An 89,665-nucleotide genomic window follows, 5' to 3' on the forward strand; every position below is an offset into this window, starting at 1 on the left:
CGCTGAGGAGATGTGAATCATCTACGACCACCAGCAAATGACAGGCTCTGTCCTCAAGCATATGCTCGAGGCTTTGTAATAACGTATCTTGTTCGTTGAATACACCATCTCGAACAAGTTGACCAAGAATGATCGATCTATGCTGGTGATCTTTTTGTTGTTGATTACAGATCAGAAGTGACTGAATAGGCTCACTGGCCCAGCTTTCCAGATATTTCTCACTCAACCAAGACTTTCCCGCCCCTTCCTGACCCGAGATCCTGATTAAGTTGGAGCTGAATCGAGTGAGAAATTGCACTCTAGACAACAACTGGACCTGAGTATCCAGCTCCAGCGGTGTCATGTCATAGGTACTTGTCATACGTGAGTACGCTTAACCGGCTGTAATAACCTCAGCAAGAGTTTCAGAGGTCACGTCTGCAACGACTTCTGCGGTACCTACTGATGTAGGGAGCACGAGGCGAAGCTGACCAGAAAGCACTTTTTTGTCCCGCATCATGTGCTTGATAAATGCATCATAGTCCATGCTGGCAGGTGCTTTCACGGGAAGTTGGGCGTTTTCGAGTAAGGTAGTGATGCGGTTAACATCTTCCTGGTTAACAAGTTGTTGACGCATCGCCGTTTTAGCGGCTAGAACGGTCCCCGCAGACACTGCTTCACCATGCAACCAGTTACCATAACCCATCTCAGCTTCGATCGCATGACCAAACGTATGACCAAGGTTTAGCAGCGCACGAACGCCGGACTCTTTCTCATCGGCGGCAACGACATCTGCTTTGATTTCACAGCAACGCTTGATCGCGTGGATAAGAGCGGCATGTTCAAGCTCATTCAATGACGGATAATTGTCTTCCAGCCATTTGAAAAACTCAGCGTCCGCAATGATGCCATATTTGATGACTTCAGCCATGCCTGCGGCAAACTCGCGCTGAGGGAGAGTTTTAAGCACATCAATATCAATAAAAACAGCCTTCGGTTGATAGAAGGCACCTATCATATTTTTGCCCAAAGGATGGTTTACGGCTGTCTTGCCGCCAACAGATGAGTCAACCTGCGACAGCAATGTTGTTGGGATTTGGATATAGTCCACACCGCGCTGATAACTTGCTGCTGCGAAGCCGACAACATCACCGATAACCCCACCACCGAGTGCAAAAACAAGCACATCACGACCGTAATTGCCTTCGAGTAAGAAAGTGTGAATGGTATTGAAGGTTTCCAGAGTTTTGTACTGTTCGCCATCAGGTAGGATCAACAGGGCCGGATTTGCACCGGCCTGTCTTAACGTATTCATGAAAAGGTCTGCATACAAGGGAGCAATGGTCTCGTTGGTGATCACCACCGCTTGACGTCCCTTGGTGTCGGCGAACAACGCCGCTTGTCCAAGAAGCCCTGAGCCAATAGAGATGCCATAGCTTCTCTCGCCAAGTTTTACGTCAATCCTTTCCATGCTAATCCTTTACTTCATGTTTTAGTGCTTTTCGAGCAGATCAATGATTTGGTTCGCGACAACTTTCGCACTTTGGTCATCGGTGCGAACAACGAAGTCAGCGACTTCTTCATAAAGTGGGTTACGTTCAGCTGCCAGAGATTCAAGCACATCACGTGGCTTGTCGGTTTGCAGCAGTGGACGCTTTTTGTCTCTTTGCGTTCTTGCTAATTGTTTTTCGATCGTAGTTTCAAGATACACAACGATTCCACGGGCCGACAGACGGTTACGACTCTCTTTGCTCTTGATTGAGCCACCACCTGTTGCCAGCACAATACCGTGTTTCTCGGTCAGGTCATTAATGACATTTTCTTCACGGATACGGAAACCGTCTTCACCCTCGACATCGAAGACCCAAGCGATATCAGCGCCTGTGCGATCTTCAATCACAGTGTCGGAGTCAAAGAATTCCATGTGAAGCTGTTGTGCAAGTTGACGCCCAATTGTGCTTTTACCAGCGCCCATTGGACCCACAAGAAAAATATTTCGTTTTTCAGCCATTTTCAGCCATTACGTGCAGTTAATTTTAAACGACACCGCCCGCAGGCTCATTATAACAAGCCCGAGACGCCAGATTCCTCACAGATAATTCGTGATCAGACGGAAAATTATCTCAGGTCTGGCTGTCTCTTGGCAACATTAATTATGAAGTAAGGCCGATCATTGCTTCATTATCCGGGGTGTAACGAAGATAAGGAGCTCGCGTTTGCCGATATTTTCATAATCTCGACGGAATAAATGACCGAGAAGAGGCACGTCACCAAGCAATGGTACTTTCTCAACAGACTTTTCTATCGATTGTTGGTAGATACCACCAAGTACGATTGTTTCACCATTTTGGGCAAGAACTTGGGTATTAATACGCTGAGTATTAATTGCCATAGCTTCACCCGCACCCGCTTTCACCGCCGCCGCTGGTTTATCCTGTGTCACCGTCAAATCTAACACCAATTTGTCATCTGGTGTGATTTGAGGCAGCACGTACAAACTCAACACCGCTTTCTTAAACGCTACTTCTACTCCCTCACCTTCTGATGAGACAACATAAGGGAGCTCCACACCTTGTTCTATGAATGCTGGTTTTTTGTTGGTGGCCAACAAACGAGGACTAGAGATAATTTCAGCTTTCGACTCTAACTCCAAAGCGGATAATTCAAGGTCTAGTAATAACTGATTACCTAAATTTGCCACCTGAAATGCTATGCTCGATGCACTTCCACTGACAGCGCCGAGGTTAACATTCATCATTTTGTTTATATCAACACCACTGGTTCCAGCATTGAAATCCAAGGTACCACCAATTTGCGAAGAATTAGCATTTTGCTTCAATGTACCCCATCGAACGCCCAACTCATCTAGCATCCCCTCATCAACAGTGACGATACGCGCTTCGATTTCAACCTGACTGACTGGAATGTCGATGGTATTGATAAGCGACTTGATAACATCAATATTGTCAGACAAATCCTTGATCAGCAGGGTGTTTGTCCGATTGTCCACTGAGACGTTTCCTCTCGGCGTCAGAAGTGTCACGCCTCTCTCATCTTCCTTGAGTAACTCAGCAACTTCTGCAGCATTGGCATAGTTAATTTGAATGACCTCAGAGCGAAGAGAGGCCAGCTCCCTTTGCTGCCTTTCATGTTCAAGAGTAAGCCTGTCTTGTTCATCAAGTTCAGCTTTAGGCGCAATCAACAGAACGTTGCCATGAAGACGCTTATCAAGGCCTTTCGATTTGAGGATAATATCCAGCGCCTGTGACCATTTCACACCTTCGAGCTTCAGGGTAATGTTTCCATCGACGCTGTCTGAAACAACGAGGTTGAGTCCATTCATCTCCGCAACAACCTGAAGCACATTTCTTATCGCAATATCCTGAAAGCTCAGAGTTACCGGGCGATTTTTGTCGTAGCTGGGTCTGGTTTCAAGCACCGAGTAGTCTGCACTTTGCTGTTCAGCGAAAGTCATTGGGGCTTGCACAAATAATAAAGATGACAACATCAGACCTGCTAAAGGTCTCATCTTAAATCCATTTAACATGACGCAATTTCCTTAATCATTTTAATTCTTTTAGTTCAAAGCCAACTTCGTTGTGCGCGACTGCCAACAACCTCTGCCATCTGACAGTTGTTCTACTAATTCCAGTTCTGCTTTTCCTACACGAGCAATCCTGCCGTGATTATTGCCAAGAATATCGCCAATACGCGCAGTCTCTATCTGTCCTTCAGGCGTTTCAATTAATGCAAATAGCGCATTAGCTTGGCCCATCACGCCTTTAAACGTTAGGCTGGTGACATCGTAGCGCGCCAAAGGGTAAGACTCGTTGTTGTAATCCGGCTGCCAACAGTCAATAACATTTTTACCTCCAGTATCCGCATCGAGCTCTCCGCCGAGCGCAAAAGGCTGATTTTTACCTGAAGGGACAAAAGCCACGGCTTGGTAACGCGGTAATTCAGGGACTTGTGTGGCCGTGATTTTTGCGCTGGCTTTCGTCTGGGTGATGAAAGCATCCAAATCAGAATCGTTACTGGTATGGCAGCCCGCTAAACCTGCGATGAGACTAGTCACCACAACATGTTTAAATTTCATCGCGTTGCTACCTCCTCGACGAATCGGTATGTCACCGCAGAAACTGAATAGGTAAGCGGGCCATTTTGATTTTTTGAGGTTTTTTTCAATGAAAAGTCCTGCAACGCAACCACTCGAGGCATGCGACTAATGTCCTCACTGAATAACCCGAGATTGTCATAGTTGCCACTGATATTCATCGTGAGAGGAATCTCATACAGCCAACCCGATTGTTTCGGTTCCTGAAATTCAAGACGGTTAAACGTTAAGCCCTGTTTAAGGCCAACCTCATTAACCCGTTGAAGAATCGTCGCCATGTCATCCTCTGCAGGAAGTTGCTGGCTCAAAAAATCATAATGACTCTGAAGCGCTTCGATTTGCTCGCCAACATCAGGCAGGGCAGCAACCTGCTGGGCCTTGATTCGAAATTGTGTCTTTAATAATTGCTCTTCAGTCACCAAGCTCTGAACATCTTGCGATGCGGGCAGGATAAAAAAGAACAACGCTGCCGCAGCGACAACAACGGATGACAACATCAATAAACCATGCTGCGCGGCTTTGCTCCACTCAGGAATTTCTTCCAGATCTAAATCTCGCCAATCAGCCATTCGTAGACTCCTCTAGTGCCAGCTCTGGCGAAACAAAGGTTTTTAGGTAAAACGTTATGTGGAAGCGAAAAGGAAGCAAAACCTCATCGTCATCTCGGTCGATTGAGTGGACTTTTTCCTGATCGATATCCGAGTTTGTTTCTAAGTTCTCGAGAAGTTCAGACACTAAGGCATTTGATTTGGCTTTGCCCGTTATCACCACATATCCAGCCCTGTAATCGACAGTGTCGAGCAGTGCGCCCTGAGGCACAATTTTTGGCAACAGGTTAAAGACAGAAACCACATTTCGTCTTTGTTGCTGCAGGCTGTCAACCAGGGCAATCTTGCTTTCAAGCACTTCTCTTTGGCCATCTACTCTGGAAAACTGCGTCAATCTTGTCTGAAGTTGGTTTATTTCCCTTTGGATCAGCGCGTTGCGATCACTTTGCGCGTTGTGGTGTGAAGAAACCCAAAACCACGCAGCAGAAACCATACCAAAGGTAACGACGGCATAGACTGCTAGCGTGACAAAGAAGTGTTGACGTATCTGTTGTTTCCGTAAGTCACGCCATGGAAGGAGGTTAATATCAGGCAACATGAGAAAGCCCCCTTAACGCCAGGCCTAACGCCGTTGAATACGCACCAATAGGCTCTTCGCTCGACACATGCACTTTGTCTTTCACCTGAAAGCCAACAAAGGGGTCAAATACCTCTACCGGTTTGTTTAGCAACGTTGTGAGATGCTTGGTATCTACCATTTGACTGGCAACCCCAGATAACCAGATTTGGTTTATCTGCTCACCGGATAATTGACTGCCCGCAAGCTGATAGAGCCGCTGTATCTCACCGGCTAGTGACTCGGTGAAGGCCTGTTCATTGCCTTCCATCATGTTTGACATCGAGTAAGTGGTACCAAACGCAATCTCTCGATGGAATCGGTATAAATGGGGCTGATAAAGACAGAACTGGGTTTTGGTATAACCAACATCCACCAGCAAGGGCAAACCAGTAGGTGATGCGTGCTCAATTTGGTGCTGATAGAGTCGCATCAACGCAAAGGGCTTTAAGTCCAACACAGAGAGGGAGAAGCCAGCTTTTTCTAATGCATTCAGTTCCTTTGCTAACGCAGATTTGCGGCATGCAAATGCCTCTACGGCATTTTCTTCCGCTTGCACCTGATAATCATAAAAAAGCTCTTCCAAGGCTACGCCGAGACTTTCAGACAAATGAATACCTATCTGCGCGTGGCTCTCCTCATCCGTCTCAGCATTGACTAATGGCAAGCGCTTAAAGATCACATCGCCCTCAGCGACAGACATCACCTGATTAGACGTTCCAAACAATCCCGTGTACGAACCTGTATATCGCTTCAGAGCTTTTGCACAGACCTCTGGCTTGGCCGAATTGAACGCTACCGATTGAAGCTGCCGGATGTGGTACTGCTCACCTTTTCTCTCAAGCACTGCCAACCGCGCCCTGTTTGCAGCAATTTCAATGCCGACTGAGGCATGCTTGCGAAATATCATCTATTTTGTCCTGCTCAGAATTTCTAGTTTTTTTGAAAGTTCTTTCCGATAGCCGTTATTTTTTGTTCAGTTGTCTTTATACTACTGCCAACATGCAATTCTATGATGCGACAAAAAAGTAACGGGAATTATCGGTGAAGTTCATAAAGAGGCTGCTAACATTCGCAATTCTTTGCCTAATTATTGGAGTGAGTACAATTTTTGGCTTTTACGTGTATGTAAAACCAGACTTACCTGATGTGGCAACGCTGAAAGATGTCAAATTACAGACGCCGATGCAGGTGTACAGTGCTGATGGCAAGTTACTGTCGCAGTTTGGTGAAAAACGACGTATTCCTGCTCGTATCGATGAAATGCCAAAGTATTTAATTGAAGCGCTGCTGGCTACTGAAGACTCGCGCTTTTATGACCACCCAGGAATAGACCCGATTGGTATTGTTCGTGCCGCTATTGTTGTTGCCACTTCCGGTGAAGCGAAACAAGGTGCCAGTACCATTACTCAACAGCTCGCTCGAAATTTCTTCCTCACCAATGAGAAGAAAGTCATGCGAAAAATCAAAGAGATTTTTATTGCGATCCATATCGAGCAGTTGCTAACGAAAGACGAAATCCTCGAGCTCTACCTGAATAAGATACCTCTCGGCTATCGCTCATTTGGGGTGGGTGCAGCCGCGCAGGTGTATTTTGGAAAGAACCTCGATCAGCTGACGTTGAGTGAAATGGCCGTGATCGCCGGTTTACCCAAGGCGCCGTCGACATTGAATCCCATCCGCTCGGTAGAGCGTGCGACCAATCGTCGTAATGTTGTGTTAAGCCGTATGCTTGATGAGGGCTATATCTCCCGTTCAGAATATGAGCAGGCGAAGAACGAACCTGTGATGTCCAAGTATCATGGTGCAAAAATCGAACTTTATGCGCCGTATGTTGCTGAGATGGCAAGAGCATGGATGGTGAAAAAATACGGTGAAGATGTTTATGAGTCAGGCCGTAAGGTATACCTGACTGTTGACTCTCGCCTTCAGCTTAGCGCGCAGAATGCTGCAGTTAACAACTTGCTTGATTATGATCTTCGCCACGGCTATCGCGGTGCGGTGAAAACCCTTTGGCAGGAAGGTGCTACACCGTGGACACAAGAAGAAATAAAGCAACACCTGAAAAGCCAGCCGACCTACGGCCAATTGGTGCCAGCCATTGTCACTGCTGTGCAAGGCAAAACAGCCACAGTCTTCAACAAATACGGTGACAGTGTTGAGTTACCGTGGGGTGGCATCAAGTGGGCAAGACGCTACAAGACAGACTCCCGTCAAGGCGCAGCACCCACACAAGCATCCGATATTTTGGCTACCGGGCAACAAATCTGGACACGCAAACTCGGTGAAAACTGGGCCCTCAGCCAAGTGCCAGATGCCAACACCGCCTTTGTCGCTGTGTCTCCTGAAAATGGCGCCATTAAAGCACTGGTCGGTGGATTTAACTACGTCCACAGTAAGTTCAACCGCGCAACGCAGTCGGTACGTCAGGTGGGCTCAAGTATCAAACCATTCATCTACTCGGCGGCACTGGACAAAGGAATGACCTTGGCGACGCTCGTTAACGATGCGCCAATCAACCATTGGGATCAAAGCCAAGGTACAGCGTGGAGACCGAAAAACTCACCGCCAACCTACAGCGGTTTGACCCGTTTGAAAATTGGCTTTGCCAAATCAAAGAACGTGATGGCTGTTCGCCTTCTCAGAAGAATTGGTTTAGATGACACTATCGACTTTCTGACCCGCTTTGGTTTCAAGCACGACGAACTCCCTCGTGCCGAAGCTCTCGCGCTCGGAGCAGGTAGCCTGACGCCACTGCAAATGGCACAAGGCTATAGTGTTTTTGCCAATGGTGGTTACTACCTTAACTCTTTTATAGTCGACAAGGTGACAGACTCATTTGGCGACGTCGTTTATACATCGACTCCCGATTATATCTGCCGCAGTAATTGCCCCGTTGAGGAGACTGCGAACGCAGACGTCGCAAATGGAGAGGGCAGCTCAGAGAATGATGTCACGGTTGGTGAGGTAGAAACTGACCTGTCAGAAGTGATTAAGCCAAAGCAAGCACCACATGTGATCAGTGAACAGAATGCGTTTCTTGTCCGTGAAATGATGGAAGCGAACATCTGGGGTGAAGCGGGTTGGAGTGGCACAGGGTGGCGTGCTAAAACGCTAAATCGCCGCGATATAGGTGGAAAGACGGGCACAACCAATGACGTTAAAGATACCTGGTATGTCGGTTTTGCGCCGGGGCTGGTTGCATCCGTATGGGTTGGTTTTGACGATCCGAGCAGAAAGCTTGGCAGAACATCCCGCAATAAGAACCTCGGTAACGATCAGGTCAGCGGCGGCGAAGCGGGGCAAAAACGGCGCAGATGGCATGGGTTAATTTCATGAAAGAAGCCCTCACTGATACGCCGAAGCAACGTAAGAACTTACCGTCTGACATTGTTCGCGTACGAATCGATAAAGCAACGGGGCTGCTTACCCGTAGAAACGACAAATCGACCATGTTTGAATACTTCGTTAACGGCACAGAGCCGAAGGAGTATATGGCAAGCTCGCCCATTACCTCCGGTGAGCAGGAAGAAGAGCTGTTCTAATCGAAAAAGGCGCCAACGGCGCCTTTTTTCTCGCTCTTATTCTCTCAGCTCAAGGTATCATTTACGCACTGGCTGATAACGGTTGCCAACTTCTGGTATCTCGCTTTTAACGGCGATCCAGGTCGGTGGCTCAAGCTTATTTCTCTGCTCGGGACAGGATCCGTGGCTTTGAGATAGTGCACGCCAGCTTCTTGTCGGCTTTTCGGTATCGCAAGCTCAGGGATCAAGGTGATGCCATTACCCGCAGCAACCATATTTCTGACCGTTTCAAGGCTTGTTGCTTTGAAACGCGTATCATCACTAGCCCCTGCAGCAAAACAAAAACCAAGTGCCTGATCACGAAGACAATGACCATCGGCCAACATCAACAGCGATAAACCATTCAGTTCAAGCATTGGCACTTCTTCTTTCGCTGACCACGGGTGAGCATCAGGAACAGCAAGCCACATTGGCTCATGGTAAACCTCAATTTCAACCAGATGAGAGGTCTCACGTACCGATGCCATGACAGCGCAATCTATCTTGCCTTCTTCAAGGCGTTGAACCAAATCATGGGTCTGCGCTTCATATAAAAACAATTCCAGTTCGGGAAACTGGCTTTTAATCTCACGCACAATAAGCGGCAAAAGGTATGGCCCCACAGTAGGAATAAAACCAATATGGAGAGGACCAGACATGCTCTCACCGTGATCACTGGCCATCTCTTTTAACACTTTCACTTCCAGCAACACATTCTGCGCTTGCTTGACTAACCGCATTCCGGCGTCCGTAAATAAGACACGGCGACTATTTCTTTCTAGTAGCGGTACCCCAAGCGAATCTTCCAGTTTCCGGATTTGGCCACTCAGTGTAGGCTGACTGACGAAACACGCTTCTGCCGCTTTTCTGAAATGCTGGTGTTCCGCCAGAGCGACCAGATATTCAAGGTCACGGATGTTCATTGACTCACCTTTGATAGTTTTTACCTATTGAAAGTATGCATTACAACGATTAGAGCTATCAAGTCGATTTCGACATAATGACCTCAGTTCTTCGGGAACACCGAATTAAAACAACACTTAATCGAGGTCATTAAGCATGAATCTGCAATCCAAAGAAGGTCAACGTATCCCTAACGTCACATTCCCTGTTCGTGACGGCGACAGCTGGAAAAACCTGAGCACTGACGCGTTGTTCGCAGGCAAAACAGTGATCGTATTCAGTCTTCCGGGTGCATTTACCCCGACCTGCTCATCGACGCACCTACCTCGCTACAACGAACTGCAGCCTGTTTTCAAACAGCACGGTGTCGACGACATTCTCTGTGTTTCGGTTAACGATACGTTCGTCATGAACGCTTGGAAAGCCGATCAGGAAGCAGAAAACATTACTTTCATCCCAGACGGCAACGGTGATTTCACCCGGGGTATGGGCATGGCAGTGGCCAAAGACGACATCGGTTTTGGTGAACGTTCATGGCGCTACAGCATGTTGGTCCGTGATGGTGTGATTGAGAAAATGTTCATTGAGCCAAACGAGCCGGGCGACCCGTTCAAAGTCTCAGATGCTGATACCATGTTAAAACACATCGCGCCTGAGCATGAGTTACAAGAGTCAATTACCGTTTTCAGCAAACCGGGCTGCCCATTCTGTAGCAAAGCCAAACAAGCACTGATTGATAAAGGCCTGCAGTATGAAGAAGTCATTCTGGGCAAAGATGCAACCACTGTCAGCTTACGCGCCATTACAGGTCGTGCAACCGTGCCGCAAGTCTTCATCGGCGGAAAACACATCGGTGGTAGCGAAGAGCTTGATGCCTACCTCGCGTAATTCGTGATAGCAACTCCTTACCTAAATCACAAAAAAGTGCCTGTTATCAGGCACTTTCTCCCTCTGTCAGGAAAAATAAAATGAAAAAATTAGTCACCGATGTTGCCGTTATCGGCGGCGGTACAGCAGGTCTTGGTGCCTACCGTGCAGCAAAAGCGCATACCGACAGTGTCGTGATGATTGAGGGCGGCCCTTACGGCACAACCTGTGCTAGTGTCGGCTGTATGCCATCGAAATTACTTATTGCTGCTGCAGAAGCCGTTCATGCCATTGAGCGCGCACCGGGGTTTGGTGTTCACCCTAAGGCTGACACTCACATCAATGGTCGTGAAGTCATGGCAAGAGTGAAAAGTGAAAGAGACCGCTTTGTCGGCTTTGTTGTTGAAGGCGTCGAGGAGATCCCGACAGAAGACAAGATCGTTGGCTATGCCAAATTTGTTGATGCCAATACCTTGACCGTTGACGGTCACACCGAAATTACCGCAAAACGCATTGTTATCGCCACAGGATCGCGTCCAAGCTGGCCAGCTATCTGGCACTCTCTCGGTGATCGTCTAATTATCAATGACGATGTCTTTGAGTGGGATGACCTGCCTGAATCTGTTGCGGTATTCGGTCCCGGCGTCATTGGGCTGGAGCTTGGGCAAGCCCTGCACCGCCTCGGGGTAGACGTACTGATGTTTGGCGTTGGTGGTCAGGTTGGCCCGCTAACTGATCCCGCAGTCATGGCTTATGCCAACAACGCATTCAACGATGAATTTTACCTTGATGCAGATGCAGAGGTGGAAGAGATGGTCAGAGAAGGTAACAGCGTTTATATCCGCTACAAAGACAAAGATGGATGCCCTCAACACCGCGTTGTCGATTACGTACTCGCGGCAACAGGCCGCAGACCAAACGTCGATAAACTGGATATCGAAAACACAGGCATGACGCTTGACCCACGTGGTGTGCCTGTCGCTGATGCGTTTACCATGCAAACCAGCGTTGAACATATTTTTATCGCCGGTGACGCGAGTAATCAAATCCCGCTTTTGCATGAAGCGGCGGATCAAGGACGTATTGCGGGTGATAATGCGGGCCGTGCACCAGACATTCGCGCAGGCTTACGCAAAAGTAAAATTGCTGCCGTATTTTCTGACCCGCAAATTGCGATGGTTGGAGAAAGCTACAAAGAGATAACCGCAAGGCTTGGCACATGTGCCTGCTTTGAAACCGGGCAAGTGTCTTTTGAAGGTCAGGGCCGCTCGCGCGTCATGCTGGTCAACAAAGGCCTACTGCATGTTTATGGCGAGCAGGGAACCGGACGTTTTCTGGGTGCGGAAATGATTGGGCCAAATGCCGAGCATCTCGCTCACTTGTTGGCTTGGGCACACCAAAGCAAAATGACCGTCGCACAGATGCTTGAGATGCCTTTCTACCATCCAGTGATTGAGGAAGGTGTACGTACGGCACTTCGCGATCTCAATGCCAAGCTGCACCTTGGTCCGGAAATGATCAAGCATTGCCTTGATTGTGGCCCTGGTTGCTAAAAGCAGTACATGAATAAGAGAACAAGCATTAACGGAAACAAAAAAGCCTCCAAATTTGGGAGGCTTTTTTTTGATCAACCAGATGTACGTGGTTTAGAGTAAGGGAATGACTTGCCAATACTGTGACCGACGCTTCGGTTCATTTTCTGACAAAATCGGACGCTGCACCCGCTGCATGATGCAACTGGCGTTGATGAACGCCCTGCTGTGGCCACTGTGGTGGTGGTTTTTTCGCGACAGCCCGAAAACCGTCGAATCTATCGCCTTACTGTTTGCCTGCGTGGGAAGTGTAGGGTTGCTACTGTTACATCTCCTGCTCTTCCCCTTTCGCCGAAAAGGTAAAAGCAAAGTCAGTGACAGAAGCAACCCAACAGGAACCTAATTAGGCAACACCCTCAGTCGCAATTAACTTGTCTTGCTCGAAAACGAACTCCAGTGCCACCTCATCACAAGCATGCAGTCGGGGGCAATATTCGCAATCTTTCATTACCTTCTCAGGCAACATCGATTTAGATGTGGCTACAAAACCCAACCGTGAGAAAAAGTCCGGTACACGAGTCAACACAAACACACGCTTAATGGCCATGCGATCGGCTTTCTTCAGCAAGTACTCGACCATAGCACTACCCTGCCCCTGATTCTGCCAACCCTTTTCAATGCCCAAAGAGCGCACTTCAGCAAGGCCTGAGTCATAGACGTATAAGGAACCGCAGCCAGTTACTTCACCTTGATGTTCAGAGACCGCGAACAAGCCGATATTTCGCACCAGCTCATTACGCTCACGGGGTAGGTTTTCACCCTGATTGGCCCAGTAAGCACCATACCTTCAATGGCATCGACATCAGTCAGGCGGGCATTTCTCACCTTGATTTGTGGCGAGTAACGGCCCTCAAGACGCTTCTCCGCCTCACCGATAGCATATGACACCTGTTCAGACGCAACACCACCCAGCGCACACCGTTTCTCAAGGCAAGATTCGATAGTCAGAATAGGATAGACGTCATCTTCGATGACGTCGGAAAACGCCTTCATCTCGTCGAGTGATAGCTCTTCCAACGCACAGCCTTTGTTGATGGCTGTCACGACCGCAACACCAACTATATGGTGCGCTTCACGGAAAGGAATGCCTTTAGCGACCAGATAGTCAGCCAGCTCAGTGGCGTTAGAGTAGCCCTGCATCGCCGCTTCTAGCGTACGCTGCGCGTTGATCGTGATACCTTCAAAGCACAGGGTGGCCATCTCAAGGCAGTCATGCCATGTATCCAGCGCATCAAACAGGCCTTCTTTATCTTCCTGCATGTCCTTGTTGTAGGCCAATGGCAGTGCTTTCACTGTCATCATCATGCTGGCCATCGCACCATAGACACGCCCGGTTTTACCACGGATAAGCTCGAGCGCATCCGGATTTTTCTTCTGCGGCATCAAAGACGAACCAGAAGTCACTGTGTCTGCAAGCTCGATGAAGTTGGACTCACCCGAGTTATAGAAAATCAGGTCTTCCGCCATCCGCGATAAGTGCAGCATAGACACAGATGCAACAGACATCAGCTCCATCACGTGATCACGGTCAGAAACAGAGTCAAGGCTGTTACGGGTAGCACGCTGGAAGCCAAGGCTGTGTGCCAGCGCTTCACGGTCAATCGGATACGCAGTCCCCGCCAATGCACCTGAACCTAATGGGCAAGAATCAAAACGACTCATTGCGTCAGCAAGACGCGAATAGTCACGCTCAAACATCTCTACGTAAGCCAGACACCAGTGCGCAAAGGTGACAGGTTGTGCACGTTGCAAGTGGGTGTAACCCGGCAAGACGGTTGACTGGTTTTCAGACGCGACAGTTACCAGTTGCACCTGAAGTCTGTCGAGTGCCAACAATAGCTGTTGGCCTTGTTGACGACACCAGAGTTTGAGGTCTGTGGCAACCTGATCGTTTCTTGAACGACCGGTGTGGAGCTTTTTCCCCAAGTCACCGACACGATCAATCAACTGCTGTTCAACCCAGCTGTGAATGTCTTCCGCGTCTGATTTAAGGATCTGCTCCGGGTCTTCCATCACCGAAAGTTTGAGCTCATTGAGCGCCAGCTCCAGCTTCTGCTGCTCTGCTTCCGTCAATACACCGACTGAACGCAATGCTTTTGACCAGGCAACAGAGCCAATAATGTCCTGCTCCGCCAGGCGATAATCAAACCGCAAGGAGTCGTTGAACTCTTTAAATCTGGTGTCCGCTGCTTGCGTGAATCGTCCGCCCCACAAAGCCATATTTACCTCTCTTACCTGTATCCAACATTGCTCTATTTATTATTATCTTATTTTTGCTTTTGGTTGTTCATTGCTCTGATACGGCTAGACAGTGAGTAAAGGCGAATAAACCCTTCTGCGTGGCTGTGGTCATAGACATCGTCTTCACCAAAGGTAGCGAACTCTTCAGAGTACAGGCTGTTCAGTGAACGCTTCTGCACGACCGTAGCCTGACCTTTGTAAAGCTTAACGACCACTTCACCGCTTACCATCTGTGCCAACGAATCGGCTGCAGAGATGATTGACTGGCACAGTGGCGTGAACCAACGGCCATCATAAATTAAGTGAGAGGCTTTCAGGCCCAGCTCTTCACGGAATTCAAATGAATCTTTATCCAACACCAGTTGCTCAACAGCACGCAGCGCTTCCATCATGATGGTGCCGCCCGGCGTTTCATAGCAGCCACGAGATTTCATGCCCACCAAACGGTTTTCGACGATATCGATACGACCAACACCGTGACGCGAACCTTTCTCGTTGAGGTAAGTCAGCGCTTGATACGGGGTCATTGCTTCACCATTAACGGCTACCACTTCACCTTTCTCAACAGTCAGGCTAATCGTTTCAGACTGGTCAGGTGCCTGCTCAGGATCAACGGTCCACACCCAGCAAAGCTCATTCGGAGCATTCCAGGTATCTTCCAGCACGCCACCTTCAGTAGAGATGTGCCATGCGTTCGCATCACGGCTATAGATTTTTTCCAGACTTGCCGTGGTAGGGATTTCACGCTCAGCAAGATAATCAAGCAGGGCTTCACGGCTACGCAAATCCCACTCACGCCAAGGCGCAATCACTTTCAGCTGAGGAGCAAGTGCAGCAAAGGCACTTTCAAAACGCACCTGATCATTACCTTTACCGGTACACCCGTGGCAAAGCGCGTCAGCACCCACTTCCAGTGCGCACTCAACCTGCGCTTTGGCTATGATCGGACGTGCCATTGATGTGCCTAACAGGTATTTACCTTCGTACATTGCACCTGTTTTCAGGCTTGGGTAAATATAGTCGGCGACCATTTCGTCTTTTAGGTCCGCAACGAAACACTGAGAGGCACCGGATGCCAGCGCTTTCTCTTCGATGCCTTCGAGCTCCTCTTCGCCCTGACCAACATCAGCCACGAATGCAACCACTTCACAGTCATAGTTTTCTTTCAACCATGGGATAATCGCTGAGGTGTCTAGACCGCCCGAGTATGCCAGTACAACTTTTTTGATATCACTCATTTTACTTCTCCATGTATCCGCGCGACGGTCTGACCGGGCGGTGCAAAATTTTTTATTTTTAAACGTTAAAACGGGTTCCAATACTGACGCCACCGAATAAATCAGACAGTTTTTCCGGATAGCGCCAGCTGGCAATTTCAATAGAGCGGCCAAGTGCCTGCGCAGCTTCGAACGCTGCAGCGACCTTCACCAGCATGCCGTCGGTGATCACACCGTGATGAATAAGCTCGTCAGCCTGTTCCTGATTCAGGGAAGGAAGGAGTTTCCCTTTACCATCCAGCACGCCGCTGACATCGGATAACAGCACCAGCTCAGCATCTAACGCAGCAGCAATCGCTACCGCAGCCTGATCGGCATTGACGTTCATTAATCCGCCCTGATCATCAAGGCCAATTGAACTGATAATCGGCACACAGCCGGTAGCGAGAATGGCTTGTAACAGCGCAGAATCACCCGGTGACGCTTTACCCACGCAACCTAACTCCGGGTCGATTTCGGTAAGCTTACAAAGTCCGCCATCCGCAAGGCTCAGCCCGACAGCCTGAATGCCTGCTTTCACTGCCTGACCTTGCAACAACTTATTGGCTGTGCCTGCCAGTGCGCCTGCCACATAGTTAATTTCATCTTTAGGCGTCACGCGAAGACCATCTTTTTTCTGCACCTTGATATCCAGTGCTGACATCAGGTCATCCACCAGATAACCGCCACCATGTACCACCACCAACGCGCGATCAGCATGGCTTTCTTTATAGTCTTTGATCGCAGAGAACAGTTTGTCGAGCGTCTCTGTGCAACTTAACGCTGCACCACCAAGCTTGACGACCAATGGGTGTAAACTCATGTTTCAGTCTCCTAAACGATGGCAGTTAACGGCGAAAAGCCGAAGCGAATGTTTATGCATTGCATGGCCTGACTGGCGGCACCTTTGAGCAGGTTATCGATTGCCGAAGTCAGGATCACGTGTTGTCCTTGTACTGACCAGCCGATGTCGCAGTACCCCGTTTGCTGCACAGATTGCAGCTTGGCACTTTGGTTTACGCCCAAGGCGCGAACAAGAGGAGTATCGCCATATGCGTTCTCAAGCGCCTCAGAAACCTGCGCTTCTGTCACACCATCAGCTAGCTTAGCGGTGATCGTGGCAAGGATCCCGCGTTTGAAATTGCCAAGGTGCGGGGTAAAAATAACGTCTTGCCCTAAATGCGCACTGATTTCAGGCTGGTGTCTGTGGCTGAAAATACCGTAAGCGTTGAGGCTGACCTCGCAAAAGCTATTCGCCATTGAGGCTTTACGTCCCGCACCAGACACACCGCTTACCGCGTTAATGACTGGCCATTGCTTACCGTCGAGCAAACCTGCTTCAATCAAAGGCTTTAATGCAAGCTGAGAGGCAGTCGGATAACATCCTGGTACAGCAACCAAATCAGCCTGAGCAATCTCAGCTTCATTCCACTCGGCGAGGCCATATACCGCTTTATCTAACCACTCACCATGCTGATGCTCAAAGCCGTAGTAATCAGGATAAAAGTTGTCGCCTTTAACCCGGAATGCACCCGATAAGTCCATGACTGTGCATTGCTGCTCAAGAAACAGCGGCGCAATATCGTGACTGACTTCGTGCGCGGTCGCGAGCAATACCACATCCGCTTTTTTTCCTACCTCGGAGACATCTTTCAACGGCTGAAGAGGCGCATCCACCTGCCCTTTTAGCCAACCGTGTAAATCACTGATGGGCTTACCTGCGTCCGCGCTGTTGGCAGAGACATAAAGCCCCACGAGCTCAAGGCTGGGATGTTGGTGAACCATTCTGGTCAATTCTGCGCCTGTGTAACCACTGGCTCCGACGATTACTGTTTTCAGCATGTGAAATCCGTTTTCTGTTTTTATTGCTTTGATTTTAAGGACGTTACAGCTCGCTCAGCTGCAGAGGGGCAGGACGCCCGACACCAAAATGTTATCGGCGTCGTCGCAAAGAAGTGGTTCGTTGCAGGCTGTTTAGGGTCATTCCTTGGGCTCTCTCAGCTTCACTAATTATTCATTAAATATGAATTAATATTTATTCTCGCTAGAAAGGCAGTTAATGTCAATACAATCGCTTAAAAGAATTACAATTCATCAACATTTTCTACGTGCATATTTAGTCGTATCTACTTTCATCAATTTCTCAGCACACGCAATGTAATTTTTTTTCATCTTTCTATCGTGTCACTAAATTTTTAGATCAATTCGAGATAATGAGGACAAATGACGACAAATATTGACCTTTAGAGCATATTTTCGCTAGATTGATGTATCAGGAATGCAACGAGCATGTAACTTAGTTACAAAATGGATGCCTTATGAATGACAAGTACAATGCCCTCAGAAGTAACGTCAGCACACTCGGACACTTGCTGGGAAACACCATCAAAGCCGCTCACGGCGAGGATTTACTCGATAAAGTAGAGGAAATTCGCCAGCTGTCTAAGTCTGCAGCTGCAGGAAACAGCGATGACAGAGAAAAGCTCATTGATGTTTTACAACAACTGCCAAATGATCAACTACTTCCGGTTGCCCGCGCGTTCAGTCAATTTCTTAACCTGACAAACATTGCCGAACAGTTTCATACTGTCTCTCGTCATTGCGATACGCAGGTATGTAACCCAGACGAAGTCGACGCCCTGTTCGAACGCTTAAAAAGTTCGGATGTTTCCGACGCAGAAACTGACAAAGCGATAGAAGATTTGAAAATCGAGTTGGTGCTCACCGCTCACCCAACAGAAATCGCGCGCCGCACAACCATCCACAAACTGGTACAAATCAATAAATGCCTGTCTGAACTTGAACTGAGTGACATTACTCCTTCGGAGCGCAGTCAAGCAGAGCTCAGACTAGAACAACTGATTGCCCAGTCATGGCACTCAGATGAAATTCGCCAGCAACGCCCTACCCCTGTTGACGAAGCACGCTGGGGCTATGCGGTGATCGAAAACAGTCTGTGGCAAGCTGTTCCCGATTTTATTCGCCAGTTTGACCAGAAGCTTCAGCAGCATCGTGGCCGCAAATTGCCTATTGATGCCTCACCGGTGCAAATCTCTTCATGGATGGGCGGAGACCGAGACGGTAACCCATTTGTGACTCACGCAATCACCCGAGAAGTGCTGCTGCTGGCGCGTTGGAAAGCGGCAGATTTGTATCTGCAGGATATACAGACGCTGATCAGTGAGCTGTCGATGGTGAAAGCTAATGACGAAGTTCGCGAACTGGCAGGACACGCACACGAACCTTACCGTGAAATTCTCCGTGGTCTTCGTGAACTGCTTGGGAACACCCTTGATGTTCTTCATGCCCAGTTAAATGACCAACCAGTTCCGTCATTACCTATCCTGAATGACACTGAGCAACTTTGGGTGCCGCTGCACGCAATCTATCAATCTCTGCATGAAAATGGCATGGGAATCATCGCTGATGGTTGTCTGCTTGATACGCTCCGTCGTGTCCAATGTTTTGGCGCTCACCTTATTAAGTTGGATATTCGACAGGAAAGTACCCGTCACGCCGATGCGCTGTCGGAGATCACCCGCTACCTTGGCATGGGTGACTATTCGCAGTGGAGTGAACAGGACAAGCAATCTTTCCTTATCAGAGAGCTCAGCTCACAGCGCCCTCTTCTGCCACTTAAGTGGACACCAAGCGACAATGTTCAGGAAGTCCTCGACACTTGCCGCACGGTGGCAGAACAGCCGCGCGAAGCGCTGGGCGCTTATGTCATTTCAATGGCAAGAACGGCATCGGATGTCCTCGCCGTCCACCTTCTATTAAAAGAAGCAGGCTGCCCGTTCCGCCTCGATGTATGCCCACTCTTTGAGACACTTGATGACCTCAACAATGCAGAATCAGTCATCAAGCAACTGCTGAGTATCGACTGGTACCGAGGCTTTATCCAAAACTTCCAGATGGTCATGATTGGTTACTCCGATTCAGCCAAAGATGCAGGCGTGATGTCAGCAGGCTGGGCGCAATATCAGGCGATGGAAGCGCTGGTATCTGTGTGCGAAGACGCAGGCGTTGACCTGGTGCTGTTCCACGGCCGTGGCGGTACGATTGGCCGCGGTGGCGCACCAGCGCATGCTGCACTGCTTTCTCAGCCACCGAAGAGTCTGAAGGGTGGGTTACGCGTTACCGAGCAGGGCGAGATGATCCGCTTCAAGCTGGGTCTCCCTCCTGTCGCCGTAAACAGCTTAAACCTTTATACCAGCGCAATTCTGGAAGCAAATCTGCTGCCACCACCAGAGCCCAAGCAACACTGGCGTGAGCAGATGGATCTCCTGAGCCAGGTTTCCTGTGAAAGCTACCGTGGCATCGTTCGTGGCCACAAGGATTTTGTTCCGTATTTCCGCGCGGCAACCCCTGAGCTTGAGCTCGGTAAACTACCTTTGGGATCGCGCCCAGCGAAGCGAAACCCGAAAGGCGGTGTAGAAAGTCTTCGCGCTATCCCTTGGATTTTTGCATGGAGTCAGAACCGATTGCTGCTGCCTGCATGGTTAGGCGCAGGTCAAGCAATACAACACTCTATCGATAACGGACATTTGGCTCAGCTCGAAGAAATGTGTAGAGAATGGCCGTTCTTCTCAACCCGTCTTGGTATGCTGGAAATGGTGTACACCAAGACGAGTTTGTCGACGTCGAAGTACTACGACGAGAAGCTGGTCGATCCTGATCTCTGGTTCCTTGGTGAAGAGCTCCGGGATCGTCTGAGTAAAGACATCAAAGCAGTTCTGATGGTCGAAAACAGCGATCACTTGATGGAACAAGACCCTTGGGGGGCAGAAGCTATTCGCCTGCGAAACATTTATGTTGAGCGTTGAGTATGCTTCAGGCTGAGCTTTTGAGCCGTACCCGGGCAGAGGAAAATGCCTCTCCAGAGCTGGATAACACGCTAATGGTGACCATTGCGGGTATTGCTGCGGGACTGCGAAACACAGGGTAGTGAGATATTGATTCATTGTTAAGAATAGTGACTCATTTTATATATTCCAAACATGATTGACGTATTTAGGGTGATGGGACCGAACTGATAGTGTTATTACTATAAATGAGAAGACAGTCAACCCTGTCGGTATTTGGCAAGGTCAGATATGCAAACAGCATTCTGTGCAGAGAGACTCTCTTGCCAAATACCCATACGAAACAGTGGTCAGAAAGTCGGTGTTATAGCGCAGCTGACGTGCAACCTGAGTACAAAGGATTTGCTCAAAGAACGCACAACCCGAGAACTGGTCGGTCCGCTTTGTGTTTACGATTGGAAAATCAAGCCGCCAAAAGAGCAGCTGTAAACGCAGGCAAATTTTATTTTGGAAAGATAAAAGATGTCACTACCACATGTAATTTTAACGGTGCTGAGTCACCGAGATGCAACAGGATACGATATCACCAAGGAGTTCACCCGTTCCGTTGGTTTTTTCTGGAAAGCGAGCCACCAACAAGTGTATCGTGAGTTAGGAAAACTCGCCGATCAAGCAGCTGTTAGCTGCAAACTTGAGCCGCAAGACGGAAAGCCTGACAGAAAAGTGTACTCGATAACCGCAGCCGGCAAAGCAGCCTTATATCAGTGGTTTCAACAACCGACAAAGCAGACAACATACAGAGACGAACTGTCTGCCAAGTTGCTCACTTGCGCCGTGTTTGATACCAAACCAATGATTGAGCACCTGAATGATATGGTTGATGATGTGCGTTCTTCACTGAGCCAGCTCAGAGATATTGAAAATACCAGATACTCAAACCCAGCAATGTTGTCGCGTGAAGCGAGACTCGAAAGGCTGACTCTGAGACGCGGAATTTTCAACCGAGAAGCGTGGTTGGGTTGGTCTCAAGAAGTACTGGAAGAATTACATCAAATGAATCAGCAAGAAACAGAGTCAAATGTGTTCGCAGTGAATCACAGCTGAATCATTGTCTATACAGACTTGAAGACTCCATTTAGTAAAAAACCGCCTGAAGGCGGTTTTTTTGATTTTGGTCGTTACCGAGCGGGTATTTCAGTGTGTAGGTATTACAGCATACTGGTGAGGCGGTTAATATCCGACAGTATCGCACCGGCAGTGACATCTCGCCCTGCACCAGGACCACGAATAACCAATGGATTCTCTCGGTACCACTTGCTCTCAATCGCAAAGATATTGTCACAGGGCAGCAAATTAGCCATAGGGTCATCTTGCGGCAGCACTTCAATACCCACACGTGCCTTACCATCTTTACCGAGACGGGCAACGTAGCGCAACACACCTTGCTCTATTTCCGCTTTTTCAAGCCATGGCGCCAGATATTCATCTAATGCCTTCGATTGCTCGAAGAAGCTGTCCAAATCTGTTGTTGCCAGCGACTCAGGCACTAAAGACTGTACCTGAACATCTTCAGGCTCAATCGCCAGTCCTGCCTCACGGGTCAAGATAACCAGCTTACGCATCACATCTGCGCCACTGAGATCTTCACGCGGGTCAGGCTCGGTAAGCCCTTGTAGCCAAGCCTGCTCCAAAAGTGCAGAGAAACTCTCACCCTGCTTGTATTGTTGGAACAACCACGACAAAGTGCCAGAGAAAATACCCGACAAAGACAGCACGTCATCGCCGCTTTCCTGCAAATCACGGATAGCGTAATTGACGGGTAACCCTGCCCCCACAGTCGCATTATATAGCCAACGGCGTCCAGTCTTGGCAAAAGCATCCTGAACACGGTAGTAATGCTCTGAGACCGCAGAGCCTGCGTATTTGTTTGCCGAAATCAGGTGGAAGCCGTGTTCTGCCATCATGGGATACAAGTCAGAAAGGCCTGCATTCGCGGTAACATCAAGGATAATGATATCGTCGAACGGGTTTTGCATTAAACGATTGAGCCACTCTGTGCCTTCATATGCCTGCGCCTTTTCATCAAACGCGTTGACTGCATCTGACGCATTGATACCCTCAAGGTCAAGCCACTGCTTCTTGCTGTCTTGAATAGCGATCAGGGTAAAGCTCATACCATGACGTCGTTCCAATGCCGTTTTCTGCTCTGAGAACAGCTCAAGCCAGCGACTGCCAATATTGCCTTTACCGAGCAACACCAAGCCAATCTTTCTTTGCGCATGAAAAAGAGACTGGTGAATACTGGCCACCAGCGCTGCCGTGTCGACCTTACGTAAAATCGCGGCGATACTGACACCTGCAGGTGACTCAGCAATAAACTCAATAGGCTGCCCTTTCAGCTGCTGATAAAAGCCGTGGCAATGTACCGGATTACCGGTCACGCCAGCTCCCACAGCGGCGACCATACAATGATCTTCACGCACACTGATCTCAGCCTGAATATTTGCCGCCTTGAGTTTGGCCAGCACATCACCTGCCACTTCAGCAGTAAAGGCCAATTGAATACGATGTTGGTCATCACTGGCACTTTGCGCCAGAGCTTGAAGTTTGATGCTGTTCAGCAGACTATCCACCTGCTCTTTAACATGCTTAAAATCATGAGATGCAGGCACATCAAGTTGAACAAGGCATACGTTATCCAGAGAGGTGATGATTTTGGCACCTCGGCCGGACGCAAGAACACGCTCAATGCGTGTTGAGCCTGAATCCGGTTCATAGCTACAACGAAGCGTCAGGTCGATCGCGCTTTGTGAGACCGGTTGAAGCGTGCGACTGTGCAGAACAGGCGCCGCCAAACGAGCAAGTTCCGCAGCCTCATCAAGACGAAGCAGTGACAACAGGCAAGCATCATCGACGATGCGTGGGTCAGCACTGCATACGCCCGCAACATCGCTCCATATCGTCACGCGCGACACGTCTGCGAGCGCACCGATAACCGTGGCTGAGTAGTCTGAGCCATTACGGCCAAGCAGAACGGTATCACCCGCCTGCCCCTGCGCCATAAAACCTGTAATAACCACACGTTTGCTCTGATACTGTGCGAGCTGTTCATTAATCAGTGGCCATGAGCGTGCGCGATCGACTTCAGGTTGCGCAGAGCGTTCAGCGCGGAGGAACGTCCTCGAATCAAGGTTTACTGCAGGCAGTCCAAGTTGATTCAAAAGTCCGGCGAGTACCCGCGTAGACCAGACTTCACCAAAGCCCTGGGCCCAGGCTTTTTGTTTTTCATCGAGTGCCGCTTCACCGGCTTTTGCCAACTGGCTGAAATCGTCAAACAGCGCATCAACCAGTTGCTGCTTGTGGTCACCCTCAATCAGATTCTCAATCAAGTCTTGCTGAAACTTACGAAGAGACTGCAGTGCTTCATGCGCCTGACGGCCATCTTTGTCTAGCAGAGAAATCCATTCAATCAGGCGATTTGTCGTCTTGCCCGCAGCGGAAACAACAATTAAATCTTCGTCACCGCTGTATTTTTTTAAAATGCTCGCAACCCGGCGGAAACATTCAGGATCAGCTAAGCTGCTGCCACCGAATTTATGAAGATGTCTCACTTTTCCCTGTGATTGCGTGCCATCAGGCCGTGTCATGATGTCGCCTCTTCTAAGGTTCTGAATGCGTGCTGAAGGTCAGCAACCAGATCCTGCGGGTCTTCCAGTCCCACAGATAAACGTAACAATGTCGGGGCAAGGCCAGCCTCGGCCTGCGCCTCATCACTCATTGCACGGTGTGTCATTGAGCCCGGATGTGTCACTAAACTTTCTACGCCGCCCAGTGACTCTGCCAGTGAGAACAGCTTGAGTGCGCCAAGGAAGGTTTTAAGACCTTCCAGATCCGCATCCAATTCGAAGCTCAGCATTCCACCGAAGCCTGCTTGCTGTTTCAACGCAATTTCGTGGCCTGGATGCTCTTTGAGTGATGGGTGAAATATCTTGCGTACTGCAGATTCTGTTAACAGATATTCCAGTACTTGCGCAGCACTTTGCTCATGCTGGCGCATTCTGGCACCGAGAGTTCTGAGGCCGCGCAAGGTCATATAGCTGTCAAAGGCATTACCAGTTGCACCAATACAGTTGCCCCACCAGGCAAGATTCTCAGCAAGTTCTGCATCTCTAGCAATCACAGCGCCACCGACAGAGTCTGAGTGACCATTGATGTATTTGGTGGTTGAATGAATGACAAAATCAGCACCCAAAGCGAGCGGCTGCTGGAGCACTGGTGACAGGAAGGTATTATCAACGGCAACCCATGCGCCGACTTTGTGTGCCTTCTCGCAAATATCAGCAATGTCCACTACGCGGAGAAGCGGGTTTGAAGGCGTTTCAATCAAGATAAGTTTGGGTTTTCTTGCCAGTGCTGTAGACAGAGCATCAGCGTCTGACTGGTCGATAAACTCAACCGAGAATGCGCCCTTTTTGGCACGGGAGTCAAACAGGCGATAAGTCCCGCCATAGCAGTCATGCGGCGCAATGATGAGGTCATCGCTATCGAGCAAGGATACCAACAGATTAATGGCTGACATGCCACAGCTGGTGACAACAGCCCCCGCACCGCCTTCCATTTCAGCCAGCGCGGTTTCAAGATGAGTTCGGGTTGGATTACCACCACGCGCATAATCATATTTTGGCACTGAGCCAAATTCTGGGAACGTGTAATTGGTGGAGAGATATAGTGGTGGTACAACGGCCTGATGTTGTGTATCTGTCGCGATACCTGTTCTTACTGCAATTGTATCGCGCTTGCTGTCGCTCATTGTGCGTCCTTCCCTGTGCCGTGAAAATCTGTTCAAGCTTGATTACCCACCTTACCGAACACACAACAAGACGTCAATACTTCTAGACGTCTAAATGTCTTTACTTATGGCGGTTAATCTGGCTAAAATTTAACTTCATCGAACCTGGTCGTATAGAGCCGGGGCAGACTAGATAAATAATGCAAAAGTAACCACTGAGAAGGTGATTGATGGCAGACTGGAATGGAGAATATATTAACCCTTATGCCGAGCACGGTAAAAAGAAAGAGCAGGTAAAAAAAATTACCGTCTCTATTCCGCTCAAAGTGCTCAAGGTGCTGACGGATGAGCGTACCCGGCGTCAGGTTAATAACCTTCGACACGCGACGAACAGTGAACTCCTGTGTGAAGCCTTTCTTCATGCCTACACAGGGCAGCCATTGCCGACTGATGACGATATCCGCAAAGATAAAAACGACAGCGTGCCTGCAGAAGTGAAGCGCATCATGCAAGAGCGCGGTATCGAATTTGACGAAGAAGAATATTAAGACATAAAAAAACCAGCCGGCCGGGCTGGTTTTTTTTATGTCTTCAATCGGTTGCGCCAACAACTCAACGTTCAGGCCATGTAACCTGACGGCATATCAATTCGGGCAACCCCCGAATCAACAGCTGCTTGAGCGACCGCTTTCGCGACTCTAGGCAGCAAACGAGGATCCATTGGCTTCGGAATGATATAATCAGGGCCAAAGGACAGTGCTTCAGAGCCGGACGCTTTCACCACTTCCTCCGGCACAGGCTCTTTTGCCAATGCTCGAATCGCATCTACTGCGGCCAGTTTCATTTCATCATTGATCTGGCTGGCACGAACATCCAGCGCACCACGGAAAATGAACGGGAAACACAGTACATTGTTGACCTGATTCGGATAATCCGAACGCCCGGTGCCCATGATGAGATCATCACGCACTTTATGGGCCACTTCTGGCTTAATTTCCGGGTCCGGGTTTGAACAAGCAAATACGATAGGCTTATCAGCCATCAACTTTAACGCTTCAGGTGACAGCAAATCAGGCCCCGATACACCGACGAAGATATCTGCCCCTTCAATCACATCTTCCAACGAACGCTTATCTGTGTTGTTCGCGAAAAGTTGTTTGTATTGGTTGATATCGTCGCGACGGGTGTGAATGACACCTTTGCGATCCAGCATGTAGATTTTCTCGCGTTGCGCACCACACTTGATCAAAAGCTCCATGCAGGCAACCGCTGCTGCACCTGCACCAAGACAGACAATGACGCATCGCCAATTTCTTTACCTTGAAGCTCAAGCGCATTAAGCATGCCAGCAGCAGTAACAATGGCAGTGCCGTGCTGATCATCGTGGAAAACAGGTACGTTACAACGTTCGATTAATTGCTGTTCAATTTCAAAGCAATCAGGTGCTTTGATATCTTCGAGGTTAATACCACCAAATGTGTCGGCAATATTGGCAACAGTATCCACAAATTCATCAATCGTACGATGCTTAACCTCAATATCGATTGAATCCAGATTCGCAAAACGTTTAAACAGTAACGCTTTACCTTCCATTACTGGCTTTGACGCCAACGGACCCAGATTACCAAGTCCAAGAATCGCGGTGCCATTGGAAATTACAGCAACCATGTTGCCTTTTGCTGTGTATTTGTAGACATTATCTGCGTCCTGAGCGATTTCCCTCACAGGCTCAGCGACACCCGGGCTATATGCCAGGGCCAAGTCTTCAACAGTGTTTGCCGGTTTTGTAAGTTCTACAGAGATTTTGCCAGGCACCGGATTCGCATGATAATCCAGAGCCATTTGGCGTCTATCTTCAGACATTTATTTTAATCCTAACTATTAGTCTTTAAAGCTTACCTTGTTTTTCAAGTTTGCAAGCGAAAATACACAAGGTGAGCACTATGGGTAGATAATACGCGCCAACCCTAGATGGTATATCAGTGTCGGGATTAGTGCCAGTGGGGGATAATGTGGCAGAAGGATATGTCTGAAAGGTGAAAAAAAAGGTGCCATAGGCACCTTTTTTTGTAGAGTCAGTCTTATTTGCTGCTCAGTACGCCGAAACGCTTCTTGAAGCGGTCAACGCGGCCACCGGTGTCAACGATACGTTGCTTACCAGTGTAGAATGGGTGGCACTTATCACATACGTCCAGGTTGATGTCTTTACCCAGAGTCGTTTGGAATTCAAAAGTGTTGCCGCAAGAACATTTTGCGCTTGCTGCTTTGTATTCTGGATGGATACCAGCTTTCATAGGGATTACCTCTAATAAAGGCCGTGTCGCTCTCCCGATCCAAAGCCGGGCACCACACGTCGTTAACAACAAATTGTAAGGCGCGAAATTCTAATCAAGCCCGACCAAGATAGCAACTTTTTTGTTCAACCGATTCAAATTCAATGTTCGATATAGTCAACCTCGAACCAAATCAACGGATTGACAGGATTAACGTTGCACCCTTCATCGCCAGCGTTACACTGTGAATAGATATCCAGATTGATCCGAGACTCTTTTTTCAACATGACTGCGCACATTGCACGGGTTGCCCTTCCGGTCCCACTATATAAGACATTCGATTATGTCATTACACCCGAGCAAAGACCGACTGTTGGTGGCCGAGTTAAAGTACCATTTGGTCGTCAGAGCAAAATCGGCATTGTCGTTGAGCTGACAGAGCAGTCTGATTTCCCTCTTGAGCAGCTTAAACCGATTCAGGAAGTCCTCGATGAACAGCCACTCTGGCCGCAAACATTGTATCGCCTTCTTGAATGGGCCAGTCGCTACTATCAGTACCCGCTCGGCGAAGCCTCGCAACCATCATGCCAACCGCACTCAGAAAGGGAAAAGCAGCATCACATGCTGAAACCAAATATTGGCAGCTATCCAGCTAGGTGAAGATCTGCCAGCAGGTGCACTTAGCCGAGCCCCCAAACAGGAACAGCTAGTGACAGCGCTGAAAACAGGCTCTATGGAACATAGCGTATTGAGCGAAGCTGGCTTCACATCGCCAGTCATCAAAGCCGTCAATGAAAAAGGGTTTATCGAGCCTTGTGCTCCGCCGCCGCCGAAACCTTGGGTAAAGGGCTTTGAGATAACGGAAGAAAAGCCAAAACTGAATCATGAACAGGCAATGGCTGTGGCAACGATAAATGCCAATAGCGAATTTGGCTGTTATTTGGTCGAAGGGGTAACAGGTTCAGGTAAAACTGAGGTGTATTTAAACCTACTAGAACCCGTTCTTGCTCGCGGCCAACAGGCATTAATTCTTGTGCCGGAAATAGGCCTCACCCCCCAGACAATCAGTCGTTTTGCAAGACGATTTAGTGTCCCAATTGCTGTCATGCACTCAGGTCTGAACGAAACAGAGCGTCTTACTGCATGGCTTGATGCACGGGATAATCGCGCCGCCATCATTATTGGTACTCGTTCAGCCTTGTTTTCACCCACCAAGCAAACGGGAATCATCATTATCGATGAAGAACATGATGGCTCTTATAAACAGCAAGACAGTTTCCGTTATCACGCCAGAGACTTAGCAGTTTTGCGTGCACGTGAAGAAAACATTCCCATTGTTTTGGGCTCTGCCACGCCGTCATTGGAAACCCTCCACAACGCACAATCTGGTAAGTACCATTATCTAACACTCTCACATCGTGCGGGTAATGCCGTAAAAGCAAAACACGGCATATTAGATATCCGAGGTTTACATCTTGAGGCAGGGTTATCCGCGCCTCTACTAGCAGAAATGCGCAATCAACTTTCGCAGGGTAATCAGGTCATGTTGTTCCTGAACCGTCGTGGGTATTCCCCGGCTCTGATATGCCATGAATGCGGTTGGCTGGCAGAATGCAAACGCTGCGATGCCTACTTTACGCTGTATCAAAACTATCAGGAGCTTCGCTGCCATCATTGCACAGCACAAAAACCTGTGCCGCATCAATGCGAGCAATGCGGGTCAACACAACTAATGAGTGTCGGTGTCGGTACCGAGCAACTTGAACAACAGCTAGAAACACTCTTTCCTGAATACAAAACTATCCGTATCGACAGGGACAATACCCGTCGCAAAGGCGCACTGGAAAACTACCTGCAAGCAATTCACAACAACGAGTATCAGATTTTAATCGGAACGCAGATGCTGGCGAAGGGGCACCATTTCCCGAATGTCACGCTGGTTGCGCTCGTTGACGTAGACAGCTCGCTATTCAGCAACGACTTTCGTGCACCAGAGCGACTGGCCCAGCTATTTGTGCAGGTGGCCGGGCGTGCAGGACGTGCCAGCAAGCCAGGGCTGGTTTTGTTGCAAACTCACCACCCGGAGCACGCATTGCTTCAAGCCTTGGTTCAAAAAGGCTATCAAGACTTTTCCGTCAATGCTCTCACAGAACGCAAGCAAGCTATGCTTCCCCCCTACAGCTACTTCGCCCTTCTACGCGCGGAGGGGTTTGATAATGAACAGGTTGAGCAATTTCTCTATCAAGCTAGAACGGTGCTAGATGCTTCACCATTTGATGATGATGAATGCGCGACATTGGGCCCTGCACCTGCACCATTAGCCCGAAGAGCGGGAAAATTCCGTTGGCAGCTGATTTTTCAGGCACCTAACAGACGATTATTGCAACAGAGATTGACGATTGCACTGCCAGCTTTGTTACAATTGCCGCTTGCTAAAAAGGTTCGATGGTCATTGGATGTCGAGCCTCAGGACATGAACTGATTAAAATTTATTCTCCTAAGCCGGATCTACTTCACATTTCATGTGTAATTAGTGTTACCGTAAGCATGTTTCGCTCGGTGCCTAATCGGTACAATGTAAGTGGAGTGTTAATTATTATTTAATTTATGTTCACCCATTAAGGGACTAATAAGAACAAGAGGAACTTATTTATGGCGACAATGAAGGACGTTGCCCAGCTAGCCGGTGTTTCAACGGCTACTGTCTCTCGAGCGCTGATGAACCCGGAGAAGGTATCAGCCTCGACAAGAAAGAAAGTTGAGCAGGCTGTAATGGAAGCAGGATATAGCCCCAACTCGCTGGCACGTAATTTAAGAAGGAATGAGTCTAAAACCATCGTGGCCATTGTGCCGGATATCTGTGACCCGTATTTTTCAGAGATCATCCGCGGCATCGAAGAAGCTGCAATGGAGCATGGTTACTTGGTACTGCTTGGGGATAGCGGCCAACAGGAAAGCCGTGAGAGCTCGTTTGTGAACTTGGTTTTCACCAAACAAGCTGACGGTATGCTCCTTCTCGGCACAGATTTACCGTTCGATGTCAGTAAACCAGAGCAGAAAAACCTTCCGCCAATGGTTATGGCTTGTGAATATGCACCGGAGCTAGAGCTTCCAACCGTGCACATTGACAACCTCACGGCTGCATTCGAAGCCGTCAATTACCTGACTCAGGTAGGTCATAAGCGCATTGCACAAATTACTGGTCGTCCGGATGCCGCGCTGACGCAATTCCGAATTCAAGGCTACCAGCAAGCACTCCGTCGATGCGGTGTACCGCTTAATCCTGCATACAGTGTTGAGGGAGACTTCACCTTTGCCGCAGGCGCTCGTGCGATGACCACACTACTGTCTTTACCGCAACCTCCAACAGCAGTCTTCTGCCACAGTGATGTGATGGCGATTGGTGCTATGCAGCAAGCTAAACGCCTCGGGTTCCGTGTACCTCATGATATTTCTATCGTCGGCTTCGACGACATCCAGTTTGCTGAGTACTGCGATCCTGCGTTAACAACAGTCTCTCAGCCCCGCTATGACATCGGGCGTCAGGCTATGTTGATGCTGCTTAAGCTAATGAAAGGTACTGACATTCAAGCTGGCTCACACCTGCTTGACTCAAAACTGGTGATCCGCGAGAGCGTTGCACCACCTTCACGCTAAGCCTCTCATGTGCTGGCAACCGCCAGCACAACCCTTTACCATATCGGTTCTTTTCCCTCTGACAGAATGTACGTAAAGTGGCACCTAAAGATTACGTGAAGCGCAGTACGCCTCCGCGCAGAAAACCAAAAACTGCCAAAAAGCCAGTGCCTTCTGGCCGTGGTTTCCCAAAGATGCTTGCACTCGTTGCGTTGGTCATGACGGGTCTGTTTGCTTACGGACTTTATTACTTGTCAGTCAGCACACCTCCAGCCCCGGAAAAAAAGGCTGTCAGCAAGCCTCAACTTCAGAAAAAAGAGGCAACGCTTCCGCCAAAACCGAAAGAGTCCTGGAGCTATGTTGAAGAGCTTGAAAATAAGGAAGTAAAGGTTGAAGCCAAGGAGCAAAAACTCTCTTCTCGCCCTTACCTAATGCAATGCGGCGCGTATAAATTACAAAGCCAGGCCAGCGAGCGAAAAGCAATGATCGCCTTTCAAGGGATTGAAAGTCAGATACGCCATCAAGGCAGTTGGTACAAAGTGGTTTTAGGCCCCTACCCTCAAAAGCGGAAAGCTGAACGAGACCGTAACCTGCTCCGAAAAGCGGGTATAGAACCCTGCGCAATCTGGTATTGGACCGATTAGTTCACTGAAATGCAGGGAATCTTCTCCCTGCATCACCTTGAAAAACAGTTCTCCTATCCCCATCTCCTCGTTAACAACCAAATCTGGTAACGCCAGATAAGACAAATAGAGGTTTGACGTGACTACTATCGTATCCGTGCGCCGCAATGGCAAAGTAGTTATTGCAGGTGATGGCCAGGTATCTCTTGGCAACACTGTAATGAAAGGTAATGCCAAAAAAGTTCGCCGTTTATATAACAATCAGGTACTGGCTGGATTCGCTGGCGGTACAGCAGATGCATTTACACTTTTCGAGCGCTTCGAGCGCAAATTAGAAATGCACCAGGGCCACCTGACCAAAGCTGCGGTTGAGCTCGCAAAAGATTGGCGCACCGATCGCGCACTACGTCGTCTTGAGGCTTTGTTGGCCGTTGCTGATGAAACAGCATCGCTGATCATCACTGGTAATGGCGACGTAGTTCAACCAGAGCACGATCTTATCGCTATCGGCTCAGGCGGTAACTTTGCCCAAGCAGCAGCCACAGCGCTGCTCGAAAACACGGACCTTGGCGCACGTGAGATCGCCGAAAAAGCATTGAATATTGCTGGGGACATTTGTGTGTTCACCAACCAGCACCATACAATTGAAGAATTAGAGACCAAATAGGAACCCCGCATGTCTGATATGACTCCTCGCGAAATTGTTCATGAGCTTGACCGCCACATCATCGGTCAGGACAAAGCAAAACGAGCCGTGGCTATCGCACTGCGTAACCGCTGGCGTCGTATGCAGCTGGCGGAAGAACTGCGGGCTGAAGTGACACCTAAAAACATTCTGATGATTGGTCCAACGGGTGTGGGTAAAACTGAAATTGCCCGCCGTCTGGCCAAATTAGCCAATGCGCCGTTCATAAAAGTCGAAGCAACAAAATTCACTGAAGTGGGTTACGTCGGTAAGGAAGTTGAAACCATCATCCGCGACCTGACTGATGTAGCGATAAAAATGACCCACCAGCAAGCGACTGAGAAGGTGCGCTTCCGTGCCGAGGAGCTCGCTGAAGAGCGTATCCTTGACGTTCTTCTGCCTCCAGCTCGTGATTCTTGGGGCCAGAACGAGGAGAAAACAGAAGACTCCACAACACGTCAAAGTTTCCGTAAGAAGATCCGCGAAGGCAAGCTGGACGACAAAGAGATCGAAATGGATCTTGCTGCGCCACAGATGACCATGGAGATCATGGCACCTCCGGGTATGGAAGAAATGACAAACCAGCTACAAGGTATGTTCCAAAACCTTGGCGGCGGCGGTGCGACGAAAAAGCGTAAGCTCAAACTAAAAGATGCACTAAAAGCAGCAACCGAAGAAGAAGCGGCAAAGCTGGTTAATCAAGACGAGCTAAAAGAGCGTGCGATTCACTCCGTTGAAAACAACGGTATCGTCTTTATCGATGAAATCGACAAAATCTGTAAACGCGGTGAAAGCTCAGGCCCAGACGTTTCTCGTGAAGGCGTGCAGCGAGACCTCCTTCCATTGGTTGAAGGCTCTACCGTCTCAACGAAGCACGGCATGGTAAAAACAGACCATATCCTGTTTATTGCCTCAGGCGCATTTCAGGTTGCACGCCCATCAGATCTAATCCCTGAATTGCAAGGTCGGCTGCCAATTCGTGTTGAACTTGAAGCGCTATCGTCTTCAGACTTTAAACGTATTCTGACAGAGCCTAACGCATCTTTGACCGAGCAATACAGCGCATTGATGGCCACGGAAAGTGTTGAATTGTCATTCACCGAAGATGGCATCGAAGAAATTGCCAACGCCGCATGGCGAGTCAACGAAAAAACAGAAAATATTGGTGCCCGTCGACTGCACACAGTGATGGAAAGGCTGATGGACGAAATCTCTTACGACGCCAGTGAAAAAGGTGGGGAGAAGACGGAGATCGATGCCAATTATGTTCGCAAATACCTAGGCGATCTGGTGGAAGACGAAGATCTCAGCCGCTTTATTCTGTAATTTGTGCTTTATAAACGAATGTTAGGCAGCCAGTGGCTGCCTTTTTTATTTCCATTTCACGTTCACCAGTTCTACCGCATTGCTAGTACTCACACAAAAACAGCACATCTCAGATAGACCTGTCAGATCAACCAGTGTCTCGCTCGACGCGCAGCAGCAATAATGAAGCGCAAGTTGGACTGATATCAAGGGCATGCTCTCAATAATATAAACGTTGCCAACCCTGCCCTTCTTCCAACACATTCCTGCCCTGACACATCTGGGTAACGCAAATTCTCTATAAATGTTAACGCTTAAAAGCTAAAAATAATTAGGAAAACGCATGGATACATCATGGATAAAGATGTTTAGCTGGAAGCCACAACGCGCTATTCAAGAAAACGTTGATCAATATTTCCATTTTTTGATGGCCACCGAGTCATCTCGGTTTTGGCAAACTCTTTCAACTGTCGATCCATTAAAAAGCGGAGAACTCGCCTCAACACTGAAAGGAACCCCTTCTCTCCGCTGGACTCCCTTTTGGCATTCACCAGCAGTCTATCAACTCATTATTCAATGGGTTCGTCATCGACAGTTTGATCAAGAAGCGGCTGTTTTAATGCTGTGCGAAGGATTACTGACATTAATTGATAGACGCAAAGAAGAGAAAGGTCGCCTCGATTACTCCAGTGGTCTTGTAGTCGATATGAATAGCCACTTTGCACTTACGGACTACATAGTTGGCGACAAAGCTTCCGCATATAAAGGGCAGGAAAAGAAAACGGTTCTGAACAAGCTCAAGAAAGCATCCCAAACCATTCTCGATATTAACCCTGTAATCTGGGAGTTCATTACGGCTAATTGCAGCCTTCTAGTCTTGCGTGAAACCCATGACCAAACAGCAAAATCATTTTCGCATGCTGAATGCTTGGGAGCCGTTACTTTTGAAAACTATCATTTAACTGAAGTAACCTCATCCCAAATGCAAGCAGATTTGCTGCATGAAGCCATTCATAATTTCCTAAATAAAGTTGAACTCAAGGGAGTATTGCTGAATGACCATAATGTACTTAAAGACGAACTTTTCTCTCCTTGGACAGGCGAATTAACCAGCTTACATAGCCTTATTCATCATTGCTTCGTATGGGGGGGCGTACATCGTTATCTATCAGAGGTAACAAGGAGTGTTCATTCGACGGAAATCACCCATAAGCTGCTGGAATTTATTGAGAAAGGCTTTCTAGACAAAAAGTTGTTACTGGCAGTAAACAGCTATCGAGACAGTCTCCCACCTTACATATTTAACCACATTGTGGGGCTTACCCACTCTTTTCAGAATAAACAGTTGGTTTGTCACTAAGTACAAAAGGACGATACATAACCGTATCGTCCTTTTAGTCACTTGGATGAAAATGATTAAACGTAATAAGGCGTTGTCTTCAAGTATTTGACGGAATTAGTGACAACAATCAACTCCTCAGTCGAAAGGTTCTTTCCTCTTTGCATCAAAGACATCACATCGTTTTTGCTCAATGTCTGTTGCAAAACTTGAAGCGCTAACTTCTCGCCCAGTTGTCTTGCCAGTGGGTAAAATAAAGCTGGTTTCGCTTTTTGTTCCTTTTTCAACCTCAGTGCCTCTTCCCATTGATGGTAAGAGCGAAGAGAATAACTACGCTGCAGCATATCCTGAGTCTGTTCATCAGCAATTGCACACAGATAAGCCAAACCGAGGGCTTCCCAGAAAAAGCCAAACGTTTCTTTGACAATATTTATCGGCATAAAGCGATAAAACGGCTGGCTGTCCATCGACAAGTTGTAATGCATCACATGACCAAATTGGTGTGCAATAGTCAGCAAATCACAGACGCGGTTAGTCTGACGCCACAGCACATTGGGTTGCAATTGATATCCAGTAAGGCAAGTCAGTGAGTGCCTGTGCTATTTTGTAAAAAGACCGAACAGCGAAGGTGATGACGCACATGAGGCCAACTATGCTGCGCCAACAACGCTGAATAACTCGATAGCGGATGCGCGCCGAATGTCCGGAGCAACGTGTTGTAGTCAGTTGGCTTAATCAGGTGTGATGTTGATTTTGGTGCAAATCGCTTCAGCGATGACAGAAAAAGCTTAGTGTCGGGTGGATAATTCAGAGTGCTATGTGCTCTCTCAAGCTCTTTCTTATCCGCAAGGCCTCTTGATGCTTTAAGCCTTTGTACAGCCTGCTGATAACTTGATGGCACATTGTTAAGCTTCTCTGAGAACGTCGCAAGCTGCCTGAACTTTTCATCATGCTTGTGACCGAGATGTTGTAGTTCCCAATTGAATTCACTACAGCATTGAAACAGCAACTCATCTGCTTTTTGGTAGACAGTGAGATACTTATCAACATTTACATCATCAAGCTCAGCAAGTTCTTTAATCGCTCTGGCTAACAATACCTCTTTAGACGGCCTCATGCTCACCTCTGAATTTCACGTTTTGTTTACATTCAATGAGAGTAAGCGAAATGAAAATTCAGGGTATTACCCGAGTGGGTAGTTTTATTGTCAGAGATCTCAATTATCGGCTAATGAGTTATATAGACGAGAAAAATACTGAAATTATGATGTTAAAGATTATGTCAACAAGTGCTTTCTCATAAGAAAGTTTGTTGTTTCTCTCAATTTTTCAATGTGTTCACACCACGCAGTGAATTATTTGCTTATCTTGTAGAATAAACGTAAGTACCTGTCAGGTCATACAGGTTTCTTTTTATGATAAATTTACTGTATATTCTATTAACTAACTATTCGAGGATACTAATATGAAGAAAAATATACTAACCTTTTTTATCTCAACATTTTTAATGCTTAGCTCTAGCGCTTGTATCGCAGAAGAAACTACTAACAGTAATTTACTTGTAATAGAATCACCTTCTGATCAAGATATTACCCCAGAAAGAACATGTTTAATGTTCAATCAAGTAGTTATACATTGCTTTTAGTTGAATTTCATTAAAAGTCGGAGCTTTATAATATTAAACTTTGACTTTTAATATTTCTTTTCCATCTTCTGAAAGATGATAAATAAAAGCATCATTATCAGTATCAAAGTATTTTATTTCAGTTGAAGATTCATGAATAAGTTTAACTTCGTTATTAGTTAACTCAATAAAGTTAAATTTATTCCCGTCAATCATATTTAAGAATAATCTATTATCTTTTTCATAAATACCAATAACCATTCCGTACTTCCAATTTAACTTAGCAGCGGGCTTAGCCAACCTCAGCATATTGTTATTTTCTAAAGGGTGCCTTTTGAAATTTATATCTCTAAGATCAAGAGATTTAAATTCATTTGGTGACTTAGAATTAGGCATATCAAACTTTGATAGTTTTATTTTATTCCCTAAAAACGAAATAACCTTCAAGTCGCTAAGCTTGTTATCATACGTAGTGATTAGTTTACTTCCGATGCTTACTTCATCAATAATGTTATTTTTTGCCAGATCAAAGAACCCAATGCTATCTTTATACTGAAATATCATCAGTTTGTTATTTTCATCAATTTTAGAGATAAAGATACTATCATCCTTCCGTAAGATTTCTTTGTCACTCTTAATATGAAGTATTCTATCCTCATGGCTAGAATTGAATCTATTGTTAAAATCAAATATATTACCTGATGCATATAGATTGGAAAAGCTATCACCCACAACACTAGAAAAATTCGCAAGCATAGAAAAACCAAGATTACTCTCACCGGGAGGAATAGAAAATACTTTCATTTGCTTTTGAGATGTATGTTGAGTCAGATAAAATGCCTCATTATCATTTAAATAAAAGTCATCTGAATAGTCAATTTTCATCTTGTTAAAATAGATAAAACTTAAATCACCTAAATTTACTGATAATACCTCCCCATCAACGAGAATATAAAATGAATTATCAATATATTTTACTTGCTTTGCTCTTCCTTTAAATACTCTCTCAGATGTCTCTTTATCTTTTCCTTTTTTTACTCGTGCAATATATGAATAATTTAGCCCCGGGATTATGTATATAAGTTCATCTTTTATCGAATCATAAGCTGATTTCAATGATGGGTATGCGATATCTAGCTTAAATATTTCTTCTTGGCGCTCAGTCTCTACTATGTAACGTTTTACTATTGAATAATTATTATATATCATTGATACAATGATACTTTTCTCATCATTTGAAGAGCTTAAATGCGTGATTTTTTCACAATTATAGAGTTTTACATCATTAACAATCTTTGTTATTAAGTTATACTTTAATAGCGAGCAGGGTTTACTTTCATCTTTACTTGCAAATATATAATTACCTGCACTAACTAAGTTAGAGATAGGATGAGAAACTTCGACTAAGTCAGAAAAAGTTAAATTATTCATTTCAGAAATATAATAATTCTCATTATCACTCCTGATAGTTAGCTGATTATTCCACCCCAAGTTAACTATACCTTCACTAAGGCCATCTACGCCCGTAACACCAAATGTAACCAATTGTAACTTTGGGTAAACATATGCTAGAAGGAACAAGAAAGTTACAGTTGATATAAGAAAGCCTTTGGATTTAAAAAGATTAAAGCGGCTGTTTTTCCTATGTTTTTTTTAACTCTATATTTATATATTTAATACTACAAACTAACCTATAACCTTTTCTCGGAACAGATTTTATATACTGAGGGCTTTCAGAATCGTCGCCTAATACCTTCCTTAACTTTGCAATACTCTGTCTAACTGCTGAATCTGATACAACCCGACCACTCCAGACATTCTCATGTAACTCCTCAAGAGTGACGAATTTGTCTTTGTTGGCTATCAGGTAAAGAAGGACGGCAAGCGATTTATCTTCAATCGATACCTCATCACCGCTTTTGTCATTTAGCGTTCTGTCTTTTTCGCAGACTACAAAATCGCCTAACTCAATCATCAAAGTGCTCACTAACAGTTACAGTATGCAAAAGTAAATGCCTAAGTTATCACTCATTGATGTCGCTAAAAGCGTCTACTCAACTGTTTGCGATGTGATTCAACGTTTTTTTGACAATTTTGACGCATTATTACTAAAACTATCATTAATCTAACCGATATCACTAACCAGCGTAAGTAATTGATTTTTATTGCTATATAGTTATCACTTTTCTATCACCCCTTGTGTGATGCCCGTGTTACTGACGTAACACTTACAAAATCAACGGTTAATTGTCGAAGTAACAGGCGATTTGAGAGATACAAGAGTCAATCAACTTTATTGAGTCTTAGGTAGGTACGAAATGGACTTTCGATTGACAACACAGCAAGTAATAAACTCAGCGACTAAAGAGAAAATGGCTGTATTGGGGTTTGAGTGTTTTTCTATCTCAGTCGTCAGCGCTCTCTCGTTGAATCGTTATCATCGTTTTGCTCTGGAACACGGTATAGATAGTCAAATTTTGGACGTAAAAGAAATGGTCCAACATTGCCAAAAGAACATCACTCCGAAGAGGATTCAAACCCAATTAGGCGAGAAGCTGACGATAATTCCTTTTCACTTTCCTGGTTTTTGGTTTGCGTCAATGACAGTTAAAACGACAGAGTTTGTCGTATCGGGGAGTTCTGATATCAGCGCTCTACAAACAATCATCTATTCGTTGTTCGAATCGATTAAAGCTGATCATCAACACATAAGACTAAGCAAGAGAGAACAAGAATGCGTTGAATGGCTATCTGAAGGAAAAACAACACCTGAAATCGCAGTTATTCTTAATATTTCTGAGAGAACAGCCTCTTTTCATGTGAATAACATTATTCATAAAACGCAGAGCCTTAATCGACATCAAGCGCTGACTAAAGTGATTATGTCATCGTAACAGGTAGATATCTGTTTTCTTTCGCATACACCAAGCGGCTCTTTTTTACACCTTTATTAGTTAATCATATTTCTAATGCTGAAATGATTTATGATGATATCGACTCTGCTCTTAACGTTAAGGCGTTCAAATAATAATTTGCAGTGATACTTTACCGTATTCTCTGATATGAAGAGTGCTCTTGAGATTTCTTTATTGGTTTTGCCTTCAATAATAAGATGAACGATTTGTTCTTGCCTTTCGGTCAGAGTAATCGGCATCGCTTGAGAGCGTGGAGTCATATTATTCATCATCATGCGAGATGTACCTTTTCGGCTTGTTATGTTTCTATACTGACTTATCTCGCCTTATCGCTGTACTGTACGATCGTACAGTTTGCCCCCCGTCACCAGCCAACAGAGATGCCTCTTCACACCTCAACAACGTCATTGATATGTATGTTTATTGATACTCTTGTTTGCTTTGTAAGCACAATCATTGCAAAGCCCTTTTCAACCGTTATACTTTCTGGAAAATAACGGCAAATTTGGGTTTATTAACCTCATATCTCTGCCTCACCTGAAGATAAGAAGACATAAACCTATGGAATACAACACTTCAGAACTGTGTGACACATTTCCGGATCAGATCGATGTTCTGGAACCCATGTTCAGCTCTTACGGCGGACGTAACTCGTTTGGTGGTCAAATCAGAACAATCAAATGCTTCGAGGACAGCGGACTTATCCGCTCCACGGTGGCTGAGGATGGTGAAGGCAAGATCTTACTGATTGACGGTGGTGGCTCATTACGCAGAGCGTTGGTTGATGTAGATATCGCTTCTTTGGCAGCAGAAAATGGCTGGGAAGGAATTATCGTCTACGGATGTGTAAGAGATGTTGATGCCATCGATGAAATCGACATTGGTATTCAGGCCTTGGCGTCAATCCCTGTTGGTGCTGATGATAACAGCATTGGGGAGCTCGATATTCCAGTTAACTTTGGCGGTGTGACATTCCTGCCTGAAGACCACGTCTATGCTGATACGACAGGGGTCATCCTGTCGCAAGAGCCAATTGACGTCGAGTAGGAAATTGACTGTTCAAAAATGAAACAGAGCCGGATGGCTCTGTTTTTTATTCCACTTCTTCAATCTTGCCGAGCAAGTTGCGAATGCGATTCTGCCACGCTTCCTGATCCTGACGCAGTTTACTGTTTTCCTGCTCAAGCGCTTCATGACTTTCGCGCGCGTTTGCAGACGCCTGACTTAACTCATCATTCTTTTCTTTTAGCTCTTCAATTTCCATTTGCAGCAAAGAGATAGTATCAACAGCCATCTGCACTTTGGCTTCTAACTGCTCTAAAATTTCCAATGACATCAAGGCCACCTATCATTATTTACACTAACATCGCGCCCAAGGCGCTCCATCACCAGACCAACAGGCGTCTGGTTACCCTACTGCTATTCTATCCCTGCATGGCAGCGCTGGCACCTGTCTAAATCGCATTTAATTAACGATTGAACAAATTTGCGCCAAATTTGCAAAAAAAACAGGCATCTTTTGAAGATAAGAGCCTCTTGGAAACTTCGTTGCAATGAAATTTCAAAATGAGATCTCTCTCAATAATCCATACATTAGACCGTGATAACGTAGACACCGATCGTATCTCTCTTGGATTATCCAAGAACTGCCAGAATTGGCCCGACTGGCACACCCTTGTGCCAGTCTGTTTTTCTGTTGAAGCGCTATCCATGTGAAGCCTGCCGCCACATTCCTGAACCCCAAACAGTAAAAATGTCTTTTTTATGTGTGTTAAACTCGCCGCAAATTATTTGGTGCATTTTTGGTGTCATTAATCACTCATCTTTAAGTGGGAGCTGGAATGAAACGCGATTTGGCAATGGCTTTTTCACGTGTCACAGAAGGGGCTGCATTAGCAGGGTACAAATGGCTTGGTCGTGGCGATAAAAACGTTGCCGACGGTGCTGCGGTTGAAGTGATGCGACTGCTTCTAAATCAAACTGACATCGATGGAGAAATTGTCATCGGAGAGGGTGAGATTGATGATGCGCCCATGCTCTACATCGGTGAGAAAGTAGGCCTAGGCGGTGATGCAGTGGATATTGCTGTAGACCCGATTGAAGGCACTCGTATGACCGCAATGGGACAGCCTAATGCTTTGGCAGTACTCGCAGCCGCCGAAAAAGGCTGCTTTTTAAAAGCGCCCGACATGTACATGGAAAAACTGGTCGTTGGCCCAGACGCCAAAGGCTCCATCGATCTTAACCTCCCACTCAAAGAAAACTTAGAAAATATTGCCCAAGCAAAAGGCAAAGGACTGTCAGAGCTTGTCGTGATCACACTCGCCAAGCCCCGCCATGATGACATTATCCAAGAGATGCACCAGTTGGGCGTGAAAGTATTTGCTATTCCTGACGGCGATGTCGCAGCTTCAATTCTTACCTGCATGCCAGACAGTGAAGTGGATGTGATGTATTGCGTTGGCGGTGCGCCAGAGGGCGTAGTATCAGCCGCAGTTATAAGGGCGTTAGATGGCGACATGCATGGCCGCCTAATTCCTCGTCATGAAGTAAAAGGAAATACAGAAGAAAACCGTCGCCTCGGTGAAATTGAAATCCAACGCTGCCAGGAAATGGGTATAAACGTTGGCCAAAAGCTGGAGATTGGCGACATGGCAAGAAGCGACAACGTCATATTCTCGGGGACGGGTATCACCAAAGGCGATCTGCTTGATGGTGTAAACCGACAAGGAAACATTGCGACGACAGAAACCTTGTTAATACGCGGAAAGTGTCGAACAATTCGTCGTATCCAATCAATACACTATCTCGATAAAAAAGATGAAGATGTAAAGCGCGTCATTCTGTAAGAATGACAAGCATTGAAAAGCAGCGCCCGGTATGCCGCCAGACGCTGCTTTTTTATCTGTGTCATGAAAATCATCAGTCATTTATCAACAGATTGCTTTATTTAGCCAGCTGAATACATAATGGTTCGCGAGACAGAAAACGCTTAGGTTGCAAATGAAAACAGTCGAAAAAATCCTCAACATAATTAAGCGAGAAGGCTCGGTCAGTGCCCGTGCTCTTGCTGATGAGCTTGGTTTGACTACGATGGGTGTCAGACAACATTTGCAGGCAATGGAAGATGACGGCCTACTTTCTTTCAGTGATGTGCGCGTGAAAGTCGGCCGCCCAACACGCCATTGGGCGCTGACCACAGAAGGGCATAAACAATTTGCAGACAGCCACGGTGATTTGGCTGTTGCTCTTATCGATTCGATAAAAAATGTATTTGGTCATCAGGGCTTAGAGCAGGTTATCCGCCAGCGGGAAGAAAATACGCTGGCCCAATATCGGGACGCGATCAAAGATTGCCTTAATTTGCAGGCCAAACTTGAAACCTTGACTTATCTTAGAGAGAGCGAAGGTTATATGGCCGAATTGACAAAAGATGGGGACAGTTTCTTACTGATAGAGAATCACTGCCCAATCTGCCATGCAGCTGAGCAATGTCCAGCCTTGTGTCAGTCCGAGAAAAATATCTTTCAAACTTTATTGTCGGATGATTATCAGGTTGTCAGAGAAGAGCATATTATTAAAGGGCAGCGACGCTGTACCTACAGGGTGACAGCACAACCCTGAGACAAAAAGGAGAATGCATTATGGCAAAATGGATCAAAGCGGAAGTTATCGAAAACCGGCGCTGGAACCGGAATCTATTTAGCCTAGTACTCTCCGCAGAGATTGAACCGTTTATCGCAGGCCAGTTTACCAAACTGGGGATGGAGATAGATGGAAAGTTAATTCAACGCGCCTATTCTCTTGTGAATCCTCCCGGCACCAAATATCAAGAAGTTTATGCGACCCGAGTTGCCGACGGCCTACTCTCTCCGCATCTACATGCCCTTGAAGCAGGTGATAGCCTCATGATCACTGAGAATGCATCGGGCTTCTTTACATTAGACGAGTTGCCGGAGGCCGAAAACCTTTGGCTATTGTCTTCTGGTACTGCGCTAGGCCCTTATCTATCCATGCTGCATGGCCCTGAGATATGGCAGCGCTTTCGCAAAATTGTGCTTATTCACGCCGTGCGCTTCAGCGCAGACCTCAGTTACCAAGGTGAAATCAATAGCCTGAAAAAACAACACAGCGATCAACTGGTGGTTCAGCCGTTTGTTAGTCGAGAACCCAAAGAAGGTGCACTATCAGGGCGAATCACACATGCATTGGAAGATGGCCTCCTCGAGCGTGTTGTCGGTGTACCGCTTAACCCCGACCAAAGCCAAATTATGATATGTGGTAATCCGGATATGGTGAAAGACGTGAAAACAATCCTAGAAGGACGGGGATTTGAGAAAAATTTACGCCGCAAACCGGGGCATATTACTGTCGAGCAATACTGGTAGTGGTTGCGCTAGTCTCGTTCAAATACGTGACGGCACCGAAAGTAGCCGCAAGATTGGACATATACGACAGATAACCGTCACCTCAAGAGAAACGTCACCATTTGGTGCCGTTTTTTTTTTCGTATGAATTCAGATAATTAATTACCGACCACCGCGCCACTTACGACACCCACCCCTTCCAGTCTCACTAATGAAACATTAAGGCAATTGTTTGGCACAGGTCACACTGTAATAGTCAATCCACGACGTAAGGACACATATGTAGTTGGAGGATTGGCTATGCAGAAGTTACCACCGTTTGATGAGCTCAAAGAGTTAGCTGAGAAAGACCCGGCAGCCCTTGAAGCTTTGCGTATCAAAATGAGTGAAGACATGATTTCAGAAGCTTCAGAGGCGATGCAGCCCAAGCTTCGTGCCCAACTTAGTCACATCAATCAAGTTATTGCTCATGGAAAGAACCCTCATCACATCAATACGCTGCTGATGAAAGAACTAATGAAGCAATTCGAGCGCTTCTCTATCTCCTTAAATAACCCATCAGCGCTCACTGAACATACTGCAACGGTGACGACACTTGTCCCTCGCCGACAGCAAGATGATGAAGTAGCGGTTGAGCGGTAGCCGCTACCTTTTCTGCGGCGACTTGATGCCAAGCGGCATCTTTCGCCTGCAGATTACAACGGCAAAGACGCTCTGCTCACCTGCCTAAAGTTCCCCATCACTAGCCGAAAGAAACTTTCCTCTTTGTAACTCCCCTTTCATATTTACCCATTTCTCTCACATAAATCACGGTCTCGTGCTCATATGGAAAATAAATAACGAAATTTTCCTACTAAGCGGTTCACATTTCGTCTTAAAACAAGTACAAACATCAACAATCATGCACTCAGACAGGAAAACGCACCCCTTGTGCTGGTATCTTCTCTGATGCTTTCTAAATAGTTTTGGATTACGGAGGAACTCCTATGCGCCGTCCATTGGTTATGGGTAACTGGAAACTGAACGGTAACAAAACCATGGTCTCTGAGCTGATCAAAGGCCTGGATAATGCACTGACAGGTGTTGAAGGTGTAGACGTTGCCATTGCACCACCAGTCATGTATTTGGACTTGGCTGAGCAGCTTCTGGGCAAAGCACAAAACAAAATTATTCTGGGCTCTCAGAATGTCGACGTAAATGCCAGCGGTGCTTTTACTGGTGATATTTCTCCTGAAATGCTGAAAGATTTTGGCGCAACGCATGCATCATTGGTCACTCTGAGCGCCGTGAATATCACGCAGAGTCCGACGAATTTGTTGCCCAGAAATTCGCATTCCTGAAAGAACAAGGTGTCACCCCTGTTCTGTGTATCGGTGAGTCTGAAGCGCAAAACGAAGCAGGCGAGACGGTTGCTGTCTGCGCACGTCAGCTTGATGCCGTGATCAAATCTCAAGGCGTTGAAGCATTACTGGGCGCTGTCATTGCTTATGAGCCAATCTGGGCAATCGGCACGGGTAAAGCAGCAACCGCTGAGCAAGCACAAGAAATACATGCCGCTATTCGTGCTCACATCGCTGGGTACAGCGAAAACGTAGCACAACAGGTTGTTATTCAATACGGTGGTTCAGTCAAAGCAGCAAACGCGCCTGAGTTGTTTGCAATGCCTGATATCGACGGTGCACTGGTTGGTGGTGCAGCATTGGACGCTGAAGGTTTTGCTGCCATTGCTAAAGCAGCAGCAAACGCGAAACGCTAAGCCCACATGATGTGAAGTTATGAAGAAAAGGAGGCCTTAGCCTCCTTTTTTATTTGTTGCCCACCGCTTGCGAAAATAATTTTATCACCGCTATACTTCGTGTCTGTTTTTCACATCGGATTTATCATGTTCCACATTGTCTTGCACGAACCTCAAATCGCACCCAATACCGGAAACATTATTCGTCTTGCGGCCAATACCGGTTGCAGCTTCATCTTATCGAACCTCTTGGTTTCGACTTTGAAGAGAAAAAGCTTCGACGCGCGGGTCTCGACTATCACGATTTGGCCAATGTGAAAACACATAAAAATTATCAAGCATTTTTGGATACGGTGTCTCCAAAGCGTGCCTTCGCCTGCACAACCAAGGGCAGCCGTCCCCACACTGATTTGACCTATGAAGACGGTGACGCACTGGTTTTCGGTTCAGAAACATCCGGACTGCCAGATCATGTCATGAACACATTCAGCCAAGACGAAAGGTTACGGGTCCCGATGATGCCGGGCAGCAGGAGTATAAACCTTGCCAATACTGTCGCGATTGTGACCTACGAAGCGTGGCGACAACGTGGTTTCATCGGCGGCTGTTAACTTACTCAGGCAAAAATAAAGGCTGGTAAAAACCAGCCTTTTTAATACATCGTGTTGTGATGTTAGGTTCCAGTGCGACCTGTCGCCTTCATCAGGTTGTCCGATACATGACAAAGTTGCTCAACAGCATGAATAAGCTCTTTGACTTGTTCACTGCTTTCTTCGGCTTTGTCGTTGATGCGATTCACGTTGACATTCATTTCTTCGACAACAGTACTTTGCTGAGTAGCGGCACTCGCGACTTCTAGGTTCATCTCATTGACCTTGCCTATCGAGCCGTTGCTGGTATTGAGAAGATCACTTGCCTGTTTAGCCAGCTGTATTGTCTTATCACCAAGCTCACAACTTTCCTGCATGGTATCAACCGCATCTTTGGTCACACCGTCGAATTGAGAAATCATAGTTTCAATTTCTGAGGTCGAATCATGTGTCCTCTTGGCAAGGTTTCGCACCTCATCAGCAACCACGGCAAAACCACGTCCCTGATCACCAGCCTCGCGGCCTCAATCGCGGCATTCAACGCCAACAGGTTCGTCTGCTCGGCAATGCCTTTGATAACATCAAGTACGGTTGTGATGTTATGACTATTCTCTTCCAACTTGCCGAGCGCCTCACTACTTTGGCTCAGACTATCGACCAGAAGGCCAATCTGTTTCACTACTTCATTATTCAAATGAAGACTTTCGTTCGCCTGAGACAAGACGTCTTCTGTCGTGTCGTGGGTGCTGTTGGCGTTACCTGCAATTTGCGTGGCTGATGATGCCAACTCGTTTGTCGATGTAACAACCTGCATGATCTCGCGGCTTTGTACATCGACAATCCCTTGTACCTCGCGGCTCACGGAACTGAGAGAGTTAGAGCTGTCTACCACCTCGTCGGCAATCCCGGCTAACATTTTATTAATGCTCAGCCGAGTTTTCTCGGTATTGTCTTGGAGTTTACCCAGCATACCGGGCAAATTGACTTTACAGGGAACACTAAAATCACCGTTCGCCATAATACTCAATGACTGGAAGACCTTATCAAGCGAACTCACGAGGAAACTAATGATAATCGACGACAAAATCAGCGCCATTATAATTGAAACTACCGTCGCACCAATAACAACGTATTCGAGTGTGGTTGCCTGTTTCTCGATGTTAACGACGGCTTTCTCTGTCATCTTCTCGACAGTGAAATACAGGACCTCTGACATCTTGGCAATTTTATCTGCTTCCACGTCAGTCTGTATGCTCAGTGCATCGGCAGTTTTAATATCACCAGCATCAAGTGCATCAAAGATCTCGTGAACGTGTTTTTGCCAAAGTATGTGCTGGTCAACAAGTGATACAAATTCTTGACTTGCCGTCTGGAAGCCCTCAGCTTCGAACCCTGATGAGTGAGATATCCCCTCGTCAATCAACACTCTAATTTTCTCGAAGTCCTCAGAAACAGCAACTTCGAGCTTGTCGAATTTCTTCTTCAAGTCGGCATACTTTTCTTGATGATTTTCAATACTGTGCCTGAAGGCCTCGTTGTAGGTAACTTGCTGTTTAAACACGTGCTCGCTCGCGCTGTAGAGAGACGCAAGCACTGGCATGTCGGTATGGGCAACCCCATGCAGCTGCTTTTCAGTCGAAGCCAGCTGAACAAACACCAGTAGGGCAACAAGAGCTTGGATCCCGCATACAAACGCGATAAACCAACGCAGTCGCTGTTTAAGTGTCATCTGACTGAACATGAAACCTCCAAAAAAAGGAGCCTTGCTATTTGCACAGGCTAACTAGATGTTATGGCGAAAATTTGATCACCATCAATCAAAGCGTAGCAAATAAGTTCAGTTTTTATACATATGCTTCAAAAATGAGATTAAAAATTACACAGTATTGCGCTGTTATGGCTTGTGGAGCGGTATCACGAGCGTAACCGATAGGCCGCTTCCGGGAACATTTTTCGCAAAACAACGACCGTTATGCTGACGGATAGCATTATCCGTGATAGCCAAACCAAGACCAGTTCCCCCAGTACGACGGGTGCGAGAGCTAGAAACGCGATAAAAAGGCCTGAAAATATCTTCCAGCTCCCCCTCAGGGATCCCACCACCATCATCAGTGACTTCAATCGTCAGCTCTTCACTTGACGTAGAAAATTTTACATCGACCGCTTTATCACCGTACCGAATAGCATTTCTGACGACATTTTCTAGCGCACTGCAAAGCATTGGTCCATAGGCCTCAATCTGGACATCAGGCAGCGTAGATACTGTCGCCGATTTTTGACTCTGTTCAGCTTCAAACCGGGCATCGTCAAGCATTTCTCCCCAGAGTTCTTCTGGGGTAAAGACACTGTGAGATACATGACTATCCATTTGCATGCGTGAGAGGCTTAGTAAATCAGAGATCATGCCTTCAAGCCTTTCCGCCTCTGTGTCAATTCGCTGAAGCTCAGAGCTTTGTCCTTGTTTCCTCATTGCGACGGCATTCGCCATTCTTAACCTTGTTAGGGGCGAGCGTAACTCATGGGATATGTCTGACAGGAGCCTCTGTTGACTGCTCATCATGCCATTGATTGCTTTCACCATTTGGTTGAAGCTCGCACCCGCTTCGCGAAATTCTTGCGTACCTTTTTCGAGGTCCGGATCACCATCAAAGTGACCATCAGCAACTCGCTTGGCCGCTTTTTGCAGTTTACGCGCAGGTTTACTCAGCGCCCAAGCCAGCCAGATGAGAAAAGGAGTGCTGATTGCCATGGCAGCCAGCAAGAATTGCATCGGGCTGTCTAAAATACTGACGATCAGATTTTCAGTTTGATTTCCACCTTGGCCTAGGTAGAGCCAGATTGGCACATTATCCTGCGGAGACTCAATAATATAAGGCCCTGACAACAACCATGGTCCATAAGGCTTTTGTAAGGGTTTTAAAGGGTCATCAGCGATGGTGATGAAATTCCGAACAGCGCGGTTGAATGGACGTGGCTGCTGTTTGTGGTGTATCAGCTCGCTTTCCCCTCGCACGAAAAATAACTGACGATCATTTTTTATGCCGTAACGCCCAGAAAATTGTTGCAGGCGCTGCTTTACAGGCATCGGGCCACGTTTTTCAAGTCGATCCGTTACCAGCTTGGCAAGCTCTTTGGCTTCTCTCTGAGTGCTGGCCGGTGCATCTTGCGTATTTCTCGGGTCGCTGTGCTTAATAAAAAGTACAGAAATCAATACTAAGCAAAGTGTCAGCCAGAAGATGGCAAAAATCCGGCCATACAGGCTTCGAAAGAAGGGAAGACGCATACGTTTATTGCTCCACCAACAGATAACCTTTACCCCTGAGGGTCTTTATTCTTGCCCTGCCTCCCGAGAGGATGGGTAGCTTCTTACGAATGTTAGATATGTGCATATCAATGGCACGGTCGAAAGGAGCCAGCCTCTTACCGAGCACATCTTCACTCAATTGAGTTTTGGGCACGACCTGACCGGCGTGGCGGACCAAACAAATCAGCATTTCAGTTTCAGTACCCGTTAAGGCGATGAGCTTATCGCCACAATAAACTTCAAGACGCTTAGGGTAGATGGTCAAATCCTGATAATGAATCACGTCCTGCTCCGGAGAGCTTTCCGTATCCGTCGATTTCGGCTGCGACGTGCGTCGTAAGATGGCGCGAATGCGCGCTAAGAGTTCGCGGTCACTGAAGGGCTTAGGCAGATAATCGTCTGCCCCAAGCTCCAACCCCATGACTCGGTCTATTTCTTCACCTTTCGCTGTCAACATAAGGACTGGCGTCTGCCGCTGTTCCCGCAAACGACGCAAGGTTTCCATCCCATTGAGGACAGGCATCATTACGTCCAGCAAAATAAGGTCGATATCATCAGAAACCAGCTCGAGACCCTGTTGACCATTACTGGCGGTATTTACATGAAAACCCTCGAGTTCCAACAACTCTGACAGAAGTGATGTGAGTTCGGTATCGTCATCAATTAAAAGCAGATTTGGCATAGCACTTCCACACGCTCAAGTATTTGAGCCAGTATCTTGCAATCTTTTCGCAATTACCAACCCCAGACAGTGACTTTACCTGCCTTTACACTCTTTTACCCGCAGCAAACAGCGTTTTACTCTCCAGCAAGTAGATTTAGTGCAGCAACACACAACAATCGAAAATGGAGAGATACAGATGAAATTAAGAAAACGACTCATCGCTGCATTTGCGGCATCAACCTTGCTGCTCTCAACAGGCTCAGCGTTTGCCTTTGGTGGTGATCATCATGGTAAAGGGCACCATGATGGCAAGTCCTTTAAACGCCTGCTTCGCGGTGTCGATTTAACCGACGAACAAAAAGAACAGCTTAAAACATTAAAAATGGAGCAAAAAGAAGCCCGTAAAAATAATGTTATCGGCGGGCGCGAAAACATGCTTTCGCAGCGTGAACAAGTCAAGCAGCTGTTGCTCGCTGATGCCTTTGACGAGCAGTCAGTTCGACTACTTGCCGAGGAGATGGTGAACCAGCAGACAGAAAGACGTGTGGCAATGCTGAAATCACAACACGCGATGTTGTCAGTTCTCACCCCGGAGCAAAAACAGCAAGTCTCTGAGAACATGACAAAAATGCAAAAGCGGATGGAAGAAAAATTAAATAAACGCCTCCGCAACAACTAAAAAACGGTTTCACCTTCCTTGCTGAGTAAATGATCCGTCAGAGGTAGTCGATACCTTTGACGGATACCACTGTTTTTAGTGGATTAACGTGCCATTAAAAAGCACTATAATAAGTTTTCATACACACCGAACGTATCCTTGTTATGTCAACGACTTATTCCCGCCTCGTTCAGTCTGCTGCATGGGCTGCGACTGTTATCGCAACACTTTTAATGATTGCCAAGCTGTTTACTTGGTGGCATACCGAAGCAGTGAGTCTGCTTGCTTCACTGGTGGACTCTCTCTTGGATATTCTGGCGTCGGTGACCAACTTACTGGTGATTCGATATTCGCTTCAACCGGCTGATGATGAGCACAGCTTCGGGCACGGTAAAGCGGAATCACTGGCTGCACTGGCACAGTCTGCATTTGTTGTTGGTTCCGCATGCTTCCTGTTACTCAACGGTATCGAGCGTTTCTTCCGCCCTTCCCCACTGAACGAGCCCGAGCTCGGCATTTACGTGTCGATTTTTGCAACCATATTGACTGGCGCTTTGGTTATTTTTCAAAAGTGGGTAGTGAGACAAACGGGTAGTCAGGCAATTGCTGCTGACTCGCTACATTACCAGAGTGACTTGTTGATGAATGTTGCGATTATTATTGCGCTAGGCTTGTCCCTGTTTGATATCACTCAAGCAGATGCAGGCTTCGCGATTGCCATCGGTGTCGTGATTATGCTGAATGCCTTTAAAATGGCCAATAATGCCATTCAGTCATTACTTGATCATCGGTTGCCAGAAGATGAGCAAATACAAATTATGAATATTGCCACATCAACCCCGGGTGTAGACGGCGTCCATGAGCTGAGAACCAGACAATCCGGACAAACCAAGTTCATTCAACTTCACCTGGAGATCGACGGTAACCTGCGTCTCATTGAATCCCACAGCATTGCCGATGACGTTGAACAACAATTGTTATCTGTTTTCAATGGTGCTGACATAATTATCCATCAAGATCCAGTTTCGTCGACGGCAAAGTCTGAAAACACAGACGACAAGTCGGCAAATTGATTTATTCTCCGTCGGGTTTTCTGATTTTTATCAACAAAATATGCTAATTAATTTGTAATAGGCTTTCATAAGTAAGAAAGTTACAGTTTCAAAGCAACTGCCGTCGAGATACACTTGGCACTTATTTGTTTTGCACAGACAGTCTTCAGCTTGTCCCGGCATTGCACGAATATGGATTTTGACGTTCAATCCCCAAACTCAGAGGGTAACCATGGTTAGTAAAATTGGTGTTTTGACCAGTGGCGGTGACGCACCGGGTATGAATGCTGCGGTTCGTGGCGTTGTTCGCTCCGCACTCAGCGAAGGTATTGAAGTTTATGGCATTTATGATGCTATTTAGGCCTGCATCAAAATCGCATTGAAAAACTCAGCCGCACCAGCGTTTCTGACATCATCAACAAAGGCGGCACTTTCCTTGGCTCAGCACGTTTCCCTGAATTCCGTGAAGAGAAAGTGCGTCAACAAGCGATCAGCAATCTAAAAATGCACGGGATCGATGCGCTGGTTGTTATCGGCGGCGACGGCTCTTACATGGGTGCGAAGAAGCTGACTGAAATGGGCTTTCCATGTATCGGTCTCCCCGGCACCATCGATAATGATGTTGCAGGCACTGACTACACCATTGGTTATCTGACAGCCCTCAATACCGTCATTGACGCCATTGACCGTCTTCGCGATACGTCATCTTCCCACCAGCGCATTTCGATTGTCGAAGTGATGGGACGCCATTGTGGTGACCTGACTCTGATGTCTGCGATAGCGGGAGGCTGTGAATATATCATCACCCCTGAAATTGGCCTCGACAAAGAAGCCTTGCTCGCAAAGGTCAAAGAAGGCATCTACAAAGGCAAAAAGCACGCCATTATAGCGATCACCGAACTGATGACCGACGCAAATGAATTGGCGAAGTACATTGAGCAAGAAACAGGTCGTGAAACCCGTGCGACAATTCTTGGTCATATTCAGCGTGGAGGGCAACCGACTGCCTTTGACCGAATTCTGGCTTCGCGCATGGGCGCATATGCTGTTCAACTGCTGATGGAAGGTCATGGTGGACGTTGTGTGGGCATTCAGCGAGAAGAGTTGGTACACCATGACATTATCGACGCCATTGAGAACATGAAGCGTCCATTCCGCAAAGACCTGTATGATGTTGCAGACAAGCTGTTCTAACTAAACGCTAGAAAGCAAAAAACGGAGCCCTTGAGCTCCGTTTTTCTTTTGGGGCGGCGTTGAAGTCAAATACCGTCACCGCCAGAAAACAGATTATCGTTGCTCAAATCCTGACACATATCGAGCGATGGCTTATCTGATTGTGGCTTACCGACAACTTTTGCTGGCACACCCGCAACTGTAGTATGAGCAGGAACGTGGTCAAGTACCACAGAGCCAGAGCCTATCTTAGCGCCTTCACCCACCTCAATGTTACCAAGGATCTTGGCACCAGCACCGACCATCACACCCGTGCGAATTTTAGGGTGGCGATCGCCGGACTCTTTACCTGTGCCGCCCAGTGTTACATCCTGCAGTATCGACACATCGTCTTCAATCACAGCCGTTTCACCAACGACAATCCCAGTGGCATGGTCAAACATGATCCCGCGACCAATTGTTGCAGCGGGATGAACATCTACCTGACAGGCAACGGAAATCTGATTCTGTAAGTAAACGGCAAGCTCTCTGCGCTCTTGGAACCAAAGCCAGTTAGCAACTCGGAAACCTTGTAGTGCGTGATAGCCTTTCAGGTAAAGTAACGGTGTAGAGTAAAGCTCAACCGCAGGGTCACGCTGAACCACTGCACAGATATCACAGGCAGCAGAGTCTACGACACGTCTGTCTTTATCGTAGGCTTCCTCTATCACTTCACGCACAGCCATGGCTGGCATTGTCGGTGTCGCTAGCTTGTTGGCGAGGATATAACTGAGCGCCGACCCAAGCGAGTCGTGTTTGATGATGGTTGAATGAAAAAAGCTGGCCAGCATTGGTTCACGTTCAGATTGATCTTTCGCCTCACGCTTGATGGCTTCCCAGACTTTTTGTCGCTCACATTTTTTCATTGGCTTACTACCAGACTCCGCTGTTTTCTTTTCACTCTAGACCGGATCCGTCTCTCTGTCTGATCCAGTGACGAGAATTTCCTTTTGTATCATTACTTACCTAACAGGCGAGTACTTGCTTCTATACCTGCCTGCGCAGTGTAAAACGAATAAATTGTTTTGACTATTTAATCAAAAAAAAACAACGCGGGACAAGCCCGCGTTGTTTTTAATAATCTGTCTGTTTACTCTGAAGTTTTGGCTCTGGCCAACAAATCCTGCGCTGCGATTCTGGCATCTTTGCTTCGTAAAGGACCTTGAAAAGTTGCTCAGCAATCGGCATCTCGACACCCGCACGTTTGGAGAGAGCCCAAACCTCTCGGGTATTCCGATAGCCTTCGACAACCTGACCAATCTCATCTTGAGCCTGTTGCACACCTTTTCCAGCGCCTAACGCTAAACCAAAACGGCGATTACGGGATTGGTTATCAGTACATGTCAGCACCAAATCACCCAAACCAGCCATTCCCATAAAGGTCTCACGCTCTGCGCCCAATGCGACACCGAGACGCGTCATTTCAGCAAGACCCCGAGTGATCAACGCGGTTCTGGCATTCGCGCCATAACCAATACCATCAGACATACCTGCGCCGATCGCGATGACATTTTTCACCGCGCCGCCAAGCTGCATACCGATAAAGTCTGCATTACCGTAAACGCGTAATGTTTTGCTGCAATGCACTTTTTCCTGAAGGTCAGCGAGAAACTCAGCATCTGTCGACGCCACTGAGATAGCCGTTGGCATGCCCGCAGCAAGTTCTTTTGCAAACGTCGGGCCAGACAGCACCGCCAGTGAAATTTCATCACCAACAATATCATGCGCAACATCCTGAAGAAGTCGCCCTGTCTCTGGCTCAAGGCCTTTCGTCGCCCAGCAGATACGACTATCCGGCCGTAAAAACGGCTTCACATTCGCCAACACTTCGGCAAACACATGGCTCGGAACCACAACCAAAATATCACGGCTTGCCTGCACAGCCTGCTCAAGATCCGCGCATACAATCAGCGAATCAGGAAAGGCACTTCCCGGTAAGAAGGCGTCGTTAGCTCTGTCGGTCTCTAACGTCGCCATGTGAACAGGGTTATGCCCCCAAAGCGCGACCGTTTGACCATTTCTCGCAAGAGAAATAGCCAAGGAGGTGCCATAAGAACCAGCACCCAATACTGTCATCGCTGCGTTTGCAGTGTTCATTGCATTCATTCAGAGTACCTTGAAGTCAGCTTATGCTTCTTCAGACTCTTCCTTCATTTGGCTCTGAAGGTAGTTCATGAACAGCGCATCAAAGTTGACAGGCGCAAGGTTCAGCTGAGGGAATGTACCTTAACCACCAAGCCAGAAATGGTTTCGCGCGCATATGGGAAAAGGATGTTAGGGCAGAATGCACCCAGGCAGTGTGCCAGTTGAGGTGCTTCCATACCTTCAACACTGAAGATACCACCTTGCTGGATTTCACACAGGAACGCGTTCTCTTCGCCGTTTTTCACAGTCACAGTCAAACGCAGAACGACTTCGTAGACGTTCTCAGCCAGTTCACGGCTTTGTGTATCCAGGTCCAGATTAACGTCAGGGTTCCACTCGTTTTGGAAAACTTCTGGAGAGTTAGGAGCCTCAAAAGACAGGTCTTTCAGGAAAATGCGCTGGATAGAGAAATTCTGGTCAGCTTGCTGGGTTGCTGTTTCAGCCATGTTTGGAATCCTTTTAAATGTTCTTAGTCTGTGATTGTGCCCGTTCCGGGACACTTAAGTCAGTATAGAGCTGGTTACTTCTTTTTCTTCTTTCGAACCAACGGAAGGTTAGCTTCATTCCATGAAATCAAACCGTCTTTGAGGATACTGACTTTCTCAAAGCCCGCTTTCACCAGCAAGTTGGCATATTCAGGGGTTGTTTGCCCTGACTTGCACACCAATACAATGGGGTTTTGCTTAAATTTTTCAAGCTCACCAAAGTTATTTGCCTTGATCTCTGACGGCAAAATGTGAAGTGAACCAGTAATATGACCATTCTTGTAGTCGTCACGAGAACGAATATCTAAAAACGTCCCGTCTTCGTGGTTGATCAACGCAGTCGCCTGGTTAGGTGACAAAACATTGTACGCGGCTGTTTTTTGTTTGATGGTTAGCGCGATAAGGGCAACGAACAAACCAACCCAAACCGTTGACATGATCATATTGTTAGATAGAAACTCAATAAATGGCTGCATAATTCACTTCTAAATGTTGTCGACAGATTAAAATCGCCCCGAGTATAGCGTGCGCCTTTTGGAAGTGCACCCCGAACAATCAAAATCCCTAGCAGGCTCACTCCACGTCAATACTGGCAAGGTCTAAGGGTATTTGTGGTAGTTAGGAGAAGTAAGATTATTGGTCTTTGATGTAAGATTTGTTGCTCTCAGGCTCGACTTTCAGATAGACGTCAGGAAAACAGATGTAATCCGTATCGTCGATAGAGAGACACAGTATGAAATTTTGTTCCAATTTTGCCTACTGATCGACCAACGAAGTGTAGTAAAGTTACGTTATTAAATTAATAACCGCATTGACAAATACACAGAGGACACCACATGTCTGCCAAAAAGCCACTGGCTCTTGTTATTCTGGATGGCTGGGGATATCGCGAGGATAGCGCTGACAATGCCATTTCCAACGCAAACACTCCAGTTCTTGATGCCCTGATCAAAAACAACAGCACCCTGATTTCCGCATCTGGTATGGATGTAGGCTTACCTGACGGTCAAATGGGTAACTCTGAAGTTGGCCACGTCAACATCGGCGCCGGTCGTATTGTTTATCAGGACCTGACTCGTATTACGAAATCTATCGCCGATGGCGAGTTTGCACATAACCCTGTGCTAACTGCCGCAGTAGATAAAGCAGCCAGTGCCGATAAAGCCGTGCACATTATGGGCCTGATGTCTCCGGGCGGTGTTCACAGCATGAAGACCATATCGCTGCAGCCATCGAGATGGCAGCAGTCCGAGGTGCCGAGCAAATCTATTTGCACTGTTTCCTGGATGGACGCGACACACCACCTCGCAGTGCCAAGGCGTCACTTGAACGCTTTGATGCCCTGTTTGCAAAGCTGGGTAAAGGCCGCGTAGCGTCATTAGTGGGTCGTTACTATGCAATGGACCGTGATAACAACTGGGATCGTGTTGAGCTAGCATACAATCTGTTGACTGAAGCAAACGCAGACTTCTCGTTTGCATCTGCTGTGGAAGGTCTGGATGCAGCATACAGCCGTGACGAAAACGATGAGTTCGTAAAAGCCACCGAGCTTCGCGCTGAAGGCCAGCAGGTGGCGACCATCAATGATGGCGATGCACTTATTTTCATGAACTTCCGTGCTGACCGTGCGCGTCAGATCACCCGCGCATTCTTGCCAAGCTTCGATGGCTTTAGCCGAAACAAAGTGGCGGAACTGTCTGAGTTCGTCATGCTGACTGAATACGCAGCAGATATCGATACACCATGTGCCTTCCCGTCAGAGAACCTATCAAACACCTTGGGTGAATGGTTATCGAAAGAAGGCAAAACACAGCTTCGCATCTCTGAAACGGAAAAGTACGCGCACGTAACCTTCTTTTTTAACGGTGGCGTTGAAGAGGTATTTACTGGCGAAGAGCGCGCACTGGTGGCCTCTCCAAAAGTGGCAACCTACGACCTACAGCCTGAAATGAGCTCAGAAGAGCTGACTGACAAACTGGTCGATGCAATTAAGAGCGGTAAGTTCGACACCATCATCTGTAACTACCCGAATGGCGACATGGTTGGTCATACCGGCGTTTATGATGCAGCAGTGAAAGCCTGCGAAGCGGTAGACAGTTGTATTGCTCGCGTGGTTGAAGCTATCCGTGAAGTAGATGGCCAGCTTTTGATCACTGCTGACCACGGTAATGCTGAAATGATGATCGACCCGAACACTGGCGGCGTTCACACCGCGCATACTAACCTGCCAGTGCCACTGGTTTATGTCGGCAGCACAGATTTAGAGCTGGCATCTGATGGTAAACTGTCGGATCTTGCTCCGACCATGCTGTCTCTGATGAATGTAGAAAAGCCAGCAGAGATGACTGGTAAGGTGCTGTTCAATCTGAAATAATCTTTCCTATGAAAGGAAAGTATTTGCGCCTTCAAGCACGCCAATACGCCAGTGTCCTGTACACTGGCGTTTTCTTGTGCGTGACACTTTCTTCTCCTGCTGTTGCAGAAAGTGAGCAACTATCAGGAGTAAAAAACGAAATATCCCGTCAGGAAAAACAACTCTCTACCAGTAATCAGCGACTCAACCAGCTGCAAAGTAGCCTCAAAAAGCAAGAACAAGCCATTGGAGGCCTTGCCCGTCAAATAAGACAACTGACTCTTTCGACCCAGTCTCTTCAAAAACAAATTGCCAGCTTGCAAAAAGAGCAACGCCACCTTGAACAGGAAAAAATTGGTCAGACGGAAATGCTCAAAGACCTTTTAGATACCTATTACCGGCAAGGACATAAAAGCCAGTTGCAAACCCTACTCAGTGGTGAGGGAAGTGCTAAGCAGGACAGAATGACGGTTTATGCTGAAGCGTTGGCTAAAGCCAGACAAGAAGCCATAGACGCGCTAAGCGAGACCAACCGATTATTAGCTGAGAAACGCTCAGCGATTGCCCGCCAGAAGCAGGAAAAAGAGTCAAAGCTTGCAAAACTCAAGCGTAAATCAGACCAGATAAGCAAAGAGCAGAAGGCGAAGAAAAAGACGGTCTCTGCGATCACCCAAAGAATAAGAAACGACAAAACGTACCTCTCTGAGCTCAAGAATAATCAGCAACGACTAGAAAAAGAGATTAAAGCCGTCGCCGAGCGCCTCAAGGTAAAAATGGACGGACTCTCACCCTACAAAGGCAAACTCAGCTGGCCAGTAAGAGGCCGCGTACAGCACACATTTGGCAGTCAGCAAAGCGCTGAGCTTCGCTGGAAAGGCATGGTAATTGGTGCCAAAGCAGGTACAGAAGTCAACGCAGCGCATGACGGCACGATTGTACTTTCTGACTGGCTCAGAGGTTATGGCTTAATGGTAGTGGTTGACCATGGGCATGGCGATATGAGTTTCTATGGTTACAATCAGGCGCTGCTAAAACAAGTGGGTGACAAAGTAAAAAGCGGCGAGGCCATAGCTCTGGTCGGAAACAGTGGCGGACAAAAATCTGACGGGCTCTACTTTGAGATACGCCGTAAGGGTAAGCCCATCAACCCACAAAGTTGGTTAACTCGATAGGACCATCATTCACACTGACTTCACGCCGCATAGTGCGCAAACAACCCTAAAAAAGCCCGCGATTTAGCGGGCTTTTTTTTCGAGTTTAGATTACGCTTCCCAATCCAGAATTACCTTTCCAGATAACCCTGATCGCATGGTATCAAAGCCTTGTTGGAACTCATCTATCGGGAAGTGGTGAGTGATAATGGGTGTCAGATCCAGACCCGACTGAATAAGGCTCGCCATCTTGTACCAAGTCTCAAACATCTCACGGCCATAAATACCTTTAATGACCAACCCTTTGAAAATCACCTGATTCCAGTCAATACCCATGTTGGACGGTGGAATACCCAGCAGCGCAATCTTGCCACCATGATTCATGCTTTCCAGCATGGCATTAAACGCAGCAGGCACACCGGACATTTCCAGGCCAACATCAAAACCTTCGGTCATATCAAGCTCTGCCATCACATCGTCCAACGAGTTTTTGGCCACATTCACCGCACGGGTAACGCCCATTTGTCTCGCAAGATCAAGTCGATACTCGTTGATATCAGTGATAACAACATGACGGGCCCCAACATGCTTGCAACCGCGGCAGCCATAATACCAATAGGTCCAGCACCCGTGATAAGGACATCCTCACCCACGAGATCAAAAGACAGCGCAGTGTGCACAGCATTGCCGAATGGGTCAAAAATAGAGGCCAAATCGTCAGAAATCTCATCGGGGATCTTAAACGCATTGAATGCGGGAATGACCAGATATTCTGCAAAAGCCCCTTCACGGTTAACTCCGACGCCTGTGGTATTACGGCAAAGATGCGTGCGCCCGCCGCGACAGTTACGGCAGTGCCCGCAAGTGATGTGACCTTCACCAGAAACACGGTCTCCGACCGCAAAGCCACGCACTTCTTGACCGAGGGCAATGACTTCACCCACATATTCATGCCCCACGACCATTGGCACTGGGATCGTCTTCTGAGACCACTCATCCCAGTTATATATATGGACATCGGTACCGCAAATAGCGGTCTTACGAATTTTAATCAGCAGATCGTTATGGCCCAATTCAGGCTTCTCTACCTCGGTCATCCAAATACCGGGCTCAGCCTTAAGTTTCGCCAACGCTTTCATTGAATTACTCATCACGATTACCCAATCAATTCCATATCACGTCCCACTTTGATAAAGGCATCAATGGCTTTATCAAGTTGCTCTCGGCTGTGTGCCGCAGACATTTGGGTGCGAATTCTGGCTTGTCCTTTTGGTACTACAGGGAAAGAGAAACCAATCACGTAGATACCTTCTGCCATCATACGCTCAGCAAATTCAGCCGCGACTTTTGCATCACCCAGCATCACAGGAATAATGGCATGGTCTGCACCTGCCAAGGTGAAACCCGCTTCGCTCATGCGTGCACGGAAGTGCGTAGCGTTTGCCCAAAGCTGGTCACGCAGGTCGCCACTTTCAGCCAAAAGGTCAATCACGCGGATAGATGCCGCAACAATAGCGGGGGCGAGGGAGTTAGAGAACAGATAAGGACGAGAGCGCTGACGAAGCCACTCAACCACTTCCTTTTTACCCGACGTATAACCGCCGGATGCGCCACCCATGCTTTGCCCAAGGTTCCTGTGATGATATCAATGCGATCAATCACATCATGATACTCGTGGGTACCGCGGCCGTTTTGACCCATAAAGCCCACTGCGTGAGAGTCGTCGACCATCACCAGTGCGCCAAATTCATCTGCCAAATCGCAGACGGCAGGGAGGTTTGCGACAACGCCATCCATCGAGAAAACACCGTCAGTCACAATTAGCGTGTGTCTTACGCCTGCTGCTTTGGCTTCTTCAAGGCGGGCTCTCAGCTCACCCATGTCGTTGTTGGCATAACGGAAACGTTTCGCTTTACAAAGACGCACACCATCGATGATAGAGGCATGGTTGAGTGCATCAGAAATAATCGCATCTTCAGGGCCGAGAATGGTTTCAAACAACCCGGCATTAGCATCAAAGCATGAGCTATAAAGAATAGTGTCTTCCATATCAAGAAAATCAGAAAGTTTCTGTTCCAGCGCTTTGTGCGCATCTTGCGTACCACAGATAAAACGTACAGACGCCATACCAAAACCCTGCTCGTCCATACCTTGCTGAGCTGCACTGATAAGGGCGGGATGGTTGGCAAGACCTAGGTAGTTGTTGGCACAGAAGTTCAGAACCTCTTTTCCTGAACTGACAGAGATATTGGCTTGCTGCGCAGAGGTAATTTCGCGCTCGTGTTTATAAAGGCCTTCAGCTTTGACTTCTTCAATTTGCTGACGAATTTGCTGGTAAAAAGCAGCAGTCATTTCCTACTCCCTCGTTCTGGACGGGTTCTGAACAGAATATTACTTCGCCTGATAATCAGGCTATGCGATAGAATCATCACAACGCACCCTATTTTGGCACGCAGACATCTCCATAGTTATTACTATATACAGAATGTCTATGATGTTTCGGTGCTAGATAGTAGTTTTCTGTTCTTATCGCCGTCCAGATAAGAAGTAGATCTTATTGCAGTGGATCACGAATCATTCTTGATCAATCTGCGCCTTGTAGTGTTCAATTAATCCCAGCACCACTTGTTTACCAATCGGGGTAGTAAGAGGCGATACAATTTTTAAAATTTTGACCACCCCCTGATAGATAACACCTTTGGTCACTTGGGTCGCAGGTGCATGTACTGACTGGTAAAAAATCCAGCTCGATGCCACCAGCTTTAGGGTATCCCCTAATCCGTCCAAGTCATCGTCATCCAGATTTAAAAATCCGGTATCGCGGAACTGCGCCATCATGGCCACTAAATCACGCTGGAGAGAGTGTTGTGCAGTGATATATTTTTCCTGCAAAACAGCATCGCGACGAAGTATGTCAGGCAAGTTGGCATAAAAGAAACGATAGCGCCACATCAGTTGGAATGCCGCATCGAGGTAAGTCAACAGCTTCTGCTGATCAAGCATATCCGTCTCAGGATTAGGCAAAAAGGCGGTACCCAGATCAATAGCGTATTGATCAAAAATACAGTGTATAATCTCTTCCTTATTACGGAAGTGGTAGTAGAGGTTGCCCGGGCTTATCCCGAGGTCGGCAGCAATATGATTGGTGGTGACATTCGGTTCACCCTGCTCATTGAAAAGTGCCAGTGCTGACTGAATTATGCGTTCGCGGGTCTTCATGGTCTTAGTAACGTCCTCTCTCCCTGACGGAATCCGGAATAGTAACACAGTAATAACACTCTGCATGGGCGAGTGTTCTCATTGTATGATAATAGGTGAAAGTATGATTATAGTAACTGGTGGCGCTGGCATGATTGGCAGTAATCTGGTTAAAGCGCTTAACGAGCAGGGCTACAATGACATTCTGGTTGTCGACAACCTAAAAGACGGCACCAAGTTTGTTAATCTGGTCGACCTCGATATCACCGATTACATGGACAAAGAGGACTTCCTGACCCAGATCATGGCAGGCGATGATTTCGGTCCAATCGAGGCTGTCTTTCATGAAGGTGCTTGCTCTGCCACCACGGAGTGGGATGGCAAATATATGATGCTCAACAACTATGAGTATTCTAAAGAGCTGCTTCATTATTGCCTTGAGCGTGAAATTCCATTCTTGTACGCCTCGTCGGCGGCAACCTATGGTGGCCGTGATCGTGACTTCATTGAGGAGCGCGAGTACGAGGGTGCATTGAATGTTTACGGCTATTCAAAGCAGCAGTTTGATAACTACGTTCGTCGCCTATGGCTTGATGCGGAAGAGCATGGTGAAACGCTATCTCAAGTAACCGGTTTCCGTTACTTCAATGTATATGGTCCACGTGAACAGCACAAAGGCAGCATGGCCTCTGTCGCTTTCCACTTAAATAGCCAAATTAAAGAAGGCAACAAAGCGAAGCTCTTTGAAGGCAGTGACCAATTCAAGCGTGATTTCGTTTACGTGGGTGATGTTTGTAAGATGAACATTTGGTTCTGGCAAAACGGCAAGTCTGGCATCTTCAACTGTGGAACAGGCAGTGCTGAACCTTTCCAAGAAGTCGCCAACGCAGTTTTGAAACACCACGGTAAGGGTGAAGTTGAAATTATTCCTTTCCCTGAGCACCTAAAAGGTCGCTACCAGACTTTTACGGAAGCTGACCTGACCAAAGTCCGTGCTGCTGGCTATCAAGACGATTTCAAAAACGTCGCTGACGGCGTGGCTGAATACCTGTCAATTATCAATAAATAACCTTTTCCTGTGCGGGTGAACACCCGCACTCTCACAACCTAGCCTATTACTGCTTATCTATGAGTCATTCGACACCATCAGAGTATTCGCCGAAGTTCGAGTGGTCTTTTCTGCACCCCAAATACTGGGGGAGCTGGATAGGGATTGCCCTTGCCGCCTTAATGGCGTTTGTCCCCTTCCGTATCCGGGACAAAATCGCAATGTTATTAGCAAAACAGTTGGTCAAGCTAAATAACAGCGCCAAACGCCGCGCGGTCATTAACCTTGCGCAATGTTTTCCAGAAAAATCGGAACAAGAACGCCATCATATTCTCGAACAAAGCTACATGAATGCTGGCTGCATTTTGTTTGGGTTTGCGACCATTCTGGTACGAAGCAAAGCTTATCTGGCCAGACGAACCGTATTTCACGGTGACCAAATCCTCACCGAATTGGCTGAAAACGGTGAGAAGATAATTCTGCTCGTCCCTCATACCTGGTCTATCGATTATCCAGCGGTTCAGCTGGCTTCACGCGGCTTACCCATTGTTGGACTGGTAAAAAAACAATCCAACCCACTCAATGATTGGCTGATGAATGTTCAGCGTCTCAAGTATGGTGGTTGTATTCACGAAAGATCGACAGGAATAAAACCGTTTCTCAAGTCGATCCGCGAAGGCTTTTTGGGTTATTATTTGCCCGATCAGGACCACGGACGTGAAAACAGTGTCTTCGTTCCCTTCCTTGGCGCAGAAAAAGCCACGCTGGCAGGCCTTGGCAAACTGGCACGATTAGGCAAAGCCAAAGTGGTGCCACTGATGTCTGCCTACAATCGCGAAACAGGCAACTTTGAAGTCATTGTTAAACCACCATTGGAAAACTTCCCTACCGGGGACGATGAGCAGGATGCACGGATCATGAACAGTCATCTGGAGGCATTCATTACCTCGGCACCGGAACAGTACATGTGGATTATCAATTTGCTTCGGACCCGACCCGACGGTAGCGAACTTTATTAAATGGTATCTCACCCATGAATATTTTAATGGCGTTGTCACAGCGTGAAGTGACCGGGGCAGAAGTCTATGCCACCACTGTCGGCGATGCATTAACCGAACGCGGACACAACGTCTTTTATGTGTCAGATACGCTGACCAAACCCCACAAAGGGCCGTTTTTTTCACTGCGATTTAACAAACGCAGTGTGCCACGTCGTTTCTGGCACGTCGGCTATCTGATTTACCTGATTAAGAAGCATAAGATACAACTGGTACACGCCCACTCACGTGCTTCAAGCTGGAGCTGTCACGTCGCCTGTAAGCTCACAGGCACCCCAATGGTCACAACAGTGCATGGCAGGCAGCCTGTCCATCGTTCACGTAAAAAATTCCATGCCATGGGTAACCGTGCATTACCTGTATGTGAAGCGATTTATACGCAGTTACTTGAGGATTTGGATGTGCCTCCTGACACCATGACGGTCAGTCGAAATGGCATCAGTACAGATCGTTACCAGTGGACAGACGCGCCTGAAAATACCAAAAAGGTCATTTCGATTATTGGCAGGCTCAGCGGCCCAAAAGGCGATCTTTGCTTCCGTCTTTTGGATGAATGCCTGGATCTGGAAAAATACGACGTTAAGATTGTGACAGGTACGCAACCCACAGAGCGTTTTGATAGATTCAAAACCAAAGCTGATTTTGTTGGCTACGTCGAGGATGTACCGGGCATGATGGCGAAATCTGATCTCGTGATTGGGGCCGGACGTGTTGCCATGGAGTCACTTCTTTGCGGAAGACCGACCTTTGCGATTGGAGAAGCTATCTCTATCGGCCCCGTCACCGAAGAAACCATTGAACATGCAATGGCCACCAACTTTGGCGATATTGGTCCAAAAGACTTAGACATTGATTTTTCAATGATCGCTCAGCAAATCGAACAAGCGCTTTCTTCTCCTCACTGTGAAAAGACGGTCACTGAGAAGGTCAAAGATAATTACGACCTCGATAATATCGTCACTCAACTCGAAGACATTTACCAAACGGTGTATGTCCGAACACGTAGACGTGAAATACCCGTATTGATGTATCACAGGTTCTCAGACAGCGAAGAGAGCCGCAGTGACATGGCGCCTTATATCGACATTGCAATGTTTGAAAAGCACCTCAAGCTGCTAAAAAAACTGGGCTTTGAAACACTGACATTTGCAGATATCCAGAAGAACGGATTGATATCTCGCCTTGAAGAAGGCAAACGCTACTGCATGATCACAGTGGATGACGGTTTCAAGGACAACTTGACTCTGATGCTTCCACTGCTCAAGAAGTATAACTTCAAGGCAGTTGTCTATGCAGTGACAGGTATCGACTACAACAAGTGGGATGTCGAACACCCCGATACACCAGAAAAGCGCTTTGACTTGATGAATCCAGCTGAACTGAAGGAACTTTCAGATTCCGGCCATGTCGAAATTGGCGGTCATACATTGACGCACCCACATCTGGATAGACTTCCTAGAGAAAAACAACATGCAGAAATCACGGAAAATAAAAATCAGTTAGAAGAGCTATTGGGCTACCCACTTGTCTCTTTCGCGTATCCATACGGTGATTGGAACGATGACAGTCAATCATTGGCAAAAGAGGCGGGATACCAATTTGCCGTCGCAACAAACAGTGGCCCATTGGCCTTTCATGAAGAACCCTTTTTAATCCGTCGCATAGGTATCTACCCGGGTACTGATGTGTTTGGATTGTTTAGGAAAGTAATTGGCAATTACCTGTTCAGAAAAGTAAAAGATGAGACGTACCATGGCTGATTTCATGACTCTCCTATCCTTCAAGCTAAGGAATAGAGTGCGCATTGATAGTGGTAATACAGTCCACTTTGGAAATAACAATCGGATTCGAAAGTGTATAGTCGATATTCATGGCGCAGGAAACACTTTGATTTTCAAAGATGGCGCCAACCTTAGAGGTGTGCACTTAGAGTTGATAGGCAATAACTGTACTCTAACGATAGGTAAAAACTGTGTAATCGGTGAAGAGTGCTACTTTTCATGCCGAGAAAAAGGAACGAACCTCACTATTGGGGACAACTGTATGTTCTCACGTAATGTGAAGTTGATGACTAGTGACGGCCATGACGTTAGTCAAAATGGTATCCGTATAAATCCGGCTGAGAATATTGAGATTGGCAGTCGCGTTTGGCTCGCTGACAATGTCACTGTGCTAAAAGGTTGCTGTATTGCTTCGGGAAGCATTGTAGGTATAAATTCCATTGTCACAAAAAATATCCCCTCAAACTCGGTTGCTGTTGGTTGCCCAGCAAAAGTCGTAAAGTCTGAAATCTCTTGGGACGAAAAGCTAACTTTTTGAAGCCAGCGTCAACATAGAGAGTATTAACAATGAAGACAAAAATATTAATTATCGGACCATCTTGGGTTGGCGATATGGTGATGTCGCAGAGTCTGTACATCACCCTTCGAGAACTAAACCCTAACTGCTTGATTGACGTTTTGGCGCCAGCTTGGTGTCGACCTGTGCTTGAGCGGATGCCTGAAGTCAACGAAGCGCTGGAAATGCCTTTTGGTCACGGAGAGTTCAACTTATCCGGCCGCTGGAAACTGGGAAAAAGTCTCAAAAGCAACGACTACACACATGCGTTTGTCCTACCTCGTTCAGCTAAGTCTGCCTTCATTCCATTTTTTGCTGGCGTGCCAAACCGAACTGGGTGGAAGGGAGAGATGCGTTATGGCCTGTTAAATGACATACGCGCTGATAGGACTGTTTTTCAGTACATGGTAGAACGCTATGTTGGGCTGGCCTATCCCAAAGAAGTCATGATGGACAAGACAGAATTCCGTACCATCAAGCACCCTTCACTTCGAGTTGACGAAGACAACCAAACCGATTGTCTAAAACGCTTCAATATTTCAGACACCCCTATCGTCGGCATTTGCCCCGGTGCTGAGTTTGGGCCGGCTAAGCGTTGGCCTGAAGCACATTATACAAAAGTGGCAGAAACACTTATCCGCGAGGGTAATCAGGTTTTGTTGTTCGGTGGTCCCAAAGACAACGATGTTGCACAGTTGATCAAAGGTGCGTTGCCAGAAGAGCTTAAAGAGAGGTGTTTCAACTTGGCGGGTGAAACAAGCTTGGTCGACGCAGTGGATTTACTCGCAGCATGTCATACCGTGTTCTCTAATGACTCAGGTCTTATGCACGTTGCGGCGGCTGTCGGCGCTAACATTGTCGCAATTTATGGTTCCAGCTCCCCCAAGTACACGCCACCACTTTCTGAAAATGTGCAAATGGTGAATACGGATATCGCGTGCAGACCTTGCTTCAAACGAGAGTGTCCGCTTAATCATCTCAAATGCCTGACCGAATTATCTGTCGAGCATGTCATCAAAGCTTACCGAGATCTGCCGCAATTAGGACATTGATCTGCGTAACATTACGTAATCACTCGGCGAAAATTACCATCTAAATCGGTATACTCACCCTCAGCCCATTTACTAGCCAGAGTGATACGTCATCACTCAGTGTCACGGAGAAGAACATGAGCCAGGCTCCTGTCATTTCGATTGTATGTCCTTGTTTTAATGAACAGGAAGTTCTTGAAACGTTCACCTCAAAAATAACGGATATTCTCTCGACTACCGGGTACACCTACGAGCTACTTTTCATCAACGATGGCAGTAAAGACAATACCTTTTCAGTGCTCAAGAAACTTCAAGGTGAGAATCGCCATATCCGTATTATCAATTTATCGAGAAACTTCGGTAAGGAAGCGGCGATGACCGCAGGACTGGATCAAGCCCTCGGTGAAGTCATTATTCCGATCGATGCCGATCTGCAAGATCCTCCTGAACTCATCCATGATTTTCTGCTTGAATGGAAAAATGGCTACGATGTTGTTGTCGCCAGACGAAAAGACAGAAGTAGCGACTCTCTGGCAAAAAAGATTACTGCCAGTCTTTTTTATAAGTTCCACAACTCGATAGCTCAGGTGGAAATCCCCGATAACGTCGGTGACTTTAGGTTGATCACCAGAAAGGTTGTGACGGCAATTCAACTGCTTCCTGAAAACCAGCGTTTTATGAAAGGCATCTTTTCTTGGGTTGGCTTTAACACCAAAGTGGTGGAGTATACGCGTGCACCCCGCGCAGCCGGTGAGACCAGTTTCAATGGTTGGCGGCTTTGGAATTTTGCTCTCGATGGCATTACCAGTTTCAGTACAGTCCCGCTTCGAATCTGGCTTTATATTGGACTGTTCATTTCATTCGCATCATTCATATACGGCAGCATTATCATCCTAAAGACATTGATAATGGGCCATGATGTTCCCGGTTACCCTTCACTGATAGCCGTTGTCCTCTTTCTAGGTGGCATCCAATTGGTTGGGCTAGGTGTCATGGGTGAATACATTGGCAGGCTGTATATAGAATCAAAGCGAAGACCCACTTACATCCTTGAGAAAGATACCAGCAATGAAAAAGACGCTGAATAAACTGCTCGAAATCAGAGTCATCAGGTACGGTTTAACAGGTGGGTTAGCCACCTTCACCCATGTTGCTATCGCCTTTTCAATGCTGCACTTCTTCACCCCTTCGGTCTTTCTCGCCAATGTGGTGGGGTTTTGCTGCGCGTTTATTCTCTCTTACCTGATGCAGTCTCTGTTTGTCTTTCAACATGCGTTAACCTTGAAAAACGCACAGCGCTTTTTCATCGTCCAATTCGCCGCATTACTGACAGCGCAACTGATCAGCGAATTATTCAGAGACACTAACAGCTACCTGAGGGTACTTCTGGTGGTTTTACTCTTGCCAGCAATCACTTACCTCATCCATAGATTCTGGACTTATCGTCAGGACACTGGCTCACCCATTTCCAAATGACTTATCGACTCGGAACTGCCTAATCATGAATCAGGACCACTTCCTAAACCGTTATTTTACGCCGTTTTACATGGGCGCACTGCTGATTGGCACGCTGCTGGCAGTTATCTATGCCAACAATCAAATACTAACTGGCGATCAGACACAAATGCTGGACAAAGGCTACCTCGGCGCATATCAAGGTATCTGGCAGGCGTTTGGCAATGCTGCAAGTGCCGTTGGTAATGTGCCTGGCTCTTTATCGGCTGTGATTGTCGGCGGGCCTCTGGTCCTGTGGGACAGCCCATGGGCTCCAATGGCCCTGTTAATTGCATTGAGCTAGTCTCGTTTCTGCTGTTTGATGCGGTTATCAAATGCATCTTCTCTCAGCCCGTCAGACTGGCATTTATGGTGCTGTATTGGTTAAACCCATGGCTGCTCTACGACAGCCTGATGTACAACCCGTCCTACCTTTGTTTCTTTACCGCTTTGCATTTTTGGTCGGCGTTTAAGATGCGGCATCAGGCCTCATTCATCTATAGCTTTTTGCATGTCGTCGCAATTGGTGGAACCATGCAACTGCACTACTCTTGGCCAGTTCTTGCTGTGATGTCGATGTACCTTTTTTACCGCAGAATGATACATATTTCGTGGGTTGGAGCAATTTCAGGCGGGCTGGCAATTGTGGCGTCGTTAATTCCTTATCTACAAGAATACATGGCCAACGACAGCATCAGCCGTGAGAGTGACCGCTATATTGGCTACGGCGCTGTGCATGTATACCCGGTACTGAAAGCTGTGCTCTACTGGCTTCGCTACGGTTCAACGCTCTTTTCTAACCGTATCATTACTGATGCGTCGTTTGACTGGCTGACAACTGTGAGTTGGTTACAGATGGTGATTCAGTACTGCTGGCAAGCGGTATTATTTGTTGTTGGTGCAATCACTGTTGTAGTTTCAGCAAAGCTTAACTGGAAATACTGGAAGGTCATTAAGCCAACCATAAAGCGTCAACATGTGATTGAGGATGATACTCACTGGCTACTTCTGTTTGCGCTGGCAACCGTTATAGGAATTATTGTCAGTGCCATGTTATCGCCCATTACCTTTTCATACTGGCATTTGATACTGACTTATCCGCTAGCACTGATACCCTTGCTGGTGAAAGCACAAAGCTGGCAACAGAAAAAGCCTGAGCGTTTTACCCAGTTACTTCTTGGTCTGGCAGGCTTCTTCCTTATCATCAATCTGGTGGCATCACATGACAGTGATAAATACTCTTATAAAGTGAATTACGCTGATCAGGTAGAAAGCCGATTGATTGATATTGGGCTGCAACCACAGCAATAATCTAAAAGGGGCCCGCAATAGGGCCCTTTATAGTAAACTGACGCCAATTTAACGATGACAGGTATGATTGTGCGGATCGTTTACACCTTACTGCTTATTCTTGCTGCCCCTTTTCTGTTATTTGGGCTCTACAAAAGCAAACCGGGGAAACCACCGATTGGTAAACGCTGGCGAGAGCATTTCGGGTTCGCTCCTGCTATTTCATCAGACTCACCGCTCTGGTTACATACGGTATCCGTCGGAGAAACCATTGCTGCAAAGCCTTTATTACTGGCACTTCGCAAGCAACACCCTGACCTTCCGATTTTAGTGACCACCACGACCACAACGGGCGCGGCAATTGCAGAAAAGCTAGGGCATGACATCGAACATAGATATATGCCGATCGATTTTGCATTCGCAGTGCGTGGCTTTATTAAGCGTATAAATCCGCGAGCACTGGTTATCATGGAAACCGAGCTATGGCCTAATACCCTTGCTACGGTATCTGGTGCCAATATCCCGGTTGTTGTGATGAATGCAAGATTGTCCGAGCGCTCAAAAAGTCGCTATCAGCGAGTTCCTCCCTTCCTCAAATTACTGACAAAGAACATTGATCATATTGCCTGTCAATTTAGAGAAGATGCTGAAAGATTTGCGGATTTGGGTTTCAAGCCCGAACAGCTCTCAATCACAGGTTCGATCAAATTCGACTTGCCGCAGTTTGATAATCAAATGCCTGACGTTGTCTCTCTCACCGAAGAAATAGCCGGGAGACCAGTATGGATCGCGGCAAGTACGCACCCGGGGGAAGACGATATCTTGCTTCAAGCTCACAAAGCGCTACTGGATAAAGTACCATCTGCATTAATGATCTTGGTACCTCGTCATCCACAGCGTTTTGATGACGTTTATACGCAGGCACAACACATGGGGTTTGATGTTGTCCGCCGGAGCAGTGCTGAACGAGTATCGCCAAGCACGCAGCTTTATCTCGGTGATACCATGGGTGAGATGATGAAGATGTTCGCCGTCAGTGACATTGCCTTTATGGCTGGCAGTCTAATTGGTGAAAAGGTTGGTGGTCATAACCTTTTAGAGCCCGCTTCCCTCGCCAAACCGCTGCTTACCGGGCCAAGTTACTACAATTTTCAAGTGATCGGCGATCAGCTGATAGAAGATGGAGCCTGCCAGATTTGCAGTACCAGTGACGAAATTGCTACTGCGTTAACCGCTGCTTTCAATGCTCCACAAGAAAGAGAGCAACAAGGGCTCCAGGCGCTATCGATTGTCGAAAGTAACCGCGGCGCTGTAGGTAAAACGCTCAAGGCTCTCGCACCCTTTATTGGCTAGTTGCCATAGCCTTTGAGTAGTTGCAGCCAGTTATCTTCCTGCCAATGAATACCAAAGCGGTTTTGTTCTTTCAGGAACGACCGCTTGAGCCGCGCAAGATTATCAGACTTCCAGTTGTCGCCCGCTTTCTGACCGCATTTGTCAAAGTCAATTAGCCATAGTGCGCCATGACCATCCAACAAGATATTGTGAATATTCAGGTCGGTATGACAGATATTCATATCATGCATACGACGAACTAATTTCCCAATCTCTTGGTAAACATCGTCCGATAACTCGCTACGTTGAAGGACTGCAACTAAGTCTTTCGCATCATTGATTTTTTCGACCACTAAATCAGCTCGATAAAACAGGCCATTTCGAATAACCCTTGCAGCTATTGGACGAGGAACAGGCAGCCCTGCAGCCTTCATCAGCGACAACAATCTAAATTCTTTCACAGCACGGGTCTGCTCCCAGCCTGTGAAAAGGTATTTGTCTTTTACCAACTTCCTGAATAACCCGCCGCGAATGTAATGACGCAGCGCTACTGCAAACTTTTCAAACTGAACAAACCATGTTGTTCCCCTTCCCTGTGCAGATCCAATCACCGCCCCTTCCTGCTGCCAAAAATCAATATCAAAACAGCGTTCAGGCTCGGTTGTCACCCACTCAGCATCAAACCATATCTGGGTATTGCCAAGGATGACTTTTTGCTCGTTGTTCGAAGGGCGTTTTTCTTGCACGTTAAGCCTGCTGATTGGTTATCGGTGTGTTGGAATTCGCCAGTATTTTACATTGCATGGTCGTCACTGCATAATCTGTCGTTCTCAATTCAGATAAGCGACATCATGGCCCTGTTTTCTTCTGCTCCTGATTCTTTATGTATTCTCCGATTGTCAGCCATCGGCGATGTCTGCAACGCCATTGCAGCCGTTCAGAGCATTCAACGACAATGGCCAGAGACCAAACTGACCTGGATTGCAGGAAAAGCAGAAGCGTCGCTGATAGCGCCCTTGATGCCGGATGTTGAAGTCATTACCTACGATAAAAGAGCTGGCTGGCAAGGCGTAAAAACCGTCTGGAATATCCTGAAAGGCAGACGATTCGATGCCCTGCTACACATGCAAACAGCCCTTAGAGCCAGTGTTCTGTCAATCGGCATCAAAGCCCGCTACCGCCTTGGATTTGATAAAACCCGCGTCAGCGATTTACAACAGTGGTTTACCAATGTAAAAGTGCCATCGCCAGAATCACTTCACGTGTTGGATGGCTTTATGGCATTTGCTGAGACACTGGGCGTCAAACCCGAAACGCCAAGATGGTCAATAACCTTGCCAGATCAAGATACCGCTTGGGCGTCAGAAATGATTGGCGATACACCCACACTGATTATTGCGCCAGCAGCCAGCAAAACGTTCAAGAACTGGACGGCTGAAGGTTATGCTGCAGTGATAGAACATGCAGCATCACTTGGTTTTCGTATCCTACTCGCTGGCGGTCCAGGAAAATCAGAGCTCGAATTGGGTGAAAAGATACAACGTCTTTTGAGCGTTAAAGTAGACAACTTGATAGGCAAAACCACGTTACTGCAAATGGTAGCTCTTGAGCAGCAGGCAAAATTGGTGCTAGCGCCCGACAGCGGCCCCGCACATTTAGCCAATGCCATCGGCACGCCTGTTATTGGTCTGTACGCACACCATAACCCTGCCAGAACAGGTCCTTATCGGTGGCGTGACTATGTCGTCAGCGTCTATGAGGACGCCATCCTAGCGGAAACGGGGAAAACGCCCGCCGACATTGCATGGCGCACTCGGGTAAAAGACGAAAACGCCATGCAGCGCATCACACCGGAAAACGTCATCAACACCTTTGACAGACTACTTAAAGATAAGGAATTGCAGCCATGAGCCGCGCGACCATCAGTGCCATCATCATTACTAAGAATGAAGAAAAAATCCTGCCTGAGTGTCTAGCGTCACTCGACTGGGTAGACGAAATTATCGTCGTTGATTCTGGCAGCACCGATCGCACTGTCGAGATTGCTGAAAATGTTGGAGCCAAAGTACATGTAAATGATGAGTGGCCGGGGTTTGGCAAACAAAAACAACTGGCACAAAGCTATGCCACTCAAGATTGGATTCTGGCGATTGATGCCGATGAGGTTGTATCAGAGGAACTAAAACAAAGCATTCTCCGAGAACTGGAATCTCCCAAAGACAACACCCTTTTTATCCTCAGAAGAAAAACGTGGGTATTTGGTCGATTTCTCAATCACTCGGGCTGGTATGACAAAATTGTTCGCTTCTACCCAAGAACACTGACTGGTTATAACGATGCGCTGGTTCATGAAAAAATCATCGAACCTGCCAACGGCAAAAAAGACACCTTACAGGGCGACTTACTGCATTACTCCTACAAAGACCTTAATAATTACCTCGTCAAATCAGCGGGATACGCCAAAGCATGGGCTGACACCCGGGAGCAGAAAGGCAAGAAAACCAGTATCAGCCAAGGGATGATTCATGCCATCAGCTGCTTTCTGAAAATGTATGTTCTCAAACGCGGCTTTTTAGACGGCAAACAAGGGTTTTTAATTGCTGTTTTATCGGCACACTCAACGTTTGTGAAATATGCAGACCTTTGGATCCGCGCCAACGACGAAAGGCATTCTAAGTAACACCCCTATCAGTGCAAGAGGCCCTCTCCCTTCCACTACGCCTCACGCGGTACACACTCTTGCACTGAGTATCATAATACTGATACGCAAAAATAGAACAAAAACTCTTACCTAAATTCATTAGCATGTAATCAATGAAATTCTGGCACTTAGTCAGCAAGCTCTGCTATTCGTTAAGTATCGAAAATGAAAAATGGACTCCCTCTAGGACAATACCTTGCCAGAAAGACACTCAATCAGCGCAATCATTATCACCAAAAATGAAGAGAACAGGCTCCCTGATTGTCTGCGCTCATTGCATTGGGTTGATGAGATTATAGTGTTGGACTCTGGTAGCTCAGATAACACGCTTTCAATCGCCAAAGAGGCGGGGGCTGAGGTGTTCGTCAATACAGACTGGCAAGGCTACGGCAGACAAAAGCAGCGTGCGCAAAGCTATGCTACCAAAGACTGGATCTGGCAATTGATGCTGACGAAGTGGTCTCTGATGAGCTAAAAAACAGTATTCTCACCATGCTAGAAAACCCACCTGAAAACACTTTGGTTGAGGTCAATGAGCTGACTTGGGTATTCGGTCGCTTTCTACGTTATTCGGGTTGGTATTACAGTCATGTCCGTGTGTACCCGAGAGAATACACACACTATAACGATGCTTTGGTGCATGAAGGGGTGGTTCGCCCTAAAGGCGCAAAATCCTTGGTACTCGGGGGCGCGTTACTCCATTACTCCTATCAGGACCTTAATCACTATCTGGTCAAGTCCGCTCACTATGCAAAGGCGTGGGCCGACATCCGTGAGGCGAAGGGAAAGAAAAGTAGCCTGTCTCAGGCGATCGTGCATGGTATTGGCTGCTTTTTGAAAATGTATGTACTCAAGCTGGGTTTTCTGGACGGCAAGCAAGGCTTCTTAATTGCACTTTTGTCGGCACACTCCACCTTTGCTAAATATGCCGACTTATGGATTCGTAATACTGACAGTCGCTACCCAGACCAATCAGACAGCTCACGCAACTAAACCTTTAAACCATCGAAGCCATTTCATCGACGCGTTAACGGCGCATAAAGCCCAACACATCTCCTACGATTTCATTAACCTTGATACGCGACATATCAGACGCAACATCTTTGTCTTTATCAGCGTCTGGCGCAAAAGCAACATGCCGTCCCTTGCTGTTAATCGTTCTCCAGCGAAGAGGCGTGGCACTTCGTTTATTCGGATAGAACCCGACGGTAGGTACATCAACAGTTGCCGCGATATGAAGAGGTCCCGTTGACCCTGCGATGAAAAAGGATGCGCAGGCGATGGAGCAGGTGAAATCTTGTAGCCCGGCATTTTTATCGTACACCGTCGCATTTACCCTGTCCGCTTTTAATAAGCTCTGAAGCTCTCTGGCCTTTTCCTTTTCACCCGGTCCAGCGGTGAGCACGACTTCCATTCCCTGCTGGGACACAATGCCCGAAATCAGCTCACGATATTGCTCAAGAGATAAGTTGTTGGCCGAGCCGCCACTGCCTGCATGCACAAATAGCCAAGGTGAGGCCACATCAATATTCAAAGAAGCAGCCAGCTTTTCGCGCTGGATATCAAGAGTTAGAGGATCGAACGTCAGATATGGCGCTTCAGGTTCAACAATTTTTTTACCCAGTTTCGTCAAAAAAGCCCGAATCAAATCGAGGTTGTACTCATACTCTGGCTTCTCTGAGCGCGAACGCCGTTGTGTGATTCTGTGATTGTACAAAAACTGCCAGATTTTAGTGGCAGGTGCTAAACGGAAAGGAATTCTCGCACCCCACATCAGCTTGGCGTTGTACGCATCAGAGAAAAGGCAAATAGAGGCATCAAATCCGGCGGTTTTGACAGCAGATAACAGGGTCTTTTGCTGGTCTTTATCCGCATTTTCGCCGCAATCGACAATAACCTCATCAATCCATGGGCAAAGGGTTGCCAATTCTGCGGTATATGAAGGAACCAGCGCCGTAACCTCTGTGTCTGGCAGACTTTGCTTTAGCATCGCAAACGAAGGCCATGCCAGCATAAAATCACCAATCTTATCGTTACGGACTACCAGTACTTTTTTCATTTCAGCTTCCACAGAGAAAAATTCAGGGCAAATAATACCTGAACCGGACAAAGATGCGAGTGAACTTCGGTTATCTCTCAAGAGTGTGATTGCACGGGTAAACCCTCATGCATGTGAAGACACAATCAGAAAATCGACGTCATTTTTGTTAGTATCAGACCAGAAATAGCCTAAGCAGGACATGACTGTGAGCAAGAAACAAGTTACCCGTGTGATTTACCCGGGCACCTTCGACCCTATTACCAATGGTCATCTCGATCTCGTCGAACGTGCAGCCTCAATGTTTGATGAAGTGATTGTTGGGATCGCCGCAAGCCCGAGTAAAAAGCCGCTTTTTAGTTTGGAAGAGCGTGTCGCCCTGGCTGAGGACATTATCCAGCACCTGAAAAACGTCAAAGTGGTTGGCTTTTCCGGTTTGTTGGTCGATTTTGCCAAACAATATGACGCCAACATTTTGGTTCGTGGATTACGTGCAGTCTCAGATTTCGAGTATGAATTCCAACTCGCCAACATGAACCGACGATTAATGCCAGAGCTAGAAAGTGTCTTCCTGACTCCATCGGAGGAAAACTCATTCATTTCTTCCACACTGGTCAAGGAAGTTGCACTTCATGGCGGTGATACCAGCGGCTTTGTTGCAGCAAGCGTTCTGGCAGCCCTAAAAGGGAAGTTAGGCAAAGCCTGATCAATAAGCCCGCGACGTAACGCGGGCTTATTTCGATATTGGAGTTACCTAAATCTGACAGTTCGGACAAAACACCGTCGCGCGTTGACCGATCTTCACGCCTTCAAGCTCTTCACCACATACCGGACATGGCTTACCTTCTTTGCCATATACCTGTAACTCTTGAGCAAAGTAACCCGGCTTGCCATCAGTCTGGGTAAAGTCTTTCAGCGTTGTTCCACCTTGCTTAATAGCAGTGGTAAGCACTGACTTGATCACCGCAACCAGCTTCTCAGCCTCTTCACGAGTCAGTTTACCCGCAGGTCGCTTAGGATGAATACGTGACGTAAACAGTGATTCATTGGCATAAATATTCCCGACACCGACAACCACTGCGTTATCCATAATGAAAGACTTCAATACGGTACGCTTGCCGTTTGCTTTTTCAAGCAGATACTCAACGTTGAAATCATCAGTCAACGGCTCCGGGCCCAGCTTGGCAAGCGCTGGGTGATCGCTTCCTGCTTCTTGCCACAACCAAGCACCGAAGCGCCTTGGGTCGTTGTAGCGAATCAGCTTGCCGGACGCCAAGTGCAAATCAACATGATCATGCTTTTCAGGGGCCGTGGCATTGGGTAATACTCGAAGACTGCCTGACATACCGAGATGCACAATTGCATAGCCGACAGGCGTATGAAGTAAGAGGTATTTGGCCCTTCGTTCAATGGCAGTGATCGTCTGCCCTTCAATATTTTTGATGGTTTCAGGCACAGGCCATCGCAACTTGGGCTGACGTACCTCAATACGAGTGACTATCTGCCCCTCGGCGTGTGGGCTTATTCCCAGACGACTGACTTCAACTTCCGGTAACTCTGGCATAATTTATTGGGCCGTAATATCAGGGAGGAGATAGTTTTGATCAACGGACACTGCAAGCCAACGATCTTCCCAATTCTGTAATAACCAGAATTTATCGAGACGGTAAAAGGTGAGACGATAAGCCTGCTGTTGCTCGCCAATGATCACGTTAAGGGTCTCAGGATTGGTCAGCCCTGGCTTCATTTGTTTAAGCATACCTTCATTGATAACTGTACCAGACAGGGTGATCCATCGATTAGCCAGCTCATCGGCAGAAACAGACAATGGTCGGTCAGATTGCCACTTTCCATCATCGTAGAGTCGAAATCCATTAAATTGCAATGCTTTCACACGCACCGCATCAGGCAGAAGACTAATCACACCCGGCTGAGCTTTCTCACGTTCGGCATCGGCGAGCTTCGCACGAAAATATTCAGGCAAAAACATCAGGCCGATAAAACAGACAATACCGATGATAAGCACATTATTCCATGTCCGGCGGGACATTTTATTCATAACACCACCCCTTACATTCCTTTCCAACCAGTATACGAAGAGCTGGCCGGGATACGTGAATGACAGACATAAAAAAACCCAGCCTAAGCCGGGTTTTTCATGAAACGAAAATCAATTACTTGATTTTAGCTTCCTTGTAAACAACGTGTTTGCGAACAACTGGATCAAATTTCTTGATCTCAAATTTGCCAGGCATGTTACGTTTGTTTTTGTCGGTAGTGTAGAAGTGACCGGTGTCAGCAGTAGATACCAGACGAATCTTCTCACGTGCGCCTTTCTTAGCCATTTTCTAAGTCCTCTTAAACGTTTTCACCGCGGGCACGGATGTCAGACAGAACTGCATCAATACCTTTCTTGTCGATGATACGCATGCCTTTAGGGGTCAGGCGCAGTTTTACGAAGCGGTTTTCGCTTTCTACCCAGAAACGATGAGTTTGCAGGTTTGGCAGAAAACGACGCTTGGTGGCATTTTTAGCGTGTGAACGGTTGTTACCCGTTACAGGACGCTTGCCAGTTACTTGGCATACTCGTGACATGAATGTCTCTCCAAATCGTTTCAGCTCGATATCAACCTTGTCCAGTAGTCCTGCAAAATCAAGGTCAGGCTCAAGGTCAAGGCTATCAAAGGTGGCGCATTATACTAACTGAGATGGCGTTGCTCAAGTCCCGAGCAGATCCTTTTGTCGTTTTTTAGGCGTTTTTTCGTCTGAATGGTGAAAAACTCTTAAATCCAGCCCCTTTCAGCGAATGACACCACGCAACCATCTCCAATAACCATATGATCGAGTAATCTAATGTCGACTAAGGATAACGCATCCGCGATCCTGTCGGTGATCACTCTGTCTGCATGGCTGGGTTCAGCAATACCAGACGGGTGATTATGCGCTAAAATCACCGCGTTGGCATGCAATTCTAACGCACGACGCACCACTTCTCTCGGATAAACACTTGCGGCATTGATAGTGCCTTCAAACATCACCTCGTCTTTAATCGGACGATTTTGGTTATCAAGAAACAGCACCAGAAACGCTTCTCTTACCCTGTCTCTGAGTTTAGCCCGTAAAAATCTGGCGGTATGAGACGGGCTGGTCAATGCATCTTCTCTTTCCATCACTTCTTCAAGATGACGACGGCTGAGCTCTAATACCGCTTGAAGCTGCGCATATTTGGCGCTTCCAAGCCCCTTGCGTTGGCTGAAAGCGTGAAGGTCCGCATTCATTAATGATCTCAATGACCCAAAGTCTTCCAACAGATAGGCGGATAATTCAATGGCATTCATTCCCTTTACGCCTGTGCGAAGAAAAATTGCCAGTAGCTCAGAGTCGGAGAGCGACTCTGCCCCTTTTTGCAACAACTTTTCTCTGGGTCTGCAATCGGCTGGTAGGTCTTTTAATGACATGAAGGCGGCTTCGGCTGGTGAATAATTGCGCAGAATTACCTTTTAGAGGGGGCATTCAATTTTTTGCTATCAGGGTGCGAGAGAGTTTTCGGCAAACATTACTGAGCATCACCTTGTTTACATCAGCCATTTACACCTCTCACAACCGGATAGAAAGCTTTCGTTATCGCTTTGATCGGACGCGATGCTATGAGCAGTTCTGAACGGCCAAACGTCATCAAAAAGCGTTTTATGGTATCTTTCGAAGGAGTAGATAATTCAAAGACCAATTAGATATGACGACAAACATAGCCCAGAATCTTGCCGGAAAGCGGATAGTATTGGGGATGGGTGGCGGAATCGCTGCCTATAAATGCGCTGATCTGACTCGCCGCCTTGTTGAGCGCGGCGCGGACGTCCGTATCGTGATGACCCACGCTGCGAAAGAATTCATTACACCTCTTACCCTGCAAGCCGTATCGGGGAACCCAGTTTCTGACAGCCTTCTCGACCCCGCAGCAGAAGCCTCAATGGGCCATATTGAGTTAGCTAAATGGGCGGACTTAGTCGTCGTTGCACCTGCCACTGCCGACCTGATGGCCCGCATAGCGCATGGCATGGGTAACGATCTGATCACGACCATTTGTCTTGCCACAGCGTCGCCTGTTGCCATTGCACCTGCCATGAACCAACAGATGTACCACGCTATTGCCACACAGGAAAACCTGGCAACGCTTATACGCCGAGGACACCCTATCTGGGGCCCGGCAGTGGCTCGCAAGCCTGTGGCGACACAGGGTTGGGAAGAATGCTTGAACCAATGGAGCTGGTGCAGGCCGTTGAAGAACACTTTGCACCTGGCGATCTCGACGGTATCTCTCTGCTTGTCACAGCAGGGCCAACACGCGAAGCCATCGACCAGTGCGTTATCTCACCAACCATAGTTCAGGTAAAATGGGGTTCGCTATCGCCGAGGCGGCGGCCAAACGCGGGGCCAAAGTCACCTTGGTCAGCGGACCGGTTAACCTCAATACACCAGACGGCGTCTCACGCATCAACGTTGAAAGCGCACAGAACATGTATGACACGGTAATGGACGAGGCAGCCAATCACACAATCTTTGTTGCCTGTGCCGCAGTTGCCGATTTCAGGCCCGCTGAGGTTGCCAGTCAGAAGATGAAAAAGAAAGATGGCAAAGACGACATGCACATCGAACTTGTCAAAAACCCAGATATCGTCGCATCGGTCGCTGCAATGACAGATGACCGTCCATTCACAGTCGGCTTTGCAGCCGAGACCCAGGATGTGGAACAATACGCGCGGCGGAAGCTTGAGAAGAAAAATCTCGACCTGATCTGCGCTAACGATGTGTCTGTGCAAGGACAAGGCTTCAACAGCGACCAGAATTCCCTTCATCTATTCTGGCCAAAAGGCGACAAAGCTATCCCGCTGGCGAGCAAGCAAGAAATTGGTGATCGGCTTGTCAGTGAAATTCATACGCTCTACTGCGGAAACTAATAATGAAGAAAATTGATCTGAAAATACTCGACCCACGCGTCGGTAACGAGTTCCCCCTGCCAGCCTATGCAACAGAAGGATCTGCGGGCCTGGATTTACGTGCCTGCCTAGATGAGTCACTCACGGTAGAGCCGGGTCAGACACACCTCGTCCCGACAGGTCTAGCAATTCACATTGCAGACCCATCGCTGGCAGCCACTATCTTACCTCGCTCAGGACTTGGCCATAAGCACGGTATTGTACTGGGTAATCTGGTCGGCTTGATTGACTCTGATTATCAAGGCCAGCTGATGGTGTCTGTTTGGAACCGTGGTCACGATACCTTTGTCATCGAGCCGGGCGAGCGTATTGCACAATTAGTGTTTGTGCCTGTTGTTCAGGCCGACTTCAACATTGTTGAAGACTTTGATGCGTCAGACCGTGGTGAAGGTGGATTTGGACACTCTGGGACCAAATAAGGTCACACGCTCATATCAAGATCATAAAACGCCACAATCAGCTGGCGTTTTTTTGTGGTAGAACCGTGTTTTCCTTGCTCTGGCTGGCAGTTAACTGCCCGACTTCGCGCATTATTCTTTTAATACAGCGGTCGGATGGATAATATAGCTGCACCAAAGACGTCAACCTCATCAGAAACGCAAAGGAACTATCTATCATGGCCGGTCAAAAGAAGCATAACCGCCGCGAAGAAATCCTTCAGGCACTGGCACAGATGCTGGAATCTACTCAAGGAAGCCAACGGATCACCACGCAAAACTGGCCGCACAAGTAGGTGTGTCAGAAGCAGCCCTGTACCGTCACTTTCCCAGCAAAGCCCGGATGTTTGAAGGTCTGATTGAATTCATAGAAGAATCTCTGATCACCCGTATTAACCGCATTCTTAACGAAGAAAAGGACACGCTTGTCCGCTTGCGTCTTATCATCCAGTTATTACTGGTATTCGGAGAACGTAACCCGGGCTTGACCCGTATTATGACTGGCCATGCATTGATGTTTGAACAAGACAGACTGCAGGGCAGAATCAATCAGCTATTCGAAAAAATTGAAAGTCAGCTTAGACAGGTATTGAAAGAAAGGCGTTTACGCGAAGGAAAAGGCTTCCCCGTCGACGAATCCGTGCTCGCCGCGCAACTGCTCACACAGGTAGAAGGCAACTTTAACCGTTATGTTCGCTCAAGTTTCAAATACGCCCCTACTGCAGACTTCGACCAATACTGGCAAATGCTTAACTCGCAAATCGCCTGAATTAACGCATCAATAGCATCAAAAAAAGCGGCAACATGCCGCTTTTTTATTGAGCACTTCTCGGATTGTTATGGCTTAAATACCATACTCCGCGCGGTAGGCTTTTACCGCATCCAAATGTGCGTTGTCACCACCTTGCTCTTCAAGGTACGTCACCAGCTCGCCAAGACTGACAATCGAAACAACCTGACAACCAAAATCTCTTTCCACTTCCTGAATGGCTGACAGTTCACCTTTGCCGCGCTCCTGACGGTCAATAGCAACCAACACGCCCGCCAGATCCGCACCGTTAGCCTTAATGATTTCCATCGACTCACGAATTGCCGTACCTGCAGTGATCACATCATCCACCAGCATGATTCGGCCTTCCAATGCACTGCCTACAAGGTTACCACCCTCACCATGATTTTTGGCTTCCTTACGGTTAAAGCAGTACGGCGTATCCACATCATGGTGCTCTGCCAGTGCAACCGCAGTCGTCGTCGCAATGGGAATACCCTTATAAGCAGGGCCAAACAGCACATCGTAATCTATGCCCGCATCGACAAGTGCTTCCGCGTAGAAACGACCAAGACGAGCAAGGTCACGCCCGGTATTGAACAAACCCGCATTGAAGAAGTAAGGGCTCTTACGTCCTGATTTCAGGGTGAATTCACCGAACTTCAATACTTGTTTTTCCAGAGCAAACTCGATGAACTGACGCTGATAGGCTTTCATTTTCTCTCCTGTCGATTTTCTGGCTGTTGCCGGTCTTTCCTGTCAGGCTCACGCCTGATTGGTACATTAAGTAAAAAAAAGCGGCTCGTTATGAGCCGCTTCTTATTAATTTTCGAGGGATGCCTTCTGAGCAACAACAATGTCCTCAATGCCCTGATTTGCAAGAGCCAGCATCGCATTTAATTCGTCGTGAGTGAAAGGTTCACCTTCTGCGGTACCCTGCACCTCAATCATTCGGCCATCTTCCAGCATCACCACATTCATGTCAGTTTCTGCTGATGAGTCTTCTACATACTCAAGGTCACAAATTGGCGTACCCTCAAAAATACCGACAGAGACTGCAGCGACGTGCCCTTTCATTGGATTGGCTTTCAGTTTGCCGTCAGCCACCATTTGGTTCAGCGCATCAGCCAAAGCCACGCTCGCGCCTGAAATAGAGGCCGTGCGCGTACCGCCGTCTGCCTGAATCACATCACAGTCAACCGTAATAGTGAAATCACCCAAGGCTTCAAGGTCAACCGCCGCACGGAGACTGCGCGCAATCAAACGCTGAATTTCCATGGTGCGGCCGCCCTGCTTACCGCTCGCAGCTTCGCGACGGTTACGGGTATGCGTTGCTCGCGGCAACATGCCATATTCTGCTGTTACCCACCTTGGCCTTTCCCCTTCAGAAAACGCGGCACACCATCCTCAACGGTCGCGGTACAGATTACTTTTGTCTCTCCGAATTCAACCAATACAGACCCTTCAGCATGGGCTGTAAAATGGCGGGTAAATGTTACCGGACGAATCTGACCCACTTCTCTTCCGCTTGGACGCATAGGTGCTCACCTTTTATGAAGCTAAATTTGTTAACCGGCGATTATACTCAAGTCCCCTGAAGATGCGAGTTTCATACCAAAATAAATCTGCCACATCAGAACTCAGTGGTTACAGTGACACCAGTAAGTTGGACATTCAGTCAAAATTTGGCGAAATCACATATACAGCCGTTTGCTATGGTAATAGGGTGAATGAAATTAATTTTCATCTAACGTATTGCGTTTACTGACGAGGTGACAGCAACCACGTATACTTCCCACCAATTACAGTGACAGTGACAGAGCTTATATCTATGATCCACAGTATGACCGCTTATGCCCGACGCGAAATAAAAGGCACCTGGGGCACTGCCGTTTGGGAAATCCGCTCAGTAAATCAGCGATATCTTGAAACCTTTATCAGGATGCCAGAGCAGTTTCGCGGACTGGAACCTATCATTCGAGAGCGCTTCCGCAAGCGTCTTGCACGTGGCAAGGTGGAATGTAACCTGAGGTTCGAAGCTAATGCTGCTGCGCAAACCGAGCTAAAAATTAACGAAGATTTAGCGAAACAAGTTATTCATGCCGCCAAATGGGTAAAAGACCTTTCTGGTGAAGGCTCAGTAGGTCCGTTTCAGGTGCTTCAATGGCCTGGTGTAATGGAAGCGCCTGAACAGGATATGGATCAGGTCAATAAAGCCCTTCTGGACGGTTTTGATAAGACCGTTGATGACTTTATTGCTGCGCGAGCTAGCGAAGGCGAAAACATGAAAGCCCTGATTGTGCAAAGACTTGACGCCATCAGTACTGAAACAACAAAAGTTCGCGAGAAAATGCCAGAAATATTGAAATGGCAACGTGAGCGCCTGATTGGCAAGTTGGAAGAAGCCAAAATCGAGCTCGACCCTAACCGTATCGAGCAAGAGATCATCATGTTGGCACAAAAATCGGATGTTGCGGAAGAGTTGGATCGTCTAGGTTCTCACGTTTCTGAAACCATCAAGATTTTGAAAAAAGGCGGCGCTTGCGGTCGACGCCTCGACTTCATGATGCAGGAATTCAACCGCGAGTCGAACACACTGGCATCAAAATCTATCAGCACCGATATCACGGCATCCGGCGTCGAACTCAAAGTGCTGATTGAACAAATGCGTGAGCAGATCCAGAACATTGAGTGATATTTTTAACCCGTTTTCTTTCATCGGGTTACATCAAGTTAAGATGACTTAAAACAGGCAGTTACAGATAAATTGCGTTTGTAACTGTCCTCATCTGTTTTTCCAAGTTTTCTCAAAATGGTGACCAAAATGGTGACCAAGGCGTGACCAAACTGGTGACCAAGGAGAAAATGATGGGGAAACTAAACGTCAAAACAATCCAATCACTTGTTAAGGGCGACAACAAAAAACATAGTGATGGAGGCGGACTTTACCTTTGGGTCCGAAATCCCTACAAGACCACATGGCGATTTCGCTATAGCATCGGCGACAAACGTCGAGAAATGACGTTAGGCAGTTATCCAGAACTCAGCCTCGCAGCGGCAAGAACGCAGGCACAAGCCATGCGAGACAAACTGGTTGAAGATGAAGACCCCATCGTTATCCGCCAACAGAAAAAACGCATTACAATTCGCACCGTCGATGATTTGTTTGATGACTGGTATCAAAACGATTTACTTAATCACCTCAAACATCCAGAAATCCCCTTTCGTGTTTATACCAAAGAGATCAAACCTGACCTTGGCGGCTATCGACTGAACTCCGTCGCTCCCAGCCAGATTAGAGATATCCTTTCTGCCATTCGCTACAGTGGCCGCCCCTCTATTTCTAACGATGCCCTTCTTATTCTTAAACGGCTTTTTAACCATGGCATCAAACTGGGTGTGGTGAATACCAACCCTGCCCTCGCATTTTCTACCAAAGATGCAGGTGGTGTGGAGCGAGCCAGAGACAGGGCTTTGAGTATTGATGAGCTGAAGTTTGTCTTCGATGTGTTCAGACAACACCAAACAAGCTTCAGCCGGGAGAACTATTTAGCCTGCTGTCTGTTTCTCTCACTCGGTATCAGAAAGTCAGAACTACTTGGCGCCAAATGGAATGAATTCGACCTAGAGAACAAGCTTTGGTCTCTACCCGCAGATAGAACCAAAACCTCAGTGGGTATTGATATTCCCCTTACCCAACAGGTCATAGAAATGCTGGAAGAACTCCGGCTTCGGGCCAGAGATTCTCAATATCTATTCCCCGCGAGGCGCTCCAGTAAGTACCCCCATGTAAGTCCTGATACTGTTAACCGAGCGATTGCCAAACTCTTTGGTAAGGAACCCGGCAAGAGCAAGCAACCTCCCAATAGAATGAGCCACATCGAACCTTTCCATGTTCATGACCTCAGACGAACGTTCCGAAGCCTTGCTGCATCAGTTGGTATTGCCAGTCATATTGCGGAACGATGCCTCAACCATAAGTTAAAAGGTGTGGAAGGCGTCTATGACAGATATGACTATCTGGACGAAAGGCGTGAAGCCACGAGAAGATCAGCGAACTGCTGGCACCAGTGATAGATGGTTAACAAAGGGGGCGGCGATTCACCGCCCCCCTCTACTTAATGGACTTAATACCAATAGGGGGAGCCCTGATTTAGGGCCCCCTCTTTAGTACAGGGGTGAACGATTCGTTCACCCTTGGATGAAGCATGAAATAACAAGCCTTTAGACAAAGAAACAAGAGGCCTTTATATTTGATGTCACATTAAAGTCAGATTCAGGGGGGCATAGGTTTGATAAGGGTTGTGATATTAGCCGTTGCTCTCATCCTCATAGCTTGCGGCTACTTTCATCAGATAAATGGTGGACTGTTGGTTGAGCTCGATGGCGAAATATCATTCAGCAGAGACCTTAAAAGTAGCGGGAGTGAAGATAACCTTTTCCTATTGATTGCTTTGTATGGTTTTGCTGTTTCTTTGGTTGCTGCATTACTCAACAGATGGGTAAGGGCTTGCTACTTATTCAACCTCGTTTCATTCTACTTACTCTTACTATTAATCAATTTAGATACGCCAATATTAACGTCCATCAAGTTAGGCCATAACCTACTTGCAGTAGCTTTAATCATCGTTAACATCCCTTTGCTTATTCTTGTCATCAAAAAAGATAACCACTCAAGATCGCTTGAGAAGTAACTGCCATTCATGAATATCGAAAAAATTGCAGACATCATCTGCCAAACCGCCCGTGATGAAGATATAGAACTGTCAGAACTCGCCAATGAGGGGATCTTCTGGATGCCTGAACTGGCTTTTGTTTATCAATGCGGAAAGAACATCATTCGAGAGGCTGAATCTGTCTTTGGCACATCTGAAGTCATTTGGTACCGGGAAAAGAATTATGGGAATGGAGGTCCGACTGATCTTGCTTTCGAACTCCCCAATGGTGAGTTATTGGCCATCGAATTTAAACTACGGGCCACAACCACCGCATATGAAGGTGACGTCAAAAAGCTCTGTCGAATTTCGCGTCCCCAGACAACAAGACTTTTCTGTGCATTAGTTGATGTCTTTGAATCTGTAATAACAGGAGATGACGGCCGTCAAAAACATATAGAGACCTTACCCGGCTACCGAGTCACCCCCATAAAGAAACTCTCATTTAGTACCAAACAGAACTGGTACAAAAGTCCTGTAAAGTGCGTCGCCTGTGTCTGGTCAGTAGAACTGGAATCTGAAACTAGATAGCTCAAAGCAAAGGGGTGGCCAAATCGTCCACCCCTTTTACTGGCATCGTTATTATTTAACTACATGCGCCTTATCAAACAGAGACTTAATATTAGCGAGCTCAGCAATCATCTGATTAACCATGCTTCACAGTTAGCCGTTTTACTCAGATATAAGATATCGTCTGCGGTAATACTGCGGAAATTGATCATTTTTTTTGGGTAGTCCCAGATTCGTAGGTCTCTTTTACTTCCTTCCTTTCGGTATGGTGCATCGATATGAGGAAGACGGTTTTCAGTGCCCTTTTTCTGGTCGAACTCGATACCAAAATACAGATGATGGTCCTGCTCAATAAACAATGTATATTCCGGCGCATCATCTAATCTTACTGCTTGGCGGATATAACGAGAGTTGTTTTTCCTGTCGACATAGCTCGCTACCCTTTCACCCTGCCTCCTCTGTTCTGAGAGAGAATCTTCAGTGAGAGAGCCGAATTCTCCCTTCATTCTGTCTCCGATTAACTCCCACATGGCCAGCTGATTATCAATATTGATCTCCCTGTAAGCCTGCTCAAGAGAAGGGAAGGAGAGTAGGTTGTCATCCTTTAACAGCAGTGATTTAACCTCGGCTATATGTTCCATATTATCTGTCCTGTCTGTGAGGAGGTTGATGAGAGTTTCGTACTGGATGAGTGCCTCCCTGAGCGGAGCATCTCGAGCAGCCAGTGATATAGCCTTATTTATGATGTGATGAATGTCCTGCCGATAACTCACGCATTTCACTTGGTCGATAAGGTGGCCTGCGCTCTGCTCACTTGGCTGCCTTCCATCAAGGGTGAGGTAGATAAGGTGAATAGTCTTTGCGCCTTCGTCCGTCATTATTTCGTGGTAACGGAGAAGTTGTTCCGGCTGATCGTCCGCATAAATCTTATTTTCAACCACCACCGCGATATCTCCTGCGCGAATAAGGATATCGATATTGCGATATTCAAGGAAAACCTTAGGTGTTTCACTGAGTGTGACTTCAATGTTAGATAAAAAAAAGTTCGAGAAAGCTCCTCCCATGCTGATGCCTACCCTCAGGATTTAAGAGGTCGGCAAGGAACCGTGAATGAAGGCGGACCTCATCATGAGCAGAGCGGAGTACATTAAAAAGGTTATATTTCGGTGGCTCCGAGTACCTTAGCTCTAGTTGTTTGAGCAATTCGAAAAGTTGTGGATTGAGCATAGGTCTGTGGCGTTAAATTGTGAGGGAGTAAATAGTAACAGAATGTAGTGGTCAACTCATTCCGGACAGTAAATTAGGCCGATTTTCAGCCTTCGCAG

The 89,665-nt window shown here is 47.2% G+C and carries 73 protein-coding genes and 19 pseudogenes (1 of these 92 only partly in view); 48 read left to right on the forward strand and 44 right to left on the reverse strand.

What is annotated here, in order from left to right; genetic code table 11:
• The 8 genes from CS022_RS26190 to pilM all read right to left on the reverse strand — a co-directional run.
• On the reverse strand, positions 1-361 hold the beginning of the coding sequence (locus CS022_RS26190) for an AAA family ATPase (RefSeq protein ID WP_235869360.1). Its footprint begins 1,544 nt before the window's first position; only the first 361 of its 1,905 coding nucleotides appear in the window; the start codon lies at positions 359-361; the stop codon falls past the left edge of the window.
• A gap of 12 nt (positions 362-373) precedes the next feature.
• Positions 374-1,450 carry a 3-dehydroquinate synthase gene (gene aroB, locus CS022_RS09315; protein ID WP_129122054.1) on the reverse strand — a complete coding sequence of 359 codons (1,077 nt, stop codon included), beginning with the start codon at positions 1,448-1,450 and terminating at the stop codon, positions 374-376.
• Between the two features lie 21 nt (positions 1,451-1,471).
• Positions 1,472-1,990 (reverse strand): shikimate kinase AroK, encoded by a 519-nt coding sequence (aroK, locus tag CS022_RS09320; protein ID WP_129122055.1) that lies wholly within the window; start codon positions 1,988-1,990, stop codon positions 1,472-1,474.
• Between the two features lie 159 nt (positions 1,991-2,149).
• Positions 2,150-3,526, reverse strand: a complete 1,377-nt coding sequence (locus CS022_RS09325; protein ID WP_129122056.1) for a type IV pilus secretin PilQ — start codon at positions 3,524-3,526, stop codon at positions 2,150-2,152.
• A 30-nt stretch (positions 3,527-3,556) separates the two neighbouring features.
• On the reverse strand, positions 3,557-4,075 hold the full coding sequence (locus CS022_RS09330) for a pilus assembly protein PilP (RefSeq protein ID WP_129122057.1): 519 nt from the start codon (positions 4,073-4,075) through the stop codon (positions 3,557-3,559).
• The gene (locus CS022_RS09335) at positions 4,072-4,662 is read right to left on the reverse strand and encodes a type IV pilus inner membrane component PilO (RefSeq protein ID WP_129122058.1); all 591 of its coding nucleotides are present in this window, start codon (positions 4,660-4,662) and stop codon (positions 4,072-4,074) included. The genes CS022_RS09330 and CS022_RS09335 overlap by 4 nt, the downstream gene beginning before the upstream one ends.
• Positions 4,655-5,239 carry a PilN domain-containing protein gene (locus tag CS022_RS09340; RefSeq protein WP_129122059.1) on the reverse strand — a complete coding sequence of 195 codons (585 nt, stop codon included), beginning with the start codon at positions 5,237-5,239 and terminating at the stop codon, positions 4,655-4,657. Before CS022_RS09340 ends, CS022_RS09335 begins: the two co-directional genes overlap by 8 nt.
• Entirely contained in the window at positions 5,229-6,167 is a 939-nt protein-coding gene (gene pilM, locus CS022_RS09345; RefSeq protein ID WP_129122060.1) for a type IV pilus biogenesis protein PilM, read from the reverse strand. The genes CS022_RS09340 and pilM overlap by 11 nt, the downstream gene beginning before the upstream one ends.
• A gap of 134 nt (positions 6,168-6,301) precedes the next feature.
• Between pilM and CS022_RS09350 the strand changes: the two are divergent.
• Positions 6,302-8,802 (forward strand): annotated as a pseudogene (locus CS022_RS09350) (penicillin-binding protein 1A).
• A 44-nt stretch (positions 8,803-8,846) separates the two neighbouring features.
• On the opposite strand, the gene oxyR reads toward CS022_RS09350, so the two are convergent.
• Entirely contained in the window at positions 8,847-9,743 is an 897-nt protein-coding gene (gene oxyR, locus CS022_RS09355) for a DNA-binding transcriptional regulator OxyR (protein ID WP_129122061.1), read from the reverse strand.
• A 136-nt stretch (positions 9,744-9,879) separates the two neighbouring features.
• On the opposite strand from oxyR, the gene CS022_RS09360 reads away from it, so the two are divergent.
• The 3 genes from CS022_RS09360 (at position 9,880) to CS022_RS09370 (ending at position 12,525) form a co-directional block, all read left to right on the forward strand.
• Positions 9,880-10,611 (forward strand): glutathione peroxidase, encoded by a 732-nt coding sequence (locus CS022_RS09360; RefSeq protein WP_129122062.1) that lies wholly within the window; start codon positions 9,880-9,882, stop codon positions 10,609-10,611.
• Positions 10,612-10,691: 80 nt separating this feature from the next.
• A complete protein-coding gene (locus CS022_RS09365) occupies positions 10,692-12,143 on the forward strand; it encodes a dihydrolipoyl dehydrogenase (RefSeq protein WP_129122063.1) in 1,452 nt (483 codons plus the stop codon).
• Between the two features lie 106 nt (positions 12,144-12,249).
• Entirely contained in the window at positions 12,250-12,525 is a 276-nt protein-coding gene (locus CS022_RS09370; RefSeq protein WP_129122064.1) for a DUF3624 domain-containing protein, read from the forward strand.
• Here the strand turns inward: CS022_RS09370 and argH are convergent.
• The 4 genes and pseudogenes from argH to argC form a co-directional block, all read right to left on the reverse strand.
• Positions 12,526-14,402: pseudogene (argH, locus tag CS022_RS09375) on the reverse strand (argininosuccinate lyase).
• Between the two features lie 47 nt (positions 14,403-14,449).
• Positions 14,450-15,661: an argininosuccinate synthase gene (locus CS022_RS09380; protein WP_129122065.1), complete on the reverse strand. Its 1,212-nt coding sequence runs from the start codon at positions 15,659-15,661 to the stop codon at positions 14,450-14,452.
• Between the two features lie 58 nt (positions 15,662-15,719).
• On the reverse strand, positions 15,720-16,502 hold the full coding sequence (argB, locus tag CS022_RS09385) for an acetylglutamate kinase (RefSeq protein ID WP_129122066.1): 783 nt from the start codon (positions 16,500-16,502) through the stop codon (positions 15,720-15,722).
• Between the two features lie 11 nt (positions 16,503-16,513).
• Positions 16,514-17,521 (reverse strand): N-acetyl-gamma-glutamyl-phosphate reductase, encoded by a 1,008-nt coding sequence (gene argC / locus CS022_RS09390; protein WP_129122067.1) that lies wholly within the window; start codon positions 17,519-17,521, stop codon positions 16,514-16,516.
• A 476-nt stretch (positions 17,522-17,997) separates the two neighbouring features.
• On the opposite strand from argC, the pseudogene ppc reads away from it, so the two are divergent.
• The 3 genes and pseudogenes from ppc (at position 17,998) to CS022_RS09405 (ending at position 21,588) form a co-directional block, all read left to right on the forward strand.
• Positions 17,998-20,627, forward strand: a pseudogene (ppc, locus tag CS022_RS09395) (phosphoenolpyruvate carboxylase).
• Positions 20,628-20,775: 148 nt separating this feature from the next.
• Positions 20,776-20,973, forward strand: coding sequence for a hypothetical protein (locus tag CS022_RS09400; RefSeq protein WP_129122068.1), 198 nt, complete (start codon positions 20,776-20,778; stop codon positions 20,971-20,973).
• 33 nt (positions 20,974-21,006) lie between these two features.
• A complete protein-coding gene (locus CS022_RS09405) occupies positions 21,007-21,588 on the forward strand; it encodes a PadR family transcriptional regulator (RefSeq protein ID WP_129122069.1) in 582 nt (193 codons plus the stop codon).
• Positions 21,589-21,692: 104 nt separating this feature from the next.
• Here CS022_RS09405 and CS022_RS09410 read toward each other — a convergent pair whose 3' ends face one another.
• Positions 21,693-24,131, reverse strand: a complete 2,439-nt coding sequence (locus CS022_RS09410) for a bifunctional aspartate kinase/homoserine dehydrogenase II (protein WP_129122070.1) — start codon at positions 24,129-24,131, stop codon at positions 21,693-21,695.
• Positions 24,128-25,294 (reverse strand): O-succinylhomoserine (thiol)-lyase, encoded by a 1,167-nt coding sequence (locus CS022_RS09415; protein WP_129122071.1) that lies wholly within the window; start codon positions 25,292-25,294, stop codon positions 24,128-24,130. The genes CS022_RS09410 and CS022_RS09415 overlap by 4 nt, the downstream gene beginning before the upstream one ends.
• Before the next feature lie 209 nt (positions 25,295-25,503).
• Between CS022_RS09415 and metJ the strand changes: the two genes are divergently transcribed.
• Positions 25,504-25,821 carry a met regulon transcriptional regulator MetJ gene (gene metJ / locus CS022_RS09420; RefSeq protein ID WP_129122072.1) on the forward strand — a complete coding sequence of 106 codons (318 nt, stop codon included), beginning with the start codon at positions 25,504-25,506 and terminating at the stop codon, positions 25,819-25,821.
• A gap of 71 nt (positions 25,822-25,892) precedes the next feature.
• Here metJ and CS022_RS09425 read toward each other — a convergent pair.
• Together CS022_RS09425 and rpmE are read right to left on the reverse strand one after the other, a co-directional pair.
• Positions 25,893-27,136, reverse strand: a pseudogene (locus tag CS022_RS09425) (malic enzyme-like NAD(P)-binding protein).
• A gap of 218 nt (positions 27,137-27,354) precedes the next feature.
• Complete coding sequence (gene rpmE / locus CS022_RS09430) at positions 27,355-27,567, reverse strand: 50S ribosomal protein L31 (protein ID WP_129122073.1); 213 nt, start codon at positions 27,565-27,567, stop codon at positions 27,355-27,357.
• A gap of 264 nt (positions 27,568-27,831) precedes the next feature.
• Here rpmE and priA point away from each other — a divergent pair.
• The 6 genes and pseudogenes from priA (at position 27,832) to CS022_RS09460 (ending at position 35,155) form a co-directional block, all read left to right on the forward strand.
• Positions 27,832-30,028, forward strand: a pseudogene (gene priA / locus CS022_RS09435) (primosomal protein N').
• 161 nt (positions 30,029-30,189) lie between these two features.
• Positions 30,190-31,203 (forward strand): annotated as a pseudogene (gene cytR / locus CS022_RS09440) (DNA-binding transcriptional regulator CytR); the annotation flags it as partial.
• 77 nt (positions 31,204-31,280) lie between these two features.
• The gene (locus CS022_RS09445) at positions 31,281-31,826 is read left to right on the forward strand and encodes an SPOR domain-containing protein (protein ID WP_129122075.1); all 546 of its coding nucleotides are present in this window, start codon (positions 31,281-31,283) and stop codon (positions 31,824-31,826) included.
• A gap of 118 nt (positions 31,827-31,944) precedes the next feature.
• Positions 31,945-32,472 (forward strand): ATP-dependent protease subunit HslV, encoded by a 528-nt coding sequence (hslV, locus tag CS022_RS09450; protein WP_129122076.1) that lies wholly within the window; start codon positions 31,945-31,947, stop codon positions 32,470-32,472.
• Between the two features lie 9 nt (positions 32,473-32,481).
• Entirely contained in the window at positions 32,482-33,816 is a 1,335-nt protein-coding gene (gene hslU, locus CS022_RS09455; RefSeq protein ID WP_129122077.1) for an HslU--HslV peptidase ATPase subunit, read from the forward strand.
• Between the two features lie 322 nt (positions 33,817-34,138).
• Complete coding sequence (locus CS022_RS09460) at positions 34,139-35,155, forward strand: hypothetical protein (RefSeq protein ID WP_129122078.1); 1,017 nt, start codon at positions 34,139-34,141, stop codon at positions 35,153-35,155.
• Positions 35,156-35,211: 56 nt separating this feature from the next.
• Here the strand turns inward: CS022_RS09460 and CS022_RS09465 are convergent, their stop codons facing one another.
• The 4 genes from CS022_RS09465 to CS022_RS09480 form a co-directional block, all read right to left on the reverse strand.
• Complete coding sequence (locus CS022_RS09465) at positions 35,212-35,697, reverse strand: hypothetical protein (RefSeq protein WP_129122079.1); 486 nt, start codon at positions 35,695-35,697, stop codon at positions 35,212-35,214.
• 20 nt (positions 35,698-35,717) lie between these two features.
• On the reverse strand, positions 35,718-36,251 hold the full coding sequence (locus CS022_RS09470) for a hypothetical protein (protein ID WP_129122080.1): 534 nt from the start codon (positions 36,249-36,251) through the stop codon (positions 35,718-35,720).
• A gap of 560 nt (positions 36,252-36,811) precedes the next feature.
• Complete coding sequence (locus CS022_RS09475) at positions 36,812-38,302, reverse strand: hypothetical protein (protein WP_129122081.1); 1,491 nt, start codon at positions 38,300-38,302, stop codon at positions 36,812-36,814.
• A 97-nt stretch (positions 38,303-38,399) separates the two neighbouring features.
• Positions 38,400-38,732 (reverse strand): winged helix-turn-helix domain-containing protein, encoded by a 333-nt coding sequence (locus tag CS022_RS09480; protein ID WP_129122082.1) that lies wholly within the window; start codon positions 38,730-38,732, stop codon positions 38,400-38,402.
• 343 nt (positions 38,733-39,075) lie between these two features.
• Here CS022_RS09480 and CS022_RS09485 point away from each other — a divergent pair, with 343 nt between their 5' ends.
• Positions 39,076-39,651 (forward strand): helix-turn-helix transcriptional regulator, encoded by a 576-nt coding sequence (locus tag CS022_RS09485; protein ID WP_201746246.1) that lies wholly within the window; start codon positions 39,076-39,078, stop codon positions 39,649-39,651.
• A 56-nt stretch (positions 39,652-39,707) separates the two neighbouring features.
• Here CS022_RS09485 and CS022_RS28040 read toward each other — a convergent pair whose 3' ends face one another.
• Positions 39,708-39,947 (reverse strand): response regulator transcription factor, encoded by a 240-nt coding sequence (locus CS022_RS28040; protein WP_129122083.1) that lies wholly within the window; start codon positions 39,945-39,947, stop codon positions 39,708-39,710.
• A 286-nt stretch (positions 39,948-40,233) separates the two neighbouring features.
• Here CS022_RS28040 and rraA point away from each other — a divergent pair, with 286 nt between their 5' ends.
• Complete coding sequence (gene rraA / locus CS022_RS09495) at positions 40,234-40,719, forward strand: ribonuclease E activity regulator RraA (protein ID WP_129122084.1); 486 nt, start codon at positions 40,234-40,236, stop codon at positions 40,717-40,719.
• A 46-nt stretch (positions 40,720-40,765) separates the two neighbouring features.
• On the opposite strand, the gene zapB is transcribed toward rraA, so the two are convergent.
• Complete coding sequence (gene zapB, locus CS022_RS09500; protein ID WP_129122085.1) at positions 40,766-41,008, reverse strand: cell division protein ZapB; 243 nt, start codon at positions 41,006-41,008, stop codon at positions 40,766-40,768.
• A 505-nt stretch (positions 41,009-41,513) separates the two neighbouring features.
• On the opposite strand from zapB, the gene glpX reads away from it, so the two are divergent.
• The 6 genes and pseudogenes from glpX to trmL all read left to right on the forward strand — a co-directional run bounded on the left by glpX (position 41,514) and on the right by trmL (position 46,385).
• A complete protein-coding gene (gene glpX, locus CS022_RS09505) occupies positions 41,514-42,521 on the forward strand; it encodes a class II fructose-bisphosphatase (RefSeq protein WP_129122086.1) in 1,008 nt (335 codons plus the stop codon).
• Between the two features lie 154 nt (positions 42,522-42,675).
• Positions 42,676-43,296: a helix-turn-helix transcriptional regulator gene (locus tag CS022_RS09510; RefSeq protein WP_129122087.1), complete on the forward strand. Its 621-nt coding sequence runs from the start codon at positions 42,676-42,678 to the stop codon at positions 43,294-43,296.
• Between the two features lie 20 nt (positions 43,297-43,316).
• Complete coding sequence (locus tag CS022_RS09515; protein ID WP_129122088.1) at positions 43,317-44,060, forward strand: ferredoxin--NADP reductase; 744 nt, start codon at positions 43,317-43,319, stop codon at positions 44,058-44,060.
• A gap of 279 nt (positions 44,061-44,339) precedes the next feature.
• Positions 44,340-44,681, forward strand: a complete 342-nt coding sequence (locus CS022_RS09520) for a DUF3135 domain-containing protein (protein WP_129122089.1) — start codon at positions 44,340-44,342, stop codon at positions 44,679-44,681.
• A gap of 344 nt (positions 44,682-45,025) precedes the next feature.
• Positions 45,026-45,795, forward strand: a pseudogene (gene tpiA, locus CS022_RS09525) (triose-phosphate isomerase).
• 126 nt (positions 45,796-45,921) lie between these two features.
• A pseudogene (trmL, locus tag CS022_RS09530) lies at positions 45,922-46,385 on the forward strand (tRNA (uridine(34)/cytosine(34)/5-carboxymethylaminomethyluridine(34)-2'-O)-methyltransferase TrmL).
• 62 nt (positions 46,386-46,447) lie between these two features.
• Here the strand turns inward: trmL and CS022_RS27670 are convergent.
• The 3 genes and pseudogenes from CS022_RS27670 to CS022_RS09545 all read right to left on the reverse strand — a co-directional run bounded on the left by CS022_RS27670 (position 46,448) and on the right by CS022_RS09545 (position 50,350).
• Positions 46,448-48,105, reverse strand: a pseudogene (locus CS022_RS27670) (methyl-accepting chemotaxis protein).
• Between the two features lie 153 nt (positions 48,106-48,258).
• Positions 48,259-49,647, reverse strand: a complete 1,389-nt coding sequence (gene cpxA / locus CS022_RS09540; protein ID WP_129122090.1) for an envelope stress sensor histidine kinase CpxA — start codon at positions 49,645-49,647, stop codon at positions 48,259-48,261.
• 4 nt (positions 49,648-49,651) lie between these two features.
• On the reverse strand, positions 49,652-50,350 hold the full coding sequence (locus CS022_RS09545) for a response regulator (protein WP_129122091.1): 699 nt from the start codon (positions 50,348-50,350) through the stop codon (positions 49,652-49,654).
• Between the two features lie 178 nt (positions 50,351-50,528).
• On the opposite strand from CS022_RS09545, the gene CS022_RS09550 reads away from it, so the two are divergent.
• From CS022_RS09550 to pfkA, 3 genes and pseudogenes are all read left to right on the forward strand, one after another.
• Complete coding sequence (locus CS022_RS09550; protein ID WP_129122092.1) at positions 50,529-51,011, forward strand: Spy/CpxP family protein refolding chaperone; 483 nt, start codon at positions 50,529-50,531, stop codon at positions 51,009-51,011.
• Between the two features lie 143 nt (positions 51,012-51,154).
• A complete protein-coding gene (gene fieF, locus CS022_RS09555; RefSeq protein ID WP_129122093.1) occupies positions 51,155-52,063 on the forward strand; it encodes a CDF family cation-efflux transporter FieF in 909 nt (302 codons plus the stop codon).
• 211 nt (positions 52,064-52,274) lie between these two features.
• Positions 52,275-53,236, forward strand: a pseudogene (gene pfkA, locus CS022_RS09560) (6-phosphofructokinase).
• A gap of 65 nt (positions 53,237-53,301) precedes the next feature.
• Here pfkA and cysE read toward each other — a convergent pair.
• From cysE to CS022_RS09580, 4 genes and pseudogenes are all read right to left on the reverse strand, one after another.
• Positions 53,302-54,120, reverse strand: a complete 819-nt coding sequence (cysE, locus tag CS022_RS09565) for a serine O-acetyltransferase (protein ID WP_129122094.1) — start codon at positions 54,118-54,120, stop codon at positions 53,302-53,304.
• Between the two features lie 224 nt (positions 54,121-54,344).
• Positions 54,345-55,360 (reverse strand): annotated as a pseudogene (gene gpsA, locus CS022_RS09570) (NAD(P)H-dependent glycerol-3-phosphate dehydrogenase).
• Positions 55,361-55,381: 21 nt separating this feature from the next.
• Positions 55,382-55,845 (reverse strand): annotated as a pseudogene (secB, locus tag CS022_RS09575) (protein-export chaperone SecB).
• A 74-nt stretch (positions 55,846-55,919) separates the two neighbouring features.
• Positions 55,920-56,360, reverse strand: a complete 441-nt coding sequence (locus CS022_RS09580; protein WP_129122095.1) for a rhodanese-like domain-containing protein — start codon at positions 56,358-56,360, stop codon at positions 55,920-55,922.
• A 360-nt stretch (positions 56,361-56,720) separates the two neighbouring features.
• Here CS022_RS09580 and gpmM point away from each other — a divergent pair.
• Positions 56,721-58,258 (forward strand): annotated as a pseudogene (gene gpmM / locus CS022_RS09585) (2,3-bisphosphoglycerate-independent phosphoglycerate mutase).
• A gap of 23 nt (positions 58,259-58,281) precedes the next feature.
• Positions 58,282-59,409: a peptidoglycan DD-metalloendopeptidase family protein gene (locus CS022_RS09590; protein ID WP_328590339.1), complete on the forward strand. Its 1,128-nt coding sequence runs from the start codon at positions 58,282-58,284 to the stop codon at positions 59,407-59,409.
• Positions 59,410-59,499: 90 nt separating this feature from the next.
• On the opposite strand, the pseudogene tdh reads toward CS022_RS09590, so the two are convergent.
• The 3 genes and pseudogenes from tdh to CS022_RS09605 form a co-directional block, all read right to left on the reverse strand.
• Positions 59,500-60,539, reverse strand: a pseudogene (gene tdh, locus CS022_RS09595) (L-threonine 3-dehydrogenase).
• Between the two features lie 5 nt (positions 60,540-60,544).
• Positions 60,545-61,740 (reverse strand): annotated as a pseudogene (locus tag CS022_RS09600) (glycine C-acetyltransferase).
• A gap of 222 nt (positions 61,741-61,962) precedes the next feature.
• Entirely contained in the window at positions 61,963-62,607 is a 645-nt protein-coding gene (locus CS022_RS09605; RefSeq protein WP_129122097.1) for a TetR/AcrR family transcriptional regulator, read from the reverse strand.
• A gap of 103 nt (positions 62,608-62,710) precedes the next feature.
• Between CS022_RS09605 and rfaD the strand changes: the two genes are divergently transcribed.
• The 10 genes from rfaD to waaA all read left to right on the forward strand — a co-directional run bounded on the left by rfaD (position 62,711) and on the right by waaA (position 72,197).
• Positions 62,711-63,655: an ADP-glyceromanno-heptose 6-epimerase gene (rfaD, locus tag CS022_RS09610; RefSeq protein ID WP_129122098.1), complete on the forward strand. Its 945-nt coding sequence runs from the start codon at positions 62,711-62,713 to the stop codon at positions 63,653-63,655.
• 59 nt (positions 63,656-63,714) lie between these two features.
• Complete coding sequence (gene lpxM, locus CS022_RS09615) at positions 63,715-64,653, forward strand: lauroyl-Kdo(2)-lipid IV(A) myristoyltransferase (RefSeq protein WP_129122099.1); 939 nt, start codon at positions 63,715-63,717, stop codon at positions 64,651-64,653.
• 14 nt (positions 64,654-64,667) lie between these two features.
• Positions 64,668-66,452 carry a polysaccharide deacetylase family protein gene (locus CS022_RS09620; RefSeq protein WP_129122100.1) on the forward strand — a complete coding sequence of 595 codons (1,785 nt, stop codon included), beginning with the start codon at positions 64,668-64,670 and terminating at the stop codon, positions 66,450-66,452.
• On the forward strand, positions 66,445-67,011 hold the full coding sequence (locus tag CS022_RS09625; protein ID WP_129122101.1) for an acyltransferase: 567 nt from the start codon (positions 66,445-66,447) through the stop codon (positions 67,009-67,011). The genes CS022_RS09620 and CS022_RS09625 overlap by 8 nt, the downstream gene beginning before the upstream one ends.
• A 29-nt stretch (positions 67,012-67,040) precedes the next feature.
• Positions 67,041-68,081, forward strand: a complete 1,041-nt coding sequence (gene waaF / locus CS022_RS09630) for a lipopolysaccharide heptosyltransferase II (RefSeq protein WP_129122102.1) — start codon at positions 67,041-67,043, stop codon at positions 68,079-68,081.
• Between the two features lie 116 nt (positions 68,082-68,197).
• Positions 68,198-69,148 (forward strand): glycosyltransferase family 2 protein, encoded by a 951-nt coding sequence (locus CS022_RS09635; protein ID WP_129122103.1) that lies wholly within the window; start codon positions 68,198-68,200, stop codon positions 69,146-69,148.
• A complete protein-coding gene (locus CS022_RS09640) occupies positions 69,129-69,536 on the forward strand; it encodes a GtrA family protein (RefSeq protein ID WP_129122104.1) in 408 nt (135 codons plus the stop codon). Before CS022_RS09635 ends, CS022_RS09640 begins: the two co-directional genes overlap by 20 nt.
• Positions 69,537-69,561: 25 nt before the next feature.
• Positions 69,562-69,858, forward strand: a complete 297-nt coding sequence (locus CS022_RS26200; RefSeq protein ID WP_235869368.1) for a hypothetical protein — start codon at positions 69,562-69,564, stop codon at positions 69,856-69,858.
• On the forward strand, positions 69,822-70,865 hold the full coding sequence (locus CS022_RS09645) for a 3-deoxy-D-manno-octulosonic acid transferase (protein ID WP_235869370.1): 1,044 nt from the start codon (positions 69,822-69,824) through the stop codon (positions 70,863-70,865). The genes CS022_RS26200 and CS022_RS09645 overlap by 37 nt, the downstream gene beginning before the upstream one ends.
• Before the next feature lie 69 nt (positions 70,866-70,934).
• A complete protein-coding gene (gene waaA, locus CS022_RS09650) occupies positions 70,935-72,197 on the forward strand; it encodes a lipid IV(A) 3-deoxy-D-manno-octulosonic acid transferase (RefSeq protein WP_129122105.1) in 1,263 nt (420 codons plus the stop codon).
• Here the strand turns inward: waaA and CS022_RS09655 are convergent.
• Complete coding sequence (locus CS022_RS09655) at positions 72,194-72,922, reverse strand: 3-deoxy-D-manno-octulosonic acid kinase (protein ID WP_129122106.1); 729 nt, start codon at positions 72,920-72,922, stop codon at positions 72,194-72,196. The genes waaA and CS022_RS09655 overlap by 4 nt on opposite strands.
• Before the next feature lie 105 nt (positions 72,923-73,027).
• On the opposite strand from CS022_RS09655, the gene CS022_RS09660 reads away from it, so the two are divergent.
• The 3 genes and pseudogenes from CS022_RS09660 (at position 73,028) to CS022_RS09670 (ending at position 75,870) form a co-directional block, all read left to right on the forward strand.
• Complete coding sequence (locus CS022_RS09660; protein ID WP_129122126.1) at positions 73,028-74,086, forward strand: glycosyltransferase family 9 protein; 1,059 nt, start codon at positions 73,028-73,030, stop codon at positions 74,084-74,086.
• Positions 74,083-74,856, forward strand: a complete 774-nt coding sequence (locus tag CS022_RS09665; RefSeq protein WP_129122107.1) for a glycosyltransferase family 2 protein — start codon at positions 74,083-74,085, stop codon at positions 74,854-74,856. Before CS022_RS09660 ends, CS022_RS09665 begins: the two co-directional genes overlap by 4 nt.
• 217 nt (positions 74,857-75,073) lie before the next feature.
• Positions 75,074-75,870, forward strand: a pseudogene (locus tag CS022_RS09670) (glycosyltransferase family 2 protein).
• A gap of 34 nt (positions 75,871-75,904) precedes the next feature.
• On the opposite strand, the gene CS022_RS09675 reads toward CS022_RS09670, so the two are convergent.
• Complete coding sequence (locus CS022_RS09675) at positions 75,905-76,936, reverse strand: glycosyltransferase family 9 protein (protein ID WP_129122108.1); 1,032 nt, start codon at positions 76,934-76,936, stop codon at positions 75,905-75,907.
• 181 nt (positions 76,937-77,117) lie between these two features.
• Here CS022_RS09675 and coaD point away from each other — a divergent pair, with 181 nt between their 5' ends.
• Complete coding sequence (gene coaD, locus CS022_RS09680; protein WP_129122109.1) at positions 77,118-77,621, forward strand: pantetheine-phosphate adenylyltransferase; 504 nt, start codon at positions 77,118-77,120, stop codon at positions 77,619-77,621.
• Positions 77,622-77,669: 48 nt separating this feature from the next.
• On the opposite strand, the gene mutM is transcribed toward coaD, so the two are convergent.
• From mutM to radC, 5 genes are all read right to left on the reverse strand, one after another.
• The gene (mutM, locus tag CS022_RS09685) at positions 77,670-78,479 is read right to left on the reverse strand and encodes a bifunctional DNA-formamidopyrimidine glycosylase/DNA-(apurinic or apyrimidinic site) lyase (RefSeq protein WP_129122110.1); all 810 of its coding nucleotides are present in this window, start codon (positions 78,477-78,479) and stop codon (positions 77,670-77,672) included.
• Positions 78,480-78,482: 3 nt separating this feature from the next.
• A complete protein-coding gene (locus CS022_RS09690; protein ID WP_129122111.1) occupies positions 78,483-78,974 on the reverse strand; it encodes a hypothetical protein in 492 nt (163 codons plus the stop codon).
• A 115-nt stretch (positions 78,975-79,089) separates the two neighbouring features.
• Positions 79,090-79,260 carry a 50S ribosomal protein L33 gene (gene rpmG / locus CS022_RS09695; protein WP_129122112.1) on the reverse strand — a complete coding sequence of 57 codons (171 nt, stop codon included), beginning with the start codon at positions 79,258-79,260 and terminating at the stop codon, positions 79,090-79,092.
• 13 nt (positions 79,261-79,273) lie between these two features.
• A complete protein-coding gene (gene rpmB / locus CS022_RS09700) occupies positions 79,274-79,510 on the reverse strand; it encodes a 50S ribosomal protein L28 (protein WP_129122113.1) in 237 nt (78 codons plus the stop codon).
• 188 nt (positions 79,511-79,698) lie between these two features.
• Complete coding sequence (gene radC / locus CS022_RS09705; protein WP_129122114.1) at positions 79,699-80,373, reverse strand: RadC family protein; 675 nt, start codon at positions 80,371-80,373, stop codon at positions 79,699-79,701.
• Between the two features lie 275 nt (positions 80,374-80,648).
• Here radC and coaBC point away from each other — a divergent pair.
• The 3 genes and pseudogenes from coaBC to slmA all read left to right on the forward strand — a co-directional run bounded on the left by coaBC (position 80,649) and on the right by slmA (position 83,115).
• Positions 80,649-81,870, forward strand: a pseudogene (gene coaBC / locus CS022_RS09710) (bifunctional phosphopantothenoylcysteine decarboxylase/phosphopantothenate--cysteine ligase CoaBC).
• Positions 81,871-81,872: 2 nt separating this feature from the next.
• Positions 81,873-82,328 carry a dUTP diphosphatase gene (gene dut / locus CS022_RS09715; RefSeq protein ID WP_328590340.1) on the forward strand — a complete coding sequence of 152 codons (456 nt, stop codon included), beginning with the start codon at positions 81,873-81,875 and terminating at the stop codon, positions 82,326-82,328.
• Positions 82,329-82,525: 197 nt separating this feature from the next.
• Positions 82,526-83,115 (forward strand): annotated as a pseudogene (gene slmA / locus CS022_RS09720) (nucleoid occlusion factor SlmA).
• Positions 83,116-83,190: 75 nt separating this feature from the next.
• On the opposite strand, the gene pyrE reads toward slmA, so the two are convergent.
• A complete protein-coding gene (gene pyrE, locus CS022_RS09725) occupies positions 83,191-83,832 on the reverse strand; it encodes an orotate phosphoribosyltransferase (RefSeq protein WP_129122116.1) in 642 nt (213 codons plus the stop codon).
• Positions 83,833-83,937: 105 nt separating this feature from the next.
• Positions 83,938-84,653 (reverse strand): annotated as a pseudogene (gene rph, locus CS022_RS09730) (ribonuclease PH).
• Positions 84,654-84,946: 293 nt separating this feature from the next.
• On the opposite strand from rph, the gene CS022_RS09735 reads away from it, so the two are divergent.
• From CS022_RS09735 to CS022_RS09750, 4 genes are all read left to right on the forward strand, one after another.
• The gene (locus CS022_RS09735; protein ID WP_129122117.1) at positions 84,947-85,810 is read left to right on the forward strand and encodes a YicC/YloC family endoribonuclease; all 864 of its coding nucleotides are present in this window, start codon (positions 84,947-84,949) and stop codon (positions 85,808-85,810) included.
• 143 nt (positions 85,811-85,953) lie between these two features.
• Positions 85,954-87,189, forward strand: coding sequence for a tyrosine-type recombinase/integrase (locus CS022_RS09740; RefSeq protein WP_328590341.1), 1,236 nt, complete (start codon positions 85,954-85,956; stop codon positions 87,187-87,189).
• Between the two features lie 218 nt (positions 87,190-87,407).
• Positions 87,408-87,809: a hypothetical protein gene (locus CS022_RS09745; protein WP_129122118.1), complete on the forward strand. Its 402-nt coding sequence runs from the start codon at positions 87,408-87,410 to the stop codon at positions 87,807-87,809.
• 9 nt (positions 87,810-87,818) lie between these two features.
• Positions 87,819-88,361 (forward strand): hypothetical protein, encoded by a 543-nt coding sequence (locus tag CS022_RS09750; protein WP_129122119.1) that lies wholly within the window; start codon positions 87,819-87,821, stop codon positions 88,359-88,361.
• A gap of 107 nt (positions 88,362-88,468) precedes the next feature.
• Here CS022_RS09750 and CS022_RS09755 read toward each other — a convergent pair whose 3' ends face one another.
• Positions 88,469-89,404, reverse strand: a complete 936-nt coding sequence (locus CS022_RS09755; RefSeq protein ID WP_129122120.1) for a PD-(D/E)XK nuclease family protein — start codon at positions 89,402-89,404, stop codon at positions 88,469-88,471.
• Positions 89,370-89,567: a PD-(D/E)XK nuclease family protein gene (locus CS022_RS28045; protein WP_129122121.1), complete on the reverse strand. Its 198-nt coding sequence runs from the start codon at positions 89,565-89,567 to the stop codon at positions 89,370-89,372. The genes CS022_RS09755 and CS022_RS28045 overlap by 35 nt, the downstream gene beginning before the upstream one ends.
• Positions 89,568-89,665 lie beyond the last annotated feature (98 nt).

This window comes from Veronia nyctiphanis (genome assembly GCF_004116385.1).
Lineage (GTDB): Bacteria > Pseudomonadota > Gammaproteobacteria > Enterobacterales > Vibrionaceae > Veronia > Veronia nyctiphanis.

Excerpts from the sequence above, each read along its gene's own strand:
- aroB (WP_129122054.1), bottom strand. The coding sequence starts at position 1,450 with ATGGAAAGGATTGACGTAAAACTTGGCGAGAGAAGCTATGGCATCTCT.
- aroK (WP_129122055.1), bottom strand. The coding sequence starts at position 1,990 with ATGGCTGAAAAACGAAATATTTTTCTTGTGGGTCCAATGGGCGCTGGT.
- CS022_RS09325 (WP_129122056.1), bottom strand. The coding sequence starts at position 3,526 with ATGTTAAATGGATTTAAGATGAGACCTTTAGCAGGTCTGATGTTGTCA.
- CS022_RS09330 (WP_129122057.1), bottom strand. The coding sequence starts at position 4,075 with ATGAAATTTAAACATGTTGTGGTGACTAGTCTCATCGCAGGTTTAGCG.
- CS022_RS09335 (WP_129122058.1), bottom strand. The coding sequence starts at position 4,662 with ATGGCTGATTGGCGAGATTTAGATCTGGAAGAAATTCCTGAGTGGAGC.
- CS022_RS09340 (WP_129122059.1), bottom strand. The coding sequence starts at position 5,239 with ATGTTGCCTGATATTAACCTCCTTCCATGGCGTGACTTACGGAAACAA.
- pilM (WP_129122060.1), bottom strand. The coding sequence starts at position 6,167 with ATGATATTTCGCAAGCATGCCTCAGTCGGCATTGAAATTGCTGCAAAC.
- oxyR (WP_129122061.1), bottom strand. The coding sequence starts at position 9,743 with ATGAACATCCGTGACCTTGAATATCTGGTCGCTCTGGCGGAACACCAG.
- CS022_RS09360 (WP_129122062.1), top strand. The coding sequence starts at position 9,880 with ATGAATCTGCAATCCAAAGAAGGTCAACGTATCCCTAACGTCACATTC.
- CS022_RS09365 (WP_129122063.1), top strand. The coding sequence starts at position 10,692 with ATGAAAAAATTAGTCACCGATGTTGCCGTTATCGGCGGCGGTACAGCA.
- CS022_RS09370 (WP_129122064.1), top strand. The coding sequence starts at position 12,250 with ATGACTTGCCAATACTGTGACCGACGCTTCGGTTCATTTTCTGACAAA.
- CS022_RS09380 (WP_129122065.1), bottom strand. The coding sequence starts at position 15,661 with ATGAGTGATATCAAAAAAGTTGTACTGGCATACTCGGGCGGTCTAGAC.
- argB (WP_129122066.1), bottom strand. The coding sequence starts at position 16,502 with ATGAGTTTACACCCATTGGTCGTCAAGCTTGGTGGTGCAGCGTTAAGT.
- argC (WP_129122067.1), bottom strand. The coding sequence starts at position 17,521 with ATGCTGAAAACAGTAATCGTCGGAGCCAGTGGTTACACAGGCGCAGAA.
- CS022_RS09400 (WP_129122068.1), top strand. The coding sequence starts at position 20,776 with ATGCAAACAGCATTCTGTGCAGAGAGACTCTCTTGCCAAATACCCATA.
- CS022_RS09405 (WP_129122069.1), top strand. The coding sequence starts at position 21,007 with ATGTCACTACCACATGTAATTTTAACGGTGCTGAGTCACCGAGATGCA.
- CS022_RS09410 (WP_129122070.1), bottom strand. The coding sequence starts at position 24,131 with ATGACACGGCCTGATGGCACGCAATCACAGGGAAAAGTGAGACATCTT.
- CS022_RS09415 (WP_129122071.1), bottom strand. The coding sequence starts at position 25,294 with ATGAGCGACAGCAAGCGCGATACAATTGCAGTAAGAACAGGTATCGCG.
- metJ (WP_129122072.1), top strand. The coding sequence starts at position 25,504 with ATGGCAGACTGGAATGGAGAATATATTAACCCTTATGCCGAGCACGGT.
- rpmE (WP_129122073.1), bottom strand. The coding sequence starts at position 27,567 with ATGAAAGCTGGTATCCATCCAGAATACAAAGCAGCAAGCGCAAAATGT.
- hslU (WP_129122077.1), top strand. The coding sequence starts at position 32,482 with ATGTCTGATATGACTCCTCGCGAAATTGTTCATGAGCTTGACCGCCAC.
- CS022_RS09460 (WP_129122078.1), top strand. The coding sequence starts at position 34,139 with ATGGATACATCATGGATAAAGATGTTTAGCTGGAAGCCACAACGCGCT.
- CS022_RS09470 (WP_129122080.1), bottom strand. The coding sequence starts at position 36,251 with ATGAGGCCGTCTAAAGAGGTATTGTTAGCCAGAGCGATTAAAGAACTT.
- CS022_RS09480 (WP_129122082.1), bottom strand. The coding sequence starts at position 38,732 with ATGATTGAGTTAGGCGATTTTGTAGTCTGCGAAAAAGACAGAACGCTA.
- CS022_RS09485 (WP_201746246.1), top strand. The coding sequence starts at position 39,076 with ATGGACTTTCGATTGACAACACAGCAAGTAATAAACTCAGCGACTAAA.
- CS022_RS28040 (WP_129122083.1), bottom strand. The coding sequence starts at position 39,947 with ATGATGATGAATAATATGACTCCACGCTCTCAAGCGATGCCGATTACT.
- rraA (WP_129122084.1), top strand. The coding sequence starts at position 40,234 with ATGGAATACAACACTTCAGAACTGTGTGACACATTTCCGGATCAGATC.
- zapB (WP_129122085.1), bottom strand. The coding sequence starts at position 41,008 with ATGTCATTGGAAATTTTAGAGCAGTTAGAAGCCAAAGTGCAGATGGCT.
- glpX (WP_129122086.1), top strand. The coding sequence starts at position 41,514 with ATGAAACGCGATTTGGCAATGGCTTTTTCACGTGTCACAGAAGGGGCT.
- CS022_RS09510 (WP_129122087.1), top strand. The coding sequence starts at position 42,676 with ATGAAAACAGTCGAAAAAATCCTCAACATAATTAAGCGAGAAGGCTCG.
- CS022_RS09515 (WP_129122088.1), top strand. The coding sequence starts at position 43,317 with ATGGCAAAATGGATCAAAGCGGAAGTTATCGAAAACCGGCGCTGGAAC.
- CS022_RS09520 (WP_129122089.1), top strand. The coding sequence starts at position 44,340 with ATGCAGAAGTTACCACCGTTTGATGAGCTCAAAGAGTTAGCTGAGAAA.
- cpxA (WP_129122090.1), bottom strand. The coding sequence starts at position 49,647 with ATGCGTCTTCCCTTCTTTCGAAGCCTGTATGGCCGGATTTTTGCCATC.
- CS022_RS09545 (WP_129122091.1), bottom strand. The coding sequence starts at position 50,350 with ATGCCAAATCTGCTTTTAATTGATGACGATACCGAACTCACATCACTT.
- CS022_RS09550 (WP_129122092.1), top strand. The coding sequence starts at position 50,529 with ATGAAATTAAGAAAACGACTCATCGCTGCATTTGCGGCATCAACCTTG.
- fieF (WP_129122093.1), top strand. The coding sequence starts at position 51,155 with ATGTCAACGACTTATTCCCGCCTCGTTCAGTCTGCTGCATGGGCTGCG.
- cysE (WP_129122094.1), bottom strand. The coding sequence starts at position 54,120 with ATGAAAAAATGTGAGCGACAAAAAGTCTGGGAAGCCATCAAGCGTGAG.
- CS022_RS09580 (WP_129122095.1), bottom strand. The coding sequence starts at position 56,360 with ATGCAGCCATTTATTGAGTTTCTATCTAACAATATGATCATGTCAACG.
- CS022_RS09605 (WP_129122097.1), bottom strand. The coding sequence starts at position 62,607 with ATGAAGACCCGCGAACGCATAATTCAGTCAGCACTGGCACTTTTCAAT.
- rfaD (WP_129122098.1), top strand. The coding sequence starts at position 62,711 with ATGATTATAGTAACTGGTGGCGCTGGCATGATTGGCAGTAATCTGGTT.
- lpxM (WP_129122099.1), top strand. The coding sequence starts at position 63,715 with ATGAGTCATTCGACACCATCAGAGTATTCGCCGAAGTTCGAGTGGTCT.
- CS022_RS09620 (WP_129122100.1), top strand. The coding sequence starts at position 64,668 with ATGAATATTTTAATGGCGTTGTCACAGCGTGAAGTGACCGGGGCAGAA.
- CS022_RS09625 (WP_129122101.1), top strand. The coding sequence starts at position 66,445 with ATGGCTGATTTCATGACTCTCCTATCCTTCAAGCTAAGGAATAGAGTG.
- waaF (WP_129122102.1), top strand. The coding sequence starts at position 67,041 with ATGAAGACAAAAATATTAATTATCGGACCATCTTGGGTTGGCGATATG.
- CS022_RS09635 (WP_129122103.1), top strand. The coding sequence starts at position 68,198 with ATGAGCCAGGCTCCTGTCATTTCGATTGTATGTCCTTGTTTTAATGAA.
- CS022_RS09640 (WP_129122104.1), top strand. The coding sequence starts at position 69,129 with ATGAAAAAGACGCTGAATAAACTGCTCGAAATCAGAGTCATCAGGTAC.
- CS022_RS26200 (WP_235869368.1), top strand. The coding sequence starts at position 69,562 with ATGAATCAGGACCACTTCCTAAACCGTTATTTTACGCCGTTTTACATG.
- CS022_RS09645 (WP_235869370.1), top strand. The coding sequence starts at position 69,822 with ATGGGCTCCAATGGCCCTGTTAATTGCATTGAGCTAGTCTCGTTTCTG.
- CS022_RS09660 (WP_129122126.1), top strand. The coding sequence starts at position 73,028 with ATGGCCCTGTTTTCTTCTGCTCCTGATTCTTTATGTATTCTCCGATTG.
- CS022_RS09665 (WP_129122107.1), top strand. The coding sequence starts at position 74,083 with ATGAGCCGCGCGACCATCAGTGCCATCATCATTACTAAGAATGAAGAA.
- CS022_RS09675 (WP_129122108.1), bottom strand. The coding sequence starts at position 76,936 with ATGAAAAAAGTACTGGTAGTCCGTAACGATAAGATTGGTGATTTTATG.
- coaD (WP_129122109.1), top strand. The coding sequence starts at position 77,118 with ATGACTGTGAGCAAGAAACAAGTTACCCGTGTGATTTACCCGGGCACC.
- mutM (WP_129122110.1), bottom strand. The coding sequence starts at position 78,479 with ATGCCAGAGTTACCGGAAGTTGAAGTCAGTCGTCTGGGAATAAGCCCA.
- CS022_RS09690 (WP_129122111.1), bottom strand. The coding sequence starts at position 78,974 with ATGAATAAAATGTCCCGCCGGACATGGAATAATGTGCTTATCATCGGT.
- rpmG (WP_129122112.1), bottom strand. The coding sequence starts at position 79,260 with ATGGCTAAGAAAGGCGCACGTGAGAAGATTCGTCTGGTATCTACTGCT.
- rpmB (WP_129122113.1), bottom strand. The coding sequence starts at position 79,510 with ATGTCACGAGTATGCCAAGTAACTGGCAAGCGTCCTGTAACGGGTAAC.
- radC (WP_129122114.1), bottom strand. The coding sequence starts at position 80,373 with ATGTCATTAAAAGACCTACCAGCCGATTGCAGACCCAGAGAAAAGTTG.
- dut (WP_328590340.1), top strand. The coding sequence starts at position 81,873 with ATGAAGAAAATTGATCTGAAAATACTCGACCCACGCGTCGGTAACGAG.
- pyrE (WP_129122116.1), bottom strand. The coding sequence starts at position 83,832 with ATGAAAGCCTATCAGCGTCAGTTCATCGAGTTTGCTCTGGAAAAACAA.
- CS022_RS09735 (WP_129122117.1), top strand. The coding sequence starts at position 84,947 with ATGATCCACAGTATGACCGCTTATGCCCGACGCGAAATAAAAGGCACC.
- CS022_RS09750 (WP_129122119.1), top strand. The coding sequence starts at position 87,819 with ATGAATATCGAAAAAATTGCAGACATCATCTGCCAAACCGCCCGTGAT.
- CS022_RS09755 (WP_129122120.1), bottom strand. The coding sequence starts at position 89,404 with ATGGGAGGAGCTTTCTCGAACTTTTTTTTATCTAACATTGAAGTCACA.
- CS022_RS28045 (WP_129122121.1), bottom strand. The coding sequence starts at position 89,567 with ATGCTCAATCCACAACTTTTCGAATTGCTCAAACAACTAGAGCTAAGG.